The sequence below is a fragment of the Nostoc sp. GT001 genome (assembly GCF_030382115.1).
Classification (GTDB): Bacteria; Cyanobacteriota; Cyanobacteriia; order Cyanobacteriales; family Nostocaceae; genus Nostoc.
This window is the reverse complement of record NZ_JAUDRJ010000003.1, coordinates 5,344,663-5,460,005: the sequence shown is the minus strand read 5'-3', so window position 1 is coordinate 5,460,005 and position 115,343 is coordinate 5,344,663. Positions and strand designations below refer to the sequence as shown.

The window sequence follows — 115,343 nt, the reverse complement described above, 5'->3', positions numbered from 1 at the left end:
TTAAGAAATTATTAAGAGTTTTTTACTATCTTTTTAACGACTGATGCGTAGACGCTTCCTTGGCTAGTCTTGAGACATCGCTAAGTTGTCAGCCGAAATTTAGCGCTTAGACTTCACGTCCTTGACGAAAGCGCATTGCGACATTCCAGCATTCTGTTACTAATTCATGCCAAGGCATTAACGTTGCCATATCAATTCCAACTTGTTTATCAGTTGCATTAAATAGCATCTTCGCCGTATTTAGTTCATCCTGCGCTTGCTTAACCCGCAAGAGCAAGTCAGATTGCTCTTGGTGACTCATAAATGATAGTTCCTCAGTTTCGAGTAAATGGCGCGATCGCGTAAACCAATGCTGAAAATCTTCCAGCAGCGGATCTAAAACCGTTTTCAGCAACTCTGGCCCTGGTAAATTTGAGTCTGACATAAATGAGAGAGATATTTCAAACTTGCTTACTAATATTAACGTTATTTACGTTTCTTAATACTTTTTTGGTTTCTCTCATAATTGTTGATGTAAAAATTTGTAACAAAGGGCACAGAATTTATTATATAGTCTTGATATCTGGTTTGTACAGTGCTGTTGGAGAGGTAACTATAGGTATATATGACACCGAGTTGCAATTCATCAGATAATTTAGCGATGTCTACGATGGTCACTGAGCGCAGCCGTTCGCGCAGCGTCTCGTAGAGAAGTGCGGGCTACGCCTACGCGGCCAATCCTGAATTTGACACTCAGGTAAGAAATCAAAAATTTATCTTTATCTTTGGATTGAAGAAGAATTCAGGAGTNCAAAATTCAGGACTGAGAATCAAAATAGTGGGGGATTCAAACCCGCCACCTAGAAACACCATTAAAGAAAACATATTTAGCAGAGTCTTAAACCCCTTTATTCATTACGCCAGTACTTCGACAAACTCAGTACATCGGATTCCAATTCATTCTGAATTCTGAATTCTGACTCCTGAATTCTTTCTTGATAGCTGAAAAAAACAAAAACCAAAGTCGTTATAGTTGAATAAGCCTACAGATTCAGATAAATCACCTTTTGTAATCACCTCGCCAACGGTTCAGCAGCCAATGTCGCCAAATTCATCAAATCAGTCACAACAGTCAGAACAAGTTGAAAAAATTTATTTACCGCGTACCAGCGAATCGGAGAACTTAAAAAAGATTCGCCACACTGCTTCCCATGTAATGGCAATGGCAGTACAAAAGCTGTTTCCCAAGGCACAAGTTACAATCGGCCCTTGGATTGAAAACGGTTTTTACTACGACTTCGACAGTCCAGAACCATTTAGTGAAAACGATCTCAAAGCCATCAAGAAAGAGATGGCGAAGATTATCAATCGCAAACTGGCAGTAATTCGGGAAGAAGTCAGCCGCGAAGAAGCCGAACGCCGGATTCAGGAAATTAAGGAACCTTACAAGCTAGAAATTCTGGCAGATATCAAAAACGAACCAATCACGATTTACCACCTGGGGAATGAATGGTGGGATTTGTGCGCGGGGCCTCATCTGGAAAATCTCAGTGAATTAAACCCGAAAGCAATTGAACTAGAAAGTGTTGCTGGCGCTTATTGGCGTGGGGATGAAACCAAAGCCCAATTACAACGCATCTACGCCACCGCTTGGGAAAGTCCAGAACAACTCACTGAATATAAGCGACGTAAAGAAGAAGCACTGCGGCGAGATCACCGGAAACTGGGTAAGGAACTGGGATTATTTATATTTTCTGACCAAGTGGGGCCGGGTTTACCTTTATGGACACCCAAAGGCACTTTGTTAAGGAGTACTTTAGAAGACTTCCTCAAACAAGAACAGATCAAACGTGGCTACCAGCAGGTTGTCACCCCTCACATTGGCAGAGTGGATTTATTTAAAACCTCTGGACACTGGCAGAAATATAAAGACGATCTGTTCCCAATGATGGCAGAAAATGAGGAAGCTGCTGCACAGGAACAAGGCTTTGTTCTCAAAGCCATGAATTGCCCTTTTCACATCCAAATATATAAGAGCGAGTTGCGTTCCTATCGGGAACTACCGATGCGGTTAGCAGAATTTGGTACTGTTTACCGCTACGAACAATCAGGAGAACTGGGCGGTTTAACACGGGTGCGGGGTTTCACTCAAGATGATGCCCATATATTTGTCACTCCAGAACAGTTAGACAGCGAATTCCTCAAGGTAGTGGATTTGATCTTGTCAGTGATTAAGACTTTGCAATTGGGGAATTTCAAAGCACGACTGAGTTTCCGCGATCCAGCTAGTGATAAGTATATTGGTTCCGATGAAGCTTGGAACCAGGCTGAAAATGCAATTCGCCGGGCTGTTGAAACCTTGGGGATGGAGCATTTTGAGGGAATTGGGGAAGCAGCTTTCTACGGGCCTAAACTAGATTTTATTGTCAGTGATGCCCTAGAAAGGGAGTGGCAATTAGGAACTGTGCAGGTAGATTACAATTTGCCAGAACGCTTTGATTTGGAGTACGTCGCCGAAGATGGTGTTCGCAAACGTCCAGTGATGATTCACCGTGCGCCTTTTGGTTCGCTGGAAAGGTTGATTGGGATCTTAATTGAAGAATATGCAGGGGATTTCCCTTTGTGGTTAGCGCCAGTGCAAGCTAGATTACTACCCGTGGGTGATACACAGCTAGACTTTGCTAAAGATGTGGTAACGAAAATGAGAGCGTTAGGCATCCGTGCAGAAGTTGATACCAGTGGCGATCGCTTGGGTAAACAAATTCGCAATGCAGAGAAAGAAAAAATACCCGTAATGGCGGTGGTAGGAGCTAAGGAAGTGGAAACTAACACTTTGAGTATCCGTACCCGCGCCTCTGGAGAATTGGGAGTTATAGCTGTAGATGAGGTGGTAGATAAAATGAAGGATGCGATCGCTAAGTTCGAGAATTTCTAAAATCTAACCGGGAGAATTTCTAAAATCTAACCGCATACGCACACTAATCATATATTGGTGTGCGTTTTGTCTAGCTGGTAGGTTTTGGGAAGGTGCGATCGTAACCTATTTAATTATCAAAGACTCGTTGACGGAGATAAAAGGTGGATTCATCCAGTTCAAACACTCATTTTAATTTTAACTTTTCACAGGATTTGGAAGGTCAGAAAGTATCACAGACAACAAAAGTTTTCTCAATCACCGCACCCAAGAAAACTTTTCGAGTTATTCAAGACTGATAGGATTGATTTAAAGACTTGTGGAATCTGCTCTTCCTAAACAGACTGGACTTGCATAAATTACTATCAACAATTGTTGATTCACATCATGAACCGCTTTACCTCTATTTTGCTGGCTGGCTTGATAGCATCTGCATCAGCTTTAGCTATTTCCCCAAAAGCCGAGGCTAATACACAAGCATCTTATGTTGCTCAGTTTGATAGCTACGGCTACGATCGCAACGATGATGGTAACTACGAACGTCATAGTCGTCACTACAGAAATGGTGATTATGACCGCCAGAACGACCTTCGCAACATTCGTGACAACGATCGCCGCTATGGCCGCGACAATAATCGCCGTTATGACCGCGACAATAATCGTCGTTATGACCGCGATAATAATCGTCGTTATGACCGCGATAATAATCGTCGTTATGACCGCGATAATAATCGTCGTTATGACCGCGACAATAATCGCCGATATGACCGCGATAATAACCTTCGCAACATTCGTTTTCGCTATGACCGCGATCGCGGGGGACGTGGTTAATCCTTTTGACTATTATATTAAGCTTAGTTCCAAGTGAACTGAGCATTGATTCTACTTGGTCGTAGGACAGACACAATCTCTTTTTCCACTCATATCATGTCCGCTTGATTGCTTATTAAACCCGAAGAACCCCACCCCGCCAAAGCTGTGCTTTGTCTCCCCTCCCCGCAGGCGGGGAGGGGGTTGGGGGTGGGGTTATTTTATTATGGGTAATTTGGCAGACATGATATCATTCCAATATCTGACTTTTCACTCTTATCTAGAAAACCTCGCTTTTATTCCCTAGTAACGAAGCTTGCTCAGGGGTTAGCTTTTCTACATGAGGTGAAAAGTCAGATTTTTATGAGATCAAGAATTTACCAGCCTAGACTCATTAATGGAGTTTAAAGGCTCATTAATGGAGCTAAAATACTCATTTTAGAGTGTTCTAAAAAATAAATGATTCAAAATCCGTCATTGCGAGCGAAGCGAAGCAATCCCAGTCTTTGCGATTGCTTTGCTTCGCTCGCAATGACAATTGAGCATTTTTTTACTTGGAGTACTCTTACCTCAGACTATAAGTCAATACGGTTCAGTTAAGCATTGTTTTCCTCTCTCTGTTCCCTCTGTGCCTCTGCGGTTCGTTAAAAAAATTGACTTTGATAAAGAGTTTTAGCCTTAACTGAACCGTATTGGACTATAAGTCTCTTTCTCAATTACGAATTACGTTAGCATCGCGGGGAGTAGCCCATTACGAATTAGGAATTAATATCACGCCCTTGGTCGCAACAATTGCACAAAGGTATCACTCACAGTATGGTCTTTGGTATCAGCGGCGTATTGAACTAATTTTTCCTTCAGTTCTTTTGCTGCATCTAACGGCAGTAACGTTGCTAGCAAAAAGTAGACACCACGAAAACGGGGGTCGTCCATGTGGTCAATGAGTCGGTTTTTAGCTTCCTCACTCTCGCCGAGAAAGTTTTGCACCAAAAAGAAATCCATAATCTTGTCGTGGCGGAAATACCATTCTCTCTTGGCTTCCCCTTTTTCGTCTTGCCACTGACGGCTGACAACCATTTTATATTTCTCGTCTTCCAAAGACTGTAAAACTTGGTAAAATTCATCCGCAGGTAACGCCTGTTCATCCTTCAGCCGCATTTGATAAACAGCATCGGAGAATTTTTTCAGGGGAAATTCCTGGTTCCATTCTTGCAAATATTCTGCTACCATTAATTGATATTGATGTTGTTGCAAGTGAAACAAATCGGGGTATTCACCTTGGGATAACATCAGGGCTACCACAGTTAAATCCATTGGATTAGAGAGAACCTTTTCAATCGCGCTTAATTCTTGTGGTGATTGCTGATTAGTGAGGGCTTTGGTTAAAAAACTAGCAGTGGCTTGCTCATAATCAGTACCTTGAACTTTGGCATTTTTGGGCAATCGTGGCTGACGGGAAATCAGAAATTGCTGAATTTGTGGTTCTTCAAGGGGCAGCAATTTATATATTTTGGCTGTTGAGGGTGGTGTCCACTCTAGGGGTTGGGTGGTCATGATGATGTTACCCCGGAAATAGCTTTCGGCAAACTGGCAGATTTTTGCCCTGGTGTCGGCGGTAACTTCATTGAGTCCGTCAATGCAGATATCTAATGCACCACTGTAAATTAAATTCTTGAGAAAATCAGCATCTTGTGCTTGTCCGTGCAGCTTCGCTTGAATTGCCTCAATTACCCCTTTGTCACACTTGTGTGCAGGTAGATAAACCACAAGCCGCCCAGAAGTTTTTACCAAATAGCGTAGAAACATTGACTTACCCAAGCCAGAATCACCTTCCAAGATGACTTGTCCTTTGATGCTAGGTAGCACTTGGGTAATTGGTACGGGTTCGTCTACACCGGGAACTTTCACTTTAGAATTTGGAAAGTAAGCTTCGGGGTTAAAATTATCTAACCCGGCATCGGCTAGTAGAGAAGACTTGAAAGGTTCAAATAACTTTTCGCGGAAAAAGGGAACCCAGGTGAGAATTAAGCCGACGTAGCCGATACCGAGAATGCGCCTCACCCAAGGATTCCAGAAGAAGATGGCTTGAACTTGGGGAAATTTGGGATAAGCGAAGATGAGGGCAACCCAAAAGGCAGCATGAATCAAAATAGTCGTTCTAGCGTTGAGAAACCACTGCCAAGTTTTGAGATTAACTATGACTGATTGCATTGAATCAGCTTCGTTGTAGCCAGCGTCTTTGAGGTTATTGTAGTGAGTTTCTAAAATAACAATATCTTGTAGTTGCCAAGAGACTTTTTTCGCAACTACAGCAATTTGCTTGGCTAAGTCTTCCCGTAATCGTGCAAAATCTTGACTTGGTTCCCAGACTTGGGCAAAGATTTTGAGAGTTTTATCACCTTGATTATGGTTTAATTGAGTAGGAGTTGTTTGAGTGTCAGGGCGTCCTAGCCATGTGAGCAGTGTTTTGACTTCATCAGTAGCGCCACCCAGAAAATATGTCAAAAATCTCCACTGTGCAAATTCTGGTTGACCTGCGTAATAGACACTATTCAGAATTACTACAAGATTATTCAAGTTGAGTTGTTCTATATTACCCAATGCCTCTGCTGCATCTCTACGAAAATCTTTATCAACGGTTTTATCATTGAGGAAGTCGAGGATGTCTTTGACGTAGGGTTTGCCAGCATCACCCAGATTTCCCAATGCCTCTGCTGCACCATAACGAATAGAGTCGTTAATGGTTTTATCGTTGAGGATGTCAGCGAGAACTTTGATGTAGGGTTTTGCAGCTTCCCCCAGCTTCCCCAATGCCCCTGCCGTACCATAACGAACATAGTAGTTAACAGTTTTATCTTTGAGGAAGTCGAGGATGTCTTTGACGTAAGGTTTGGCAGCTTCTCCCAGATTTCCTAATGCCACTGCTGCACCATAACGAACATTTGAGTCAACAGTTTTATCGTTGAGAATGTCAGCAAGATATTTGATGTAGGGTTTGCCAGCCTCTCCCAGATTTCCCAATGCCACTGCTGCACCGTAACGAACATTTGAGTTAATAGTTTTATCTTTGAGGAAGTCAAAGATGTCTTTGACGTAGAATTGAGCTACCTCCCCCAGATTTCCCAATGCCACTGCTGCATCTTTACGAACATCATTGTCAACGGTTTTATCCTTGAGGAAGTCGAGGATATCTTTGACGTAGGGTTTGGCAGTTTCCCTAAAATTTCCTAATGCCACTGCTGCATCTTTACGAATATCATTGTCAACGGTTTTATCCTTGAGAATGTCAGTGATGTCTTTGATATAGGGTTTGGCAGTTTCCCCAAAATTTCCCAATGCCACTGCTGCACCAGAACGAACATATTTATCAACGGTTTTATCTTTGAAGATGTCAGCAATGTCTTTGACGTAGGGTTTGGCAGTTTCCCCCATATTTCCCAATGCCACTGCTGCATCTTTACGAACATATTTATCAATGGTTTTATCTTTGAGGATGTCGAGGATATCTTTGACATAGGGTTTGGCTGTCTCACCAAGATTTCCTAATGCTACTGCCACACCTCTACGAATATCATTGTCAACGGTTTTATCCTTGAGGAAGTCGAGGATGTCTTTGACGTAGGGTTTGGCTGCCTCCCTCAGATTTTCTAATGCCACTGCTGCATTGAAACGAACATATTTATCAACGGTATTATCCTTGAGGATTTTGGCAGCTTTTCGAGCAATATCTTCCGGTTTCTTTCCTAGAGATTTTAAATCTTTCAGATTGTATTCAACTAATTTGTTGAATGCAGACCCCTTTACTTGGTCATATCCATCATCCAAAGCAGCAACGATACCGTTAATCTGCCACGCTTCTGGTTGAGGCGGTTCTTTCGCGCTTACCCAAGGCAGGGCGAGGAGGAGAGTCAACAGCAGGATAAAGAGAAAAATGAAAAAGAGCGATCGCTTTTTAATTATGTGCAGATACATTTGTATAATTCGTAATTTCTTTAGTAATAAAGGCTGTTTCTGCCCTTTCTTTAGTAAGGAAAGAGAGGGGAGTTAGGTTTTTTACTAGTAAATCAGGAACCGCTACAGTTATCTTTTTACCGTCTGATAACTCAACCTAGCTAGAAATGGAATATTAATGTAATTATTACAGGAATTTAAAAAGATACGCCCAGAGTATAATAATGAGCTTGCTTGAGCGATGGTGCGTAGGCGTAGCCCGCACTTCTGCTCCTTTCGACTTCGCTCAAGGCAAGACGCTCAGTGACCATCGTAGACATCGCCTACTCAAACCACTGTACGAGATAATAACAATACCTCGTTCAATTGTTAGCGATCGTTAATGTCTTTTGATAACCTCTGCAAACTACTGTCCGAAAAACATCCTGCTACCTTTGCCAGTTGGGTATTAGGAACACCGCAAACTTCCGTCAAAGTCCTCAAAACCGAATTGAGCATTGAACCAATTCGCGCTGATTATGTCACATTTTTACAATTACAAGGACGCATTCTCCATCTGGAATTTCAAACCAAACTAGAATCTACGCCACCCCTACCCTTGCGGATGCTAGATTATTGGGTACGCTTGTATCGTTTATATCGTCTACCAATAACGCAAGTTGTCGTATTATTGCTTCCCCCTGCACCAGGAACAGTAATTGAAACTGTCTTCTGTGTCGAAACTACCCGTCATGAATATCGCGTGATTCGCTTATGGGAAGAAAATCCTGAACTATTCCTCAACGAGCCAGCTTTGTTACCCTTAGCACCACTAACAGCAACCACGCAACCTCAAGCTTTGTTGCAACAAGTTGTGGTCAAAGTTAATCAACTTGAGCCAAGACAACAACCAGAAATTTCCGCGTATACCCAAATCTTAGCGGGGTTAAAATACAATCAAGACTTGATTCGACAATTATTTCGGGAGGGTATGATGCGCGAGTCAGTGATTTATCAAGAAATTCTCGCTGAAGGCGAACAACGCGGGGAACAACGCGGACGGGAAGAAGGACGGGAAGAAGGACGAAAAGCAGAAGGGCAATTGCTCATTCTCCGTCAACTTACTCGACGGGTGGGAGAATTACCCCAAGAGGTGCTAGACCGGATTGAAACTCTCTCTTTAGAGCAATTAGAAAATCTTGGTGAAGCATTGTTGGATTTTCAGGCTCAAGCGGATTTAGAAGCCTGGTTTGCCACATTAGAGTTCAATTAACTTGAAGCCCCAAGGTTTGAGAGCCGCTAAAGCTATTTCTTCTTTTACACCCTCATAAGCCTCCCATTCCAACGGATGCTCTTTGGGATGTCCGTCGCCGACATTACCTGCAACTTTAATTATCGGACAGTTGGCGATGCGATCGCGCTCCAACCCTCTGGGAATTGCTAGTTCGATTTTGTGCCCGATAAACTTCGCGGTACTATCATTAGCTACAGATTCACGGATTAAACAAATATCACCAGCAGTCCCCCAAGTCGTTTGGTAAATGTGGAGGAATGATATATAAGTTGCAGGTTTGATGGATCTTTTTAGAACGTGCATTATCTGTAATCCTTACACTATGAGTCAAAAATCATAAATCATATAAGTATTTTCTATCACGTTCGTAGGGAAGAATGTTCTTAAATCACATTTTGCACCTAGTCCAGGCGATTAGAAACCGCCTGGTAGAAGATGTAAAGCTCAAAAGACGATAATCGCCCACATACTAACTCCCAAAGCGATCGCAGCTAGGTGTTGCCCAAGGAGCGATCGCAATGGTTGTTTTGCAATCTTTTGCGTTAATAACATAGTCAGCAATACGGATAAAATTATCGTTGTACCTTGCAAAAAGTCAATCACAGCAGGGTGAGCAACTAATATTGGTAATTGTTCACCACTCAAACCAAGAGTAGCGAAGGTAACAGGTAAAATCCGCCCACCTTCACCTAAACCTAAACGTAGATAGTGAGCCAAATTTCCCCCCAAAACCAATGGTAAATAGCCATAGGCAAGTTCTACAAATGATTTTGACTTCCGGTTAAAATTGAACACTTGGATCAAGCCATAAGCCCCAAAGGTAAGAGCTGCTGGAATAATTAACACTAGCAGCGATAATCCCAAGTGCTGCCAAAAATCAGTTAAATCTAGTTGTAGCCCCAACCAAGATTGCAACTCTGGCAAGCGATGGAGATAGATACCACCCAACAGCAAAAACAATAATGCTACTTCATAAGTGCGGGGTACATGAGTTGTCCACAGTTCAATACCAGGGGGACGCAAGTTGAACTCAACGGAACGATGGGGACAAGCTTTGAGGCAAGTCATGCACAGTACGCAATCTCGGTTATCTTCTAACTGCGCTGGGTGTGAGTATAAAGGACATCCATTGGTTTCCAGCCCTTCGCCCTTTTGCGGCCCACCTTTATAACACTGATATGTGGTGCAACTAGCAGAACATATCCCCTGCTGTGCCCGGAGTTCCGTCATTGAGAGTTTGGCAAATAAACCATTCATCCCGCCGATAGGGCAGAGATAGCGACACCAAAACCGCCGCTCAAAAAGGGCCGAGAAAATCATCGCCCCAGCAGTAATTAACAGCAGCAAACAAGCACTAAGGTAGGCAGTATTTTCTAAATGCCAGAGTTCTTCCCATAAGAAAATTAGGGTAAATAACCCAAACATAAACCATCCGCCCCATTTCTCGCCTTGTTCTCTCGGCCAGCGCTTGAGTTTGCGAGGCCACAGCCATAAAGATAACTTTTGGGTAATTTCCCCGTAAATCATGAAGGGACAAACAGAACACCAGATACGTCCCAAAAAGGGAAAGAGAAATAAGAAGAAAGGCCACCACCAAGCCCAAAATAGATTTAAGACGAAATTGCGATCGCGGGTTTGCGGCCCAATAAATAACACTGCAACAATAATCGCAAAAGCTGTTGCAGTAAAACCATAATTAATGCGATCGGGCCACCAGTCACTACGTAAAAACCGCCTTAAGGAAGGATAGGCATTTAACAGATTTACCCGAAATCGTTTTTTCTTAGTTTCAGCCAGCCAGAAAATTTCTTCTGTTAATTCATTTGCACCCTCAGCTTGGACAATCGCTCTTTCTACCAGATTTTTCAATTCTTTGAGGTTGCCAGGAAAATCATAAGACTGAAGGCGACGCAGAGCTTCTGGGGTAATGTGCGGTTTCGGAACGCCTCTAGAGCGAATGTAGAGACTAGTATAATATTCAACCTGTGTCTGAATATCAGCTTTCCGCACCCGTAGCGGTGGTACTTTAATAATGTGACCAACAGAACGTTCAATTGTTGGCTGAGTTTTTTCTGAAACAATCAGAATTCTGGCTTTACTGGGACGAGCTTCGGCTACTGAATCTCCAGAACGACTGACGGGGGTATACGTACCAGTTTTGAGCAACTCCGTCACGGCAGGTAATAATTCTTCGGGCAATTCTTGAATATTGTTGAGAACTAGAGTACCTTCTCCCAACCATTCCAACAATCCTGGTTTGCCGCCAGCGCGACCAAATAAATCTGCACCGCTAGTTTGGAGAATACCACAATTTACTTTAATAATTGGTTCTCGCCGTTTGGGAGAACCAAAGTGGATCAAGGCTGCTATATTGTCTTTTTCTAACCCTGGTTCTCCGAAAATATCTACTGATTTGCGATCGGCAGCCGATAAACGAATTTGCTCCCGCAGCCGCACAGCATAGCGACTTGTACCAACAATTCCCCGTTGTGCTTTGGTAACTAAATATGGGCGCAAGGCAATAGAACGTTCTTGTTCATAGCCAAGTGCAGATGTTACCTGAGCTAATTCTTGAGCCAATTGACGCGAAAAAGCCTGAGCAATTTCAGGGTATTGAGTGACTAATTCCCGAAATTTAACAGCAGGTACAACCCACAAGTGACATTCGGTTACTGTAGTAATTGTGAATGGAGTTAATTCATCCAACAGCAATTCTTTGAGTTCAATCACTGCACCGGGGAGAAATCCACAGGCTAAAGCTGGGTTGCTTTGATTGGTGCTATTGCTTTCGAGTTGACCTTGTACAAGAATATAAAGGGCTTCTGGAGAATTGCCTTCACTAACTAAGTCAGTTTCGGCACTCACTACTTGTTCTTCAATTACTTGAGCGATCGCATTTAATACTTCAGGTGAAAGAATTCCTAAACTCGTGCGTTCTTGTAGCCATATAACCGTTTCTGGAGATGTCATATTTAGTTCTCCCTGTAGGCTGCTGTATAACAAGAATTATCCCTGAAAGGGTATGTCAAAATATCTATATTCAGTGGTTGTGCATTAATACACAATGTGCAATAGACTTCTTGCATAAATCAAAAATAAGAAAGAACCCCACCCCGCCAAAGCTACGCTTTGTCTCCCCTCCCGAAGAGCCTACGGTGTACACACAAGTCTATATCTTTCTTTATTCATGAATCTCGCACTGTGTTTTTATCCCGCCTCGGAATGAATTCCGAGTCTCATAGCCCAAGTCCACTGAATACAAAGCTTTTTAGCCTATTTCGTAGCCCCTTCAGCAGATACATTCAAACCTGTTAACCTAGCTACCTGTTCTACTGTCATCCCAGATTCAAGTAAGTTGCGTGCAGTTTGTAATAACTGCAATTCTGCCTTGTCTGCCCTTTGGCTTTCTTGTTCTGCCCTTTGACGTTCCTTTTCTTCAGGGGTTGGCAGCAACTCCCCTGCCAAATTTGCCCAGCGTAACCAAGTAGCATCAATACCTTTATAACTTCCCTGCCACAACTGCAATGCTAACCCTAAAGATTGACTCACCAATTGATTTTGAGCATTTACTGCAATAGGTTGATAAGCTCCTTTTTCATTAGAGAAACCAGCCCAATCATTAGGGTTAAAAGGGTCATACCAGAAATATTCTGGGACACGCATTTGATTTTGATAAATTAGCTTTTTCTCATTTTTGTCTGCTTGGGCTGTGCTGTCAGAAAGTAACTCAATAACTACATCTGGTGCTTTCCCCTCTTCCCAAACCACCCAACTGCGACGTTCTCCTTTTGGGACTCCCAACACAGCAAAAAAGTCTGGCCCTTTAAAGTCTTTGTTTCGCACCTGGGCCAGACTGTAGTAAACAAACATATTACCGCCGATAAACCCATCCTCTCGTTCTTGCAACCAAGGTATCAGAGCATCTATCAGCAAGTCCATCTGGGCTTTATGGCGTGCGCTTTCCATCGGGATACCGTCATCGTCTGGTAATTCTGCTTGGGTGGGTGGGAGTTGAATATCTGGTGCAGCTAGGGTAGTTTCTGACATAGCTTTTCACCTTGTGGGGAGGCGTGACGGGTATTTTTATATTAAGCGATCGCAGAAATTTCAGTTAAAGAAAGACTCAACTGAATTCTGACCGGAGGCGGAGCGTCTCCGGCTCCGCTCCTGACTCCTAAATTCTGTTTGTTAAAAATTTGCTTTCGACAGTTTTGCAATTTGCCCAGTAAAGTATGCTTCTTCATGTTTGAGTTGTTGCGCCAGTTTTAACCCTTGTTGAAAAGCTGTTAATGCTTGAGGAAATTCTTTGCGTTCTAGATGCAATTGCCCAATTTGGTCATAAGCTTGCATCATTCCGTAAAAATTAGCGGCTTGCGCCTGTATCTGCACTAGAATTTCGCTAGCCTGCAAAGCCTCCTCTGTTTGTCCTTGCGAACGATACAACGCAATTAACTTTTGCAAAGCATCACCAGCCCGAACATACTCCTTTAATTGCCAAGCAGTGGTATAAGCTTGTTGATAATTGTTAAAAGCTTCTAGCAGTAAATTAGGATCTTTCTTAGCTAGAGATTCGTAATCTGAAGCGATCGCTAGCTTTAATTCTGATATTTCCGTAAGATTATTTTCATTGACATAAATTTCTGCTAATTTGTTAAGTACATTCAATGACTGCTGCGGTTGGTTTGTCTGCTCGTAAATATAAGCCAGCTGTCGCAGATATGTTACCTCGTTTACACGATCACCAAGAGAAGCCGTTAAACTCAACAATTCCTCGTAGATTGGCGCAGCTTTGCGATAATCAAACCAACTCAAATGCAGTTCTCCAAGTGTTTTGAGGGTTTCTAATACCGCTGTTTGGTCTTGTTGTTGTCGCACTACTAGCAAAACTTGGTCATAAGCTTCTATAGCTAATTTAGACGATCGCACATTTTTGTAAGCTTCACCTAGCGATCGCCACAATTCTAGATCGATTGGGGCAGCTTTTTTCTGAGATTGCGCCTGTTTTTGAATTGCTTGCAATCGTTCCGTAATATATTGTACTTCTTGTCCGTCGTTTAGCTTCCAGGCGATCGCGCCAACTCGTGATAATGCTTGCACTTCTGCTAATGAACCTAAAAAGCGCCGCAAACGTAATTCTCGGTTCCAAATTTCAAATGCCGCCACCTGTTCATCTGCTTGCAGTTTCGCCGCCGCTTCTTGATTTAAGGCATCTAACGCTGGTTCTAACTTTTGCCGTTCTTGGGGAGTTAACGGTTGTTTATCCTTGAGCGATCGTGGTGACAGTGGATCGGGTGTGGTAATCTCTAGGGGGGTGGGAGGAAATTTATCAGGTGGTTTCGGCGGTTTACTCTCTGCCAGTGTTAAGGAATTGCTAAAGAGTATAGTGGCAGTAGCGATCGCAATTAAGTGCCTGAGCATGGGTACTTTACTTTGCCTTGAGTGATTTGCATGAGATAATTAGCAATTATCCCCATGCCCTATTATTGACTAACTATTCTCCAGGTTTACAAGAAAAGCCCACCTAAGAGCTATGTGGCTTCAGCGTACAGATGAAAGGCAGTGTGCGGAATTTGTAAAAATAAATGCTTAACGAGTTCTAGTTATTAAGTACAAGATGTAAACAGTTTAACTTGTACTGAAGCAGCCAAATTTTCTCCAGTCAGAGCAGCTATCGTAGATATAATTTAAAAATTGCGATCGCAACCATGATTTTTGAGTCAGGGGAGTGTCAAAATAATCCTACGATAATATTTAAACAACTAGTTGATAGTTTTGTAATGACTCATTCTACTGATATCGCCACCTTAGCCCGCTGGATGGCAGCTGACTTTAGCAATCAAGAACAAGCTTTTGAAAATCCGCCTTTTTATGCCCATATCCGCGTGTGTATCCGTCCCCTTCCCTTAGAGTTGTTCTCAGGGGTAAGTTTGTTTCTCGAACAAGCTTATGATTTTATGCTCAATCAACCCTACCGGATGCGGGTAATGAAGTTAATTCCGGCAGAAAACCACATTGCTATTGAACACTACACCGTTAAAGAAGAAGAAAAATTTTACGGTGCATCTCGTGAACCCGAACGCCTCAAAGAGTTGTCTGTTGATCAATTGGAAAAAATGTCAGGCTGCAACATGATTGTAGAGTGGACAGGTAAGAGCTTCAAAGGCAGAGTTGAACCCGGTAAAGCCTGCATAGTGGTTCGTGACGGCAAAAATACTTATCTGGATAACGAATTTGAGATTGACGCTAAAGAATTTTTCAGCCTCGACAGGGGAAGAGATTTAGACACCGATGAACGTCTCTGGGGTTCTATCGCCGGCCCGTTTCACTTTCTCCGCTGGGGTAGTTTTGCCGATGAAGTAAAGGTGTAACAAGTCAGGAGTGAAGAATTACAACTCTTTTTAATCAGCTAAGAGTTGCTTATGCTATGGTCAACCTGCAATCGAAATTTTCTAGCGATCGCCTAAAGACTACCAAAAACATCCAGTTAACCTACTATCTCTACCTCAGAATCCTATGCTATCATGGTTTAACTAGCACCCGATGACTACTAAATGGCTACTAAGATACCTTAGCAACATTAAAGTAGTTCAGCGAATCCTGCTGTGGCGGCATAGCCAAGTGGTAAGGCAGAGGTCTGCAAAACCTCCACCCCCGGTTCAAATCCGGGTGCCGCCTTTAAATAATGTACATTAACTAATTATTTGTCACTGTTAACTGATTGATGTCATGTTTAACAAAATGATGTCACTGTTAACAGATTGTGTGTCACAAATACAAATAGACACGCTATCACAATGGCAGACCTCTGCCTTACCTTTCAACCCACCATAAATTTAGCAAAGTTTTAGTAGTTGTACTAAACCCTTAATATGTATGTAGATACCCCTTTGAAGGGATTTTTAAATCAACCTAGAGGCGCACTCATCTTTTCCTCTAAGAATCTTTCAACCCTCCTGATATCAGAAAGGGAGTTGAAACTGCTCGAATCTTTAACCCCTATCAACAATAATTAAGGTGGGTTCCTCCTTGGTCGGAGGTGATTCGGTAGCCACCACTGCGGTAAACCCGCACCTCTATTACTGGGGGCGCACCTGATTCCTGTCTACAACAGACAGCAGCTTCAAGGTGGGCAGCTACTAGGGCCAGAAAGCAAGACTGTGTTCCCACAGTCAAACTAACCCAAACTTTTCACAGTTCAGGGGTTGATTACAACATGAACTGCGGCGCTATTACTTATTCTATTTTCAAGGTTCAAATTTTTGTCAATCAACCCTGTGGCGTGATTTATAGGCGGCGATCGCTAACTCTTTTGCTTTTTGGTGTGGGCTTCCTCGGATAGGCTGTTTTCCCTCTTCTATAACAATTCCAGCTTTAGCCGCTTGAGTTTGAATACACTCAAGCAATCTGCCATAACTCCACTGATGGACACTATGCCGATACTGTTTGGCATAATTTTTCTGTGCTTCCAGGCAATCTGGACATTTTTGTTCAGCTCTTGCTTGAATTTCACTGTTGACCTGAAGACGTATATCGCCTAGTTTGGGCAGGACTATGCTACCAGCAGAGTATGTTTGAGCAAGGGTGACAATTTTTTTAGCCAGTAATCTATCTATGTACTCCCCCAACTCAGATTCTTCAAATGGTTTTGGTGAAGCAAATATTTGGGCTATTTGGCGTTTGTGAGATAAAGTTTGTTTTTCTCTTTGCTGTCTGTTTAACAGTTTGTAATTATCCCCAAGTAGCTGTTTGATGCTTTGATAGGTAATAACTTTATCTGTAATGCTGTCCACTACTGCTACTGTTGCAGGTTGTTTTAGACCAACACTAACACCTACCAAAATATGAGATTTACCTTTGTACAAAGGTTGACTCGGACGAGGGAAGGAGTTATTGATTCTAGATAGTGTCGAGTTTTTCCGCTTGATAAATAGTTCTTGTTTGGAGTTGAGATTGCCTTTGGCTTCGGTTCTGGTGATGATTTTGGTGATTTCTTCTGCTCTTTCTTGCTTTACTTGCTCTGTACCTTCGCTTGTCCACAAGCGGGTATCCACACAACAATAGAGAGTTAGACTGTGAACGTTCCAGGGTTCGCCCTTACCTTCCCCTTCCTGCCAAGCAATACGACCACTGCGAAGAGTAAACAAACTGCTGGAGTGCTGATTTTTACTGTTGCGTTTGATTTGTTGGTCTTCTAAAAAGCGTTTAAACCAATGTAGTTGCCTATTATCGCAATACACTTCAAAGCTATGCTCGCTGATGCCGTTGAATTTTACACAAATGCGTCCTTTTTGGTTTTGAAACCAAGTCATCTCTTCGCTGCCTTCGTAAGCTACTGGGAACGGTACAGAACTAGATTGTCTTAGAAGGCTGTTTTGCCAAGATTTCGCCTCGGTTTCATTTTGAGGGACGTTCTGTGTAGCGGTGAACAGTGTTTGCAACCACTTAGTATTAGTTAAATCTCTACCTTTGGGAATTCGCGCTTCTAATTGTTCTTTGAGGCGTTCAATCTGAATCTCAACTTTACGACGGCGTTGAGTAAATTTTTCGCAGTCTTCTTCTTTATCAGAGACTTTGCAGCCATTTTTAAGTAAATAGCTAATGGTACAACGAGTTAGGATGTCTTCGGTATTGCGGTAAGTTTCAAATAAGGTGTTAAATAGATGGCGATCGCTTGTTTGAGGTACGTGCTTAACACTATCAATCTGTGAAAGTGCAGATTTTTTGCTTTTTTTAACTTTGCTACTTTTGGGCTGTTGAGTGACAATTGTATCGACTGGAGCAATTTGAGTCAAAATTTCAGTTGCTTTAGTGCGAATTCCATCCAAGGACGCGCCACAGATTTTAACTAATTCAGCATTACTTTTGAGCATTTCCAGCCAGTAGGTTTTGCTGTCCAATTGGGACTGCAACCGCTTCATTAACGCCAGCCATGATTTATAAGTGTAATTCACCAATGCGATCGCACTGGCATAAAACCGAGAAGGTTGACCACTGTAGCGCGAGTCAGTTTTGAGTGTCAGACATAGTTGCTTGACGATATCAGCAGGGATTTTAGCTTTTTGTCGCCAATTTTCCAGGTCTGGGTGATGACCTAATTGTTCCAGTAACTCGTTAATCAGAGGCGTGTTTTGCTCTGCCATTAACTTCCATAAGTATTGACGGGTAGATGCACTGGCAACCAAACGGCACTGGATCGTGATTTGGCTCATGGCACTTTAAAACATATATGTTTAATAATAACATTTTTGTTCTATAAATAGCCGTGTGTAAAATTATTTCATGCAAGAGACATTTTTTACGAGCAAACAAGCGGCTGAAATCACAGGCTGTACCCTGCGTCAGCTCCAATACTGGCGAGAGAAGGGGTAATTGTTCCTGTTATCAGTGAAACAGGAACTGGGCGTAGTATTTATTACTCAAAAGCCAATTTGGTAGAATTGGCTGTGATGGTATATTTTTTGTCTGCTGGGTTGAGTTTTGATTTGGCTGGTGAAACGGTCAAAACCCTGAAAGACAAGGAGCCGGAGTTGTTTGTCATTGGTAGAGGTAGTCGGTGGATGCTACTTTTCGAGGGGCACAAGCGATCGCTTGCACTGATGGAGTATGACAGAACAAAGGCGATCACATCTTTAGATGAAGGTCAGCCTGTAATTCCGGTGTGGTTGGATGAGATTTATCAGCAACTACAGCAAAAATTAAAAGCTTAAATACGAAAACATAGATGGTTGAACGTAATAGTAATGGGGGAGTTCCTGAAAAACTGGGTAGCAATGAATTTCAGGAAAAGGTAATCCTCGTCTTGTAGTGTTTTTTGTAAAGGCTGAGAGCAGCGCAGTCACTAAATCTAAATATTAGGCTAAGAATCGCAGTTAATTCCCAATCTTTAACTTTTAGGAAATCTATGCTCGAAGATTCAGTGCAATTTTTGGCGACTATGTTGCAACTTGTGGCAGATAGCCGAGGGGATGCCCAGCAAGTTTATCCATTTTTAGAACAGCATCAAGACAGGTTGAATGAACAATTGCTGGAAACTTTGCCAGAGGTGATAACAAGTTTGCTGCTGGAGGGTGATTCAGAGGAGCAACGGTTTAATGCGATTGTCCTCTTGGCATTTGGCAACCTTATTAAGGAATTTCCCTTAGGGCAAGCCTGGCTGAACCTGGAATTGGGCATCACTGCCTATAAACTCGCCCTGCAAGTTGATCGTAAAGCGTTTCTCCCAGAGCAGTGGGCAATGCTCCAGTCTAGTTTAGCAGAAGCCTACAGTGAGCGCATCAAAGGGGATAGGGCTGATAACCTCGAACAAGCGATCACTGCTTATCAACTCGCCCTGCAAGTTTATACCCCTGAAAGGTTTGCCAAAAATTGGGCAATGACCCAGATTAATCTGGCAGTAGCCTACGGTGACCGCAGGATCAAAGGAAATAGGGCTGATAACCTTGAACAAGCGATCGCTGCCTCTCAACTCGCCCTGCAAGTTTATAATCCTGAAGCCTTTCCTGAACAGTGGGCAACCACCCAGAATAATCTGGCAGCTTGCTACACTCAGCGTATCAAAGGGGATAGGGCTGATAACCTCGAACAAGCGATCGCAGCCTCTAAACTCGCCCTACAAGTTTATACCCCTGAAAGGTTTGCCAAAGATTGGGCAATGACCCAGAGTAATCTGGCAGTAGCCTACAGTGACCGTATCAAAGGGGATAAGGCTGATAACCTCGAACAATCGATCACAGCCTCTAAACTCGCCCTGCAAGTTTATACCTATGAAAAGTTTGCTGTTGATTGGGCAAAGACCCAGAATAATCTGGCAAGTGCCTACTTTTACCGCATCGAAGGGGAGAAGGCTGATAACCTCGAACAAGCCATCAGCGCCTATCAACTCGCCCTACAAGTTTTTACCGATAAAAGGTTTGCTGTTGATTGGGCAACCACCCAGAGTAATCTGGCAGCAGCTTACAGGGAGCGCATCGAAGGAAACAAGGCTGATAACCTTGAACAAGCGATAGCTGCCTCTCAACTCGCCTTGCAAGTTTTAAGCCGTGAAGCCTCTCGTGAACAGTGGGCAAACACACAGAATATTCTGGCAAATGCCTACAGGGAGCGCATCAAAGGAAACAGAGATGATAATCTTGAACAAGCCATCACTGGCTATGAACTCGCCCTGCAAGTTTTAAGCTGTGAAGCCTTTCCCAAAGACTGCCTTGGAATTGCACGCAACCTCGGCTACATCCACTTTGAGCAAAAAGCTTGGGCAAAAGCTGCTAGTGCCTACACCAAAGCCCTCCAAGCAGGTGAAACCCTCTACCAATCTGCCATCCTGCTTGATAGTAAAGCTGCTGAACTTGCTGAAACTGACAGTTTGCCGCGACTCACCGCTTATGCCCTTGCTCGCAGTGGTAAGCTGAAAGAGGCTGTCCTCACTCTAGAACAAGGTCGCGCCCGTGAACTCAGTGAAACCTTAGACCGAGACAGAGCCGACCTCACTCAACTCAAGCGAATCAATCCTACACTCTACACTCGATATCAAAACATCATTATCCAACGCCGTGATATCGAAACCCAACAACGCCTGTGGATGACTTCAAATGATCGCCATAGCCCTATCCCTGAAGCTTTACGCACCCAAGCCCTGCAACTACAAGAAACCTTGACGGAAATCATTACCCAAATCCGTCAAATTATCGGCTATGAAGGCTTCTTGGCTCAACCGAGCTTCGATGATATACACCAAGCTCTGCGCCCTGGCATTCCCCTCATTTACCTTGTATCCAGCCCTGCTGGTAGCCTCGCTCTCATCGTCACCCAAGGGGGTATTGCTCCTCTATGGTTGGATGACCTCACAAACAAGAGGCTACGAGAACTCCTCATTGCCTGGTTCAAAGCTTATTACCAATCCCAAACCAATCGCCAGGCTTGGCTAGACGCGATTGACCAAGGCACTAGCCAACTCTGGCAACCCCTAATGTCACTCCTAATCGACCACCTCCAAAAACGCCATGTGCAGCAAGCCACCCTCATTCCCACAGGTTTCCTCAGCTTGCTCCCCCTCCACGCTGCTTGGGTCGAAGATTCTACCACTCCCACTGGAAGGTACTACGCCCTTGATGGTATCCAATTTACCTACGCTCCCAACGCGAGATCGCTCTCAACGGCTCAAGAAATCGCTCAACGGACTGTAGCAGATTCGATACTAGCAATTGATGAACCCAAACATGAAGGCGCTAATCCCTTACCCAACTCAAAACGAGAAGTTCAAGCTGCGATCGCCACTTTCCAAAATTACCAAGTTTTCACTCAAAAACAAGCAACCAGAGAGGCTGTTCTCGCTGCATTACCCGATTACAAAATTTTGCACTGTTCCTGCCACGGCAACGCTAACCTGCAAGCACCCCTCAAAAGTGGTCTTGCCATGACGGGTAAAGGCGAGGAAGCCATTCTTACCCTGCATGACCTCCTCAACCTCAAACTGGTAGAAAATAACCAGGGTGGTATCCGCCTCGCCATTCTCTCCGCTTGCGAAACTGCATTGCCAGGAATTGAACTAGCGGATGAAGCCATCAGCTTGCCTACAGGCTTACTTCAGGCAGGTGTTGCCGGAGTCGTCGCTTCTCTTTGGTCTGTCAACGAGATTAGTACAATGGTTCTGCTAACTCGTTTTTACACGCTCTGGCGTAACCAGCACCTAGAGCCATCACAAGCTTTAATCACAGCCCAAAAATGGCTCCGGGATGCTGAAGCGGATGATGTAGTTGCTCACTGTCAAACCTTTATTCCCGAACTTGCATCTAAAGAAGGAGCTTTATATCAATCGCTGCGATTGGACTTCTCCCATCCATGCGACTGGGCAGCCTTCAGCTACATGGGAGTTTAAACATTATTCCCACCTGTTATTTATTCAAACAACCATGATTGATAATTTCTCAATTTTAGAAACTGCTCTGGCTATTCGTCCCCAACTCTCGCAATTACTGGGCAATGAAGCAGGAGAACAAATGCGCCAAGAACTTGACCAACTCCTACAACAGTTTCAAGCTGGAGAATCCATCGAAAATTCCATCTGGGAGTTACTCACAAACAAGAGAGCGACTCGCACCTGGGTGACACAATTCCAGCAAAAGGATGTAACTCAAAAAGGATTAAATCGACTACCTGGTAATATATCTGATATTTCTGCACCCGAATTTAAATGTCCTCAGTGCGAGTACACTTGGTCAAGCGATCGCGTCGGTCGCCCCACGCCCCTCTGTAAAGTTCACAAGGTTCCCCTCAAACCCGCTTCACCATAACGATACAATACTCACAACCCACGCACCCCAAACGGCAATGGTTCAAACTCCCGCCAAACCCTTGACCCTTTGCCCAATCCTTCAGCCTCACTATTGGTAAACTCTTCAGTTAGCTAACCGAATAACCCTACCCCTATCAACTCTTTTGATCGCACCATGTCCGCAAAATTCCTGGAAAGCTTTGGTAGCAAACTCGCCGAACAATGGATTGCCACCCTGCTTACCCCCGCCTTTGTCTTTTGGGCAGGGGGAGCCGCCGCAGGGCTACAGCGCTTTGGCTGGAAACGTGCTAGCACTTGGTTCAGTCAACAACCCGAACCTTTACAAATCCCATTCCTCGTCGGGATTTTGTGCCTGATTGTCGCCTCTGCCTTCGTGGTGCAACGCTTCGATTTGCCTGTGCTGCGCTTCCTGGAAGGCTACTGGCATCCCTGGCTGCGTCCTTTGCGCCGTTGCCTAATCGCCAGAGAAACCAAACGCAGTCAATGGATTAGCGAGCACTGGCAAACATTTAAACGACTCGATAAGCAATCTCAGAAATTAGCAGCCTTTAATTTCTTGCAGCTTACAGATCANGGAAAAAAAGAAGTCATAGACTTTATCTTGCAGCAAAATATATATTCCAACGAAAAACGATTGCAAGAACTCACCAACGAGGATCTAAAACAACGCTTAGATAAATTGCGCTTTGAAATCAAGGATGAGTTTATATCACGTGACTTACAGCAACACCACCTACCTCTGGAAAACCAACTCACGCCCACCCGTCTGGGTAATATCCTCCGTGCTGCCGAACAGCGCCCGTTGGAAAAATATGGATTAGATACAATTGTCTGCTGGTCACGCCTGTGGCTTCTCCTTTCTGATGCTGTCAAAAAAGACCTGCAAGAAGCCCGCGCCGACCTCAACACCGCCGCCCGCTTCTGGCTGTGGAGTCTGCTATTTATCATCTGGACAGTTTGGGCGTGGTGGGCGGCTCCTGTGGGTATCATCTCCGCCATCTTTGCTTATTACTACTGGGCACTTGAGGCTGCCAGAAACTATGGGGAACTAATCGAAGCCACCTTTGATATGCACCGCCATCTACTCTATCAATCTCTGCGTTGGTATTTGCCCTCCGAGCCAGACAAAGAACGTCTTGCGGGAAGGAAACTGACTGAATACTTATGGCGGGGCTTCTGATTCTAGGGATAGGCGATCGCAGGATCAAACACCACTGACAGACATGAAAATAGAGTTGTCACCAAATAAGCTAAAAAATCGAGGAAAGCCAGTCATAGTGAGCATTTCAAGAAAATCAGTGCTAAATAGTCTTCTGTGATTTTCCCATTTCTGCGAAAGGGAGAAAGCTGACGGGGTGACAAAGCAGCTGAAGCAAAGACAGGAGAAGAGTGTGACCGTTTTGGGGTAAAAAAGATAGGTCAGGTATTCTCAACAAGACCTATCAAATGATAATGTTACCTAAATTCTACCAAAACTGCGCTCAAAATGTACTGACACCTACGCAGTACAAGATGCTAGAAATCTTAGTGATGCTGTTACAGTTTCATAAAACTGTAACGATAGAAAAGCTCTCATCTATATTTCCACAACCAATAAAATTTGAGAGTAGACGAAGGAGCATACAAAGATTTTTATTAATTCCCCAATTATCAATTCAATACCTGTGGTTTCCCCTAATAAAAAGATGGGTAAGAAACAGCCATATACGCGGACAGAAAAAACTGATATTCGCCATTGATAGAACCCAATGGCGGTCAGAAAACGTATTTGTAATCAGCTTAATTGAACAGAAAAGAGCAATACCTGTGTACTGGCTATTGTTACCCAAAAGAGGATGTAGTAATTTAGGTGAGCAAAAAGAGTTAATTCGACCACTGCTGCGGTTATTTAAAGGATATCAAATACTGATATTAGGCGATAGAGAATTTCATAGCATCAAACTAGCGAATTGGTTAGATAGCAAGGGAATTACCTTTGTGTTGCGTCAAAAACAAGGTACTTATATTCGGCAAGATAATCAATCATATCAACGGTTACAATCTTTGGGATTAAAGCCAGGTATCTCATTGTTTTTGTCGTCAATTCAAGCTACTAAACAAAAAGGTTTTGCTAAGTTTAATTTGGCCGGGTATTACAAGCGTAAATATCGTGGTAAGCTTGAGCCTGCTGGCTGGTTTTTACTAACAAATCTTGATAGTCTCGCAGATGCGATTAAAGCATTTAAGTTGCGAAGTCGCATCGAAGCTATGTTTAAAGATTGTAAAACTGGTGGTTATAATTTGGAATCAACGTACGCAACTGGACAACGATTAATTGCACTAATTTTATTGATTGCAATCGCCTACACAATTGCAGTTTTCGCTGGTCGCAACTGCCGAAAAATGGGACTACAACAATATGTTGGTCGGCTTCAAGAATTAAAGCGTTATGCACGCCGACATAGTGCTTTTTGGGTTGGATTATATGGGTGTTTATGGGTAGGTGCTATGGAGTTTTGGTCAGATTTGGCGATCGCACTTGTGCGTCTCAAGCCCGGTAAACTACACTATTTTCAAAGGGGTCTACGTGCTATGGCCCTTATTCAATCAGCGCTCTAGCCTCTTTGTCACCCCGTCAGGGGAGAAAGCAGCGACTACACCAAGCATCAACCCACAATGCTGGAATTTTGAACCTAGCCCCACAGTGTGGGCATTCTGAAAGTAATGTTAATTTGTGCTGATCGCACCCCTGCATTACCTTCAACTGCCATTCAATTTTGTGACAAGGCGACTCGGCATAACAAGCTGCACATAATCGAATTGGCTCCATTTTCATCCCCACCCCAGCAGGTGGTAACATCTGCTCTAACCTATCGGCTTCAACTCCCACCACAATAGCCAACGCTTCCAACTGCTGATGTGAGGGAGGCGGATTAAACCGAAACTTTTCCCAACGTGCAACAGCACCCCCAAGTCGTGCCGCTTTACCTAACCCAGTAGGCGTTAATTCATTCGCTCGTCGAAAACGTCCCAAAAAATGACTCAAACTTTCACCCTCATAGGGTTCGACTTGAAACAGCCAGGGTTGGATATCTTCGGCTTTCATTACCTATACTCCCCAGTTACTTCCTTCAAAGTTTCCAGGTCAATTTTTTGTAATCCTTTCTTCAAAGCTCGAATTGCCGCTTCTCTGAGAATCATATCCAGTAGCCCAATATAACCCCCCGTTGCTTCACCCAAAGTCTTCAACATTGTCTTGCTGGAGAGATTAGAAGCCACCGAAAGTTGCAAAACTTTCTTTTCCCAGATATCCACAGTTCGCTTAAAATCTTCACCTGACATCTTGCCAAAGCGATGACAAGCCCGAAAACGGTTATAAACCTGCTCATCTCGCTTAATTACAGCATCCAGGCGGTCTGTTCCCACCAAAATCACGGCAATTTCTAACTTGTCAAAAATATCGCGCACCTCTGCAAAGGTTTTCGGTTTCAATCGGTCAGCCTCATCAACAATCAGCATCTCTACGCTGCAACCCTTGAGAACCCGAAACGTGCGATCGCGAATCTCTGCAACTGTTCCTTTTGTTATCTGATACTTCAAATGCTCAAGAATCACCCCAAATAATTCCTTAGCACCACACTCTTGCGGAATTTGAATGTAAGCAACAGGCACAGTTGGCGGTTGTCCGGGTTCTTGCTTAGGTTTATGTCTAAGCCTGTAGGCATCACAAGCCATTGTTTTACCCGTTCTTGACTCACCCACAACCCGTCCAGACTGACGTGCTTGACGTTTTCCTTCCAGCCAGTCATGGAGAATTTTGACTTGTTCGAGTGGGACAAAACTTTTACGATTCAATCTTTGAATTTCTGCTTGTAATTTTTCATCAGTGAGGGCAATATCGCCCAATTCTTGAGCGACTGCTTGGGCTTGTTTTAAAGTCATTTTTTAAAATCCGTAATCTTCGCGCATTTGTTCGTAATCAAATACCTCTGGCATCTCCGATTCTTCCTGAGCTTGGGGAGATGCTACTTCTAGCTGTTCTACTTCATCAAGCGATGGTTGTTTGGCTTTTTTAAGTTCAATCTGTTCCGCTTTTTGACGTTCCTTCTTAGTTAACTTTTGGTTGACAAAAGTTTGACGCTCCCTGACTTCTGCCAAAATTGAGCGATTGCTAATTGTCTTACCTGCCTCTCGAATCTTGCGACTACTAGCTTTGGCTTCATCTAAAGACAATTGCTCTGTCTCCAAATCTTGAGCAAATGCCCTAGCAACAAACTCCTCCCGATTTCCTTGTTGGTGGTAAACCAATATAGTTGTGATATCTCTAGGGTCGAATCGTAAAATAATACTTTCCCCTGCGTAACCTGCTAAAAGTTCACCTCGATACATGATGTTTTCAAATTGCAGGTAGCCCCCTTTTTGAATCTGCCGTCGTGTTTGTTTCATGAGGCAGATATCCAAGTCTCGCTCGGACATAGCATCTGGAACTGCAATCAACCCAGATTCCCAGCGTTGAAATCGAGTTTGATCGCCCATACGTGCATCAATTCGCTGGTTATAGTGATTGACGATATAACGTACCAACTGCTGCTCTAACTGCCGTAGCGTCAAACAAGCTTCTTTTTCTGCTTCTTCTGGTCGCTCTTGTACATTCGACCCCGTATATCCTGGTAAATTGGAGAATAATTCGGTGTTAAAGGTCTTAAAAGGACGCTCGACAATACCCCCTTCGCTAGGGCGATCACGTAAATGACAAACAAAACCTAGTTGTATTGCAATCTGTTGCAAGTGATTAGAACGAAAATCTTTGCCGCCATCTGTATAAAAATGTTCCGGCAAACCATAAGTACCCCACTCTTGATGAAGTCCATATTCTGAACCATACTGTTTGGGCAAAATGGCATGACGTAACGCCAAAGCTACTACCTGAGAACTAGGTGCGTCATAACCCAAATTAATACCTATAATGCAACGGGAATAACTGTCTACAACCGTTGTCAACCAAGGACGACTCAGAATTTTGCCATGCTGGTCTACTAATAAAACATCTACACGGGTATGGTCACACTGCCAAACATGGTTACTGTAATCTACCGATAAATCTTTTCCATCACGGGTTTTCATTGTTAGGCGTGACCCCCGCCAACCAGGACTGCGAACGCTTTTAGCTTTCTCTTGCTTCTCAATTAATGGTTGCAAAATGCGGTATACCGTCATGTGCGAAGGAGGTTTAACACCAAGTTCATCAGCCCTTGCTCGGACTCTCACAGCTACTTGCTGACGAGTCATTCTTTTACTACCTTTATTACCTTCCTTGTAGGTTTTTAAAATAAATTCTTGCCAATTCTCGTTAACTCGGTGCTTTCCTTTGTCTGCACGTTGAGTTTGAGTCAGTCCCGCTAACCCTTCTTGCTCCCATTTATCAATCAGTCGCCGCACCGTTCGCACTGATTTACCCAGTTTTACTGCTGCTTGTTGGAGTCTTTGAGTATATGTTGTGCGATCGCTTGCTTCAAGTAGACTTTGAATCACCTCCATTTTTAACTTTGCCTCATCCGTAAGTTCCGAGACAATTACATTTGCTTCAGTGACACTGCTGCTTAAGTCTGTAATGCTTGTCTTGGTTGCAGGTATATCAGGAGAATCAGCATCCTGCATAAACATGATTGTTTAATTAAAACATATATGTATATTATACTTACAAAGTGACATTTAATCTGTTAACTTTTCTAAAATTCAAGAATTTTCCTGTTTTTGTGAAATGACAGTTAAATTGTGAAATTTCAGGAATTGGACATTTAATTTGTTAAGCTATCAAAAATAAGGTTGTGAGAATTGAGCTAATCAAAAACCTGCCATAACCTTTGTTAAGACAGGCTTTTAGCTATTTACCTATTTTGTGACAAGATTTTGTTAATTGGACAAATAATTAGTTAATGTACAAATAAATATAACCATTACAGAGCTTTGAAGCCCTTCAGTACTAAGGGGTTAGCCCTCAAAGATGGAATCGTAATTCAACTTGTAAAACAGGGCGTAGTCAGCGAATATCGCAAACCGTATCAATGCAGACATACTTTTATTACTCTTTGCCTGGAAGCTGATATTGATGCGAAGGATGTAGGAAGGTGGGTTGGCAACTCTCCAGAAATTATTTACAAGCATTACGCAGGTAATAAACGTAACCTACAGGAACGAGTGCCAAAAACTGGTAAAGTTCCGACTTTAAAACTCATTCGGAACTTACTGACTTACTGATGGGGTATGACGCACAGGGTAAGCGCGTCTCAAACGCTATTGAGAAGCGATCGCTCTTGCAGGAGATGGGCAACTGCTTGATCTTGGATACATCGCTTCGCCATTTGTACTGCATAGAGTAATTATTCTACCACGTGGTTTAATAATTCCATTAATGAATCGAATGCGAGGTCCTTAATAGAACACCTCGCATTCTGAAGATTTCTATTTGACTGTGGGGTTGAGGATTAAACAACTAGAACGTTATTTTGACTTAGTGACACTCCACCAGATAGTTGTGCAAATTGTACCTGAGCAAATCCACCCGCACTACCATCTTGGTCAAAATATAGCGCGCCTGTAGTATTGTTATAGATAAATCGCTGATTGCTGGTTGTTGCAGATGTTCCAAGGGTAAAAGAGCTGGCTGAGAGTAAACCTAATGATAAACCGCCACCAAAACCAGCAGCCGATACCTGAATCAGTTCATTAGTCGCGTTGAAGTTGTAAATACTATCAACGCCTTCACTGAAGCCATTGAAAACAAAGGTATCAGTACCAGATCCTCCATAAAGGTTATCATTACCTTTACCACCTTTGAAGGTGTTTTTACCAGAAGCGCCAGAGGCTGTAAGAGTATCATTCCCATCGCCTCCATCCAGTAGATTATTGCCTGATGAATAGTCAACAATCAAGCGATCGTCATTAGCACCACCATTGAGCGTATTATTCCCAGAGACAGTATAAGCTCCATAAAAGGAATATAAGGAGGCTGAACCAGCGGCTGTGAGAGTATCATTGCCATCGCCCCCATTCAGTAGGTTATTGCCTGATGAATAGTTAGTAACTAAGTTATCATCACCAGCACCACCATTGAGGGTGTTCTTACCAGAGATAGCATCGAGATCAAAATTGCCTCGGTAGTCGTCGTAGGAGCCAGAGACATCAAGAGAATCATTATCATCACCACCAGAGAGCGAATTATTACCATTTGAATAGTCAGCACTCAAGTAATCCTTACCTGTACCGCCGAGAATCGTGTTATTTCCACGTCCCCCAGCAAGGGTATCGTTGCCATTGCTCCCCACAATCAGATCATTGTAGTCTGTACCTGAGATATTTAATTGTTCGATATTCTTGTAGCTCACCTGATTCGGGCCTGCTGTAATCGAACCAGCATTAGTAGCAGCATTGAATGTTGTTGTGATTCCCTGGCCGATGGAATAGTTATAGAAAGACAACAAATCGTTACCTTTTCCTCCATCTATGGTATCTTTGCCGCGATCGCCTCCGGTGAGTGTATCATTGCCATTGCCACCTACAATCAAGTCATTGTAGGCTGTACCTGAGATATTTAATCGTTCAATATTCTTGTAGCTAACCTGATTCGCGCCTGATGTAATGGAGCCAGTGTTAGTAACAGCATTGAATGTCGTTGTGATTCCCTGACCGCCGCTAGAATTACTGTAATAATAGCCTTCTAATAAATCATCACCTTTTCCGCCATCGATAGTATCATTGCCACTACTACTCCCATAGAGCGAGATAGTATCGTTGCTATTACTCCCCACAATCAAGTCATTGTAGGCTGTACCAGAGATATGTAATCCTTCGATATTCTTGTAGTTAATCAGATCCGTGCCCGCCCTAATCGAGCCAGTGTTAGTCACAGTATTGAATGTTGTTGTGATTCCCCCACTAGGATAGATATACGAAACGCTCAACAAATCGTTACCTGTCCCCCCATCTACTGTTTGAGTCGCTAAGGAAAGTGGGGAAGTATATAGGACGAAAGAGAAGGAATCATTACCATTCCCTCCATTGAAAATATTATTACCAAACTTGCCCTCGGCTTTTTTGTCGTCGTAGTAGCCAGAGGCGCTAAAAGAATCATTGCCATCCCCCCCATTGAGGATGTTATCGCCTGTTGAATAGTTAACACTCAATTGATCGTCACCAGCACCACCATTGAGAGTGTTATCACCGGAGGTAAAAGAGGCGGAATAGTCGTATTCGCGAGAGGCGCTAAGAGAATCATTGCCATCTCCTCCATTGAGGATATTATCGCCTGTTGAATAGTTGGCATCTAATTGATCGTCACCAGCACCACCGTTGAGGGTGTTATTGCCATCTGTCTTAGACGCAGAGAGATTATCACTGCCATCGTCACCAGAAATCAGGTTATCGCCTGTTGAAGAGGTAGCACTGAATTGATCGTTTCCAACACCACCGTTAAGGATGTTATCGCTTGTTGAATAATCAATATTCAAGTAATCGTTACCTTCACCGCCAAAAATCGTATCATTGCCATAATTTGAATCGTTACCACTACTGCCTCCGAAGAGTAAATCGTTGCCATTGCTTCCGACAATAAAATCAGCGTAGGTTGTACCTCTAATTTCTAATTGTTCGATATTGGTGTAGTTAATCCGATTTGTGCCAGCCCGAATTGAGCCAGTGTTAGTAGCAGCATCAAAACTCGAAATGATTCCTTTAGTAGCACGGGTGTAATATACAGACAAGTCATCCTCACCTGTTTCTCCATTTACACTTTGAGTCGTTAAGGAAGAGGGTGCAATTGTTGAGGCGGACAAATGGAAGTCATCATTACCAGCGCCTCCATTTAGAGCGTTTATACCCCGGACTTCATCGGCGTAGAAGGAATCATCGCCGTCTTTGCCTGAAACCGTATTGTTGCCAGCAGAATAGCTAATATCAAGGTAATCATCCCCTGCATCTCCACTGAGGATGTTATTTCCAGAAGAATAGGAACCATCAAGCGTATCATTTCCCTCATCACCCCGCAGCAGGTTATTACCAGTACCACCACGGAGAGAGTCACTATCCGTACCACCACGGAGAGAGTCGTTATCCGTACCGCCAAGGAGAGTATCATTCCCTGGACCACCAATAAGGGTATCATTTCCGGCATCACCGCTTAAAAGGTCATTGCCATTTTTACCATCGACGATATCATCACCTACTTTAGCGTTAATTGTATCTGCGTCCTGGCTACCCAGTAGAGTATCCTTGCCGTTGGTTCCAATGATATTCACCATAACTCTTACCTTCCTGAATCGATATTTTGAGTAACTTCAGCTATTAACTTGTTAATGTTGTTTAAGGACAAACAGAAATCATCGAGAGTTAATGCTTTCGACATACTTTTATGTCACCCTTAAGGGCTAGCAATTTTCTCGAAGATTTACCCTATTGATAAGCTTGTAAGCAGGACTTGTCTAACTGACTTGAAAAAGGCAAGAGGTGAGGCAGCCCCCGTCTTGGCGGTTTCCGTCGATGGGGGACTGCCGAACCCGAAGGGCAGGAGGTTCAAAGTTAAAGTCTTTACCTATTCCCTATTCCCTATTTCCTTTTTCATTCGTTATTTGTGTACCAGTAATAATGCTATTTACGACTATCTAAGTCTTAAGCATTGTACATATTTATGAGCGTGTATTTAGAAAAACAGATGGTTTCACGCTTTTTTTATCATTTTTGATCCGCAGATCAACCCAGCAATCATTGACAAAGTCCCGAAAAATCAAGCTTGAATGCCTAAAACCCACACTTCATATTTCTTATCAAAGCGTAGCCCTACTGTCGTAAATATAGAGAATAATTCACTTTCGATAGGGAAAGAATTTTTATGCAATTGTTGTGGGCTATTGCCCGTGGGTGTGTAGCTTAAAAATAAGGAACATCTAAATAACACTTTGATAACCATATCTGAATATTTACTGAGATGTCCACACTTAAAGACATATCTTTGCATACTCTTCACATAATTTGCCAATCAGTATAGTGTCAGTACTTATCTTTATGTATTCTTCATGTCTTGATAACCACCAATAATTCCGAATGCAGCAGCTAAACATCACCTAAGCAGTTGCTTGATCTGCTCGTGTAGCGTGTCTTCCCCCCCTACTAGACAAGCAAGCTGTAAGAGTTTTTAAAATCTGGGGTTATGCTGCGAGGTTTTGACGACGAGTTACAGGAGTTGAAAGCGATGCCCCAAAGTGGGAACGCATTGGAGCATGGGCACGTTATCAAGAGCTACTTAGGTATGATTATCTCCCAAACATACCCGCATAGTCCATCCTAGCGATCGCACAGAAATTACTGAGGACGGTGGATCTGAAACTGGACTATATTAGTAGATTTTGAACAAAAATGGATTTTTATTAAAAATAACAGTCGCCAGGGAATGAAAGCGTATTAAATAATGGATTTCTTTGACCATGCCAATTTAAACAAGAATGCAATATCAATTATATAGATAAGACTGTGGGGACATGATATCAATGCTTACCCTACGGGCGTACCTCACGTAAACGGGAACTACTATAAATAAATGTAAAGAATAAGTTGGCATTGCATAAACTTTGCTTTTTACCTTGATGAATGAACTAAGAAGCTAAAAAAATGAAGGTACAAGATTGAAAATATCTTGTTATCTCTTTGAATTAGCTGATTTAACAACAATATAATTCTTCTACAGGAGAAAAAATGAGTACATTAGAGCAAAGTCTTAGTCAATTTAGAGCTTTACCAAAACCAGAGTCATCTCGATTAATTGATTTTGAAGAAGCAGAAATTCGTCCTGGTATAGTAAGTGGCACTTATATTTTAGTTGTCAGAGGGACGAAACCATACTTGAATTTGGAAGTGAATCTTGTACCACTTGTATACGTCCAGCAACCTGAATATTGGGGAGTTGAGGTCGTTGGCACTTTGCCCGGAATCGGACTACCAGCTACCGCACCTTATACAGTTTCTCTGCCAGTAGATGGTATTCGTGGCAAACAAGGCATTGAAGTTATTGGTGCTAATGGTTCCAAGCAACTGCCTTTTCTAGAAGTTAAGCATTCCTAATTACCGAGATGAATATGTGTAGAACCACCATCTGAAAAGCTGTTACAAAAGCTCAAGAATCGTCCGAAAATTTATTTTCAGGCTAATAGCTCAAGTTGGTTTAAACAGACTAAGAATATTTTATTAGTCCGTTTAAACCAATTCCAATATTTGTCGGGTTTTGGGGAAAAGGGGAAAGAAAAAACCTTTAACCTTTTCCCCAAACCANATTCCGATNNNAAAATGCAAAACCCGAGCAGTATTGAAACCAATTCTTGAGAGGTTGTTTGAAAAGTCTAATTTATTACTTGCCTCGGTGATTGGAATTCGCGGCTATACAAACAAAACCCACACTTCACCGCCTGCGTGGATTTCAAATTCTTTGAGTCCGCGTAGCTACGCGTAGCTTGCTTCTCCGTTCGCGTAGCGTCCCGTAGGGAAGGAGTACGTTTGTGTAGCCGCGATTTCTAATCGCCTGGTATATTTGCAAAGGTGAGATGCTTCCTAATGAAACGAGTTTCAAAAGCCTTGTATGAAAATGTTCTAGGAACTGGAATTTCTACTCAGCACGGGCTAAACACCCCGCTACCGCTAACAGCACTCAGACTCAGCACTACTGAAAATAATATTGTTAAATAATATTGAATTTGCTAAACTTTACCAGTTTTAGTAATTCAATAATTCATAATTGTGCTCATAAACTACTAACTTGGTATAAGTTGCAATATAACTTAGAAAAATTTATAGTAAACAGACTTTGGCAATTAGAGTATAAATTATCATGCTATCCAAGCTAAAGCGAAGTATAAATCAGCATAAGTGTTTTGAAGCAATTAGAACTAAAGATAACTCAGATGTATAATTAGCCCGTCTCCTCCATTATCTTTATAAAGATCGCGATTTAGGACTGGCAGGCTTTCTATTTTTTACTTTAATTAAGGGGCTTATGTGGCAACAAGAAAAAAAAGATACTTCGATAGTCAGACTGTTATTATGGGTTGCCCTAGCTACAACCCCGATGGCAGCATCTCTGGTGGTATCAGCACCGATGCTGGCACAATCTACACCTGAAGCTACCTCTTCGCCACTGCCACAAACAGTGCAGAATGAACCGATAGTGCGGATTGACGGTTCCAGTAGCTTGAGTGCAATCAACCAAAGCCTGAAAGAAAGTTTTGAAAAACAGTTTGTTGGTAAAAAGGTTGAAGTTGCTGCTAACGGCACTGAGACAGCGCTGAAAGATTTGCTAGATGGCAAAATCGATATAGTCGCAATGGGGCGTGGGTTGACGCCAGCAGAAAAAGCTCAAGGACTAGAGCAAGTTCGTTTGCAGCGTGAGAAGATTGCGATCGTGGTTGGTGCAGAGAATCCTTTCAAAGGAAGCTTGACTAGTAGGCAATTCGCTCGGATTTTTCGGGGGCAAATTACAAATTGGTCGCAACTGGGAGCGCCTTCAGCCAAGATTCGATTAATCGATCGCCCGAACACGAGTGAAACTCGCAATACTTTTCGTACTTATCCAGCCTTCAAAACTGCTGAATTTGCCACAGGGGCTAATGCTACCCAAGTAACTGACGATAATACCGCAGAAATCATCAAACAACTGGGCAAAGACGGCATCAGCTATGTGTTAGCTAATCAGGTGTCGAAGTTGAAAGGTGTGCGAGTTCTGCAATTACATCAAGCCTTGCCATCTGATGCGAGATATCCCTTCTCGCAACCTTTAGTTTACGTTTATAAAAAAGATCAGAGTTTAACCACAGTAGATTTTCTGGGCTTTACCCTAGCACCAGCAGGACAGCAAGCTATAGAAAGAGGTAGAACTGCCGAAGCCGAGGCGATCGCAGCCAGCGTATTACAACCTGCTGTTGCAGCTTCTCCAGGTGTCGTTTCAACACCAGCGCCTACGCCTTCCCCTAGTGCCACTAGTTCTGCATTTGGCGACCAACCCTTTGTGGCTGCTCCCCCACAAAGCGATCCAATTGTAAATAGAGAAACACCATTGTGGTTGCTGCTACCTGTCTTTTTTATAACTGTAGGTGGATCTGTACTTTGGTGGATTCTGAAAAAACGCCCATTGCCCACCGAAGAAACAGACAATTTACCAGAATCAAATCCTCATCCACCCAATGGAGAAACGGCGGCGCTCAATGCCAGCACAACTTCCTCCCTGAATGGAACGACGCTGGAGGAGCAGCCAGTACCGCATTTCCAAGAACAAGAAACCCCCGATCGCACTCCTTTCAACATCTACGCTCAAACACAATCCGATCTGAACCAAAATGCTACTCAGGGGACAGGAAATTTAGTACAAGAGACAAGTAATGGTACTTCTAATCTCTATGAAGGCGCGACATCGGGCGTAGCTAATGGCTCAGAAAATAACAATTTGGGAGCCGCAGCTTTAGGTGGTGCGGCTATAGCAACAGGCATCGGGACGGCTACCTGGTCTACCTTTAACAACAAAGAAACAGAACCAAATGCAATAGATGAGACAGTCGAGCTAAATAATTATACGGAGACATACACTCCTGATGCTGATGAAGTTGCATGGGATATAGAAGCTCCGGCGGCTGTAGTCAATACTTCATATCCTTACCCAGGTAATATTCCAGAAGAAGTGTCTAATGTGGAACTGCCTTCATCTGAGGTGACAGCCCCACTCCCAGAATTACCAGATGTGCCACAAGCATCATCTGATTTTGGATATTGGGACACAGCCATTAGTGAAGATGAGGCAGATGATGAGCTTCAGGCAGAATTGAACTGGCTAGAGAGTATCACCTCAAATGAAGATACAGCCTCAGTAGATGAATTGCCCTTAGCGGAGTCTGGCGAAGTGACAGCCGATGAGGAAGCATCAGAGACAGATACATCCTCACTGCTGGATTTACCGGAATTTCCAGAAGATGTATTGAGTAAAGATGCATTGAATGTGGTAGCGGACGCAGCCGAACCCACTTTAACTTTGCCAGAGGCAGAACTTCCCGCCGAGCCGCCTGTTGGGGAAGCTAACTCCACAGATTTAGCCGCAGCCGCAGCTTTAGCAGCGGGCGCAGGAGTTGGTGCTTGGGCTAGCACTTTCGGATCGGATGCTCAAAATGAAGCGATGTCTACGACTGGCTATGCCTACGCAGCCGAAACAACTAGTGGTTTGGTTGATACAGATGAAGAAAGTAGTATTGTACTCACACCGCATACTTATACATCGGCTCATGTCTCTTGGGAGATTCCCCCAGCCAAGAAAGCAGAACTGTGGCAACAAGGCGGTACTCAATTGGTAGTGCGGCTGTATGATGTGACTGGCATTGATTTGAGTTATCAAACTCCGCAACTGGTGAAGCAGTATGAATGTGCAGAGACAGCACACGATCGCGTTGTAGAAATTCCCCTCAATGATCGCGACTACATCGCTGAAATTGGCTATATCGCTTATGGCGAACACTGGTTATTCATCGCCCGTTCTGCAATTGTTCGTGTCTTCAGTCCTGTGAATCCAGATCCGATAGTTGATGATGTGGCAATGGCAGCCGAAACAGCTATTGGTTTGGTAGATTCTCAAGAAGAAAGCAGTATTTTGCTTACACCCGATACTGATGGATCGGCTCATGTCTCTTGGGAGATTTCCGAAGCCAAGAAAGCAGCACTGCGGCAACAAGGCGGCTCTCAATTGATCGTGCGGCTGTATGATGTGACTGGCATTGACTTGAGTTATCAAACTCCGCAGCTGGTAAAGCTGTATGAATCTGAGGAAACAGAAAACGAAGGATTGGTGGACATTCCCCAAGGCGATCGCGACTACATAGCTGAAATTGGCTATCTCGCTGATGGCGAGCGCTGGTTATTCATCGCCCGTTCTGCGATCGTTCATGTCTCCAGTCCTGTGAATCCAGATCCCGTAGTTGATGATGTCGCAATTGCGGATAAATTGGTAGATGTCCAACAAGAGAGCAGTATTGTCCTCACACCCCGCACTTTCCAATGGGCTGAAGTCTCTTGGGAGGTTTCCGAAGCTCAAAAAGCAGCACTGCGACAAGAGGGCGGCTCTCAATTGGTAGTGCGGCTGTATGATGTGACTGGCATAGATTTGAGTTATCAAAATCCTCAGCTTGTCCAGCAGTATGAATGTGAAGAGACAGCACACGATCGCTTTGTAGAAATTCCCATCAGCGATCGCGACTACATAGCTGAAATTGGCTATGTCGCTGATGGCGGTCGCTGGTTATTCATTGCCCGTTCTGCGATCGTTCGTGTCTTTAGTCCAGTGCCTACAGAGCCGACGACAAAATATCCCGTCGTTGAAAATGTAGCATTAGTCAGCGAAACAGCTATTGCTTTGGCAGATGTAGAAGCAGAAACGGCTCCAGAAGAGAGCAGTATTGTCCTCACACCCCGGACTCCCAAGTGGGCTTATGTTTCTTGGCACATTTCTAAAGCTCAAGCGGAAGCACTGCGACAACAGGGCGGTTCCCAATTAGTAGTGCGGCTCTATGATGTCACGAGCATTGACTTGAGTTATCAAAGTCCCCAGCTTGTCCAGCAGTATGAATCTGAAGAAGTAGCACGCGATCGCTTTGTAGCGATTCCCGTCAGCGATCGCGATTACATGGTTGAAATTGGCTATATTGCTGATGGCGATGCCTACGGCGATAAACTACGTTGGTTACTCATCGCCCGTTCCGCTAATGTCCGGGTATTCAGTCGTCCCTACGGAGATTTTTGGTTTGTGGCTGATGCTGAGTTAATTATTCACGGAGCAACTCAACCAAATACCAACGTAAACATTGATGGTCATGCCATCAAAGTTAAACCCGATGGTACTTTCCACCTACGTCTTCCCTTTTCAGATGGTTTAATGGACTATCTGATCACGGTAGCTGCTGATGGGGAATCCACAAGAACTATTCATAAGAAGTTTTCTCAGGAAACTTCTGAAAGCTAATATCACCCTGAATTATCCCCTATAACCCGATTTTCCCTTTCGTCTTGTTCCCAGCCTGGAGGCTGGGAATGTATTTAAAAGAGGCTCTGCCTCAATTCAAGCTACTGGAGGCGGAGCCTCCCAGAATGGGTTCCCAGCCTAGAGGCTGGGAACCAGTCAGAGCAATGGCATTCCCCTCTAACCCGATCCTCCGTTTTTAGGGAGTGTAGGAAGGGGGGATTTTATTATGCCAACTTTCGTTTTCATCCCTGTTAAGCTAATCAGCATTCAAGTTGCATAATCAGGGCGGGCAAGATGCCACTGGTGTCAACTTAAGCCAAAAATAGCGTATTGATTGGGTGTTGTTCACCCGTCAGTCAGTCAGGGATTGTAAATCCCTGACTAATTGCTCAAGTCTACTGAAGTAGACTGAAAATTTTTGCGCTCTAAAGTCCTCTTCAGAGGACTTTAGCTATGAGACAGGGATTTACAATCCCTGGCGGACGTGCGGTTTCGCGTTAAGTTGACACCAATGGCAAGATGCCCACCCCACAAGATATTGAGAAAAATTTCATCTGCAAATTAGATGTGTTTTAGCTTAGGGGAAGTGATTAGAATACGATTCGGTTAAGGTTTTTTGATGAAAATTTTAGAGCACAAAAATGTGATAAATCATCACAAATACGCGATTCATCGCGTATTGTAGAAACGGCGATTCATCGCATCTCTTGCTCTGGAAAAATTTCTTGAGCTAGACATTTCCTCAATGCTAACGTCTACAAGGTGACACAGGATTTGGAACGGTTTTTTTTACTATGAAGCATAGACACAAAATAGCTTTTAGCTTAACATCGTTGATCGGTCTTAATTTAATCTCTAGCTTAGTCGCATTTAATCAGGCGATGGCTGCGCCACCAAGAACCCCAGACAAAAGTGTAAATTGCGAGATTTTAGTTGTGGGTGGTGGACTTTCTGGTGTAGCTACAGCTTACGAGGGCTTGCTAGCAGGACGAACAGTTTGTCTCACAGAAATTACTGACTGGTTGGGAGGACAAATTTCTGCTCAAGGGACATCTGCATTAGATGAACGACCAACCCAACGTTCCCAACAATTTTATTCTCGCGGTTATCTGGAATTGCGAAACCGCATTCAGCGTAAATACGGTGAGCTTAACCCTGGTGACTGTTGGGTAAGTGACTCGTGTTTTCTTCCCCGCGATGCTCACACCATTTTGACCCAGATGCTCAAAGATGCCGAAAAGAAAGGCAAAGGAAAGTTGCAATGGTTTCCCAACACGGTAATTAAAGATTTAGAAATCGCTGCTGATGGCAAAATAATTAATGGTGCGATCGCAATTCAATCTCAACCCCCAAAAGGCGCACCACCTCTCAATACTTTTACGTTATCTCAAAGTATTGAAGATGCCTATCGCTACGAAAACTCATCTCGGTTTACCAAAACGATTGTCCGTTTCATCCCCAAGGCAGCAAAAGAGGATGCTGCTAAATGGTATGTCATAGACGCTAGCGAAACTGGAGAAATTATTGCCCTTGCTGATGTTCCCTACCGATTAGGTATTGATGCCCGTTCTTACTTAGAACCTTCTGCCTCCAGTGCTAATAATGACCCCTATTGTCCTCAAGGCTTTACCTACACCTTTGCAATGGAGGCCACTAAGGAACCGCAACCGCAGACAATGCCTGCATTTTATCCACAATATGCGCCATATTTCAGCTATGAATTGAAGCGACTGGCTAACTTTGATTTAGTTTTTACCTATCGTCGCATTTGGAGTCCAAAGAAAGGGAAAGCAGAAAAATTTGGCGGTGTAAGTTTTACTGCGGCTACACCAGGTGATATCTCCATGCAAAACTGGACTTGGGGTAACGACTACCGCCCCGGAACAGCCCAGGATAACCTAATTTATACTCGGCAACAGTTACAAGGTACTGGACAGTTAGAACCAGGGGGTTGGATGGGAGGACTGCGGACAGAAGCCCTCCGCAAGGCTGAGGAAAATGCCTTATCTTTTTATTACTGGTTGGTAGCTGGGACTACGGATTCTCAACTAGGGGATGGTGTCAAGCAGCCGCAAACTAATAACCGCTTTGTTTCCGGTTTAAATTCACCAATGGGGACAGCGCATGGTTTATCAAAATATCCCTATATGCGAGAAGGACGACGGATTATTGGCCGCCCTAGTTGGGGACAAACCGGAGGTTTTGGTATCTGGGAAATTGATATTTCCCGCCGAGATTATAATGACGAGTATTACTCCAAGACTCTGCCAGCAGATATGTATCGTCGCCTACGAGCAGCAGTTGCAGGTTTAGAAGCAGTATCAGTAATTGAGGGTAAAGTTCCACCAGACAAAGCAATGCGACGGACTCGTTCTACCATCTTCCCCGATGCTGTGGGTATTGGTCACTACGCCATAGATTTCCATCCTTGCATGGTGAATAGTCCCCCAGAAGCCCCTGGTAACACAGAACGTCCAGGCGAAAGACGTGGTGCAGGTCTTGCTTATCCCTTCCAAATTGCTTTGAGAGCGATGATTCCCCAGAAAATTGATAATTTGCTCGTAGGTGGCAAAAGTATTGCAACTAGTCATATTGCTGCTGCTGCCTATCGGGTACATTCCTTTGAATGGTCGGCTGGCGCAGCTGCGGGAACTATTGCTAGTTTTGCACTCAAAAATGCGATCGCACCTTACCAACTAGTTGATGATTTACCTAAACAAGAGCCACAACTAGAAGCACTCAAACGGCTTTTGCAACAAAATGGCAACCCTACCGCCTTCCCAGATACATCTATTTTTAACGAAAACTGGGATAATTGGAAATAGGGCATTGGGCATTAGGGATTGGGCATTGAATTCTTCGTAATACAAAATACCTAACTCCTAATATCAAGTTTGGGTGGTTATTTGTAATAAAATCTATCAATGTAGGTTGGGTTGAATGGCAGTGAAACCCAAAATGAACACAGATTAAATGTTGAGTTTCGTTCTTTAACCCAACCTACAAATATTACAAGTGTTTAACCAAACTTGATATAACTCCTAACTCCTAACTCCTAACTTCCCAGTCCCCAATCTCCAAACAATGAACTAAACTAATTACTTGTAGTGTAGTTTTGTAAAATTATCTTGACCAATTGTTTTATGGTTATGACACTTTCAGCAGATGTTTACGGGATGTCCACAGCACCAACTATAGCTCCTGAACGGTCTAATCAAGTTATCCGTAAGACTTATCCGAATTACAAAGTGATTGTATTAAACGATGATTTTAATACATTCCAACACGTGTCTGAATGTTTGATGAAATATATTCCAGGGATGAGTGGCGATCGCGCGTGGGATCTGACTAATCAGGTACACTATGAAGGTCAAGCGATCGTCTGGGTCGGGCCTCAAGAACCTGCGGAACTCTATCACCAGCAGCTGCGCCGAGCAGGTTTGACAATGGCACCTCTAGAAGCAGCTTAATTATTATGGGCAAACCCTCCGTAGATCCTCTCCGCACGGCTTCTCTACGAGACGCTACGCGAACACAAAAAGCTGCCAGACTGGTTTGGAATCACTCAACACACCTTTCTGGTCTTATCCCCATTTTAGAACGTCTTTGTCAGCAAGATGGCATCCAAACTGTGACGCCGGGAGTGATTGGGCGATCGAAGGGTCATTGTCCAAAAATGCAACTACGCGTCTCAGTACCCATTCGCGGCGGCTATAAAGTCATTGCACGGCAGGGGAAAACGGTACAAGAGGTCTTTATTTTAACGACTTTACCCCAAGATCAACTAGAAGCTGCATTAGCGATCGCTATGAGATGTTAATCGCATACTCCATGCCCACTTGCCCTGAGCGAAGCCGTTCGCGTAGCGTCTCGCAGAGAAGGGATCCCCAATCACTATTCCTCAACCCGATGTACTGCAAATTTATGTAGCGGCAGACTAACGATGCAAGAAAAAGTTAAGAAATATGACAGAGCCGTAGTTATTTTCAAAGTCATGACTACAGATTCCCAGCCAGGTAAAACTATTTTTTCGATGCCAAAAGCTACACAGTAAACTAGCCAGTAACTAAAGCTCATTCTAAACAGAATTCGCTCTGTTTCTTCCATCTCATTTGCTTGCTGCTTACTATTCCACAATAACAACAGTCCAATAATGCAAGCGACAAAGGAAACAGCAACTACAGATTCGTGACAAAATATATTTAACGAATGCATTTGTGTTTATTCCCACATTTTTTCAGTTGAAACTCAGTCTAAAGGAATATTCCTTGCAGAGATACAAATTATTTACAAACCTCAATAGATTGAAGAGTGCTGAGTGAAAAATCTCACTTGCAACTCAGCACTTATAACTCGATTAATCTGCAAGACTAGTTGCCAAAATTGAAGCGTTTGCAACAATTGCTCTTTCATGTATAAGAAAGGTTTAAGTATTTCCAATAAATGTATAAGCAAGTGTTGGAAAGGCTTAATACTTTGCAACAATTGTTTCTCCATATATAAGAAAGGTTTAAGTATTTCCAAGAAATATATAAGCAATTGCTGGAAAGGCTTAATAGTTTGCAACAATTACTCTTTCATGTATAAGAAAGGTTTAAATGATTGCAGCAATTGTTGTAATTAACTTATAAGTTAATCTTACTTAAAAAATCAATCAAAATCTTTTAAGTAAAATTAACCGCCCTCATCCCCTAACCCCTTCTCTCAATTTGGGAGAAGGGCTATGGTGTACACACAAGTTATGGAATCACTACCAGTCTTTGAATTACCCCACCCTAACCCTCCCCGTATGTATTGGGGAGGGAACTAGATTTTCTTGTTTCCCCCCTTGGAAAGGCTACGGTGTATACACAAGTCGAAAAAAGCTTGATTTTCCATTGTTTTTTCGTTTATCTCGTTCCCATGCTCTGCATGGGAATGCCTGATTTAGAGGCTCTGCCTCCTGTCAGACATTGAGTCAAAGACTCAATGAATGCGTTCCCAGGCTCCGCCTGGGAACGAGGAAAGTCCTATCAAGCTAGGTTTTTAGGGTAATTTGACTTGTGTGTACACCGTAGCCCAATTTATAAGAGGAATTTAGGGCGAAGGCTTTTGATAAACATAATTTTGAGCCACTTTCCAATAGCGCGAGAAACGTTTCAAGTCAATATAGCCGTCATAGTCAAAAAATGATTCTACCTCTAACACTTCCACTGCTATAGAACGCTCCATTTGATTACAGATATCATCAAACCGGGGACTGGGACTATCGGCTGTGACAACTAAATTGGCATCATGTTCTTGAGCAAAAGCTAAAATTTCTAGTGCCACATTGCCACGGCGAATAACAACAGGTAACTCTAGCAAACATTCGTAAATGAAGGTGAGACGTTTAAGACTCAATTGCCATTCCTCTATCAAAGCCTCATCCCAAACCCAGATAGCTGGGGCATCGGGGTATTTTTGCAATGTGGGATTATATGGACTGAGACAATCTCCATGTACCCAAACAATTGGTTTATTCATTTTTTACCTTTCTTTCCACGCTGCCAACTTTGGCTATTAGGTTGTTTACTAAATTCACCTTTAGGAAAAAGTCGCTGTTCTAATTCTTCATAACTGCCTTCAAAATCACAATGACCGTAAAGGGGACATTTCTGGCAATAAACGCCTTTGGTGTAGCGTTCTAAATTTTCACGGTTGAAAAAATACGGTTTATGACTAAACGTGCTAGCAACCCACTGCCATGACATATTATTACTAGCAGGATCTCCATCTAAAAGGTGTTCAAGAAACCATTTGGCTCCTGCTTGCCAACGAATACGCCGCCAATGGACAACATAAGCCGCTAGCCACATTCGCGCGTGGTTATGTAAATAACCAGTTTCTCTCAAATCACGACTGAAATTGTCAATGCAAACTCTGCCTGTAGTTCCTTCTCTCACATCTTGTGGCAATTCGGGTGCATATTCGCCCACAGTGTAACCAGTTTTGGGTTGAGTCGATGGAGGATATTATTCCCCGCACCTCTCAGTTAGATCCGTGCGTACCCGTTTCCGTGTACACGGCTCCCGATGTTCTTAGCTTGCGCTTTTGCTCATGTGCTTGTAATCGTGGCAACTCTCATGAATTGCTTCCAGATTATTTTTCTTCCAATTGGCATGATTTCCATCGATGTGATGCAGGTGAACCCGTTCTTCATCGATGAACTTTAAGCCGCAGGATGCACATTTATGGTTTTGCTTCTTAATGGCTTTAGAGGTTTCGCCGTCATAGAGTTTACTGTTACGTTCGCTCCAGTACGCTGTATCTCCGTCATAGGGGGATTTTCTTCCTTTAATCATGACGTGGCTACCTTCGGAGTAGGGAACCTTCGGAAATGCTTTGTCTATTAATTTCTTGCTAGAGTAGCGATTTTTCTTGGCTTCCTTGTTGAATACCGTATAAGCTCTTTTTTGGATGTGGTATAACGAGTTTTTAGACCCGTCCATGTTGCAGAACTTATGGTAGTTTCTCCAGCCTCTAACCACCGGGGCTAATTTCTCAGCCTTTGTAGTAGCACCATAATTCGAGTTGTTGACGATGTGTTTTACTTTCTTACGGAATGCTTTGAAGTTGTCCACTGAGGGAGTACATCTAAACTTTCCGTTTTTCTGGATTTTAAAGTGCCAGCCGAGGAAATCAAATCCATCTGTCGCGGCGGTAACTTTGGTTTTCTTTTGGCTTATATTCATTCCGCGTTTGCGGAGGAACTCGCTGATTCTTTCAAGTATCTCTGTCGCGTCATCTTCGGGTCGGAGTATAATAACCATGTCGTCCGCGTATCGGACTGATGGTTCACTGATATCCTCTTTTGAAGTTTTATCAGTTATTCTACATCCTTGTTTGTAGCTGTAGTGGTATCTGTGTATACTCTCAATCCCGTTGAGTGCAATATTTGCTAGCAATGGACTGACCACTCCCCCTTGTGGGGTTCCTTGTTCAGGAAATTCTGGGTTTACCCCTGCCTTAAGGCATCGGAAGATTCCGAGTTTTAAGCCTTTGGGGGCAATGAGTTCATCCATTATCGCTGAGTGGTTAATCCTGTCGAAGCACTTTTCAATGTCGAGTTCTATAACTCGTTTTTCTATTCCATTGCATCTTGAGTTCAGGTTTGTTTGAATGTACTTTTGTGCGTCGTGGGCAGAGCGCCCAGTTCTGAACCCGTAGCTTCTGGCATGGAAAGTTGCTTCGTGGGCGGCTTCCAAGGCATATTTTGCAAGGCATTGCCAAGCTCTATCCGCTATGGTGGGTATTTTAAGCATTCTGGTAGTCCCGTCCTTCTTAGGGATGGGGATTTCCCGTATTCCTTGATGCTTCCAATTTCCACTATTCATTTTCAGTAGTTCTTCAAGGTTGAAGCGTTCTTCAAATGAAAGGGATTTCTTACCATCGATACCAGCCGTCTTTTTACCAGCGTTTAGCTGAGATACAAGTCTAATTGCAAGAAATCGAGCCGAGGTGGATTTTAGAATAAGCTTTTGGAGTAACCTAGCTTTCCGCTTGTCTCCAACTTGAACAGCTTTATACACGCGCTTTTGAAGGCGGAAAAGATTTCGGCGGAATTTCTTCCACGGTAGGGCTTTCCAAGATTCACTAGTTTTATAACTGTGTCTAATCATTTTCTCTTCTCTAGTTAGTGTATTCTGAACACCTCAGACCAATTACGGTCTGTCCTACCCGAATTGTGGGGATTAATCCTCTCGTCTGGTCTACATGGGGAACGAAAAGCCCCTTGACCCACAACTCGTTTTTATTCGTTCCCTCGGTGAGATTGATAGTTCCGTTAGATGTAGCCACTTCGACTGCTGGATTCCCTGGACTCTTTGCCGATAATAGAGTATTTTTTCGGCGGGAATGAACTCCAGCAAAATCAGGGTTTTTGTGTTGCGCCCTGTTTCCTGGTAAGTCGCTTTTTTAGGCTCTGTTTCATCGTGGGAACTCCCTATTAGCGCCAGTGTCAACCCGCAACGGTCGTCTGATTGCACCCTGTTCCCAGCTTCACTCTACAAGAACCGAGCTTGTTCGGTGTGGGCAGGTAAGGAGTCAATTCTGAGTCTGAATGGTAGGACTTTCACCTACATCTGACCGAGAGTTCAGCCTTTAGTGACAGTAATCTGCTGTCGGGCTGGATTAGTTATTTACGGACTGATTACCGTGATTTGCTAATCAACGAATCGCACTACTCTTCCTGGTTCTTTCCAGATTTCATCCCCCAACTTCATATACAACCGTTGCCAATAGTCGCGCCAGCCTAATTCGTTAATTAGTTTTGTAGCATCATCTTGGTGCTGTACTTGGTTGAGGATATAATCTCGAATTTCTCGCAAACTCAAAACGCCATAGCGGATGTAAGGCGAAAGTCGCGTGACTGCGCCTGTGAAGAAATTACGTGTTTGGGCATAGCGAAGGGGATCGATTTTTTGCAGTGCTGTTTGTGCCGCTTTGCGTCCCCCCAGAGTTTCGCTGATGTGGCGATCGCGTTGTGCTGCACCTGGGAATTGTTCGCGCAGGTAGGCTACCAACTCATCGCGGTTGGTAAATTCGCGTTGCATATCTTTAGTCATTGTCAGCAAATAGGAATGGGTGCGTAGGCATAGCTCAATCTATGTACAATTGTAAAGCGATATCTACGATGGGCTACGCCTACACAATCTCTCACACCCTCATCATGAGCAACAATCCCCAAGTCGGACAACCAGCGCCAGATTTCTCCACCCCTGACCAAAATGGCAATTCGGTCACTCTCGACGACCTCAGCAGTCAGTGGGTTGTCCTCTACTTCTACCCTAAAGATGACACACCGGGCTGCACCACCGAAGCAAAAGATTTCACCGAGTTGTATCAAGACTTCAGCAAACTGGGAGCGAAAATCTTAGGCGTAAGTCCAGATTCAGGTAAATCCCATTGTAAATTTATCAGCAAACATAACTTGTCAATCACCCTTTTAAGTGACCCAGAACATATTTTGACAGAAGCTTACGGTGCTTGGCGGTTAAAAAAGTTTATGGGCAAAGAATATATGGGTGTTGCTCGGTCAACCTTTCTAATTTCACCTGATAAAATCATTGTATATACTTGGCCTAATGTGAAAACCAAAGGTCATGCTCAGGCAGTTTTAACTAAATTACAGGAATTAGCAGCTACGTAACGCGGCTGGATGCTAGAAACTGCGTGACAATTAAAGTCAGGAATTAGACTTTTTGCAAGTTGAAATAAATATGATTCAAGTCATCCAAGCCCAAAATGTTACCTTTGCCTATTTAAAGAAAAAATTTGCTCTCTATAAATCTGAAGATGAGCAATTTTTTACAGAGTGGTTTGACTATATCCCTGAAGTTTCCGAATTAGAAAAGCAATATTTAGACAGAGTTAAAAATAACTATCTTAACGTCCTTGAAAATGCTCCTCTTTTAGAAGAAGCAGTAAAATTGGTAGTATTATCTCCGTTGTTAGATTTAGCTGGTTTTTATCGTCCTCCTTTTTATATTGCTACAGAAGAAAGTGTAGAAATTAGTGAAGATTTTATCATTGATGATGAAGTAACTACCGAAGATACTAAAGAAATTATTAAAGGTAAAATTAATGTCTTAGTTCTCCAAGATCAGCTATGGTTATTGATAATTGAATCTAAAAGGTCTAGTTTTTCCTTGGCAAAGGCGATTCCTCAAGCACTAACTTATATGTTGGCAAATCCTCAGCCTGATCATCCTACATATTCCTTAGTAATGAATGGAGAAGATTTTCAATTTATCAAGTTGATAAAACAAAATAAACCAATATATGCTTTATCTGATATATTTACTTTATATAGACGCGAAAATGAATTATATAAAGTTTTGAATATATTAAAAAAGATAGGTCAACTTTTAAGTTAATTTTCTTTGCTATTTTTATCTAGATTAATACTAGAACAGTTTCGTAATAGTTATATTGCATCTTGTAAATAAATTATGGTTCAATTTATCCAAGCACAAAATATCGGGCTTGCCTATTTGGAAGAAAGATTTAGCCTAAAAGTAGCCGAAGATGAGGCATTCTTCACAGAATGGTTTGAAAATTTACCGGAAATTACAGATTTAGAAAAGCAAGATTTAGACAAAGTAAAACTTCATTTTCTCCGTTTAGTCAAGCGTCCTCCTTTGTCAGAAGAAACGGTGAAATTAGTAGTTTTATCTCCTTTACTCAATTTAGCTGGATTTTATGATGAGCCTTTTTATATGAGAGGCGAGGAATCAATAGAAATTTCTGCGGAAGATGAAGGAGAAATCATTAGAGGTAGAATTGATGTTTTAGTTATTCAAGAACAATTCTGGTTGTTAATAATTGAATCTAAAAGGGCTAGTTTTTCTATTTTAGAAGCTATACCTCAAGCACTTGTTTATATGCTGGCTAATGCTAGTCAAGACAAACCTACTTTTGGATTAGTAACAAATGGTAGTCATTTCATTTTTATAAAACTGACTAAACAAAATATACCAAAGTATGCATTGTCTGATGAATTTAGTCTGTTGAGGAGAAAAAATGAACTGTATCAAGTTCTAAGCGTATTAAAAAATTTGAGTCAAAGTTTGAGTTAATAATTATGTCTATTCGCCCTATATACATTGATTCCCACGCTACTACAGCCGTAGATGAACGGGTATTAGCAGCAATGATTCCTTACTTCACAGAAAAATTTGGCAACCCAGCAAGTATTAGTCATATTTATGGTTGGGAAGCAGAAGCCGCTGTGAAGCAAACGCGAGAAATTTTAGCAGCAGCAATCAACGCCACACCAGAAGAAATTGTGTTTACGAGTGGGGCAACAGAAGCAAATAATTTAGCTATTAAAGGTGTTGCCGAAGCTTATTTTAAAAAAGGTCAGCATATTATTACTGTTGCCACTGAACATAATGCAGTGATTGATCCTTGTAATTATTTAAAAAGTCTCGGTTTTGAAATTACTATTCTCCCTGTCCAAAAAGATGGACTGATTGATTTAACTGAGTTAAAAAAAGCTTTCCGTCCTGAGACAATTTTAGTATCGGTGATGGCTGCAAATAATGAAATTGGTGTATTACAGCCTTTGGCAGAAATTGGCGAAATGTGCCATGAACACGATATCATTTTCCACACCGATGCCGCCCAAGCTATTGGTAAAATTCCCTTAGATGTGCAAGCGATGAAAATTGACTTGATGTCGCTAACAGCACATAAAGTATATGGCCCCAAAGGTATTGGAGCGCTGTACGTCCGCAGACGCGATCCCAGAGTAAAACTAGCTCCCCAGCAACACGGCGGTGGACATGAGCGGGGGATGCGCTCTGGTACATTGTATACACCGCAAATCGTCGGCTTTGGGAAAGCTGTAGAAATCGCTTTGGCGGAACAAGAAACAGAAACCCAACGCCTCACCCAGTTAAGACAAAGATTATGGGAACAGCTTTCGCAAGTTGAAGGAATTCATCTCAACGGACATCCGCAACAGCGATTGGCGGGAAACTTGAGTATCAGTGTTGAGGGAGTGGATGGTGCGGCACTTTTGTTAGGATTGCAGCCAGTAATGGCCATATCTTCTGGTTCTGCTTGCTCGTCGGCAAATACTGCACCTTCTCATGTTCTCACAGCATTGGGACATTCAGAAAAGCTAGCTTATGCCTCAGTGAGGTTTGGCATTGGACGCTTCAATACCCAAGAGGAGATTGATATTGTGGCGAAACATGCGATCGCTACCATTCAAAGTTTACAAAATAAACGGTAAGAACCTTAGCAGAGATGTAGCATTGCTACGTCTCTGAGATTTTAGTAAACTTCTGAAAACGCTCCTCCATACCGGCATTGCCTTGTAAGCCGCCTGTGTGTACTAGCAACAAGCGATCGCCTTTACAAAAAAATCCCTGCTTTAGTAAATCCATCACTCCGTAAAACATTTTGGCAGTATATACGTAATCGAGAGGTACGCCATGTTCCTGTGTAAACTGCTGGCTGAATAGTAGTAACTCATCGTTCACTTTTGCATAGCCGCCAAAATGGTAATCACATACTAATTCCCAGGAAGCGGGAGAAGTATATGGTGCAGGTAAACCAGAGGTGAGGTAATTTGTCAATAAAGTTTCGATTTCTTGGGCAAGAAATGCCCCATTTTTCAATACGGGAAATGCGATCGCTCTTTGTGTTTGATCCAACGAAAGCGCAATCCCCGCCAGTGTGGTAGCCGTACCGCAAGCAACGCATATATGATTAAATGCAATCGCATCACCAATAATTATCTCTGTGCAGCCGCGCACACCATTTAAATTACTCCCGCCTTCGGGAATGATAAACACCTCGCCGAAACTTTGTCGCAGATATTCCTGTAGTGCTGGTGTGTTGCGCTGTCGATACATTTCGCGGTTCAGGTACACAAGCTTCATACCCTGCTGTACAGCAAAACTCAGCGTTGGGTTTAATGGTAGCTTCTCCTCCCCACGAATTACGCCGATGGTACGAAAACCGAAAAGATTACCAGCCGCCGCAGTTGCATAGATGTGATTGGAATAAGCACCGCCAAAGGTTAACAGCGTTGTGAAATTTTTCTCTCTGGCTTCTAAAAGGTTGTATTTCAGCTTGAACCACTTGTTGCCGTTAACCCACGGGTGCATCAAATCCAGGCGCAGCACATACATATCGACACCAGCGTGACGGGCGATTTCGCTGTTTATTTTTTGTATGGCAGGAGGAAAAAATATTAACGACATCCCTAAAGATTCTAACTGATTATTTATATTTTCTCACATTTATTATTGATGGTAAACATTGACTAATTCAATGGTAAATCAATCTAAATGATGAATAAAAGTTTCTGATGATTAGCTTTAGAAATTGGCATTTTACTAATTGAGTATTTCAGGTAAATATAAGAAACATCAACCTCGCTTCATATAACAATCTTTTTGGAGAAAACAATGGTTGCACTCATAGAGCTTACTCAAGCTACTCCCAACCCAGGACGTTTGACAGTTGAAACTGTTGAAATTGCTCCTCAAACGACTGCTATTCGTTGTCTAGACTGGGATAGAGAACGTTTTGATGTCGAGTTTGGTCTACGGAATGGTACTACTTATAATTCTTTTTTAATTCAGGGAGAAAAAGTTGCTTTAGTTGACACATCTCACCGTAAGTTTGAGGAATTATATCTTGAGATAGTGGTGGGATTAATCGATCCAACTAAAATAGATTATTTGATTATTAGCCACACAGAACCCGATCACAGTGGCTTAGTGAAAAATATTTTGCAATTAGCTCCTTCCATTACTATTGTCGGTGCTAAGGTAGCTATTCAATTTTTAGAAAATATGGTTCACCAGCCTTTTAAATCAATGCAGGTGAAAAGTGGAGAGCGATTAGATTTAGGCAACGGGCACGAATTAGAATTTATCTCTGCACCTAACTTACACTGGCCTGACACAATCTTCACTTATGACCACAAAACTAGCACTCTCTACACCTGCGATGTGTTTGGGATGCACTACTGTGATGACCATACTTATGATGAAAATATCACCTTACTTGAGGAAGACTTTCAATATTATTATGATTGTTTGATGGGGCCTAATGCTCGGTCTGTCCTGGCAGCTTTAAAGCGAATTGAAAAGTTAGAAATAACAACAGTTGCTACAGGACATGGCCCTTTATTAAAACACTATATATCTGAATGGCTCGGACGGTATCAAAACTGGAGTTTAGAACAGGCAAAAACAGAGACTTTAGTAGCTCTATTTTATGTTGAAGATTACGGTTATAGCGAGCAGTTAGTCCGTACTATAGCTCATGGATGCGCGAAAACAGGTGCGGCGGTAGAATTAGTTCCTCTCAATAGTTCAGAACCTCAAGAAGTTCGAGAATTAGTTGCACAATCTTCTGGTTTAGTAATTGCAATGCCACCCCAATCTTCGGTGATGGTTCAAGCGGCTTTAAGTACGATTTTAGCTGCTGTTCACAAAAAACAGGCTGTTGGTTTATTAGAGTCTGGAGGTGGAGAAGATGAACCCATTTATCCTTTACGTAATAAGTTTCAAGAACTGGGATTAACTGAAGCTTTTCCACCTATTTTAGTTAAGGAAATTCCTACCCAAGCAACGGAACAGCTTTGTGATGAAGCGGGGACAGATATGGGTCAATGGTTGAACCGCGATCGCACCATAAAACAGATAAAATCTATCAATACCGAGTTAGAGAAAGCTTTAGGGCGGATTAGCACAGGATTATACATTGTTACCGCCAAAAAAGGAGAAATTCAAAGTGCAATGTTTGCTTCTTGGGTGACACAAGCGAGTCTTGAGCCTTTAGGAGTTGCGATCGCAGTATCTAAAGATCGGGCAATTGAATCTTTAATGCACGTTGGCGATCGCTTTGTTTTAAATGTTTTAGAAGAAGGCAAATATCAAGGATTAATGAAACATTTCCTCAAACGTTTTGCTCCTGGTGCAGATAGATTTGCGGGAGTGAAAACATATCCAGCTAAAAATGAATCGCCCGTTTTAGCTGAAGCTTTAGCTTACATGGAATGTGAAATCACTAGCCGCATGGATTGTGGAGATCATTGGGTAATTTATAGTACAGTCCAAACTGGAAGGGTCGCCAAACTAAATGCACTTACCGCCGCTCATCACCGCAAAATTGGCAATCATTATTAAATAGTCATTTGTCATTGGTCATTCTCCTTGTCCCCTTGCCTCCCTTATTTTCCCTGCTTACCACAGACGCGATTCATCGCGTCTCTACCCATTCTTGTACAGACGCGATGAATCGCGTCTCCCAAAAAACTATGTATAAATCTGTTGAAAATACCCCGATTAGCATGTACGAAATCAATCGTGGTCGCGTTGTGCGAACCTTGGAATTTATCCAAGATGTGATTGTGATTTGTTTGTGTATTGGTTTATTTAGCTTTATGGTGCTTCAGGTGAGAGATATGTTTCTCTCATTACTTCCACCTCTAGATTTTCATGCTGTTACTGCCGATATTCTCTTTTTACTTATCTTAGTTGAGCTATTCCGATTGTTAATTATTTACCTACAGGAACATCGAGTATCTATTGGGGTAGCTGTTGAAGTTTCCATTGTTTCCGCTTTGCGAGAAGTCATTGTTAAAGGTGTTCTAGAAACAAGTTGGAGTCAAGTTTTAGCAACTTGTGCTTTTTTATTAGTCCTGGGAGTACTATTGTTCCTCCGAGTTTGGCTACCCCCTACCTTTGAAGGTATCGATCCCGAACAAGAGATATCTAAACGCTATAAAAGCCGAGCCAAGTCTGAATTAATACAAAACAATGGTCATTAAAAATAGGGAGTAGGCTTGCCATGAGCGTAGTCGAACGGGAGTGGGTAGAGACGCGATTAATCGTGTCTGTAGAAAGGAGAATCTTCTGCCATGTCCAACACCCAATTCCTAATTCCTAATTCCCAATTCCCCATTATTAACAGAGGTTATTATGTCTGTCGCTACATTAACACCCAACCATAGCAGAGATGTACAAGTTGCTGAAATTGGTAAAAATACTCTGATTTTGCGATCGCGGACTTGGGACAGACTAAAATTTGAGGTGGAATATTCCCGCCAACGAGGGACTACAGCAAATTCTTATCTGATTCAAGCTGATAAAAAGGCTTTAATTGACCCTCCCGGCGAATCTTTTACCGAAATTTACCTTGAGCAACTTGCACAACATCTAGATTTCATCTCCCTCGATTACATTGTTCTCAGTCATGTCAACCCCAACCGCAGAGCAACCTTGCGAGTATTGCTCTCTTTGGTTCCTCAAGCCACTCTCATTTGTTCTCGCCCCGCCGCCAATGCTCTCAAAACCGCTTTTCCCGAATTTGAATCACCTATTCAAGCGATGCGATCGCAGGATACTCTAGATTTAGGACAAGGACATCTTTTATCATTTATCACCGTACCGACTCCCCGCTGGGCGGATGGACTTTGTACTTATGATGCCGCCACAAAAATTCTCTACACAGACAAACTATTTGGCGCTCATATTTGCGAAGATACTTTGTTTGATGAAGATTGGAAGGGTTTAGATGCGGAACGTCGTTACTATTTTGAATGTCTCCATGCCCCCCAAGCGAAACAAGTCGAAGTAGCTTTAGATAAAATATCGCTTTTGGGAGCCAGATGTTATGCCCCAGCACACGGGCCAGTTGTGCGTTACAGCTTGAGTCGTTTTACTTATGATTACCGTCAATGGTGTCAAGGACAAAAATCTCAAGAATTGAGTGTCGCTTTGCTTTATGCTTCTGCTTATGGAAATACAGCAACTCTGGCGAATGCGATCGCTCAAGGTTTGATCCAAAATGGAGTTAATGTAGAATCGATTAACTGTGAACTAGCCGATTCTGCGGAGATTAACCGCATTGTAGAATCCTGTGATGGCTTGATTATCGGCTCACCCACATTAGGCGGCCATGCACCAACTCAAATTCAAACTGCTTTAGGAATAGTTCTCTCGGTGGCGGTTAAAACTAAGTTAGCAGGGGTGTTTGGTTCTTATGGCTGGAGTGGCGAGGCAATAGATTTAATCGAAAGCAAGCTCAAAGATGCTAATTATCAACTAGGGTTTGAAACAATTCGGGTGCGTTTCAGTCCGACTCCTGAGATTCTTCAGCAGTGTGAAGAAGCCAGGTGCTTTTTTTGCCCAAAACTTGAAGAAAACTAAAAAACTGCGGACTTCCCGCCAGATTGTCACAGAAACCCATGTAGATCGTACCGAACAAGCGGTGGGTCGGATCGTTGGTTCTCTGTGTGTTGTGACAACTCGTGATGAAGAAACTCACAAAGGGGTTTTAACTTCTTGGGTATCTCAGGCAACTTTTAACCCACCAGGAATTATGATTGCGATCGCTAATGAGCAGAATGCAGAGTTAATGCATCATCCTGGTGATAAATTTGTGCTAAATATCCTCAAAGAAGGAAGAAATGTCCGACGCTATTTTTCTCGTCATAGCACTTTAGGCGATAATCCCTTTGCAAATCTTGCCACAAAAACGGCTCTGAATGGTTGTTTAATTCTGAATGAGGCATTAGCCTATTTAGAATGTACAGTGCAAAATCAGCTAGAATGTGGCGATAGATGGTTAATTTATGCCGTCATCGATCGCGGTGAAGTGTTAGAAAATGATGGTGTCACTGCTTTGGAGCATCGAAAATCTGGCAGCTATTATTAATCTGACTGTTCACTCTTGGCTAAAAAACCTCTTTCTTTGTAAAGCTACGGTATATACACAAGTCTTTTAGAGTTGCAATGGCATTGTTNNNGCTAACAATNGCCATTGTTTCGTCTGAAAATAAACTCATTATTGATTGCACGAATGATATCATGTCCGCATAATTAGTTATGATTTCCACAGTCATTGCACCNNCCTCCCCGCTCTTCGGGAGGGGAGACAAAGCGCAGCTTTGGCGGGGNTGGGGTTCTTGGGGTTTAGTAAGTAATCAAGCGGACATGATATGAGCGGATTATATATTTTGATATTATCAAAAAGCTACTTATTATAATATTATTTAATATAATGACTATTATTTGTATTATATAGTAAAAACATTAAAAATGTTTATTTTTGTAAAAAATACATGGTAAAGTAGCACTTATCAAAACTATAGTGTATCTATAAAGTTTAAGTAGTTTAAAAATTACAAAAAGCATTTTTTAAAATAATGAAGTCCTTACTCATGACTAAGTAATTGTTGAAATTTCAATTTTGAGCTTGATAAAAGCTACAACTATTCTCAGCCGATGCATCGACTGAGATATTCCTATGTGAACTCTGTACAAAGTAATTTTGTGCAGCATAAGTTCGCATGTTTAATCGGCAAACTCCCAACAAAAAGAGTATTTAATTCTTGAGAGATTGTTTTTGCTAGTTAGCTTTAACTTGTGAATAATTAGTATTCACAAAAAACGTGGTGTTTTCTTTTGTGTGTGAGGAATGGGTATGAATTACTACAATTTAATGTATACGGGAAGAGTCAGTTGCCTGTGCTTACTTACTGCTTTAATTTCACTGGGTGCATCTCCAGCAAATGCTCAACTCAGTGCAGACAATCCTGTAAACAATTTTGATAGCGCAGACAAAGACAACAGTAGCGTCTTTTCAACTAATTCTAATTTTCAAGAATCGAATGCGATCGCTCAAGTCAACTCTGTATCTCAACTATCTGATGTTAAGACAACAGATTGGGCTTTTCTTGCACTGCAATCGGTAGTGGAACGTTACGGTTGCATTGTGGGATATCCTGACAGTACTTATAAAGGAAATCGCGCCTTAAGCCGTTATGAATTTGCTGCGGGATTGAATGCTTGCTTAGATAGAATCAACGAACTGATTGCTACTAGTACTGGTGATTTAGTTAAGAAAGAAGATTTAACTACTCTCCAAAAACTTCAAGAACAATTTGCATCTGAACTTGCAACATTGCGTGGTCGAGTAGATGCCTTAGAAACTCACACAGCTACCTTAGAGAAGCAACAGTTTTCTACCACAACTAAACTTAATGGCGAAGCGATTTTTTCTTTGTCCACAGCCACAGGTGGAGAACCAGGCAGCCAAGATGCTAAATTAGCCTTCAATAATCGCGTCCGGCTCAATCTTACCAGCAGCTTTAACGGCAGTGATTTGTTGATTGTTGGACTCCAAGCTTACAACTTTAGATCGAGCGGTTCATTTTATGAAAGAGGAACCATTCAAGGCCAATTATTGCCAAATTCAAGTTTTCTTGGCGCAGGTTCAACCAAGTTAAGCTTTGAACCTCAATTTCCTGGCTTTAACCCCCAGACACTACAACCTGATGGCGGAGCAAACTCAGTTAGTCTTTACAAGCTAGCTTATGTCTTACCGTTGTCTCAGAAATTCGTTGTCTTTGGTGGAACTAATGCAGAGATTACAGATGTTTTTCCTGCCATCACTCCCTACGCCAGCGATAGCCAAGGTGCAATCTCTCGATTTGCAGGTTATAACGCTGCTGTCAGAATTACAGGAGGCACTTCTGGTACGGGTTTATTAGCGGGTGCTGGTTTTTTGTGGAATCCTTCAAAACAAGTAGGACTCGGAGTTATCTATGGTAGTGGTTCCGCTCCAATATCAGAAGATCGTGGTCTTTTGAACACACCTTTGGGAGCAGGTGTCTTTAACGGCACACAAGCGATCGCTGCCCAACTAACCCTCAAACCAATCTCAACTATTGATATTGGCATCAACTATGCACACAGCTACCACACAATCAATATTCTAGGTACAGGCTTGGGTAGTGCAGATATTGCTTCTATTCGATTTACTCCCAATGCAGCACAACTAGCGAGGTTTGGTGGTGACGCGACACTAGCAACTCTTGATGAGCCAATCAATGTAAATTCTGTGGGTGCAACGGTAACGTGGCGGTTTGCGCCGAAAACATCCTTGTCGCTATCAGGTGCATTGCTTTTTGCTAATCTCTCAAATGTAGATGCCTCTACAACCTTTAGTAGCTGGTCGGCTGGGTTGCATTTTAGAGATATATTCCATGAAGGGAACACCGCCGCCGTCATTTTTGGACAGCCGCTTTACCGAGAATCTGTAGCGGGAATTGCTTCTCGTCCAGAAGACGCGACTCCCTATCATTTAGAAACATTTTATAACTATCGGGTTAATGACAATATCTCCATTACCCCTGGTGTATATTTCATCTTTAGCCCCGAAGGCTTTAGTGCTAATGACACAGCAATTGTAGGCGCACTTCGCACTACTTTTACTTTCTAGTAGTTCGCTTTCGTGACGCAAGCGGGGTAAGGGGGAAGGGGTAAAGGGGAAAGGGTAAGGGGGAAGGGGGAAAGAAATAAAATTTTCCCTTTCCCTTTAACCTTTACCCTTTTCCCTAAGAATGCAAAAATATATTTTTGCAAGAGGTCTCTTAACTTGGCACCAACCGCAGGATACTTACCCTAATACTCTAACTTGCTACTGCTTCAGCAGGGGCTGTCTCAGCAGCAGTTATGGGTAAATAAACACTAACTTTTTTACGAGTTTTGCCCTTTCTCTCAAACATTACAACACCGTCGATTAAGGCAAACAAAGTGTCATCGCTACCAATACCGACGTTGTTACCAGGGTGGAATTTGGTGCCGCGTTGACGCACGAGAATGTTTCCTGCACGTACAACTTGACCGCCATAACGCTTGACACCCAGACGTTGGGCATTAGAATCACGACCGTTGCGTGTACTACCTGTTCCTTTCTTATGAGCCATAATTTCCTCTTGTGTATCTACTTCTTTTATTATTCAGCAGCGGTTTCAACTTCTTCAGCAGCAGTGTTATCTAGAACTGGGGTTTCCTTCTCCGGTTCTCCTTGGGCAGCAAACACTGCACCGTTGAGGGTGATGGAGTCAATCATAAGTCTGGTAATTTCCTGACGATGCCCCCGTTTTTTGCGGGTTTTCTTTTTCGGCTTCATTTTGTATACCAGGACTTTACGACCTCTGTAATGTCGCATTACAGTCCCTTCTACAGTCGCACCTGTTACTAATGGCTGTCCAATGGTGACTTCGCCATCGTGCTGCACGAGTAATACGGAATCTATTGTAACTTTTTCATCTGGTTCGATCGCCAGCAGTTCAATGTCGTAAAACCGCCCTGGCTCTACTCGTATTTGTTTGCCGCCAGTTTCAATAATCGCGTAGGTCATGGAATTGTCCTTGAGGTTGCCGTACAGGTAGCTGGTTTTTATCTCCTGTAGAGATGCTTTTGCCAGCCTTTGTAATATGTCTACCTGATCCGAGCAGGAATTAGACAGACAATCTAACATACTATTTTATTCATAGGCGTCAAGTCAAGCTCTAAATTGCTATCTGGTCAGCCTGAAGATGAGAAATCAGTTAATTACTTTGTGCGATCGCTCATTTTCTAAGAGTGGGGAGGAAGTTAGTCAACTGTCGTCATAAGTATAGACATAGCGCCTTGTAGACATCGCCCACTCGCACGAATGTAAATTGTATTTACAAGAAGTCAGAACAAATACTTTTTAGATAAAAATTGCTACTATCTTAGGGCTGAATCTATCAAAACTTAACATTAGTTAGTATTAGTTGAAAAGTTATATTTTTTTATCAAAATCAACACATTTTTATTCTTTGTTTTAAGATGAAATATAAGGAATCTCATTTATAAATGATTTACAAAAGTTAGTGAATCCTCAAGAGTTAAACTATCACATTCAAACCTGATATTTCAAACAGGAGATTGATTGTCATGACACAGCAAAATGCTGCCCGACTTTTTCAAGCTGTAAAACAAGATCAAGCATTACAGCAAAGACTCAAAGCAACAGCCGATCCAGAAGCCTTCATCAAGATTGCTCAAGAGCGTGGCTATGATTTCACCACCAGAGAACTGGATAGTGAGATTAGCAAATTATCTGAAGAAGATTTAGCCGCCATTGTCAATCCAGGATGGGGGACTAGACGCCACATTTATCCTAGATAATTTCTGTTCTAGGAAAACGAAAGTATAGAAACAATTGAATTGACAAGTTTTGCTCCTCAAGGGGATACCGTTGCATCATCTCCTTTAAGGGCATTCCTGTTAAACACAAGGCTCAAATCCCCGACTTCTTAGAGAAGTCGGGGATTTTATTGTTCGCGCATGATTAAGTAGGGCTGTTATGTACTAATCGTCATCTATTTGGGGAGCATCCAGTTTTGGAAGATATACAAGTTCTGGGAATATGTAATATCTGAAGACAGTTAAAAACCAATACAGTNTCAGTTAGTGCCAAAAACCTTGAAATGTGTAGGTTGGGTTGAGGAACGAAACCCAAATTTTCGGAGCTTTGTTGGGTTGCGCTTTGCTTAACCCAACCTACAATTTTTTTCCTTAANCTGAACCGTATTGAGTTAAAAATCTTTTCTCTACTCTCCATCTCGCCACCTGCTTAACTGATGAGTTAGGATGACTATATTTTAATCAGGTGATATGAAAAGAATAGAAGTTGAGCAAAGAACTATTTTAATTGGTTTGGCTGGTAGCCACGGCTATGGTTTAAATCGTCCTGATTCCGACTTTGATTATCGGGGAGTATTTATTGCACCTAAAAGGTACTACTTGGGATTTGATCGGATAGAACAAAAAGATACTGGTTGGGATGAACCAGGAATATTTCCATTCGTTGATGGTAACAAAGACACAGTTATATATGAATTAAGAAAAATCCTCCAATTATTAGCAGGCGCTAACCCCAATGTTTTAGAATTGCTCTGGTTAAATAACTATCCTTTTTTAAGCGCAGTCGGGCAGCATTTAATCGATCATAAGCAGTTATTTTTGAGCAAGAAAGTAAAACATACTTACACTGGTTATGCCTTTGCCCAAATCAAAAAGATGGAAACTCATCGTAAGTGGTTGTTAAAGCCACCGCAAAAAAAACCAATACCATCTGACTTTGCTATAGAAGATGAAGCACCTCTGAGCAAAGATGAGCTAAATGCTTTTCTAGAATATCTTTATAACTTAATCAGAGGACGGATTGAGTTTTTGGAAGAAGCAGAACAATTATATCAATTGCTGACAGCAGATATTGATTTTAAAGGAGTGTTAAAACAATATACTTTACCTGATGAAACTTTGGAATATACCCAAAAGTTAACCAATAGCCGTAAAGATTTTATCCGTCTGCTTCAGAAAAGCCAAAGCTATCAAATAGCTTTAAGGGAATGGAAGGCTTACTTATCTTGGCAGGAAAATAGAAATCCGGCTAGGGCAGAAATGGAAAGAAAATCAGGTTTTGACCTCAAACATGGAATGCACTGCATTAGATTGTTACGCAGTGGAGTAGAAATATTGCGGCGAGGTGAAGTGATTGTAGATAGGAGAATAGCTGGTGATGTTGAAGATTTAAAAGCTATTTTAAAAGGTGAGTATTCTTATGAACAGGTGATGAAAATAGCAGAAGATTTGGTCGCCGAAATGGAAGTTGTTTGCGAACAATCTGCCCTACCTCATAAACCTGATTTGGAGCAAATTAATGAGTTGTGTATGGAATTGGTGGAAATGCAAGATTGGTAAATGCAAAAGTTAGGAGTTAGGAGTTAGGAGTTAGGAGTTAGGAGTTGCTAATTAATTTCTCACTCATAACTCCTAACTGATTAATTAAATTTTAAAGAGTGTACATTAAATCAGCAAAGCCATAGAGGCTGATGATGAGTAATAGGGATGCTGTTAGTTGGGTAATTCGTGTTTGGGGTGAGGGTGCGATCGCTTCCCGCACTAAGATGGAAATAGATGCCCCCACTACTAAGCTCAAGCCTAAGATTAAATAGGGTATGTCAGGTAAAATGCTAGCTATTGCAAGCATTGCGATCGCTAATAAGAGCATCAATAATTCTACAAACCTGGGCGGGTTGTATTGGCTAGATAGAACAAAGCTGTTGAACCAAAAAGACCAAAATCTCATATTTTAGTACTGAGTTAGGAGTTAGGAGTTAGGAGTTATATATATAGTCAGTGTTGAGTGAGGAATTAAATAAAGTTGTGAGATATGAAGCAGCTTTCCATTCAAAACTCTTAACTATTAATTCTTCACCGGAGGCGGAGCGTTTCCGGCTCCGCTCCTAACTTTTAACCTCTAGCTCCTAATTTTTGACCTGTGCCGTTCTTTTGTGCAGTATCACTTTCTGGTAGTTCAACGCCAAAGACGCGGCTAAAAACTTTGGCGACTTTGTAGCCAGAATCAATCGATTCTAAAGGGTCTTTCCGCAGTCTGTGACGCAAACATAGCGTAATTACGCGGTGGATATCATCAACTGTAACTTCAGTGCGTCCTTCATAAGCTGTTAACGCTTTGGCGGCGCGGTTACTAACAATGTCACCCCGCAAACCATCTACATCCAGTTCTGAGCAGACTTCAGAAATTTTCACCCGCAGATCGTAGTCAATTTTCACTTCTGGCAAAAGCTGTTGAGCATTGACAATTTGCTGTTGTAATGCTTCTTGCTGGGGTTTGTAATTTTCGAGAAATACTGGCGGGTTTTGGTCAAAATCCGCTCGTTGTTCCACGATTTGCACCCGTAAGGCTGGTTCTTTGACTGTGTGAATTTCTGCGTGCATCCCAAAGCGATCGAGTAATTGGGGGCGTAGTTCGCCTTCTTCGGGGTTTCCAGAACCCACAAGCACGAAACGCGCTGGGTGACGGATAGAAATACCTTCTCGTTCTACAGTGTTCCATCCACTGGCAGCGGAGTCGAGTAACACGTCTACGAGGTGGTCATCTAGTAAGTTGACTTCATCCACATAGAGAATGCCTCGGTTAGCCTTTGCCAGAAGTCCCGGTTCAAAAGCTTTGACACCTTCAGATAAAGCTTTCTCGATGTCGATTGTGCCACAAACTCGGTCTTCTGTAGCTCCTAGCGGCAGGTCTACCATTTGAACTTTTTTGTGAGCTACGGGAATTTCCGCCCCTTGTTCTAACAGTTGGCGGACTTCATCGCTCATTAAGTCGGGGTCGCTAGGATCGCTACTGAAGGGGTCATTAGCAACCACAGAAATTTCTGGTAGCAGATCCGCCAGCGCCCGGATAGTTGTGGATTTCCCGGTGCCGCGATCGCCCATAATCATTACACCCCCAATTTTGGGGTCAATCACGTTCAATAGCAGCGCCAGTTTCATTTCTTCCTGGCCCACAATTGCCGTAAAAGGAAATACTACGCGACGCGCACTTGCCGTGGATTGAGCAGTTGGACTCACTAAATTACCTTAACAATATTTTTCTTATTACAGTTCTTTATTGTGACACAGGTAGGCGTGGGGGAATGTGAAGATCGGGAGTAGGGAGTAGGGAGTAGGGAGTAGGGGGCAGAGGGCAGGGAGCAGGGGGCAGAGGAGCAGGGGAGATGAGGGAGATGAGGGGACAAGGGGATAAACAAAACTCCTAACTCCTAACTCCTAACTCCTAACTCATTACTCATTACTCATTACTCATTACTCAGCACTCCTAACGCCCAATGCCCCATTCCCCATACCAATATCTATTGGGCACAAATGCTTATTAGCTGCGTCAACTATCTTAATTTGTCTGTTTTAGTTTTTTTGGTGCAAAAGTTCCATAAGCAAGGAACGAACAACTACCAACTCATCAATTCTGTACTAAGCATAAATACTTGTAGACTATATGGTTAGTAGATTCAATCGTAAAAGCGAACAATGGCGTGTGTGGGTAGCTAATGCATCATTCAAATTTATGAAATCACCTTTTATTGTCCAAAGTCGGCGGCGACTACTCAAGTCTTTTTTTCCCATTCTCATTTTAATATCGTTTATTAGTGTATTGTTGGTGGACAGTTTCACCCCTGCCATCGCACAGTTACCCCGTCAGGAAATTCGCGGGGTTTGGATGACCACTAATGATTTTGACACCCTCAAAAATCGGGACAAGGTGCAGGATGCAGTGAGTCAACTGCGGCGGATGAATTTCAACACAATTTATCCTGTGGTATGGAATTCTGGCTATGTAATGCATCCTAGTGCGATCGCACAACGTGCAGGCATTCAACCTTTTGTCTACAAAGGTTCAGATGGACATGATATTCTCGCAGACTTGATTAACCAAGCCCATCGTAAAGGATTGCTAGTGATTCCCTGGTTTGAGTTTGGTTTCATGGCTCCCCCAACCTCAGAACTAGCAATGAATTACCCGGATTGGTTCACACAAAAGCGGGATGGTAGCCAAACTTCAAACAGCGCAGCTGGTGAGGTAATGTGGCTTAATCCGTTCCATCCAAAAGTGCAACAGTTCATCACCAATCTAGTGCTAGAAACTGTTACTCAATATGATGCCGATGGCATTCAGTTTGACGATCACATGAGTTTACCTCACGAATTTGGTTACGACCAATATACAGTTGCTTTGTACACCAAAGAAACGAAGAATCCTCCCCCAAAAAATCCCCAAGATGCGACATGGGTAAAGTGGCGAGCAGATAAGATTACGGCATTCATGGTAAAACTTAATCAAGCTGTGAAGCAGAGAAAACCCCAGGCGATTTTCTCTGTTTCTCCTAATTACTATGATTTTGCTTACAAGTTTCACTTGCAAGATTGGCTGAGTTGGATGCGACAAAATATTGTGGACGAGTTAATTGTGCAAATTTATCGTCCCGATCTAAAAAGTTTTGTGGCAAATATTTCCCGCGCAGAAATTCAAGAATCGCAGCAAATAATTCCAACTGGAGTTGGCATTATGACAGGGTTACGAAATAACCCAGTTCCCATACAGCAAATTAAGTCTCAGGTGCGGGCAGCCCAAGAACGCGGTCTTGGCGTAACCTTCTTTTATTATGAAAGTCTTTGGAACGATGCTCTAGAATCTTTAACTGAGCGACAAGCTGGATTTGAAAATCTTTTTCCATCTCCTGCACTCCGCGCCAGAGTTGAATAACTTTTCTGTTTAAGATGATGTTAATGAGTTCGTAGTAAGGACTAAAGTCCTTTTTTTTAAGCACTAAAGTCCTTACTACAAACTCTTCATTACTAGCTTGATATAACTTCCTACTTGCCACTCCCTACTCCTAACTCAGCATGGCAATCTTCTACCGAAGTGCGTTGTCGCATGGCATTAACTAAAGCCTCGTAGCTAGACCAATTTTCTTGCAGTAGAGTTTTTGCCTGGAGAGCATGAAACCGCAGTTTTTGCTGATAAACTGATTCAGAAAAGCCTAACATTGTCAAGACTCCGATCAGCTTGCTTTTATCATCAGTTCCACCCTCAGCATTATTAAAAACCAGGGTTTCAGCAGCAATACCCGCCATCCAAACAGTGCAGTAGCGGTCTAGCATTTGGGCGCTGATTTTACCCACTTCTAATTGAGATGCTAATTCGCCATCATCAAAGCTAACGCCGCCTTGTCCAGGTTGCCCCTGTTTCCAAGCTTCCCAAGCGCTGAGTGTGTAGCCGGTAACGGGAATACCCAACAGGTAAGCAACTAAGAAATGCCCAGCTTCGTGATGGACGATGCGATCGCGGTGTTCTTTTGAAAAACCAGCAATCCAATCTAAAAAGATAGTACCACCCTTGCCTTGCAGGCTGAAGCTATCTAATGTTGCTATGCCTAAGATGGTGAAGGTAGCAAGTGCTGGTACTGCCGGAGATAAGTTGAAGAATGGCCCCACCAGTACCGATAGGGTCATGAGAAAGATAGATATTGCAACTAAATTTAGGCTAGTTTGGCTCATTGAAAGCTTAAGTTGTTGACTTAAATTTGTTTGTATATAGCAATCCTATATGAGTTGTGATAAATCTAGATAATGCAATAACTATTAATAGGTAAAAAACGAGTCAAACTAAATTAACCCCTGAAGAGTGAAAGTAAAATAAAATTATCCTCCACTTAAACTTCATCATGGCTATCCCAGAACTCGAACAACAACTCCTTCAGCTTTCCCCCAACGATAAGCTGTATATGATCCAATTCCTTGCTCAAAGCCTGACCACACACAACACCCACCCAGACCAACCCACCAAACTCTCAGAATTTTTCCGTTAATCACCCCTAGCTGAACTCACCGAAGAACTCGACCTTAGCCGAGGCTTGACATTGCTAAAAACCCTCATTGAGTCCCTACAACCAGAAACCCAAATTGAAACTCCAGAATATCCTCTGACTAAATTCTATGGATGTATCGAAGATGAAACATTCTTCCGCCATCCCCAAGGACAACAAGAACGCGAACCCATATACCAATACACGATTTTGTAAGTGCGATCGCACCGCTCTTGCTAATACAATTCTCTCCAAATCTTTGCCTTTTCTCACCAAATCATCAACTTCATCATGGTGACTAACTCGCACCACATCCTGTTCAATAATTGGGACTGCATCTAAATCAGCAGTGCGATCGCGCTAACGAAAGAATAAGGATTTCATAATACGTCTTGGTCAGCTATGGGTTGTCACTTTGGACTACTTATAGTTGTTGTCGCATACAGCGTCTATAGAACAATGGAGGGTTGGGCGAGAGTTCCGCCTACGGGTGCGGGAAGCTTTTGAAGCAAACAATATTCAGATTGGTAAACTGCAATGAATCGCTTACAACGCAGATTTAACAAAGAGTCATTACTAGATTACTTATGTCTATAAATATTCTTCATATACAGTGCTGTATGTAAATAAAGCACGGCGAGTTTGAGGATGAATTTAGAAAGTTAGTAGCAATCAATTCTAAAGATAAAATATTAGAATTAATTGCTATGAGAAATTTGGCGTTGTTGAATCAGGATATGAAAATCAAAAACTTCATTTCTCAAACTCTTACTCTCTGCGACTCTGCATAAAATAAAGTCATATTTTCAATCAGCAACGCCAGAAATATTCTCGTTTTAATTGTCTAGTAAGTATCTAGGCATAAATAAATTTATTGTTTGTAGTAAGGACTTTAGTCCTGATAATCCTTGCTCTGAGCGATAAATCGCTCACTACAAACTAAAAGTTTATTTTATATTTAATTATGTCTACTTACTTACGCTCTCAAAATCAAGAAATCGATTTTATTCGCCACCATCGCTGAAAATAATGTTGTCGCTACGAATCCAACCAATTGCTCCCGATTTCGGGAATTTCACTCGACACCAGTTAAGCTGACTACCACGTCTATCTTTATCTTGAACGCATTGCAAGTTTTGGACGCGATCGCCACCTAAACCGTAGCCCTTAGTAGATGAGTTGATAGTTGGTCTTGTACGTAGATTAACTCTTCTTGACCGTCCTCCAGACAGCCTCGCCCAATTAGTTCTAGCGATGAGATCAGGTTGGCTTAACTGGTTTACAACAGAAGGATTTGAGGTTGCATAAACATCATTTATTCCTTGCGCTTGTTCATGAAGAGCATTTGCTTTCACCGGAAAAGTCACAACAAATGATGCTAAAGATACAACAGTGGTAACAAGTAATGTTTTAAGTTTCATGGTTTTTTACCTAGATAAACATTGACAAATTCAGACTCAGTTAGCCTGTATTAACGCATATTTGCATCGGAAAGAAAGACGAATTTTATCAAGCAGAAGCACAGTTTTTATTTCTAGCTTGTTGTCAGATTTGCTCATTAAGCTTGCCCATACTGTAAAAAAACAGAGAGTAGAAGCCTGAAAATTTTAGACATATTTAAATTTGCCATGTTTTCTTCTTGATTTCAAGTGCAGATAAATCAGTTAATATACTTCCAGACAAATTAGCTAGAAAGCACTACAATCATTAGACCTGACTTATCTAAAAGTTAGATCATAACTTTTGCTTTACAAGCTTTTGTACTCATTTTTTGATACTTCATCTTTAGATAAATTTAAATATTTTTTATATATATCCTTTAATATCTATTTATCTTATATTTTTTGTTATCAAAATATAGTGTTTTATTTCTTGGGCGATTCAATAAATATCACTTAAATCAGTTAAGAAGTAAATCACTTTAATCCAAACATCATATACATCATTTAAGGTGAGAATATCACTTTTAGATTACATATATACGCAAAACTTTTGTATTTCTTTATTTTTTAAATCAAGCTGTTATGAGAAACTAACCATTAGTTTTTAATAGTTTGTGAATGTATCAAAATCCTAATTTAGCTGAACCTGAAGCAATTAACCAAAATAATTATTTCAAAATCGAAAAGCAAACATTAGCTTCAATGTCACTTCCAGAGCCAGTCAAATATTTAATGAAATTAAAAAACTGGCAATAAATATATATTGATATTGAGAATAAACATGAAAAACAACAAGCAATTTCGTATCTCCCCCTGGTTAATCAGCAGCACCATCATGGTAATGGGGATTTACACCACATCCTGTAGCACTTCTGTAGGACAAAAATCGAATAGCAACACAGCCGAACAAGTTTCTAATAACCAGTTCCCCCTAGGCTTTTCGGTAGAGAAAATGGATACCTCGGTAGACCCGAAGCAGGACTTCCATCGGTTTGCAGTCGGGAAGTGGCTCGATAATACTAAGCTTCCTCCTGACAGACTAGGCGTAACAGGGCTTTCCCTACTGGGAGAGAAAGTTTCCAAGCAATTAGAGCAGATAATTAAACAGGCAGCTAAAAAAAGTGGCAAGGCTCCTAAAGGAAGTCCATTGCAACAGGTTGGTAATTTCTATGCTTCGGGCATGGATGTGAAACGGCTAGAAAGCTTGGGAGTCTCTCCCCTGAAGCCAATGTTCGATCGAGTTGAGGCGATTGATTCGCCGCAAGCATTAGCGAAAACCATTGCCCAATTGCAGAAAAAGCTCAACGCTCCAGTCATTTTGCTGGTTGGGGTTGATGTCGATCCTGAGGACACAACAACCAATACCATCGCCATAATTGGTGGTTCTCTGGGCTTACCATCCCAGGAAGATTATTTGAGTGCAAATAGGGCTGCCATCCGCAAAGCCTATTTGGATTATGTAACAGCCACCCTGGAAATTGCTGGCGATTCTCCAGAAACAGCACTAGCCGCAGCCAAGAAAATTTTAGAAATCGAGACTCGCATTGCTAGCAAGCAACTTACCCCTATCGAGCAAAGAGATCCTCAAAAGCGATTCACAAAGATGTCGTTTGCCAAGCTTGAGTCTTTGTTGTCAAATTTAGATTTGAAGACCTATTTTCAGGAGTTGAGATTACCAGCGAAAGGAAATATCACTGTAATAGATTCCGGTTCCTTGGCAGAACTGAACCAGATACTGAAAGAATATCCAATAGATGACATCAAGACCTATTTCCGTTGGGGTTTATTGAATCAAAATCAAGCCTACTTAACCCCAGCATTTGACAAGCCTTCACTTGCTTTTGCCAAGGCATATTATGGAAACGAATACGAATTACCGCCACGTTCTGAGCGCGTGTCCACTGTCATCTCTACAAAATATGGTCATCCCTTGTCTCAGCTCTACATCAAGAAATATTTTTCTTTGGAAGCGAAACAACGCGTAGAGGAAATTATAGGGCAAATCAAGAGTTTGTTCAAAGCACGGTTGGCAGCAAACAAATGGCTCACTGATACCACCCGTAAATCAGCACTGGATAAAATTGACCGTCTGGTTATTAAAGTAGGGTATCCAAAGAAATGGATTGATTATTCTAGTATTGATATTCGTCGGGATGACTATTTTGGTAACGCCATCCGAACCAACGAATTTGACAACCGTCGCAATCTGTCCAAGTTTGGCAAACCAGTTACCCATGATGAATTTAACGATCCAGCTACATTACCTATTGTTGGTGATAATGCGGCTTACAGTACCAGCAGGAACGGCATAGAAATTCCTGCGGCTTTCCTGCAACCGCCAAACTTCGATCCAAAAGGTGATGCAGCAATAAATTTTTGTTCCATTGGGGCGGTGATTGGTCATGAAATCACCCACGGTTTTGACAGTCATGGGCGGCTTTACGATGCTCAGGGTAATCTCCGCAATTGGTGGACTAATGAAGATGCTGCCAAGTTTGTAGCCCAGACCGACAAAGTGGTGAAACAGGCTGATGCTTTTGAAGTACTTCCAGGATTAAAAGCGAACGGAAAGCTCACAGTAGGGGAAAATCTTGCTGATATTGGTGGGATCGGTTTAGCTTATGAGGCACTAGAGCAGTATTTAAAGAAAAATCCCCAAGCCAACAAAAAGATTGACGGCTATACACCCCAACAGCGTTGCTTCATCGCCTGGTCTCGCCTGTGGGGTGATAAGTACCAGGAAGGTTTTCTCCGCCAAATTACGGCAACAGATCCCCATCCTCCAGGTGGTTATCGTGGCTTTGCTCCTTTACAACATGAGGAGGGATTTTTCAAAGCCTTTGGCATCAAACCGGGCGATCCTATGTGGCTGGATGAGAAAGACCGCGTGAAGATATGGTAAGTAGTAGTTCAACACACAAATAGTAAAGTGAAAAGGGGAAGGGTTTAAAGCCTTTCCCCTTTTACCCTTACCCCCACCTGTCAAAAAGACTTTGGCAGACTACTAGTAAGCTAGAATCGGGTTCTGCTACCGCCCCAATCGCCTGATTCGCAGTCACCCCGAAACTTTTCAATCCCATCTATGGCGATCCTGCCGCTGCGCCGATCGATATTGACACGCGGTTTATTTAGCCCGTTCATTCGGTATTTTCCCGTAATGCGATCGCGTGAAACCTTAAGGTCGTCGAGCTTCCACCATCCCTTGTCACCGCCCGAATGGATCGGCGCGATGAGCCTTCCGCCGAGATGGATTTTTCCCTGTGTACCACGGATTTCGACCTGAACCTCGGAATCGAAGTCGCTAGTCGTTGACTCTATGCGATTACTTGGTTCGTAGCGATGGCGGCGGTTGTTCCATTCATATCCATTGCGATTTGCGATAGCCGGTTTGCGACCTTCACCATAGCAGACCAACGTTAGATTTTGGCGCGACGCGCTGCCATTGTGATTGTCAGATGTGCCTTGTTCTCGCAAATAGGTATCGATCGCTTCCTGGGCTTCGCGAATTTCTGTTGAACTACAGGATCGCCCCTGTTGAAGGATCTCTCCCTGAGCGTTAAAAAGGACAGTGCAGCCACTTCCCGATCGCATACCAGTTACACTCAGATTACCGTTGTCCAAAGTGTCAATCACTGCTTGAGCGTTAACAGGATGAGTGACTGTAAGAGTTAATAAACCTACAATAGTAGGGGCTAATATTCGCAAGCTTTTCATTGGTTGCATTGAATCTAGATGAATTTGTTGGGAAACTTTACCATTGACAAAAAAGACGTTATATCATGTCCGCCAAATTACCCATAATAAAATAACCCCACCCCCAACCCCCTCCCCGCCTGCGGGGAGGGAGACAAAGCACAGCTTTGGCGGGGTGGGGTTCTTCGGGTTTAATAAGCAATCAAGCGGACATGATATTAATGGCATTGACCGCAATCATGACAAACCAAAAAACATTCATCATTTCTGGTTCGCCGTAGGTTATGCCCTTGAAGTTTTTCATGTAGAACATACCAATTCCCATGACAGCCGTATAGAGGCAGGCAGCTAAGATAGCGATTTTGGGTTTTGAGAATGAGTTTGAACTCATGATTTTTCGCTCCTGTCTAGATATGGGAATGACCCGATTCTGGCTAACTTCAAGGGGGTACTTAGGAACATCAAGACCCTGGCAAATCATAGAGAATTTTGCCAGTGTCAATCGGTTTAGACACAAGAACGGGATTATTTATGGCAGTGATGCCAATCAACGTAAAAGATGTTTTGATAGCGACCGTTTGAGGTGACGATTTCTACACATTTACCTGAGTTGCCTTCAACCCAGAACGAAGCAACCGAAGTTTTTGACACTCTTTGGTTGTGGCGATAGGTATATCCCCGCCGCCGCACTTCGCCCTCTGCTTGACCAGCCCTGGCTCCTACTAGGTCTGGTAAGGGTCGGGAAGACGAATTACTGGTTTTTTGAGTACGTGGCTGATCTCCGCGATCGCAATCTGCTGTAGTTCCGGTATCAACTAGGGAGACATAGCGACCTTGTTCTGTCCTCACACTAATGCACCGACCTGTTTTAGTTTGAGTCCAAAAGCTATAAGTAGAATCATCAGATTTCTCAGCCCAGCGAAACTTATAGCCCCGCTTCTGGAGTATGGATTCTCCGTCTCGTCCGCGTACATTCACTAAATCTTGAAGTCCACGAACGGGATCTCCAGCATTTTGAGCCTGGGCATTGAGGGCAATTGTGATGATTACGGAACTCACGATAACAGGAATTAAACGGTGTATTTTCATATTGTCTTTTCACAGTGCAAATATCTTAGAAATCGTTACAAAAGGACTGGCTTTCACCTAAAGCGCCCCTTCATTGGTGTTAGAGAAATAGTAGTTGTAAAACTCAGTCCCCGTTTTGTTGTTAATCACGACAACCTGCTTAGTACCTTGGTCATACATTACACGCACCTGCTCGTCCTCGCCAATGAAGCTATTGCCAGATTTCCGCTCCAGATAGCCGTGGAAGATAAATTCGCCTTCCGTAATTTGGATGACTATTGTATTTTTATCGATTACTGTCATGTAGGTGACAGGTTTAGAAGATTGGGAAATGATGATAGAAACAGCTTCAGGTTCAAAGGTTTGAGCTTGGGCAGAGCTAACTAGCCCCAACATGCTCCAGAAAAGACTACCAGCAGTGACAAAACAAAGAGCAATGAATGTTTTCTCTATGCTTTTCACGGCGATTACCAAAAGCGAATTTGAAAGCTTCATACCAAGAGAATCTCTTATTTATAAAAGGTTACAAAGAATTGGGGTAGGTTGATTGATCGTATATACCTCCCATACATGACAAAACTTTATTTATCGATATATAGGACTCATATCTGATTTCTGAACAAGATTTCAGATAAAACCCTGAGAAAACGGGCTTTTCAGTCTCAGGATATTTTCAGAAATCAAATCGGAGTTCTATAGATGAGATTTATAAAATTTTGATAGCTTTTAATACAAGTAAACTGCTCCTGTTTCTTGTATATCCAAAGCACGATGACTTTTATTTGCGTTGTCAGCTTCTTCAACAGTAACCTCGACAACTTGATCTTTTAATTTAACAGCGTATTGCAAAAAATAATTGGCACTGCCTGCAATATTATAATCGGGATAGATAACTAACTGTAGAGGATATTGAAGATTTTGGAGAGTTACTTGTTGTTTTGCCTTAATTAAAGGCCGTTTTACTTTCGCATCCGTTATGCCATAGTCTATAGAAAAACCTGCTTTATTAATTATAAGAATAGTAATCGGACTCTTAATATTTAATCTTGCCACTGGTTGCCAAACTCCGGCTTTGTATGTATTTGCTGGCGGATCTTGCGCTGTAGCAGTCATGCAAGGAAGTATATTTAAACCAGCAGTAGCGATAAGTAGAGATGAAACGATAACAGATTTAAACATGGGTTAAAACAATGCCTTAAATTTAAAAAACTCGTAGCTATTATAATATTGGAAATGTGATTATTTCCTGGCTATTGATCATAAAAAAATAATAAAATACTAAAGGGTAAAAATCACTGAGAATTTAAAACAATAAATTTACTATTACATTTGCCAAAAGTTATAATACAAACATTTGAGAATAGTTATAAAAAGCAACAACTACAAATTTTATCCGAGAAACTTTTATTACTCTGGATTCAGGTAAGTTCCAAAATTTTAGCTAGTTCTAAATCTGTCATATTTTCCTATTTACTTCAAGTGCAGATAAATCAGTTAGCCTAACTTGTAGGCAAATTAGCTAAAAATACTCATGCATAGCCTGAGTTTTCACGTCATGTGGAAAAGCCAACGGAAAACCTAACCCCCCAACCCCCTTCCCTACAAGGGAAGGGGGAGAAATCAAAGCCTCTCTCCTTGTAGGGGAGAGGTTTGGAGAGGGGTTTTCCAGATCCCGTGAAAAGTCAGATGTATAGCCTGTAGCGTCAGCAATGGAAGGATTGAGGAAAGGTTTACTTCACTTACTAGCAAGCTTTCGTATCTTCATACACTATTTTAGATCCTTACTTACGTATATATCTAAAGATTTTTTTAGTATTGTTTTATTTTGTCACGACCAAAAAATAAATTGAGATTTTTGCAGTTCAAAAACCTCACTTACATCAGTTAAAGTGTCGCATATATCGGGTAATATGTAAATTACAACAATTAAAACATCACATACGCCATTTAAAAGTGAAAGCTCGCTTTTAATAAAAATTAATATGAATACCAATAAAAAATTTCATTTAGAGATGACAGAATCAAACAATAAATTCCTGCGAAAAAGAGGAGTAGTTCTGACTGTTGTTGGTTTGAAGAGATTGCAAACTGCAATTTTAGAAGAAGAAAGACAAACAAGAGGAGGTAAACGTTTTACCCAGGTAGAATTAAGCGATCGCATTGGCATTTCCACCTCTAGCTTAAGCCGTTTATGGTCTTTGAATTCTCGGATAGATCCACGCACCATCCGAATCTGCTTTAGTGCTTTTGACTTAGCATTGCATGAAGATGACTACACTCTCTATGATGCAAATGAAATTGATTCTCAGCAGGAGTATTTCCAAAAAGCTCGGCAGATGATAGATCGAGATTTATCTGAGTATTCAGATAATGCAGATTTATTATCAGAAAGTGAATTAGTTGTGCAACAAAAAACAATGATAGCAAAGACTGCACCATCTGAAATTGTTTCCATATTTCTCGGTGCAGAGAAAATTAAAAGTGAAATTTTACTCAACAAACAGAGTAATTACAACTCTCAATCAAAGATTACTGAATATATAAAATATCCCTGCGGCCCTTTATCTTTAGATTCAAAATTCTATATTCCTCGTCCTCCACTAGAAGAACTAGCATATCAAGAAATCATGCAACCGGGATGCGTCATTCGCATTCAAGGTTGTCGAGGCATGGGTAAAACTTCTCTGATGTTGCGGATTGTAGCTCATGCGAAAATGTTAGGGTATGAGACTGCAAAACTAAATATCGCTCAAGTTGATATTGATGTTTTGCGAAAACCTCAATTATTCATGCAATGGTTAGCTGCTAGTATTGCTCGTCAACTAGGCAGAGAATTTAATGTCGATAAACACTGGGACGAAGAAATAGGTAGTAAACTCAGCTGCACTCTTTTTCTGAAAGAATGTTTGCTTGCATCTTTAGAGAAACCTCTATTATTGGTGTTCGATGAAGTTCAGCATATTTTTGCATATCCCGATCTAGCCAATGAATTTCTACCCCTGTTACGTTCTTGGCAAGAAGAAGCGCAACAGGATCAAGTATGGACAAAGCTGCGATTGGTGATTGTTTATTCCACAGATGTTTATCTTTCTCTGGATATTAATCAATCCCCCTTTAACATTGGGCTACCATTGAAATTATCAGAATTTACTTGTGAGCAAGTAATTGAGTTAGCTAACCGCTATGGAGTTGATTGGCAACAAAACGAGCAAGTGCAGCAATTAATGGAATTAATCGGGGGACATCCAGCATTGCTAAATATTACTCTTTATCATCTGCGCTATCATAAATTAACCTTAAAAGAAATTTTGCTGACAGCAATCACAGAATTAGGAATTTATCGTCAACATTTACAAAGTTTATTAAATAAATTACAAAAAAATATCCAATTATTAGATAGTATGAAAAACTTTTTAACAAAAGATAAAAATATCGATTTAGATATATTAACTGCCTACCAATTAGAAAATATGGGGTTAATTCAATTGCAGCAACAAAAATGGGTAATTAGTTGCCAATTATATCGAGACTTCTTGAAAAAATATCTGATGTCGTAATGAAACAAAGTTCAGCAAATTATGATTTGCGATCATGAACACAAGTATTTACAAAGTTGGTGGTTGTCTAAATGCTAATGCTGCCAACTATGTTACTAGGCAAGCAGACATTCAACTTTATACAGCCCTGAAAGCAGGTGAATTTTGCTATGTATTCAACTGTCGCCAAATAGGTAAGTCTTCACTGCTGGTACATACCAAGCAAAGATTACAAAATGAAGGCTTTAGTTGTGCCTACATCGATATTACGCAAATACGCAGCCAAGAAATTACCCAGACACAATTTTATAAAGGGATAATTGTGCGCTTGCTGCATAGTTTCGGGTTAGCTAAGAAAATCGACTTTGCAGCTTGGTGGCAAGAACAAGCTGAGTTATCACTCATACAACGCTTGAGCAATTTTATCGAAGAAATTTTGCTAGTAAACCTGAGTAGTGAGCGCATTTTGATTTTTATTGATGAAATTGATAGTTTGCTGCAATTAAGTTTTGGCATAGATGATTTCTATGCCTGGATTCGGTCTTGTTATCAACAAAGAGTCCATAATCCTGAATATGAGCGACTGGGTTTTGCTTTATTTGGTGTTGCAACTCCCTCTGATTTAATTCAAGATAAACTCAAAACACCTTTTAATATCGGTGTTGCGATTAATTTAGAAGGGTTTACATTAGCAGAGGCTCAACCCTTGGTAGTGGGATTAGAGCAAGTTGCGAGCAATCCCCAAGCGGTATTTAAAGAAATTATTGCTTGGACTAATGGACAGCCATTTTTAACGCAAAAATTATGTCAGTTGGTGGTGAGAGCCAAGCAACAGCATCACAGCCAAGGGATGAATCTAGAAAGTAGCAACGGCAAAACTAGCCCGCCTTTAGAAATTGCACCAGGTAAGGAAGGAGATTGGATAGAGTGTTTAGTGCGATCGCAAATCATTAACAATTGGGAATCTCAGGACGAACCAGAGCATTTACGCACAATTCGCAATCGCTTACTTTACAATAGTCAGCGCATTAGTAGATTACTGGGTATCTATCAGCAACTTTTACAAGCTATGCCTGTAGCAGCCGACGACAGTCGAGAACAAGTAGAACTGCTGCTTTCTGGTTTGGTAGTTAAACATCAAGGATATCTGCAAATCCGCAATCGCATATATCAACAAGTTTTCAATCGGGAATGGGTAGAGGCACAATTAAATCAACTATGTCCCTACTATGAAACACTATCAGCTTGGATTGCTTCTCAACAACAGGATACATCCCGACTTTTACGGGGACAAGCCCTGATTGATGCCCAAAAGTGGGCGCAAAACAAAAGCCTCAGCGATATAGATTACCAATTTCTGGCAGCAAGTCAGGATGCAGAACAGCAAGAGATCCGGCGGCAATTTGAGGCACAGCAGGAAAGCGAACGGTTCTTTCGGCAACTAGCAGAAGCAATACCCCAGATGGTATGGATTGTACAGCCAGATGGTAGGCTGTCTTATACCAACCAGCACTTAAGTAGCTTTTTGGGGCGATCGCTTTCGGAGGTGACAGATTGGAAACGCCTAAATCTGGCTCATCCCGACGATCGCCCTAGTAGCCTTGCCGCCTGGACGCATTCCCTAGAAACCAACTCACCCTATGAAGTGCAACTGAGAATACAAGATGTGGCAGGAAACTATCACTGGTTTCTCAATCAGGCGATTCCCATCAAGGATGGCAGCGGACAGGTGGTGAAGTGGTTTGGCACCAGCACCGACTTGGATGAGGTGAAACGAAAAGAAGAATTGCAGCGACTGCAAGAAGTTGAAAAGCGGCTGCAACAAGAAAAACGCGCTGGTCGCTTGCAAAAGTGGCTGCTGGGAACTGTTAGTATTGCCTTTGTCATAGCCAGTTCTCTGGGAATGTATGCCTTTGCTCAAAAACATCAAGCCACTCTCCAAGAAATTGAAGCGATCGCCAATGTCTCCGAAGCTCAGTTTGCCTCTGGCAATCTCTTAGATGCTTTGGTGACTGCCATCAAAGCCCAGACACGTTTGCGTAAATTATCGGCAGTGCCTACTCAGTTAACCACCCATGTCGATCGAGAGTTGCGCCGTGCCACTTTTCAGGTAATTGAGCAGAATCGGTTGAATGCAGACAAAGGGAGAGTGCGTGGCATAGCGATTAGTCCCGACGGGCAAAGGATCGCCACAACCCATGATAAATCTGCCATTATTCTCTGGGGAGCTGATGGCACCATGCTGCACACTATTCCAGAAAAGGCACGTACTGTCAGATTTAGTCCAGATGGTCAAATTCTCGTGGGAGCAATGGACGATAAAACGGTACACTTATGGAATCGAGACGGCAAACAGTTAAAAATTCTCAAAGGGCATCGGCAGAGGGTGATGTCTGTTGCTATCAGCCCTGATGGACAGTTGATTGCCTCAGCAGGACGCGACAATCTCATCAAACTCTGGAGTATTGATGGAAAGCTAATCCGTACATTGACTGGGCATCAGCAACTTATCTGGGAAGTGGCATTTAGTCCCGATGGGCGATCGCTAGCGACCGCGAGTGCGGACAATACAGTAATACTCTGGAATCTCGACGGTACAAGAATCCGCACCTTAAAAAACCCGATCGCCTCCGATAAAGGTGAAAATCGCTTCGTAAGTGTAGCGTTTAGCCCCGATGGCAAAATTTTAGTAGCAAGCGACTGGTATGGCAATATCCTCTGGTGGAGTAGGGATGGCAGATTGCTCAACACCACTTCCGAACACCAGAAAACAGTTGAGAATCTAGTTTTTAGCCCCAATGGTCAAACCCTCGCTTCTGGTAGTTGGGATAACACAATTAAACTCTGGAATCTTGATGGTACAGTTACCAGAACTTTGAGTGGTCATCCTAGTGGCACTCTGGCATTGGCTTTCACTCCCGATAGTCAACGTCTATTTTCCGGTGGCGAAGATGACTTAGTTCGCGTCTGGCGACTCTCTGCCAACCTCGTAACCGTCTTGCGGGGACATCGCGCCTCAGTGTGGAGTGTTAAGTTTGCCCCCGATGGAAAAACGGTGATTTCCTCTAGCTCGGACGGCACGATTAAACATTGGCACAACAACGGTCAGATTTTGCAAACTTTACCCTCACCACATGGAGAAGTCTGGGCAGTTGATAGCAGTTCCGATGGACAAACTGTTGCTGGCAATGATGATGGCTCCCTCACCTTCTGGAGCCGGGATGGCAAACTATTACAGACGATTAATGCCCATAGCAAGACTACATTTGATGTCACCTTCAATCCTATTGGCACAGAAATCGCTTCTGCTAGCTGGGATGGCACGATAAAACTGTGGCATCGTGATGGCAAGTTGATGCAATCTCTAGAGCCAAGTAAAGATGAGTTTAATGCTGTTGCTTTTAGTCCAGATAACCGATGGCTAGCTGCTGCGGGTCGGGATAAAATCATTCGCCTCTGGCATCGAAACGCTAATAAGCAATTTTCAAACCAACCCCAATATAAACTGGCAGGGCATGAAGATAATATTTGGGATGTCGCTTTTAGTCCAGATAGTCAGATACTAGCAACAGCCAGTGAGGACAATACAATCAAGATATGGTCGCTCGATGGGAGACTGATTCGTACACTCAAAGGACACAGCGATCGCGTCAATGCTGTCACCTTTATACCCGCAAATTCAGGACTTCCTGCCGCCTGGGGTACTGTCATCGCTTCTGCCAGTTGGGACAAAACCATCAAACTCTGGAAACTGGATGGCACACTGCTCAAAACTCTGGAAGGACATGAAGAACGAGCATTAGATGTTGCGTTTTATCCTGCCACTAAAACCAGAGGCGCACTACTAGCATCTGCCGGGTTGGATGATGTGGTGATTCTTTGGCAACTCGATCGGGTTTTAGATAGTAACCAGATATTGCACTCTGGTTGTATTTGGATACGAGATTATTTGCGATCGCATTTAGATATGAGCGATCGTCAATCTCTGTGTCAGGTGGAAAAAACTTCTTATACCAATTCTCTAAAATGAAGCAACAAATTCAAACCCCGAAAACCTTTGCTATAAAATCAATCACTCAAATACTACTGTTCTATTCCCATAGACTAATACACGATTTTGTAAGTGCGATCGCACTGCTCTTGCTAATACAACTCTCTCCAAATCTTTGCCTTTTCTCACCAAATCATCAACTTCATCACGGTGACTAACTCGCACTACATCCTGTTCAATAATTGGGCCTGCATCTAAATCAGCAGTGGCGTAATGAGCAGTTGCACCAATAATTTTCACACCACGTTCAAAAGCTCGGTGATAAGGGTTTGCTCCGATAAAAGCGGGTAAAAATGAGTGATGAATATTAATAATTTGCGGAAATTGATTAATAAAATCTGCACTAACAATCTGCATATATTTTGCCAATACAACTAAATCTATTTTGTATTGGCATAGTAATTCTAGTTGTTGGATTTCTTGTTCAGCTTTATTATCTTTATTGATGGGAATGTGCTGAAAGTCAATATTAAATTGTTCTGCCACTACCTTTAAATTAGAATGGTTACTAATAATTAAAGGAATTTCAGCAATAAATTCTTTGGCGCGTTGTCGCCAAATTAAATCAAATAAACAATGGTCTTGGCGACTTACCCAAATAGCAATGCGTGGGACTGTATCAGAAAAACGTAATTCCCACTTAGCACCTAAAGGTTGTGCGATCGCATTAAATGCAGGGGCAATAAATTCTCGCGGTAAATTGAACCCATCTAACTGCCATTCAATGCGCGTGAGGAATAACTCAGCAGCAAAATCTGTGTGCTGATCTGCATGGATAATATTACCACCGTTAGAATAGATGAAATTAGCAAACTTCGCTACCAGTCCCCTTTGATCGGGGCAGGAAATCAGCAATGTTGCTGTCGGATTTGTCATAGTAACTTAGAAAAAGTAATGAGATTTGAAGTAGAGTAGCACAGATGAGACTTCTTGGCATTTGTCGGGAAAGGGGGAAAGGTTTGTTATTTTCCCTTTCCCCTTTAACCTTTACCCTTTTCCCCTCTCTTGCAAAAAGCACTTTTGCAAGAGGTCTTATGTGCTAACCTATTGTGCGTTACCGAAACATACCACAGAAACCGTAATTGCTTATTTACTATTTGTCGGAGTTGGTAAAGGGGTGCTGAGTCCAGGTAGCTTCTGACTATTATCTACAGGTTGTTTCCACTCTGATAGTTCCCGATTCACGGCATTTGCAAAATCTGTAGATACTAACAGCACATTTATATTTCCATCGGGTTTCGTAGCAGGGTCAGCTTGAGCATACAAGAAACGTCCGTTAAAGTTGGATTTACCCAAAATCAACTGATGGCTTTGTTGGTTTTTTAGGGTGATATTAATAGTTGCTTGGGGTTGATCTAAGGCAAATTCTCCAAGTTCTTTTGCTGGAGTTGATAAAGTGCGATCGCTATTACCTTTGACTAACAAATCCATTAAATAAGAAACAATAGCGTCATTTGCTGGGCCCGATATTGGAGCTTTGATTAACCACTTGGGGTTACTAGAAGATTCAGGGTTGCGTTCCAGATTCAGGGTGATTTTGTTTGTCTTAACTGTTAAAGACTGCACATCATCTTCTGCAAAAGAGAAAATTTTCTGCTTTTGCTCCTTGATTTCTTCGCGCACAGTTGCACCCCGAATTTCATAGAAGTAAACAAAACAACCTAAACCCAGCGTTAACAATATCAAAATTAAAGTCGTTTTCGGCAATTTCATTTTTTAGTCATTTGTCACTTGTACTGAGTTTCGACTGCGCGGTAATCGAGCGAAGTCGAGATTCAACTACCGCGAAGTCGTTCGCGTAGCGTCTCGCAGAGAAGTATTTGTCATTTGTCATTCGTCATTGGGCATGGAAAAAACTCTTCTCCAGTCTCTACTTGTCACTCCTAACTCCTAACTCACTTCTTACCGTCGTTTCCACCAAATAATAACTGCGATCGCAAACCCAATTAAAGGTAAAACCAACAAAGACGACAATATTAAAAGATTGCTTTGGTTAGTAGTCAGGATTATTCGACGGTTTTTCGGTTCTTTGGGGCGAATGGAAAGGGGTTGCTGATCCTGTTGACTCAGCCAAGTAACTGAGTTGAGGAATACATCTCCATTTAGTTGCTGTTGAAACAAGCCATCAGTAGCGAAATTAGAATTTCCTAAAACCACTAACCGTGACTCGGCAGCTGTTTGAGATGAGGGAGTAGGGGAAGAAGCGGGGGTAGGGGAGGCAGGGGGAGTGGGGGAAGCCTTGCTTTGAGTGGTTGGTGATGGTAGTAATGCTTGCGGAGTCTTGGGAGAAGGGCTAGTCTTGCTTTGAGTGGTTGGTGATGGTAGAGGTGAAGGTGTGGGTGCAGGTTGGGGAGTGGAAGTAGATTTGGGTGTTGGTTTTCTTGTTAAGGCAACGCCCAAGGTTAGAGGCCCTTTCAGGTCTTTATCTGCATTAAACTCTAATTTTTCGCTTTGGAGATCGCTTTCTGCCCAACTGCTGGGGTAGGGTTTGGTTCGTAGCAGTGGAGTAGCCTCAACACCAGGCACAGATGTAATTTCCAGTGGTCGAGCAATTGGATAAAAAGAATTGCCGTTACTGAAATCTTTAGTAATCGGATGTTGTCCATATTCTGTGACTAAGGGTGCAGCAGGGCCAAGTCCCACAACACTTTCGCCAGAGACATCGACTGCTAAACGATTATCCAGACGAACACCCCACTCTTGTAGCAAGCTGTTAAGTTTGGGATCGGTATTCGGATCAATCATCAGCAGTAAATTACCGCCGCGATTAAGATATTCTTGCAAAGCTTTGACTTCACCCTCAAACAATCCTCGTTTGGGGCCAGCCACTATCACTACAGCCGCATCTTGAGGAACTCTGGAAGTTTCTCCTAAATTCAACGGTGATGTTGTAAAGTTTTTATCGCCTAATCCCTGAACTGCTTGTGATATTGCATCTTTACCAGGCGAAACTTGGCGTTCGCCATGACCTTGTAATAAGTAAACTTTAGCTGTGGTTGAATTTGTTAGTTGTTGCAGACGACTAGTTAATCTAATTTCTGACAATCGCTCATTTTGATTTACTGTTTGCACTAATTGCCGTTTATCGCCAGATTCTAGGTAAACTTCCCCGTAATCTTTGACGCCAAACTTTTCTGCAAGTCCTGGTCTAGCTTGGGGATCGATATACTCATATTTAAATTTTGAGCTTTGGCGTTGATAATTTTCTAGTAGTTCTCTGTCTTGGGGATTTTGGTTAATATCAAACACCCAAACTTTTACTGGCTGTGGTAAAACTCTTACTAATTCACGTGACTGGGGTGCAAGAGTAAATAATTGAGCCTCTGTTAAGTCTGCCCGCAAGTGATAGCGAGTCCCCAAAAAGTTAATCAATCCTAGAATTGCTAGTACTGCCAAAGTTGCCACTAGGGCATTAGTCCCAGCTTGGGTAGAACGACGGTTCCACCAGTTGGTTTGGTAGCTTTGCAATATTATGCCCAATCCACTGATGACAATTCCCGTAATTAGAAATGCTAATGGAATTAATCCCCATTGTTCAGAGACTAATCCAACTGTTAAGCCGACAGCAATTAGGAACGGGCCCAACCAAAACAGATATTTCCACAGTTTATTTTTTGCAACTATCTTCATATTATTAGACTGAAGTGAGGAGTTAGGAGTTAGGAGTTAGGAGTTTTAATAAAACACAATTCAGGATTCAGGAGGTCACTGAGCGAGTCGTACCCCTCCGGGGAAGCAAGCTACGCGCAGCCTCTCCGACAGGAGAAGTGAGCCATAATTCAGAATTAATTCAATTATGTATAACTGGCAGATAGCGCAGCGTCTCGTAGAGAGCATCTGAATAAACGAGTTGAAGTCTCTCACTTTCTTGTTCTGAATTCTATATTCTGGATTCTTCTTCAACTCCTCACTCCTAACTTTAAACTCATAACTTATATAACTATTGCCTTTGAAAACGCAGTGCATCAATTGATTGAGCTGTAAGAAAGATGCCCAAAAAAATGTAACTGGCAAATAAAATTAAAGCGCTAGTATCAAAAATGCCTTGGATTAATGTGTTGTAATGTTTCAGCAATGATAGATAACCTAAAGCTTCACCTACGGGACCAGGGACAATTTTAGCGATTAAATCAATCAATAACAATAATAAGATTACTGCAAAGGTAAGAACAGCAGACAAAATTGTGCTGTCTGTTAATGAAGAAATAAACATTCCTACAGATAAAATTGCCGCTGCTAGTAAGATTAATCCAAAATGACCCAGTAAGGGAATTGAGGTCGTCATTGGTGGATTTGAGCCGCTGATGGCGATCGCTTCCAACACTAGCATGGGTACAACCATTGTGATAAAAAATGTTATCACACCTAATAATTTACCTACAGCTACCGCCCAATTGGTGATTGGTGAGGTGGCTAAAAGTTCTAAAGTACCCCGCTTCCGTTCTTCGGCATAGAGTCCCATCGAGAGAATCGGCAGGATAAACAACAATAGCCATCCCATACGATCCAAAAATGCTCGGACAAATTCGTAGGGGACATCTATTGGTGGTACTGGTACTCCCAGCTGTTGCCCTTGTGCATCTATTGCCGCAACTCCTACCAAAATGCCGTCTGGCCCTAGCAAAATCATCACGAAGAATAACCCGGCGATTAACCAAAATATGCCTGCGATCGCATAAGCTAAGGGCGATACAAAATAACTCTGTAACTCTCGGCGATAAATGGCAATAATATTACTCAGCACTATACCCATTTACGCTGCCTCTCCTTCTTTGTCTGCTGCTAAGTCTACATCAGGATCGAAATTCTTTTCTTCTGTGGTCAGTTGCAAGAATACATCTTCTAAGGTGGCGTTAACCCGCCGCAGTTCATGTAAACCGAATCCTGCACGCACTAATGTTGTGGCAATATCGCGTCCTGGTTCTTTTCCTGGTTGCGAGATCACCCGCAGATAAGCGCGGTTTTCCTGGGGTTGATGACCTCCGGCTGTCGGAATTGATTCTATCAGACTCACACCCGCGACTTTTTGCAATACCTGTTTCGCTAGGGCAGCTTCTCCTTCTATTTCCAATTCATACCCTGAGCCACCTGTCAACTGAGTCATCAGGTTTTCTGGTGTATTAGTTGCCACAACTTTACCGCGGTTGATGATGGCGACGCGGCTACAAGTCATGCTTACTTCTGGCAGAATGTGCGTGGAAAGAATAATTGTGTGAGTACCAGCGAGGCTTTTAATTAAATTCCGCACTTCAATTATTTGTCGTGGATCTAGTCCAACGGTGGGTTCATCCAAAATGATCGCTGGGGGATCGTGAACGATCGCTTGAGCAATTCCGACACGTTGGCGGTATCCTTTAGAGAGTTTGCGAATAATCACTCGCCGCTTATCTTCTAAGTTGCAGCGTTCAATGGCGGCTGTCACCTTATTGGGGCGATCGCCTGCTGGAACTCCCTTAATTCGGGCGACAAAATGCAAAAATCCCTCCACCGTCATGTCTGGATATAACGGCGGTGTTTCGGGTAAATAACCAATGCGTTGGCGCACAGCCAGAGAATTTTCATGGACATCATAACCAGCAATCCGGGCATTTCCATTAGTTGCCGGTAAATAACCAGCCAGAATCCGCATGGTTGTGGTTTTTCCAGCGCCATTGAGGCCCAACAGCCCTAAAATCTCCCCAGGTTCGACGCTAAAGGTGACATCAGTAATTGCTGGGGTAGAGCCGTATATTTTACTCAGATGTTCAACTTCAATCATGCGTATAGTGGCGATCGCAAATTTATAGAATACCCAATAATCTTAGATCGCAATATTGAGTATGGGGGACTGACACAAAGATTAGCTGACAATGGGTAAAGTTCCTGAAAAACCTCTTTAGGCACTTCCAAATAAAAAACATCCCAAATTTTCTTGTGCGATGGGTGTCCTCACCCGTCTCATATTCAGGATGCCATTGGTATCAAATTAAGGCATCAGCCCCTAATAAACCATTCTTATACTCTGCATAGAAACGAGATAAACGAGAGAATAATGGGAAATCGAGCTTTTTTAGATTTGTGTGTATACCATAGCCAATCTGTACTAGGAGCAGTGTCGAGTTAATTAAGCAAATATCTTGAAAGGAACTATTTCTAATTTCTCTTTTGAGCGCAGATAAGGGCGAGATTAGCCAGCAACTTGAACGCCCGTTTACCAAAGAATTGGGTCTAAAGCCCCGTGCTTCTAGCACGGCTTTAAAGTGATGAGTAATGAGTAATGAGTAATGAGTAATGAGTAAGGAGTAATGAGTAAGGAGTAATGAGTAATGAGTAATGAGTGGATCAAAAATGAGTAATGAGTAATGAGTGGATCAAAAATGGGTATTTACTTATTACTTATTACTTATTACTTATTACTCCTTACTCCAGAATCCCCGCATCCTAGTGGTCGGGGAGGATTTCAATCACCAGCTTGCACATCGTTGGTGCATCTGTTAGCCATATTTATTAGCAGCTAATCGGTGTTGTTTGGGATGAGAATGTGGAGGATGAACTCAAATTTTGCCAAGGAGATTATGAGGTATGAGGTATGAATGAACCCTTGAACGTCCTAATGGTTGAAGATTCAGAAATCGATGCCATGTTAGTTATCCGTGAACTGCGTCGCGGTGGTTTCAATCCAATCTGGCAACGTGTCGAAACGGTAGAAGAGTTACATACAGCCCTCAATAGCCGTACCTGGGATCTAATAATTTCAGATTACCGATTGCCTGGATTCAATGCTCCTATGGCTCTGGAAATAGCAAAGCAGAGTCAAAAAGATATTCCTTTCATTCTCGTTTCTGGCACAATCGGCGAAGTATCTGCTGTGGAAATGATGAAAGCAGGTGCTCATGATTATGTAATGAAAGACAACTTAAGCCGATTGCTAGGTGGCGGTGCGTCGAGAACTTCGGGATGCTCAAGTGCGGGCAGAGCGCCAACAAGCCCAAAATCTGTTACAAACATTAGCATCTAATATACCGGGAATAATTTATAGCTTTGTACATCATTTTAATGGTTCTATTGTCTTTGAATACATCAGTTTTGGCTGCCTGGATCTTCTAGAATTAACACCCGAACAAATTTTATCAGATGCCTCTGTGTGCTTTGCACAAATCCATATTGATGACCGTGCTGGATGTTATACAGCTGCCAAACGAAGCGCTCAAACTTTAAAACCATTCTTTTATGAATGGCGATTAATTACACCCTCTGGCAAACTGAAGTGGGTACAGGCAAATGCGCGTTCGGAGTGTCGAGAAAACGGGGATATTGTTTGGCATGGGGTTTTATTAGATGTGAGCGATCGCAAACAAGCACAAGAACTAATTATCCACAATGCCTTACACGATCCATTGACAGATTTACCGAATCGGACGCTTTTGATAGAACGGCTAGAATTATCAATTAACCGAACCAAACGAATAGAAACCTATCGTTACGCCGTCTTATTTCTCGATCTAGATCGGTTCAAAGTGATCAATGATAGCTTAGGACATTTAGCTGGAGATCAACTACTTAAAAGCATTGCTCAGAAGCTAAAAACTCATCTGCGAGAGATTGATTTAGTCGCTCGAATTGGTGGTGACGAATTCGTAATTCTCCTGGAAGGTATTTCTGGTATTGAAAAAGCTATTCAAATTACTGAGCGGATTCTAAAAGATTTTCAAACACCATTGATCCTGAATGATTCGGAAGTGGTTATCAGTACAAGCATCGGTATTGTCTTAGGAACAAAGAACTATACTCGCGCCTCCGATTTACTCCGAGATGCCGATATTGCTATGTATAAAGCCAAAACTCAAGATAGAAGTTCCTACAAAATTTTTGATATAGAAATGCACACTCAAGCCGTAAATCGACTCACTCTAGAAACGGATATCCGTAAAGCTCTCGAACGAGAAGAGTTTGTTATATACTATCAGCCGATTGTTGACATACTTGGCGATGCCTACGGCGGGCAAAGCCAAGACGTTAGTAGAGAATTGCAGTTACAAGCAGTTCGGCTGATTGGATTTGAGGCATTAGTGCGCTGGCAACACCCAACTCGCGGGTTGATTTTGCCGGAGAAATTTGTTCCTGTTGCCGAAGAAACAGGGCTAATTGTGCAAATCGATCGCTGGATGTTCTACAAAGCCTGTCAACAACTGGCAAACTGGAAAACCAAGTTTGCTAGTCACTTTCCACTCAAGATGAGTATTAATCTCTCTGCTCAAGATATTCGCCAAGCCAGCTTAATTGATGGCATCGATCAAACACTATCCCAAATGGGTTTAGAAGGCGATTCTATAGCGCTAGAAATTACCGAGAGTATGTTAATTGACAATATCAGTCAGACAATTGATTTATTAACCCAATTAAAGGACAGAAAAATTCAAATCAGCATTGATGACTTTGGTAGCGGTTATTCATCGCTTAATTATCTTCATCGTTTACCTGCTGATAATTTGAAGATCGATCGCTCCTTTGTAAGTCAGATGCAGGAAGGGAATCGTAATTATCAGGTCGTTAGTACTATTATTGCTTTGAGCAATCAACTCGGATTAGCCGTGATTGCCGAAGGTATTGAAACACCACAACAACTTCAATGGTTACAGGAACTTGGGTGCGAATTTGGTCAAGGTTATGTGTTCTCTAAACCTCTAAGATATGAGACAGCAGAAGTACTTCTAGCAAGTCAAACTACGTATTTGTCCTCTGGTGAATACGGCAACAGAGACGCTAATTAAAGCAGCCAATATTTTATATTTATCTCTATCCTGAGCCAGATAATAATATAATATAATTTTTATTATGAATTAGTTTTGTGTTTTTATCTAGTATTTTAGATTAACACAACAGTGCCATTTCTCTTGATGGATCGAGCTAAATTTTTTCTTTACATATCAGATAGCTAATCAATAAACCTCTAGCAAAAGAGGTTTTTATAACTTGGCAAAAATCTATCTGAAGACAAGTTACTAAAATTTACAAACTAGCTTAAGGTATATACAGCCCTTGCAATGAGTATTGGTTTTTCCAAGAACTTTTCATGCCCCATATTCATTATTCTCAGTTATTGCGTTATGGCATTGTTGTATTAATTGTCGCACTTGCACTAGTGCTAATGTTGATGCTAGACCCCTGGATAAGCATGAATGGAACTCCTTTCTTGCTGTTTTTTAGCGCTGTAATGTTGAGTGCTTGGTATGGTGGTTTGAAGTCAGGGTTGTTAGCAACTTTTTTGTCTGCTTTACTGAGCAATTACTTCTTTCTCCCCCCAGCTTATGAGCTGAGTTTTGACTTATCTAATTCTGTACGAATTGGATTGTTTGCATTACAAGGATTGCTCTTTAGTATTTTATGTGAGGCATTAAAGACTGCTAAAAGACGAGCTGATAGAAATCTGCAACAGCTGAGAGTTAGTGAAGAAAGATTTCGATTAGCGTTAAGTAGTTCAGATATCGTGGTATTTCAGCAGGATCGTGATTTGCGATATCAGTGGATTCATAATCCTCAAGGTCTAGAAGCTGCTGAGGAAATGCTAGGTAAATCTGATGATGAATTCTTTCCAGCCTCAGTAGCAGAGCAATTGCAGGCAATTAAGCTAAAGGTAATAGAGACTGGTGTTGCAACCCGTCAAGAAGTTTATCTGACAACATCAGGAGAAGACTGTTTTTATGATTTGCTAGTTGAACCACTAAGGGATGCAGACAATAGCATTTTAGGTATCACCTGTGCAGGTGTGAATATTACTGAGCGCAAGCAGGCAGAACTAGAAAAAGCCAGGTTGCACCAGGAACTTCAGCAAGCCATTGGGCAAAAAGACGAATCTCTGGCTTTACTGAATGCTTGGCTTACTACTTCACCAGTGGCGCTGGCTTTTCTTGATACCGAGCTGCGCTACGTTCATGTTAATGAAGCGCTAGCTGCCATTAACGGTGTACCGCAAACTCAACATATTGGTCGCACCTTTAGGGAGGTACTACCAGAATGGGCGGCGCAAATTGAGCCTGTTTTTGAGCAAGTAATGGAAACGAGGCAGCCGTTACTCAACCAAGAAGTGAGCGGTGAAACCTATCCACCTGGGGTATATCGTTATGGTCTTGTCAGCTATTATCCGGTATGTTTGCCGAATGGGCAGTTGTTGGGAGTGGGCATTAGTTCAATTGATATTACTCAACTGAAACAAACTGAGCAAGCATTACGGGAAAGCGAAGCAAAGTTTCGTAGTGTAGTTGAGTCAAACATGATTGGTATTGGCTTCTGGAGTCAGGACGGGGAGATTACAGAAGCGAACGATGCCTTGCTGAATATGGTGGGTTATACCCGTGAAGAATTACTTGCCGGAACACTTCGCTGGCAAGACCTAACTCCTACAGAGTATGTGCCACTCGATAAGGAAGCAATAACTCAATTTCAAGACAACCCTTTTTGCACCCCCTTTGAAAAAGAATATATTCGTAAAGACGGCTCACGCTTCCCGATTTTGATTGGTGGTAGCCATTTTGAAGGGACTGTAGATCGAGGAGCTTTTTTTGTTCTCGATATTACAGAGCGCAAGCAGGCTGAGGAAAGACTACGCTATATTGCCCAAATTAGTAGTTTACTCTCTACTTCGCTAGATTATGAACAAACTTTAGAACAGATCGCTAAAATCTCAGTTCCCCAACTAGCTGATTGGTGTAGCGTCGATATTTTAAATGAAGATGGTTCCATTCGTCGCCTACCCATTGCCCATGCAGACCCATCGAAAGCAGAGTTGGCGCATAAACTTCAAGAGTATGTGACAGATTACAAGGGTGCAAGTGCAATTACTAGAGTACTGCAAACCGGGCAAAGCGAATTGCTCTCAGAGGTATCTGATTCGCTATTAGTGGCGACTACTCAGAATCAGGAACACTTAGAACTTGTTCGGCAATTGGGGATGAAGTCTGTAATGATTGTGCCGTTAATCGCAAAAGGGCGAGTACTCGGCACTATCAGCTTTGTCACCACAGAATCAAACCGTCGCTACGATCGCACTGACCTAACTTTAGCAACAGAGATTACCCATCGGGCTGCTTTAGCAGTGGAAAATGCCCAACTTTATCGAGACATCCAGCAAGCTTTAATCCATTATGCCGAATCTCTATCTCTTCTCGATGCCCTGCTAGGAGCGGCTCCTGTTGCCGTATGCTTTTTGGATCGGGAACTGCAATATATCCGCATTAATCAAGTTTTCGCTGACATTAACGGTTTAACTATAGAAGAACATCTAGGACGCAAATTTAGGGAAGTTTTGCCAGCGATGGCGGCTGAGTTAGAGCCACAGTTACAGCGCGTGTTAGATACTGGAGAACCCCTGCTGAATATGGAAATCAGTGGTGAGACAAGAGGACAACTAGGACGTTATGGTTACTGGCTCGGCAACTATTACCCAGTTGATAACGCAATGGGTGAAACGGTAGGAATTGGCATTATTTTGGCAGATGTGACAGCAGCAAAGCAAACAGAAGTTGCTTTGCGAGAAAGCGAAGAAAGGTTTCGGGCAATGTTCAATCAGGCAGCTGTGGGTATTACCCTAGTAGGGTTGGATGGACAATTTCTACAAATTAATCCTGCTCTGTGTGAAATTACTGGGTATAGCCATGAAGAGTTAATTCAAATGAACTTTCAGGAAATTACCCACCCTGATGACTTAGAAGTTGATTTGGAAAATGCTCGGCGAGTTGTAGCAAAAGAAATTAGTGGTTATTCCTTAGAAAAGCGCTACATCCGCAAAGATGGTTCCATTGTGTGGGTAAATCTAACTTCATCAGCAGTTTGGGATGCGAAGGGACAACCAATGTATGCATTAGGCATTATTGAAGATATTAGTCATCGCAGACGAGTTGAAGCCACACAAAACTTTTTAGTCGAAGCCAGCACCTTATTAGCTGCCTCATTAGATTATGAAATCACCTTGGAAAGTGTGGCTAATCTAGCAGTCCCAACTTTAGCCGATTTGTGCATTGTAGATGTCTTTGAGGAAGATTGGTCAAGTAAACAAATTGCGTTGTTTACCGCCGCAGGCATCGCAATTGCCGATCCCACGAAATTAAATATTTTAGACGAAATCCGACGGCGTTATCGACCCAAAACCAAAGCCAAACAGCTTGTACGGCAGCTAAGACTAGGAATATCTATCTTTTATCCCGAATTATCTGACTATAATCTTGTAGAGATGTCTGAAGACAACGAACATCTGCAATTGCTGCAAAGTCTGGGTATTCGTTCTCTGATGGTGATTCCAGTTCGTTCTCGCGGGCAATTATTTGGAGCCATCTCTTTTTTTACCGCCGAATCTGGTCGGTACTATCAACAAACAGACTTGGCTTTAGCAGAAGATATTGCTCGGCGGGCAGCGACAGCCATCGACAACGCCAGACTTTACCAGGAAACTGAACGGTCTGTCAATCGCACAGTACTTTTACAAAAAATAACTGCTGCCTTCTCAGAAGCCTTAACTCCCCAACAAGTGGCTGATGTGGTGGTGAACCAAGGCATTGCTGCCTTGGAAGCTACTGGTGGTTCCGTTGTCTTACTTACTGAAGGAAACACTACCCTAAATGTTGTGCAAGCAATTGGCTATCCGCAAACGCTCATAAATACTTCGACAAGTTTTCCGATCACAGCATCTAACCAAATAGCAGAAACAGTCAGAACTGGACAGCCGATTTTTTTAGAAAATTTAGCAGCCATGATTGCTAGATATCCCAACTTAGCAGATGTTGTGACTGTTATGGCAAATAATGCTTGGGCTTCCATTCCCTTGATAGTAGAGGGTAAAGTAATTGGGGCTTTGGGATTAAGCTTTACTCCTCTTCAAATATTTAATGAAGAAGACCGGGGATTTATGTTGACACTGGGACAGCAGTGTGCCCAAGCGATCGCCCGCGCTCAACTTTACGAAGCCGAAAAGACAGCTAGGGCACAAGCCGAGACAGCCAACCGGATTAAAGATGAATTTCTCGCTGTCCTTTCCCATGAACTCCGAACTCCCTTGAATCCGATTTTAGGGTGGGCAAAGTTGCTCAGAACCCGCAAGTTCGATGAAGCTACTAAAATCCGGGCTTTGGAAACCATCGAGCGGAATGCCAAGTTACAAACCCAATTGATTGGAGATTTACTTGATGTTTCGCGGATTTTGCAAGGTAAGGTTAGGTTAAATCTCCATGCAGTGGATTTGAAAATAGCGATCGCGAGCTGCACTAGAAACAGTACGTTTAGCAGCAGAAGCCAAATCGATTCAAATTCAAACGGTATTAAGTAATGATATCGGCAAAGTTCTTGGCGATGGCGATCGCTTGCAACAAGTGATGTGGAATCTCCTCTCCAATGCCGTCAAATTCACACCTACAGATGGGCTTGTAGAAGTGCGTCTACAGCAAGTTGGTTTAGATGCCCAAATCCAGGTAATTGATACAGGTAAAGGAATTAACCCAGAATTTTTGCCCTATGTCTTTGATTACTTCCGGCAAGCAGATGCTAAGACAACCAGAGTTTTTGGTGGATTAGGATTGGGACTGGCAATTGTGCGTCATCTGGTAGAACTTCACGGTGGCACAGTTCAGGCAGAGAGTCTGGGAGAAGGACAAGGAGCTACATTCACAGTCAAACTGCCTCTGCTCAAAAATTCTGAGTTGCGAGTTAGCAGTAGTGAGACTTCTCAAGCAGAACTCGATACTGAGGAGACATTACTGGCTGGAGTACAAATACTGCTTGTGGACGATCAAGCCGATGTGCGAGAATTTTTTAGCTTTGCGCTGGAGCAATATGGCGCGACAGTAACGGCAGTTGAATCAGGAGATGAAGCACTGCAAACATTAGTGCAATCCCAGCCAGATATCCTCTTAAGCGATATTGGAATGCCCTTCATGGATGGCTATATGTTGCTACGCGAGGTGAGAAAATTACCGCCAGAGCAAGGCGGAGAAATACCTGCGATCGCTTTAACTGCTTATGCAGGAGAAATTAATTACAACCAAGCAATGGCAGCAGGATTTCAAAAACATCTACCTAAACCCGTCGATCCTGTGGATTTAGCCGCTGCGATCGTTAGTCTCATTGGCAACACTTCATCTTAAGAGGATGTTTGAAAAGTCCTCTTGTCGGTATCAAAAATTTTAGATCCCCCTAAATCCCCCGATCAATTGGGGGACTTTGATTCCGGTTCCCCCTTTTTTAAGGGGGGTTAGGGGGGATCTAAAGTGCCTAAAGTCACAGCGAAACACTTTTCAAACAACCTCTAAGAATGAAGAAGGGGAAAGGGGAAAGGGGAAAGGCAACCCCACACTTAAAAGCCTTGTCATTACCAACATCTTTTAAACTGACTGGGTGATAAAATCAGCAGCCCAACACATATCCTGTAATCGCAACCAGCCTCGCCATAAGGTCTGCCAACCAGGTAGACCATCGGATTTGCGGCCAAGAAAACCACCCAAACGAGCGATCGCTAAAAAGAATTCACCCAAAGTCAACTCACAATTTGTCAACCCAAGACGAGCAACTAAGACTTTTAACATAATTGTAGGTATGTACTCGTGTGCCTTCAGTTGGGAATTGCTGCGACTAAGTTGGCGTAACTGTAATAATCTGACTGAAACTATAGCAAAAAAGCCAAGTAACCTTACCAGTGATGAAGCTGACTCCAATTGACGTTTTTCTACAGCACAACCAGTTTTGAGACACTTATGATACTCTTCAATTAACCAACGTGTAGCATACCAATCTAGTTGCATGAGGGCATCCTCACGAGCATTTACAGCAACAGTGGTAAATAGAATCCATTCTAAATCTCCTTCTGGTTCCCAACAACGAATACACCAACCATCTATTGGCTGTTGTTTTCTTTCACAGCCAATTGCTGGGGGTTGAATTGTCAATTGAGACCAAGCTACTTGTAAGTTAACTTGACGTTTGGGTTCTCCGTTGCGCCCACGCAAAACAACAGTTTTCTCCGCCATTGGTTGTAAAGAACGAGCAAATGCCTTGAGATACCCTTTGGTGGCATCAGGTTTAGTAATCACTCGGTTTTGAGTGACTCGTACTAAGCAGTGCCAGTACAAAGCTTTGGCTCGTCGAAGGTAAGAAAAAATATCACTCCCCCTGTCTCCGACACTTACCCAAATTGACCCAGTTTGTGGTGTTGGTGCAGTGCCGATGGATTCCACCATCTCTGCCCAAATTTCCCCTTCACCATCTGTTCTCAATAGTTCTGGTAGCGCTTCCACCAACGTGTTGTCATTGTCCTTTTTTTGACTACGCAGCCAAGGTATTTGTCCTGCCAATCCCAAAATTTGTGGATTCAAAGGTAACGGTACTACTGCTAAACACGTGTGTAGCATCATTCCTCTACCTTTGCCATCTCCAATATGCCCTAATCCCTTAACTTGCCGATGATGAGTATAATCTAGTTCTGTTGTGTCTTGGATGAATAAAACAACATTGGATTTTATTTCAGTTGCGCTTTGTTTCGTCTCCGTGATGTGAGGTTGAATTAATGCCTTATGAGTTACATCGTCTTCCGCAAATAATCGGTACGCAGCACGAATTTCATTCCAGCCTTGCATCATATCTGGTAAACTCCCTTGCGGGTTGGCAGCTATGGCTGCACCGATAGCGATCGCTCTTTGCGTACGACGAGTATCCCCTAATTCGGCATCTCCCCATTGCTCAACTGCCCAAGCATTGAGGTCTGTGAAATTTTTCAACTTCATACTCTGACTCTATTACATCCCTACCTCACTTTAAAAGATGTTGGTAATGACAAGCACTTAAAAGCAGGGGTTTCAACTCTCTGCGAGACGCCAAGGGCAACGCACTACGTGTCTCCAAAATCTTCTTTTTTTGTTCGACCTATTTAAAAACAGGGGCTTTGTAACTTGTGAGGAAAAGTTCTTTATTCCTGTCCTTTCCCCCTTTTCCCCTTCTTAGTAAATCAACTCTTAAATTTTTCTTCTTTCCTTTAGAAATTTAATATGTATTTTTTCTTTTTCTTCAGAAATTTGCCATTTGCAACTTGATGTTATAAATTGGTGCTCAGATTTGAATCAGAGATTTATTTAACAATGAAAACCCAACAGTTCAGTTCAACCACCCTAGAAAATAGACCTACCAAGACCAAAAAACAGTCTTTTCCTGGTAGGAGTATTGGTACTCCTAAAGTACCATTTCATAAATACCATAAAATAGTACAACAACATGAATTACTTAGTGACTGGGAACACGCGAGTTAAGTTAGGAACGTACTATAGCTAGCTACATCTCGGTATCCAGTCAGACATTAACTAATACCAATTCTCTATGAAGTTGCACTTAATAACGAGATGATGATATAATCCCATCCACAAATAGAAGCGTAGTTTACCGCCGTAGGCATCGCTTGTACTGAGATGGAACCCTTGAACCTGTTTTAACTTCCGTCTTAATTCATCTTTAGTCCCCTCCTTTATTCACCATCAAATTTTCTTAGCACCTTGGTATCAAGAAATGGAAAAGTATTTAGTCACCAAAGAAGAGATTGAGTCTTATGAAGGACTAGAAAAAACACATTTTCTTAACTCCAATGCTCGCAGACTGAATAAGTCTTTAGGGGATTTGACAGGGTTAAAAAATATCGGTTTCCACATCATTGAAGTAGAGCCTGGACGTGAATCAACGGAGCTTCATATGCACTATCACGAAGAAGAGTGCGTATACGTTATTGAGGGAGAAGCTGAGGCAACAATTGGAGAAAGCGTTTATCCAGTTAAAGCAGGAGATTTTATTGGATATCGCGCTGGTGGTAAGCCGCACAACCTGAAAAACACAGGCAATTCTATATTCAAATGTATAGTAGTTGGTCAAAGGCTAGACCATGATATTGGTGATTATCCAAATTTGCAGAAGCGCATATATAGGAGCAAGGGTTTAAAGTGGAATCTGGTCGATATGGAAAATATAGCCGAACCAGTAGCAGGTAAGAAGGCATAATAGGTAGAATGCATTTCCTCATCATTTCTTTGGCTCTATTGCCATGAGCCAACAATCTCCATATTCTCCTTCATGCAGTTCATTTGCTGGCAATAGTTTTACTTTCACAAAACCACATTTTTCATAGCAGCGAATAGCACGATAATTATCAACCTGCGGATCTATGACAATTTTATGAGCTTGACACTGTTCAAAAAGATAGTCGATAACTACTGACAGAATTTTTGTACCAATTCCCTTGTTCCAATAGTCGGTTTCGCCAATGAACAAGTCAATCGCATAAACACGCTCAGTTTGGTCGAGATGATACAATTGTCTATCAGTTTCCGATAAGTCATTGAGCGTACAATACTGCAAATAACCAATGGGAATATTTTGATAGTAGAGGAGGCACGGAATAACTGGCTCATCTCCTCTAACCATCGGTTTGTATGTTTCTATAATTCTTTCTAAGGGAAAAGGATTATCTCTTCCCTCATAAAATTCTAAAACTTTTGCATTAGTTAACCATTTTGCCATCAACTCATAATCATACATTTCATCTTGCATGAGACGAATCGATATTTCGCCTTTTTGAATCAGCATATCTTGTCTAAGTAGGTAGTGGGAAATTTTTACAACTATGTATTACTGTCTTTAAATAATTTCTTACTAAATCTAACTTGTTAAGAACCAAGCATAATTTAAGACTAATTGATTTAAATGATGTCCAAATAATCCTATTAAATGATTTATCTGGCATTGATTCATAAACAAGTTAAGTGGTAAGTTATGCACGAGTTTTACTTAATCATCTTATTCTTTCTGTCTGTGATATTTTCTCTGGAACTTATACTCAGATGTCAAGACTTGTCACCGATCAAGTACCTGGAAGAAAGTTGACCAAATCGCTAGTTAATCATTAACTCCAGTCATTCAGGGGTGCTAAGAGAGCCTTAAAGCTTTATTTTTAATAGTTTTCGCCATATTGACGGACTTAATAAGTGAGTAATAATTCAGTGATTTTGTCAAATATATATTTCACTTTCTGTGAAGTTCAATATAGCTGAAAACTTCGATACTTAGGACAACGTTGGTGAAAAACTGGACTTCTGATGAAAATCCGCTGAGTTTAGTATGTAAGGTATCTCTTGTATGAACTTCTTAAGACAACGGCGATGGCTAATCACTGCGATCGCCGTCTTATTTCTAATGTTGTTAGGATTCTGCTTCAGTCTATTTCCTTTCCTGAAACTGCCTGCCACAGTTCCAGTAGCGTCAAACCCCGTGAGTTCATTAGCACAGAACCCACAACAACAAACTAAAAACGACTCTTACAATCATCCTGATGTTGCCTTCACTCTTCGCACCGCTATTGGTGAAGGCAAGCTTATCTTTACTGGACAGGGTAGTAAGATTGATGGTCAAGTTAATCCCAATCTAACGGTAAGTGTTGGGGATGTGGTGCAGATTACGTTGATTGATGGTGATGGTGATGGTGCCGAACACGACATCATTATCCCAGACTTTAAGGTTCAGTCGGGTAGAGTTAAGCGTCAGGGAGCGGCTTCGATTGTTACATTCCAAGCGGACAAAGAAGGGACGTTTACCTACTTGTGTTCAATTCCTGGTCACAAAGAAGCGGGCATGATCGGTCAGCTTATTGTGAAGAATCAGAATGCGGCTCAAGTCTTTACAGAAACGAAAGCCGCCAATATTATTCAGTCACCCACTGCTATTCCTCAACCCATTGGCAAACGCAATCCGCAATTGGTGCGTGTCAGCCTAGAAACTACCGAAGTAGAGGGTCAACTTGCAGATGGTACAACCTATAGCTACTGGACATATAACGGTAAAGTTCCTGGACCCTTTGTACGAGTCCGAATAGGCGATACTGTAGAACTGCGAATGAAGAACAATCCTAAAAGCCGCAATCTTCACTCAATTGACCTCCATGCGGTCACAGGTCAAGGTGGTGGTGCTGCACTCACACAAACTTCACCGGGCGATGAAAAGGTCTTTACCTTTAAACCCCTAAATCCAGGTCTATTTGTTTACCACTGTGCAACGCCGATAGTGGCACAGCACATCTCTCATGGGATGTATGGTTTGATTTTGGTAGAACCTGAAGGTGGATTATCGAAGGTCGATCGCGAGTTCTATGTCATGCAAGGCGAACTCTACACCGTACAACCTACTGGTTATCATGGAAACCAAGAATTTAGTGTTGATAAACTTCTCAAAGAACAACCTGAATACTTTGTGTTCAACGGTGCATCGAAAGCACTAGTAGAGAAATCTTCTCTTCATGCCAAAGTCGGTGAAAAGGTTCGTATCTTCTTTGGAGTTGGAGGCCCGAACTACACCTCAGCATTCCATGTGATTGGTGAAGTCTTCGATCGCGTGTATCCCGAAGCATCCCTCACCTCTACCCCACTGACGAATTTGCAAACGACGAGTGTACCTCCGGGTGGCGCAACAATGGTGGAATTCAAAGTAGAAGTACCTGGACGCTTCATGCTGGTTGACCACGCACTCTCTCGTCTGGAAAAAGGTTTAGTAGGTCACTTGATCGTTGATGGTGAACCTCAACCCAACATCTACCGTCCTGGAACAGCCAATACTGGCACTTAAACAAAAATCAAATGCCCGAAACTTATTCTGCACAAGAATTAACAGATTAGCGAACGCAGAGATTCTGAGAAATGCGGGTTCAGAGCGATCGCTCTGAACCCGCATTTCTCACAAAGACGCATTATACGTATTTACTTATCTTTACATAGTTTGGTTTTTTCACCTCATTCTCTAAGTAGAGAACTAAATAATCATACTTTTGGCTGAGTCAAACAATTTTTAAATCAGCGATGCAATGATATTAATACTCATAGCTAAAATGGTAGTATTGAAAAAGAAAGATAAGATGCCATGTAACAGAGTCAAGCGTCTCATATCGGGTGATGTTGTCTGCACATCTGAAACTTGACTAGTCATGCCGACTACAAATGAATAATATAAAAATTCCCAGTAGTCTGGATAGTCATTATGAGGAAAATCTAAACCTCCGATGATTTCTTCACTATGATTACGATTAATATGTTTGTAATAGCTGTGTGCATATTGCACTGCAAACATCGTATGCACTAGTAACCAGGAACCGACAATGGTCATGATTGAAAGTATGACATGTAGGGTAAGCAGAATTGTTGACAACCCTTTTTTATCAGTTAGTAAAAACCCAATAGCTAAAACACTGGCACAAGCCGCAGCAATCACCAGCATAAATATAGCTAAATGTCCTTCATATTCACTCTCAGCATAACGGCGAATTTTTTGTGGGTTAGCCTTGGTCATTTTCCACCAAGTTATCGCTAAGAAAAAGTCAATACCGAAGTTCCAAGCGCAGAGAATGCGAGTAGGTAAGTGTAGAGAATGCGGCAGGATTACTAAAACTAATACAGCGAGTCCGATAGCAATGATTAATCGGGGTCGAGAGTCAAAGTTTTTAAATAAATTAAGTTTCACAAATATTGCGATCGCAGAGTTTAACTAATTGGTAATTCATAATTTTCGGTGAAATACCACACCACATTTCACAATTGTCATTCCAGATTTTACTGTGGTCTGAATCCACATAAGTAGATGGACAAAAATATTTACAACCATTGCAAACCAAGTGAAGCAATCCAATACTCTGCGAATGTCTCACTCGTAATAACATTGTGGGGGTTGCATATTTGCGGGATAATTTTACTATTTTTGTGGGATGGGCAACATGAGCGTCCCTTGTATTTCCGGGCGGGCAGGATGCCCACCTTACAAGAATCATCCCTTAATTCAGCAACGCCACATTGTGTAATTAATTTTGTCCAACTACTTACTTATCCCAGTCTTTAATCTCCAATCCTTAGTTCAATTACAAATTACTTGAAATTGGCTCTAATCGTCTCTATTCGTTTACGATTAACACCTAAATCGCTTTGACCTAAACGTGAAGCTGAACGCACATGGATAACATTGGCATTCCGGTCTAGATAGAATTCTACATCATCCACAAATCCCAGTAAAGCACTTTTAAATTCTGCATATAAATAATCTTTACTTTCGGTAATGATTTTGGTTCTTGGTAAAGACTCAATAATCTGTTTAAGATTAGTAATCGCTTCTTCTGGAGTAGATGTAAAAGTCAGTGGTGCAATTTGGTGAGATGCATCTGTACTCTGACTAGAAACGCAATTGGGGGAATTAGGGCAGGGTGCTAATTTACCGTTGTTAATCCCTAAATTATTTGGTCGTTTGCCAGCAAAAACCATAATTATGTCTCCGGGTAAGTGAATAAATATACTCTCACATATTTGTTTGAATCACTGTAATACTTTGCTGTAATCGCATCTTTTGTCACTAAAACATCGGTGATGCGATCGCTCAAAAACCTTAAGTTGTGTAGTAGTTGTGTAGGTTGGGTTGAGGAACGAAACCCAACATTTCCATAGCTTTGTTGGGTTGCGCTTTGCTTCACCCAAGCGTATTGCTTTATGACTCATATTTGACTTTTTCATAAAAAAGCCTGTACTAACTGCTCACTAAAGCTTACAGGCTATATTACACCTATCCCTCTTCTGTCACTTTCCGGGTATTCTGAATAAAAGAATAAAAAAATAAAACCCTGAAAGGTAAGTAGGTCAATGGATGTAGAATTACAAATCTTGAAACATTTGGCAAGAGATGCTCACCCAACAGTTGCCACCATAGATGAATATTGTGCAGAGTATAAAGACCTGTTTAGAGAAGTAAGAAATTATGAGTGCTTCAAATATTTACATCTGGGAATAATGTCCCAAATTCAAAGAAAATCATTACCAGAGATAGCGAAAGTTGTAAGTATTAACTCAGCTCAGTCATTACATCATTTTCTAGCCAATTCAGATTGGTCAGTAAATAAGTTAAAACAACGAAGATTAAATAGATTGAAGAAAGAATTAGATGGTCAAGCAATTACAGTAGTCATAGATGAAACCGGAGATAGAAAAAAAGGTAAAAAGACTGATTATGTGGCTAGACAATATTTGGGAAGCGTGGGGAAGATAGATAATGGGATAGTTTCAGTTAATGCTTATGGAGTTTACTCTAATATAACTTTTCCATTAATTGTAAAAGTATTTAAACCAAAAGGAACACTAAAGGAGTCAGATAAATACAAAACGAAAATAGAGTTAGCATCAGAAATTATTACAGAGCTAATTGAATCAGGGTTTAATATTGAATTAGTACTGGCTGATAGCTTATATGGTGAAAGTAGTCAATTTATTAGAAAAATAGCTGAATATAATTTAGCTTATGTTGTATCAATTAGAAGTAATCATGGAGTTTGGTTGCCAGCAGGAGAAAGGGTTAGGGCGAATAAATGGTGTAAATTTGAGAGAACATTTAGCAATCAAAAATCAGAAGTTAGATACATTAGGGAAATAATTTATGGTAAAAAAAGAGCCATAACTTACTGGGAAATAACTACTGATCCAGAAACCATGCCAGAAAATTCTACTTCTTTTGTGATGACAAATCTTCAAGGTAATCTCAAGAAAACTTTAGGCGACTTATATGGATTAAGAACCTGGGTAGAATATGGTTTTCGGCAGTGTAAACAGGAACTAGGCTGGACAGATTACCGTTTCACCAATTTCCAACATATTGAGAGGTGGTGGGAGATTATTTTTTGTGTTTACACGATGATTAGTTTAAATTCTCCCGCCTTCTTAGGCTTAAATCAATCTCGTCAAATTGAGACTGAGGCAGAAGAAAATAGTGATGTTGATTTTTCTAATCATCCGCAATGGAACCGCGAATACGGATGGAAAAATACTTTAAATAATCTGCGTCTAATTATCCAACCACTCTTACTATTTTGGTTGATTTATCCCTGGTTAAGCATTTTCCCTAATTCACACTTATTGCTAGGATTCAATCATTTAATTGCTGCAATGAATCAATTTAAACCTGGTTATGGTTCTGGATAATTTAACTTATTTACTACTTGCTTATTCCGGAAAGTGACAGAAGAGGGCTATACCGAGTTACTTCAGACTAGGCGATACTCAAATTAACCCGGACAATCAAATCGTTGTAATCTCGATCGCCGCCATTTGCCAAATCCTCAAAGCCAAAAGCGTTATTCCCTAACAGGCGAATATGATCTGCTTTGTCAGTGTTAGCGCCCAAGAAGGAAAAGTAAACTGCCGGATCGTTATTGGGATTGCTATCAAGAATTGCATCAGCCCCGGCATTAACAATGATAAATGGGACGAAAATAGCACCAGGTTGGAAATTACCTGTAAAACTTGCTGTACCTTCGTTAGCCACACTCAAATCAATACCAGCGACACGGTTACTAATCGCAGCTTGAGTATAACCCGCCTGTCCAACCAGCACATCTGCTGTACCATCGCCATTGGTATCGATGCCACCATTCTCATCAGTTATCTGATAAAAGCCGACAAAGTTGTTAAAAGCTGCTTCTCTATGAACCACAAATTCGGCTTTTACCAATTGTTTCACATCCCGTAAATCAATTAGTTCGGGTTCATATTTTCCTTGAAGACCAGTACCTAGAGGTGGATCTTGCTCTGTTGCTGCAATCTTGACAACCAAATTCTGGAAGTTGAGAGAAAATCCTGTATCGTCCACATTCGTATCCGAGGAAAAAAGCACCTGAGAAAATGGGGTTTGTCCAGATAGCACCGCCTGAGTGGTGCTGCTACGGATTAAATAAAATCTTAGATTGCTCTCAGAGTTGAATTCCAGTAGGCTGCTGAGGTCAGTGGGATTAAAACCATTGGGTAGTTTGACAAGAGATGAAAGAAGCACTGTTGCCCGTTGGAGAGCTAGTTCGGTGTAATTTGCAGCACCAGGGGCTACACCGTTAATCCTACCTTCTGCATCGTCAACGACAAATACACCCAGTTCATTGACTTCTTCAGAGGTGTTGCTTTTAATCTTGACCGAGAGTTTGGCTTTTTCACCGTTAACTTGATTTTTGATCGTAAAGATATCACCTGTAATTCTTGTGAGTAGGCTGATTGATTCAGTCTCAGCAGTAATCCCTTGAGCAACGGTGAGTGCAAATACATCACTGACTTCAGCCCCAACCGAATCTTTGACGATAACTTTGATGTTCAAGCTACCCAAGTTATTATTCGTCGGAACGCCGCTGAAAGCACGCTTATTAGGATTGAAGGTTAACCAACTGGGTAGTGGGTCGCCGTTGTCTAAGGTAGCAGTGTAAGTTAGGGTATCTTCAATATCTACATCGCTAAAGGTGTTTTCAGGGATGGTGAAGTTAAAGGTAGTTTCTGCCGTAACTTTTTGGTCAGCGATCGCTCGATCTACAATTGGTGGATTGTTGGCTTTTGCAATTGTGAGTGCAAATACATCACTAATTTCAGCAAGAGCCGGATCTGTGGCAGTGACTTTAATGTTCAAGCTACCCACATGATCATTCGTAGGAGTGCCGCTAAAGGTAAGCTTATTAGCATTGAAGCTTAACCAACTAGGTAATGGATCGCCATTGTCTAAGGTAGCAGTGTAAGTTAGGGTATCTTCAATATCTACATCGCTAAAAGTGTTTTCAGGAATGGTGAAGTTGAAGGTAGTTTTTGCTGTGGCTTTTTGGTCAGCGATCGCCCGATCTACAATTGGTGTGCTATTGAACTTAGCAACTGTCAATACAAACACATCACTGACTTCATCCCCAGAAAGATCCTTGACTGTGACTTTGATATTCTGATTACCCAAATTCTCCATCGTCGGAGTACCACTAAAATTCCGGGTAGCAGAATTAAAAGTTAGCCAACTGGGCAGTGGATCGCCGTTTTCGAGAGTAGCAGTGTAGGTGAGGCTATCGCCAGCATCGATATCAATGAAAGAATTTTCTGGGATAGTGAAATTAAACTGCGTATTTATGACTACCTTTCGATTAGCGATCGCTTCAACTAACTCTGGTGCATCGTTAACGTTCTTAACAGTGAGTGCAAAATCATCGCTGACTTCAACCCCAAAAATATCCCTAGCAGTAACTTTAATGTTGAAGTTACTCACATCAGCATTTAAGGGAGTGCCATTAAAGGTTTTGGTAGCAGCATTGAAGCTTAACCAACTGGGTAGAAAATCCCCGTTTTCGAGAGTGGCAGTGTAAGTGAGGCTATCGCCAGCATCGACATCAATAAAAGTGTCTTCTGAGAAAGTGAAATTGAAAACCGTGTCTTCTGTTGCTTCTTGGTTTGCAATTTCATTCATCACCTCTGGTGCATCATTGGCGTTTTTAACAGTGAGTACAAACACATCACTGACTTCAGCAAGAGAAGTATCTGTGGCAGTAACTTTAATATTCAGACTACCCACATCTGCATTTAAGGGAGTGCCACTGAAGGTTTTAGTATTAGCATTAAAGCTCAACCAACTCGGTAGAGCGTTGCCGTTTTCCAAGGTTGCAGTGTAGGTGAGATGATCGCCAGCATCGATATCAATGAAGGCGTCTTCTGAGAAAGTGAAATTGAAAACCGTGTCTTCTGTTGTTTCTGGATCTGCAATTTCATTCCCCACCTCTGGCGCATCGTTGGTGTTGTTAACGGTAAGTACAAAAACATCACTGACTTGAGCAAGAGCTGGATCTGTAGCAGTAACTTTAATGTTCAGGCTACCCACGTTTGCATTTAAAGGAGTACCATTAAAGGTTTTGGTCGCAGCATTGAAGCTTAACCAACTGGGTAGAGAGTCACCGTTTTCGAGAGTAGCAGTGTAGGTGAGACTATCGCCATCGATATCAATGAATGTGTTGTCAGGGATAGTGAAGTTGAAAACTGTGTCTTCTGTTGCTTGTTTATCTGCGATCGCCTGAAATACCTCTGGCGGATCGTTGGTGTTGTTAACAGTGAGTACAAAAACATCATTCGCTTGAGCAAGAGCAGTATCTGTGGCGATAACTTTAATGTTGAGGCTACCCACGTTTGCATTTAAAGGAGTGCCACTGAAGGTTTTGGTTGCAACATTGAAGCTTAACCAACTCGGTAGAGAGTCACCGTTTTCGAGAGTAGCAGTGTAGGTGAGAGTGTCGCCAGCATCGACATCCTTAAATGTGTTGTCTGGGATAGTGTAGTTGAAAACCGTGTCTTCTGTTGCTTGTTGATTAGCGATCGCATTTGCCACCTGTGGCGCATCATTGGTGTTATCAACAGTGAGTGTAAAGACATTACTTGCTTGAGCTTGAGCAATATCCGTAGCGATAACTTTGATGTTCAGACTACCGACGTTTGCACTGACGTTTTCATTTAAGGGAGTACCACTGAAGGTTTTGTTAGTAGCATTGAAACTTAACCAACTCGGCAGAGGGTTGCCGTTTTCAAGAGTGGCAGTGTAGGTGAGAATGTCTCCAGCATCGACATCAATGAAGGTGTTTGCGGGGATTGTGAAATTGAAAACTGTGTCTTCTGTTGCTTGTTGGTTAGCGATGGGCGAAGCTACTTGTGGCGCATCATTGGTGTTCGCAACTGTCAGTGTGAATACATTACTCGCTTGAGCTTGAGCAATATCCGTGGCGGTAACTTTGATATTCAAGCTACCGACGTTTTCATTTAAGGGAGTACCACTGAAGGTTTTGTTAGTAGCATTGAAACTTAACCAACTCGGCAGAGGGTTGTCGTTTTCAAGAGTGGCAGTGTAGGTGAGAATGTCTCCAGCATCGACATCAATGAAGGTGTTTGCGGGGATTGTGAAATTGAAAAATGCGTCTTCTGTTGCTTGTTGAGGAGTGATGGGCGAAGCTACTTGTGGCGCATCATTGGTGTTATTAACAGTGAGTGTAAATATATTACTCGCTTGAGCTTGAGCAATATCCGTGGCGGTAACTTTGATATTCAGGCTACCAACGTTTTCATTTAAAGGAGTACCACTGAAGGTTTTGTTAGTAGCATTGAAACTTAACCAACTCGGCAGAGGGCTGTCGTTTTCAAGAGTGGCAGTGTAAGTGAGAATGTCTCCAGCATCGACATCAATGAAGGTGTTTGCGGGGATTGTGAAATTGAAAACTGTGTCTTCTGTTGCTTGTTGAGCAGCGATGGGCGAAGCTACTTGTGGCGCATCATTGGTGTTCGCAATTGTCAGTGTGAATACATTACTCGCTTGAGCTTGAGCAATATCCGTGGCGGTAACTTTGATATTCAGGCTACCGACGTTTTCATTTAAAGGAGTACCACTGAAGGTTTTGTTAGTAGCATTGAAACTTAACCAACTCGGCAGAGGGCTGTCGTTTTCAAGAGTGGCAGTGTAAGTGAGAATGTCTCCAGCATCGACATCAATGAAGGTGTTTGCGGGGATTGTGAAATTGAAAAATGCGTCTTCTGTTGCTTGTTGAGGAGTGATGGGCGAAGCTACTTGTGGCGCATCATTGGTGTTATTAACAGTGAGTGTAAATATATCACTGATTTGAGCAAGATAAGTATCCGTAGCAGTAACTTTAATGTTCAAGCTACCCACATTCTCATTTAAGGGAGTACCACTGAATGTTTGAGTAGCAGCATTAAAGCTTAACCAACTGGGTAGAGAGTCACCGTTTTCGAGAGTGGCAATGTAGGTGAGAATGTCTTCAGGATCTTGATCTTGGAAGCTATCTGAGATTGTGAAGTTGAAGTTTATGTCTTCTGGAGTCTCCTTATCTGCGATTTCGTTCACTAGCACTGGATTTTGGTTAACCCTGTAGCGTGCCACCGCAAAGTTATTGGCGCTTACTCCCGCGACTATTACCGTACCATCGTGTTGGATAAGAGCATAGGCATTATCAGTAGTATTTGTGCCGATATCAGTAGTGATAATGCCAGTAGTATTGAAATTAGTGTCAAGAGTACCATTGCTGTTGTAACGTACTAAAGCAAAGTTATTGCTACTCGAACCCCCCACAATAATTTTGCCATTAGCTTGCACGCTAACGCTGTAGGCTATGTCAGTACCGCCCAAGTTAGTAACCACCTTACCAGCAGTACCAAAGCTGGTGTCGAGACTACCATTGCTGTTGTAACGTACCACAGCAAAGTTACTGCTACTCACTCCCGCCAGCAGAATCTTGCTGTCAGCTTGTACGCTAACGCTGTAGGCGGTGTCCGTGGTATTAGTACCAATATCAGTAATGACCTTGCCAGTAGTACCAAAGCTGGTGTCGAGACTACCATTGCTGTCGTAACGTACCACAGCAAAGTTACTATTACTCACTCCCACCACTAGAATTTTGCCATCGTCTTGCAGGGTAATGCTTCTAGCAATGTCAGTACTGCCCAAGTTAGTAATGACTTTGCCAGCAGTACCAAAGCCGGTGTCGAGAGTACCATTGCTGTTGTAACGTAAAACAGCAAAGTTACTATTACTCACTCCCGCTAACAGAATCTTGCCATCGTCTTGCAGGGCAACGCTGTAGGCGATGTCACTACTGCCCAAGTTATTAATAACCTTGCCAGCAGTACCAAAGCTGGTGTCGAGAGTACCATCGCTGTTGTAACGTAAAACAGCAAAGTTACTACTACTCACTCCGGCTACCAGAATCTTGCCATCGTCTTGTAGGGCAATGCTGTAGGCTATGTCAGTACTGCCCAAGTTAGTAGTGACCTTGCCAGCAGTACCAAAGCTGGTGTCGAGACTACCATTGCTGTTGTAACGTACCACAGCAAAGTTATTATTACTCACTCCCGCTACCAGAATCTTGCCATCGTCTTGCAGGGCAATGCTGTAGGCCATGTCAGTGGTATTAGTACCAATATCAGTAGTGATTTTGCCATCACTATCAAAGCTGTCATCAAGAACTACAGGTAGAATTGAAGCGTAGGCTGTTATTACTTCTTGCCCAAACGCTAAACGAGGAACAATAGGCGCTGTAGAAACCTCCAGTTCCCAATCACCACCTAATGCAGCACTCCCTGTCAAGTCATCAGAGGCCGCTACTACTGCACCTGTCAATTCGCTCAGACAGCGTATAAATAATACACCTGCCTCGTTTCGAGCGACTTTGCAACCATACAGCAGTAGTTGTGCATCTTCACTCAAAGCATTTGCCCAACCCATAAGTTGGGCTGCGTAACGATTGAGCGTTTCGTTGTTGAGTTGACTTTTGCCCAAATAGATGCACCCAGGTGCGCCGTGGGAAACAATGTGCAGACTATTGACTCCCTGATAAGACTCCAGCACTTGACTAATTTGCTCAATGCCATCTTGATTGGCATCTAAGACTACAACTGAGGTATCTGGTAATACACCCATCACCAGACTTTGGTAGTCATCAACTTGTGGGTCAATAAAAACTAGACGAGTAGGATACAAGTCTAAAGTTGGTTTAATATTAATGCTGTTAGATATTTTGTGTATAGTAAAGTTTTTATTGCTACTATGCTTTATCATAATTGTCCAAGAGTAAATCCCTGATATTCAGCAAAAATGAAACTTTTTGCTGATGTTTCTTGTAGTTGCTTTCACTTTCAATGTAGGAATAAAATAAATCCTTTCCCTCGGTAAATCCACCAGTTTAATTAATGAAGATTTAGAAATTTTGGGCATAGAAAATAGCTGAAACTTTTGATAAAAAACTCAGTACACATCTATAATCCCGGCATTGCATATTTGCGGGATGATTTAGCAACGTCCAAAATTTTCCCCAGTTTCTCCTGCTTGCCTCAATTCATACCACTGTGCGCTGCAATGCCCTATTTCCAGATTTCCTGTTCCCTCCCTACACAAGTAAGTTCAGGAATCAAATCGGATTCCTATATGATCCGGTAAGTATCGTCTAAATGAAGAGAGATTTATGACGCAAACAATTTCAATTAACGACTCTGGGCGCTTGCAACTCACGCCGCTAGAAATCCCATCTCGTCTGCTGTTGGGGCTAGGGCCATCTAATGCCCACCCCACAGTTCTCCAAGCGATGAATACTTCACCCGTTGGGCATCTTGACCCAACTTTTCTCGCACTCATGGATGAAATTCAGTCGTTGCTACGGTACGTATGGCAAACAGAAAACTCACTTACCATTGCAGTCAGCGGTACGGGAACAGCTGCAATGGAAGCAACCATCGCCAATGCTGTAGAACCTGGTGATGTAGTTTTAATTGGTGTAGCTGGTTACTTTGGTAATCGCCTCGTGGATATGGCTGGACGTTATGGCGCTGATGTGCGAACCATTACCAAACCTTGGGGACAAGTTTTTAACTTGGATGAACTCCAAACTGCCTTAAAAATTCATCGTCCTGCTATCTTAGCTCTAGTTCATGCCGAAACTTCCACTGGCGCACGTCAACCGTTGGAAGGGGTCGCTGATTTGTGTCGTGAATTTGGCACTTTGTTATTAGTGGATACGGTGACAAGTTTGGGCGGTGTCCCTTTGTTTTTGGATGCTTGGGGAGTTGACTTAGCCTATAGTTGTAGCCAAAAAGGGTTAGGTTGCTCGCCTGGTGCTTCTCCTTTTACAATGAGTTCGCGTGCTTTTGAGAAATTGCAACAGCGGCAAACGAAAGTTGCAAACTGGTATTTAGATATGTTGTTGCTGGGCAAGTATTGGGGCGCTGAACGCACCTATCACCACACAGCACCCATTAATTTATACTATGCATTGCGGGAAGCACTGCGTTTGCTTGCAGAAGAAGGATTAGCAAATTCCTGGCAGCGGCATCAAAAGAACGTAGAATATCTCTGGGAAGGTTTAGAGAATTTAGGACTAAGTATGCACGTTGAGCAAGAGTATAGATTGCCAACGCTCACCACTGTACGCATTCCAGAAGGGGTAGATGGTAAAGCGATCGCTCGGCAATTACTCAATGAACATAATATTGAAATTGGCGGTGGTCTTGGCGAACTGGCTGGTAAAGTTTGGCGCGTCGGATTGATGGGCTTTAATAGTCGAAAGGAAAGCGTTGACCAACTCTTAGCAGCACTACGGCAGGTTTTACCTAAGTAGTTTTGATGGAATTTGGTGCGTTAACAGTAGCTTAACGCACCTGATACAAAAGGCGATCGCGCTATAGCATTGTTTGAGAATTGAAGAAAAGCTGATACGCTACAGTTGTATTTGCTGTTAATTACTTTTTCTATTTATTCCATCAGCTACATTGTTCTCCCAAGTCTCATGACCTTGTGACCATATCTCCATTATTCGATTGGAAAATTGACAAATTTTTTCCTCTTCATTTGTTATTTGTGAATAAACACCAGCAGCTTGTAAATATAAAAACTTTTCTACTTGTAGCTTTTGTTCTACCCCTCGTGAATGTACCCAAACTTTCTGAGAGGCTGTTTGAGTTAACAATGTGGTAGAGAGAGTAGCAAGCCCACTAATAATCGGAACAGCCCAATTTAATTGCTCAATCTTTTTACTTGCAGCGATCGCAGAAAGAATAGTTACAGTTGCAGCAAGAAAAATACTTGAATATTTGAGTCCCTGAAACCAACGTTTTTGTTCAAGAGCTTCCTTTTTAAAATGCTGGATCAGGCGTTCGCATTCCTCAATGGATTCCTTCTGTTTTTGTGATAAAGGTCGTGGGAATATATTTGTTGAGTCTTTCTCACTATCCTGCTTGTTGAGGTTAACTATCTGACTTTCTTCTGGCATTTTTTTTGCTACTAGTAAATATCAAATTGCACATTTTGAGTTTCATCAGTTTTAACCCAATCTATTGAAGAATTGCTATAAATATTTTTAAACTATCTAATGTTCACTGTGAGAAAAAACCCACAAATAGCAGAGGCAAGAGTATTAGGAGAGAAACGATCAAAACAAGGGTTGCTTAGCTCAACTTTAATGTGGTTCTTTTGTGGATCGCGCATTTGGCACTCTCTTAAACAATAAGTATATTAACTAAGCCTAAAAGATGTTTACTTTTTTTCCAAACTCAATGGGGTTTAGAAGTGTAAACTTTTTACCCCATCAGCTTATTTCTTCCAAGGCAATTTAGTACCCATTTCAGTTAAAGCTGAGAAGATAAGATAGAGAATGAGTAACCCAGCAGCCGCAAAGAAAGCAAGTAAATCGTTATCCATAAATGCCCCACGCTAAAACTTCGCTAATCATAACGGAATTATCTAATCTTGAGCATTTTTCTGAGTCTGCAATCTTTGAGCTTCTGGGTGCAAACTGTACCAGCCATACCAGTGAATACTTTTCGGATAAACCCAACAATCTCTCTTTTGGTTTGGGGAAAAGGTTAAAGGGGAAGGGGTAAAGGTAAATTCAAACCCTTTCCCTTTCCCCTTTCCCCTTTAACCAAAAAGTATTGCTATACCAGTGACGAACTGCTAGCCAAACCGCTGAAAGCAAACCTGCTAAACTAAGAGTTAGTCCGCTAAACGGTATTAATAATCCAAAAATAGGTAGCACTGCTCCAGCAATAGTAGCAACGATCGCAGCTAGAGAAGCTCTGTGGCTAGCTCCCAATCCCCATGTTAAAATTAGTAAAATGATGGAAATTAAAGTCCAAGCCAACTGAGGATTGATAACGCGGGCTAGATAGGTCAAAGTTAATAGACAAGCAAAGAAAATACTACCAGCGATCGCAATATTTCTAAAACTCATTGGCAGTGATAAATATAACAACAATATCCACCACAAAAATATTGCTGGTGCGAGTAATAAAAGACGCGGAATAACCCCCGTATGACGAATAGGTTCGGTGTTGGTAAAAACTCCAAATGGATTTTTAACTGAAACATTATCGTCAAATTGCCAAGTAAATTGCGTACTGCGTCCGTCAGATTTAATCTCATCAGGTTCAATACCACTGGCAAAATTAGCCGGAGCAAAGTTAGCAATTGCTATGAGGCGGAAGTTAGAAAGCAACTGTCCCGCTGAACTATAAACCCAGCGAGGTCCGCCTCTAGCCTCATAGGTAACTCGAAAGGTGGTTTCTTCCGCTGGTTGCAGCCGGAAGGGAAAACCATAGTCTCCTGGATTGGTTTGTTGTAACCTAGTCCCGTCACGCTCGATTTTGTAGCTCTTAAGCAGTATGGAGCCGTTGGGTGGCGGTGCTTCAAAGAAAAAATTATTAATATCCTTAAGTTGGTTAACTACTTTATAATCGGCAGTATAATTTGCCCGATAAATTGAGCTACGACCTGGAACATCTACGCTTTGGTCAAGCTTGACTTGAATTTGCGAACCAGCCAACGTCATGAAGCGGGTGATCTCTCGTGTTTCATTTACCTTGACTATTTTGCCATTGACTTGGGTGTTATAGGAGTATGGCTCTCGAATCGAGTAGCGGACTTGAGGCGCAAATTGTTCAAGCTTTTCACCTGCAACACTTTCAGCCACTTGAGCCACCTTTGCTTGTTCCCAGTGGTGATAGCGATTGCTTAAAGTTGAACAGAGAAAAAATCCCGGTACTAACAGAACTAATACTAGAGTTAAATGCTGTAATCCCCGCAACAGTTGGGAATAACGAACAGCCCATTCGCCAATAAATATGAATTGTTCCGGCTGGCTACGACGCAGAGAAAAACTGATGAGTGCGATCGCAACTCCTAAAGCTACAATCAAAAATACTAATAACAGTGAAGCTTTGAGCGCCTGGGTTCCAAATTGAACAAGCTCAACTGGATGCGTCAAATCGGGTAATCCGGGAATACCTTGAGCAGAAGATGACATTGGTTGATTTTTGCAGAATTTGGAGAACCAGACCAATAAAATCTCTTAAAAGTTTCTGGATAATAGTTTTATTTGATACCTAGACAGTTTAAATAAGTGCTGCGTTGGCGTAGGTATCACTCTCTCCCTGGCTTTCTCGACTGTAACTTTTTATAAACACCAAAAACCCGGTCATGAAGACCGGTTCTTGAGGGAAAACAATGGGGATATATTCCCCGAAGGTTAGTTATAGAGGTTCAGTATAATATCGATGCNTCTGATATTTACTACCACGCCATTGTTACCCATTCCGGAAAATTAGCTAAGAATTTTTGACTAGTCTTCTTTGATCTCCTAAAATACAGCAACCTACTGGTAACATCAGCGTGTAGGATTGATAAATATTAATTTTCCGGCTTTTGCTGATGAACAATGCATTTGGTAGCTGGCAAGAATGGCTAACAGTATTCACCTATCTAGGTTTTACCGTCTTCATTATCTGGCGCGTGTTTACCGCCGAGAAGAATTAAAAAAGCTGCATATCATCTCACCAGGGCCTTTTTGCTCAAAGGGCAAAACAGTCCCAGCTTGTTGAACCTTGACTCGTTCGCGACAATTGTAAACCTCTGTAGGTCTTTTTATGCCATCTACGCTAACAATTGCCTTGTATTCCCAATAATTTTTGGCACTTCGGCTGATACTGAGAATGCAAATTTGGTGGCGGAGACCGTCGTAGACAGCGTAATTGCGGCATACAGACGCAAAAGCCGGATGTACCACGGAGAAAGGTAGTATTAATAGCAACAGAAACATTATGTATTTAATCCTGCTCATAAAAAATTGTTTAACATTATTTGGAAATATTATTAGATTTTTCAACCCTTTGAGTTGATTCAATTACTTTTCCTAGTTTGACAGACCAGAGATTGCAACTCCATAGCACACAATGCATGAGAGCAGCAGCAAAAAAGCTCACAATGTTTTATGTACTATTTTCCGCTAAAGTTTACTAAGCTCAATTGAACCATATGCAAACGCCTTCTTTACTTTGAGGGTCAAAATCTAGTACAACACGGCTTACATAAACCATATATTCCAAATAAATGAAACAGTTATACTGGATTCATTTTGAATTTTGAATTTTAAATTTTGAATTCCGCCTTGCAGTAGTAGTGCGTCTGTTCATGTACCATACCCTAATACCAATTCGTAATATCCTGCGGGAAGCCGCACTTAGTGCGTTTATTTATATTAATTGAGAAAGTCAGATTACATCTGGCTGGGTTCCTACCATTTGTATCTGTAGTCTGATTTTAGAAAATTGATATAACAACAAATGTGCAAAAAAAGTCAGTCGTAAGGACGATAAAATTGCAACCAAAAACAAAATTTGAGCAATCTGGGATTACACGCTGTTTCGCAGCAATACTGCTCTTTGGTCAAGTGTGGCTACATTTACTCCAAGGGAAAACCTACTATCGCAAGATTTTGCAACATCTTGTTACCGCTGGACCAGGTTCTATCTCTCCAGTTCTCCTTGTCAGCGGTTTTGCAGGAATGATTTTTACTATTCAAACGGCGAGGGAATTAGTAAGATTTGGCGCTGTTGATGCAGTGGGAGGTGCTTTTGCCTTAGCTTTTTGTAGAGAATTAGCTCCAATTTTGACCGCTAGTATTATGGCGGGACAAGTAGGTTCTGCTTTTGCAGCAGAAATAGGTGCAATGAGAGTTACCGAGCAAATTGATGCACTTTATATGCTCAAAACCGATCCAATTGATTATCTAGTACTTCCTAGAGTAATTGCTTGTTGTTTGATGGTGCCTTTGATGACGATTTTGGCTTTAGTTACAGGCATCATTGGCGGAGTTTTTGCCGCATCAAAGTTCTACCAAATTATTCCCGAAACATTTTTAGAATCAGTCAGAAATTTTTTAGAACCGTCAGATTTGTTTATTATTTTGCTAAAAGGGTTTATTTTTGGAGTGCTGGTTGCTGTCATTGGCTGTAGTTGGGGTTTAACTACGAGAGGGGGAGCAAAGGAAGTAGGAGAATCGGCAACAAAAGCAGTTGTTACTAGTTGGGTATCAATTTTTATTATGGATTTTTTCCTATCTCTAATGCTGTTTGAACACCCTGCATTTTGAACCCAAGTAAGTATTGAACAAAACAAA

At 42.1% G+C, this 115,343-nt stretch carries 80 protein-coding genes, 1 tRNA gene and 6 pseudogenes; 44 read left to right on the top strand and 43 right to left on the bottom strand.

What is annotated here, in order from left to right; all coding sequences use genetic code 11:
* Positions 1-106: 106 nt before the first annotated feature.
* On the bottom strand, positions 107-424 hold the full coding sequence (locus QUD05_RS25975; protein ID WP_289798602.1) for a DUF2605 domain-containing protein: 318 nt from the start codon (positions 422-424) through the stop codon (positions 107-109).
* A gap of 654 nt (positions 425-1,078) precedes the next feature.
* Between QUD05_RS25975 and thrS the strand changes: the two genes are divergently transcribed.
* Positions 1,079-2,914, top strand: a complete 1,836-nt coding sequence (gene thrS, locus QUD05_RS25970; RefSeq protein WP_289800083.1) for a threonine--tRNA ligase — start codon at positions 1,079-1,081, stop codon at positions 2,912-2,914.
* Positions 2,915-3,280: 366 nt separating this feature from the next.
* Positions 3,281-3,724 carry a hypothetical protein gene (locus QUD05_RS25965; RefSeq protein WP_289798601.1) on the top strand — a complete coding sequence of 148 codons (444 nt, stop codon included), beginning with the start codon at positions 3,281-3,283 and terminating at the stop codon, positions 3,722-3,724.
* A 750-nt stretch (positions 3,725-4,474) separates the two neighbouring features.
* On the opposite strand, the gene QUD05_RS25960 is transcribed toward QUD05_RS25965, so the two are convergent.
* Positions 4,475-7,675: a HEAT repeat domain-containing protein gene (locus QUD05_RS25960; protein ID WP_289798600.1), complete on the bottom strand. Its 3,201-nt coding sequence runs from the start codon at positions 7,673-7,675 to the stop codon at positions 4,475-4,477.
* 203 nt (positions 7,676-7,878) lie between these two features.
* Here QUD05_RS25960 and QUD05_RS25955 point away from each other — a divergent pair, with 203 nt between their 5' ends.
* Positions 7,879-8,037, top strand: coding sequence for a hypothetical protein (locus tag QUD05_RS25955; protein ID WP_289798599.1), 159 nt, complete (start codon positions 7,879-7,881; stop codon positions 8,035-8,037).
* A complete protein-coding gene (locus QUD05_RS25950) occupies positions 8,037-8,906 on the top strand; it encodes a DUF4351 domain-containing protein (RefSeq protein WP_289798598.1) in 870 nt (289 codons plus the stop codon). Before QUD05_RS25955 ends, QUD05_RS25950 begins: the two co-directional genes overlap by 1 nt.
* Here QUD05_RS25950 and QUD05_RS25945 read toward each other — a convergent pair.
* The 4 genes from QUD05_RS25945 to QUD05_RS25930 all read right to left on the bottom strand — a co-directional run bounded on the left by QUD05_RS25945 (position 8,892) and on the right by QUD05_RS25930 (position 14,345).
* The gene (locus tag QUD05_RS25945) at positions 8,892-9,230 is read right to left on the bottom strand and encodes a hypothetical protein (RefSeq protein ID WP_289798597.1); all 339 of its coding nucleotides are present in this window, start codon (positions 9,228-9,230) and stop codon (positions 8,892-8,894) included. The genes QUD05_RS25950 and QUD05_RS25945 overlap by 15 nt on opposite strands.
* 141 nt (positions 9,231-9,371) lie before the next feature.
* On the bottom strand, positions 9,372-11,897 hold the full coding sequence (locus QUD05_RS25940; RefSeq protein ID WP_289798596.1) for an AAA-type ATPase lid domain-containing protein: 2,526 nt from the start codon (positions 11,895-11,897) through the stop codon (positions 9,372-9,374).
* 303 nt (positions 11,898-12,200) lie between these two features.
* Positions 12,201-12,974, bottom strand: a complete 774-nt coding sequence (locus QUD05_RS25935) for a Uma2 family endonuclease (protein ID WP_289798595.1) — start codon at positions 12,972-12,974, stop codon at positions 12,201-12,203.
* Between the two features lie 141 nt (positions 12,975-13,115).
* On the bottom strand, positions 13,116-14,345 hold the full coding sequence (locus QUD05_RS25930) for a tetratricopeptide repeat protein (RefSeq protein ID WP_289798594.1): 1,230 nt from the start codon (positions 14,343-14,345) through the stop codon (positions 13,116-13,118).
* 359 nt (positions 14,346-14,704) lie between these two features.
* On the opposite strand from QUD05_RS25930, the gene QUD05_RS25925 reads away from it, so the two are divergent.
* Positions 14,705-15,295 carry a chromophore lyase CpcT/CpeT gene (locus QUD05_RS25925; RefSeq protein ID WP_289798593.1) on the top strand — a complete coding sequence of 197 codons (591 nt, stop codon included), beginning with the start codon at positions 14,705-14,707 and terminating at the stop codon, positions 15,293-15,295.
* Between the two features lie 236 nt (positions 15,296-15,531).
* A tRNA-Cys gene (locus QUD05_RS25920) sits at positions 15,532-15,602 on the top strand.
* 324 nt (positions 15,603-15,926) lie between these two features.
* Here the strand turns inward: QUD05_RS25920 and QUD05_RS25915 are convergent.
* Positions 15,927-16,094, bottom strand: a complete 168-nt coding sequence (locus QUD05_RS25915; RefSeq protein WP_289798592.1) for a hypothetical protein — start codon at positions 16,092-16,094, stop codon at positions 15,927-15,929.
* Between the two features lie 95 nt (positions 16,095-16,189).
* Positions 16,190-18,136 (bottom strand): type V CRISPR-associated protein Cas12k, encoded by a 1,947-nt coding sequence (gene cas12k / locus QUD05_RS25910; RefSeq protein WP_289798591.1) that lies wholly within the window; start codon positions 18,134-18,136, stop codon positions 16,190-16,192.
* Between the two features lie 70 nt (positions 18,137-18,206).
* Here cas12k and QUD05_RS34185 point away from each other — a divergent pair.
* The 5 genes and pseudogenes from QUD05_RS34185 to QUD05_RS25880 form a co-directional block, all read left to right on the top strand.
* A pseudogene (locus QUD05_RS34185) lies at positions 18,207-18,355 on the top strand (MerR family transcriptional regulator); the annotation flags it as partial.
* Between the two features lie 15 nt (positions 18,356-18,370).
* On the top strand, positions 18,371-18,634 hold the full coding sequence (locus QUD05_RS25900; protein ID WP_289798589.1) for a hypothetical protein: 264 nt from the start codon (positions 18,371-18,373) through the stop codon (positions 18,632-18,634).
* A gap of 194 nt (positions 18,635-18,828) precedes the next feature.
* On the top strand, positions 18,829-21,798 hold the full coding sequence (locus QUD05_RS25895; protein ID WP_289798588.1) for a CHAT domain-containing tetratricopeptide repeat protein: 2,970 nt from the start codon (positions 18,829-18,831) through the stop codon (positions 21,796-21,798).
* A gap of 34 nt (positions 21,799-21,832) precedes the next feature.
* A complete protein-coding gene (locus QUD05_RS25890) occupies positions 21,833-22,213 on the top strand; it encodes a hypothetical protein (RefSeq protein ID WP_289798587.1) in 381 nt (126 codons plus the stop codon).
* Positions 22,214-23,727: 1,514 nt separating this feature from the next.
* Positions 23,728-24,813: an IS4 family transposase gene (locus QUD05_RS25880; RefSeq protein ID WP_289798585.1), complete on the top strand. Its 1,086-nt coding sequence runs from the start codon at positions 23,728-23,730 to the stop codon at positions 24,811-24,813.
* 16 nt (positions 24,814-24,829) lie between these two features.
* Here QUD05_RS25880 and QUD05_RS25875 read toward each other — a convergent pair whose 3' ends face one another.
* The 3 genes from QUD05_RS25875 to QUD05_RS25865 are packed head-to-tail and all read right to left on the bottom strand — an operon-like array spanning position 24,830 to position 27,858.
* Complete coding sequence (locus QUD05_RS25875) at positions 24,830-25,300, bottom strand: TniQ family protein (protein ID WP_289798584.1); 471 nt, start codon at positions 25,298-25,300, stop codon at positions 24,830-24,832.
* Positions 25,300-26,136: a TniB family NTP-binding protein gene (locus QUD05_RS25870; protein ID WP_289798583.1), complete on the bottom strand. Its 837-nt coding sequence runs from the start codon at positions 26,134-26,136 to the stop codon at positions 25,300-25,302. The genes QUD05_RS25875 and QUD05_RS25870 overlap by 1 nt, the downstream gene beginning before the upstream one ends.
* 3 nt (positions 26,137-26,139) lie before the next feature.
* Positions 26,140-27,858, bottom strand: a complete 1,719-nt coding sequence (locus tag QUD05_RS25865) for a transposase (protein WP_502911412.1) — start codon at positions 27,856-27,858, stop codon at positions 26,140-26,142.
* A gap of 369 nt (positions 27,859-28,227) precedes the next feature.
* Here QUD05_RS25865 and QUD05_RS25860 point away from each other — a divergent pair.
* Positions 28,228-28,452: pseudogene (locus QUD05_RS25860) on the top strand (hypothetical protein); the annotation flags it as partial.
* A gap of 227 nt (positions 28,453-28,679) precedes the next feature.
* Here QUD05_RS25860 and QUD05_RS25855 read toward each other — a convergent pair.
* Entirely contained in the window at positions 28,680-31,490 is a 2,811-nt protein-coding gene (locus QUD05_RS25855; protein ID WP_289798581.1) for a beta strand repeat-containing protein, read from the bottom strand.
* Between the two features lie 1,447 nt (positions 31,491-32,937).
* Between QUD05_RS25855 and QUD05_RS25850 the strand changes: the two genes are divergently transcribed.
* From QUD05_RS25850 to QUD05_RS25825, 6 genes are all read left to right on the top strand, one after another.
* Positions 32,938-33,303, top strand: coding sequence for a hypothetical protein (locus QUD05_RS25850; protein ID WP_289798580.1), 366 nt, complete (start codon positions 32,938-32,940; stop codon positions 33,301-33,303).
* A 486-nt stretch (positions 33,304-33,789) separates the two neighbouring features.
* Positions 33,790-33,921, top strand: a complete 132-nt coding sequence (locus QUD05_RS25845) for a hypothetical protein (RefSeq protein ID WP_289798579.1) — start codon at positions 33,790-33,792, stop codon at positions 33,919-33,921.
* A 307-nt stretch (positions 33,922-34,228) separates the two neighbouring features.
* Positions 34,229-38,224 (top strand): DUF4912 domain-containing protein, encoded by a 3,996-nt coding sequence (locus QUD05_RS25840; protein WP_289798578.1) that lies wholly within the window; start codon positions 34,229-34,231, stop codon positions 38,222-38,224.
* A 794-nt stretch (positions 38,225-39,018) separates the two neighbouring features.
* The gene (locus tag QUD05_RS25835; RefSeq protein ID WP_289798577.1) at positions 39,019-41,049 is read left to right on the top strand and encodes an FAD-dependent oxidoreductase; all 2,031 of its coding nucleotides are present in this window, start codon (positions 39,019-39,021) and stop codon (positions 41,047-41,049) included.
* 318 nt (positions 41,050-41,367) lie between these two features.
* On the top strand, positions 41,368-41,694 hold the full coding sequence (clpS, locus tag QUD05_RS25830) for an ATP-dependent Clp protease adapter ClpS (RefSeq protein ID WP_094348337.1): 327 nt from the start codon (positions 41,368-41,370) through the stop codon (positions 41,692-41,694).
* A 5-nt stretch (positions 41,695-41,699) separates the two neighbouring features.
* Entirely contained in the window at positions 41,700-42,044 is a 345-nt protein-coding gene (locus QUD05_RS25825) for a DUF2103 domain-containing protein (protein WP_289798576.1), read from the top strand.
* Positions 42,045-42,118: 74 nt separating this feature from the next.
* On the opposite strand, the gene QUD05_RS25820 is transcribed toward QUD05_RS25825, so the two are convergent.
* From QUD05_RS25820 to QUD05_RS25800, 5 genes and pseudogenes are all read right to left on the bottom strand, one after another.
* Positions 42,119-42,439 (bottom strand): hypothetical protein, encoded by a 321-nt coding sequence (locus QUD05_RS25820; protein WP_289798575.1) that lies wholly within the window; start codon positions 42,437-42,439, stop codon positions 42,119-42,121.
* A gap of 861 nt (positions 42,440-43,300) precedes the next feature.
* Positions 43,301-43,729 carry a putative universal stress family protein gene (locus tag QUD05_RS25815; RefSeq protein ID WP_289798574.1) on the bottom strand — a complete coding sequence of 143 codons (429 nt, stop codon included), beginning with the start codon at positions 43,727-43,729 and terminating at the stop codon, positions 43,301-43,303.
* Positions 43,726-44,196, bottom strand: a pseudogene (locus QUD05_RS25810) (FAD-binding domain-containing protein); the annotation flags it as partial. The pseudogene QUD05_RS25810 and the gene QUD05_RS25815, both read right to left, overlap by 4 nt.
* Before the next feature lie 87 nt (positions 44,197-44,283).
* Positions 44,284-45,864 carry a group II intron reverse transcriptase/maturase gene (locus QUD05_RS25805; protein ID WP_289798573.1) on the bottom strand — a complete coding sequence of 527 codons (1,581 nt, stop codon included), beginning with the start codon at positions 45,862-45,864 and terminating at the stop codon, positions 44,284-44,286.
* A gap of 573 nt (positions 45,865-46,437) precedes the next feature.
* Positions 46,438-46,809: pseudogene (locus QUD05_RS25800) on the bottom strand (FAD-binding domain-containing protein); the annotation flags it as partial.
* Between the two features lie 104 nt (positions 46,810-46,913).
* Between QUD05_RS25800 and bcp the strand changes: the two are divergent.
* The 4 genes from bcp to QUD05_RS25780 all read left to right on the top strand — a co-directional run bounded on the left by bcp (position 46,914) and on the right by QUD05_RS25780 (position 49,985).
* Complete coding sequence (gene bcp / locus QUD05_RS25795) at positions 46,914-47,393, top strand: thioredoxin-dependent thiol peroxidase (protein WP_289800082.1); 480 nt, start codon at positions 46,914-46,916, stop codon at positions 47,391-47,393.
* Positions 47,394-47,463: 70 nt separating this feature from the next.
* Positions 47,464-48,120 (top strand): restriction endonuclease subunit R, encoded by a 657-nt coding sequence (locus tag QUD05_RS25790; protein WP_289800081.1) that lies wholly within the window; start codon positions 47,464-47,466, stop codon positions 48,118-48,120.
* A gap of 75 nt (positions 48,121-48,195) precedes the next feature.
* Positions 48,196-48,822: a restriction endonuclease subunit R gene (locus tag QUD05_RS25785; protein ID WP_289798572.1), complete on the top strand. Its 627-nt coding sequence runs from the start codon at positions 48,196-48,198 to the stop codon at positions 48,820-48,822.
* Between the two features lie 5 nt (positions 48,823-48,827).
* Positions 48,828-49,985, top strand: coding sequence for a cysteine desulfurase family protein (locus QUD05_RS25780; protein ID WP_289798571.1), 1,158 nt, complete (start codon positions 48,828-48,830; stop codon positions 49,983-49,985).
* Positions 49,986-50,010: 25 nt separating this feature from the next.
* Here the strand turns inward: QUD05_RS25780 and QUD05_RS25775 are convergent, their stop codons facing one another.
* Positions 50,011-50,961, bottom strand: a complete 951-nt coding sequence (locus tag QUD05_RS25775; protein ID WP_289798570.1) for a 1-aminocyclopropane-1-carboxylate deaminase/D-cysteine desulfhydrase — start codon at positions 50,959-50,961, stop codon at positions 50,011-50,013.
* Positions 50,962-51,168: 207 nt separating this feature from the next.
* On the opposite strand from QUD05_RS25775, the gene QUD05_RS25770 reads away from it, so the two are divergent.
* From QUD05_RS25770 to QUD05_RS25755, 4 genes and pseudogenes are all read left to right on the top strand, one after another.
* On the top strand, positions 51,169-52,899 hold the full coding sequence (locus tag QUD05_RS25770; protein ID WP_289798569.1) for a diflavin flavoprotein: 1,731 nt from the start codon (positions 51,169-51,171) through the stop codon (positions 52,897-52,899).
* Between the two features lie 131 nt (positions 52,900-53,030).
* Complete coding sequence (locus tag QUD05_RS25765; RefSeq protein WP_289798568.1) at positions 53,031-53,543, top strand: phosphate-starvation-inducible PsiE family protein; 513 nt, start codon at positions 53,031-53,033, stop codon at positions 53,541-53,543.
* A gap of 151 nt (positions 53,544-53,694) precedes the next feature.
* Positions 53,695-55,432: pseudogene (locus QUD05_RS25760) on the top strand (diflavin flavoprotein).
* Positions 55,433-56,200: 768 nt separating this feature from the next.
* Positions 56,201-58,000 (top strand): iron uptake porin, encoded by a 1,800-nt coding sequence (locus QUD05_RS25755; protein ID WP_289798567.1) that lies wholly within the window; start codon positions 56,201-56,203, stop codon positions 57,998-58,000.
* Between the two features lie 190 nt (positions 58,001-58,190).
* On the opposite strand, the gene rpmA is transcribed toward QUD05_RS25755, so the two are convergent.
* Positions 58,191-58,487 carry a 50S ribosomal protein L27 gene (gene rpmA, locus QUD05_RS25750; protein ID WP_289798566.1) on the bottom strand — a complete coding sequence of 99 codons (297 nt, stop codon included), beginning with the start codon at positions 58,485-58,487 and terminating at the stop codon, positions 58,191-58,193.
* Positions 58,488-58,516: 29 nt separating this feature from the next.
* Positions 58,517-58,924: a 50S ribosomal protein L21 gene (gene rplU, locus QUD05_RS25745; protein ID WP_289800080.1), complete on the bottom strand. Its 408-nt coding sequence runs from the start codon at positions 58,922-58,924 to the stop codon at positions 58,517-58,519.
* A gap of 563 nt (positions 58,925-59,487) precedes the next feature.
* Here rplU and QUD05_RS25740 point away from each other — a divergent pair.
* Positions 59,488-59,721, top strand: coding sequence for a Nif11-like leader peptide family natural product precursor (locus tag QUD05_RS25740; RefSeq protein WP_289798565.1), 234 nt, complete (start codon positions 59,488-59,490; stop codon positions 59,719-59,721).
* Positions 59,722-60,210: 489 nt separating this feature from the next.
* Entirely contained in the window at positions 60,211-61,299 is a 1,089-nt protein-coding gene (locus QUD05_RS25735; protein ID WP_289798564.1) for a nucleotidyltransferase domain-containing protein, read from the top strand.
* Positions 61,300-61,390: 91 nt separating this feature from the next.
* On the opposite strand, the gene QUD05_RS25730 is transcribed toward QUD05_RS25735, so the two are convergent.
* Complete coding sequence (locus QUD05_RS25730) at positions 61,391-61,687, bottom strand: hypothetical protein (protein WP_094348316.1); 297 nt, start codon at positions 61,685-61,687, stop codon at positions 61,391-61,393.
* Between the two features lie 164 nt (positions 61,688-61,851).
* On the bottom strand, positions 61,852-62,976 hold the full coding sequence (bchI, locus tag QUD05_RS25725; RefSeq protein ID WP_289798563.1) for a magnesium chelatase ATPase subunit I: 1,125 nt from the start codon (positions 62,974-62,976) through the stop codon (positions 61,852-61,854).
* Between the two features lie 424 nt (positions 62,977-63,400).
* Here bchI and QUD05_RS25720 point away from each other — a divergent pair, with 424 nt between their 5' ends.
* A complete protein-coding gene (locus tag QUD05_RS25720; RefSeq protein WP_289798562.1) occupies positions 63,401-64,666 on the top strand; it encodes a glycoside hydrolase family 10-like protein in 1,266 nt (421 codons plus the stop codon).
* A 110-nt stretch (positions 64,667-64,776) separates the two neighbouring features.
* Here the strand turns inward: QUD05_RS25720 and QUD05_RS25715 are convergent, their stop codons facing one another.
* Positions 64,777-65,460, bottom strand: a complete 684-nt coding sequence (locus tag QUD05_RS25715) for an ATP-dependent Zn protease (protein WP_289798561.1) — start codon at positions 65,458-65,460, stop codon at positions 64,777-64,779.
* Positions 65,461-65,822: 362 nt separating this feature from the next.
* Here QUD05_RS25715 and QUD05_RS25710 point away from each other — a divergent pair, with 362 nt between their 5' ends.
* Entirely contained in the window at positions 65,823-65,984 is a 162-nt protein-coding gene (locus QUD05_RS25710; protein ID WP_289798560.1) for a hypothetical protein, read from the top strand.
* Here the strand turns inward: QUD05_RS25710 and QUD05_RS25705 are convergent.
* Positions 65,958-66,119: pseudogene (locus QUD05_RS25705) on the bottom strand (formyltetrahydrofolate deformylase); the annotation flags it as partial. The gene QUD05_RS25710 and the pseudogene QUD05_RS25705 overlap by 27 nt on opposite strands.
* A gap of 79 nt (positions 66,120-66,198) precedes the next feature.
* Here QUD05_RS25705 and QUD05_RS34180 point away from each other — a divergent pair.
* Positions 66,199-66,309 carry a hypothetical protein gene (locus QUD05_RS34180; protein ID WP_354666155.1) on the top strand — a complete coding sequence of 37 codons (111 nt, stop codon included), beginning with the start codon at positions 66,199-66,201 and terminating at the stop codon, positions 66,307-66,309.
* Between the two features lie 463 nt (positions 66,310-66,772).
* On the opposite strand, the gene QUD05_RS25700 is transcribed toward QUD05_RS34180, so the two are convergent.
* Positions 66,773-67,189 carry an SH3 domain-containing protein gene (locus tag QUD05_RS25700; protein ID WP_289798559.1) on the bottom strand — a complete coding sequence of 139 codons (417 nt, stop codon included), beginning with the start codon at positions 67,187-67,189 and terminating at the stop codon, positions 66,773-66,775.
* 802 nt (positions 67,190-67,991) lie between these two features.
* Here QUD05_RS25700 and QUD05_RS25695 point away from each other — a divergent pair.
* Positions 67,992-70,112 (top strand): M13 family metallopeptidase, encoded by a 2,121-nt coding sequence (locus QUD05_RS25695; RefSeq protein WP_289798558.1) that lies wholly within the window; start codon positions 67,992-67,994, stop codon positions 70,110-70,112.
* Between the two features lie 110 nt (positions 70,113-70,222).
* Here QUD05_RS25695 and QUD05_RS25690 read toward each other — a convergent pair whose 3' ends face one another.
* The 4 genes from QUD05_RS25690 to QUD05_RS25675 all read right to left on the bottom strand — a co-directional run bounded on the left by QUD05_RS25690 (position 70,223) and on the right by QUD05_RS25675 (position 73,150).
* Positions 70,223-70,933: a hypothetical protein gene (locus QUD05_RS25690; protein WP_289798557.1), complete on the bottom strand. Its 711-nt coding sequence runs from the start codon at positions 70,931-70,933 to the stop codon at positions 70,223-70,225.
* A gap of 495 nt (positions 70,934-71,428) precedes the next feature.
* Entirely contained in the window at positions 71,429-71,992 is a 564-nt protein-coding gene (locus QUD05_RS25685; protein WP_289798556.1) for a hypothetical protein, read from the bottom strand.
* A 57-nt stretch (positions 71,993-72,049) separates the two neighbouring features.
* On the bottom strand, positions 72,050-72,466 hold the full coding sequence (locus QUD05_RS25680; protein ID WP_289798555.1) for a hypothetical protein: 417 nt from the start codon (positions 72,464-72,466) through the stop codon (positions 72,050-72,052).
* 231 nt (positions 72,467-72,697) lie between these two features.
* A complete protein-coding gene (locus tag QUD05_RS25675) occupies positions 72,698-73,150 on the bottom strand; it encodes a hypothetical protein (RefSeq protein ID WP_289798554.1) in 453 nt (150 codons plus the stop codon).
* An 803-nt stretch (positions 73,151-73,953) separates the two neighbouring features.
* Here QUD05_RS25675 and QUD05_RS25670 point away from each other — a divergent pair.
* Positions 73,954-75,528 (top strand): AAA-like domain-containing protein, encoded by a 1,575-nt coding sequence (locus QUD05_RS25670; protein WP_289798553.1) that lies wholly within the window; start codon positions 73,954-73,956, stop codon positions 75,526-75,528.
* Positions 75,529-75,562: 34 nt separating this feature from the next.
* Positions 75,563-79,537, top strand: a complete 3,975-nt coding sequence (locus tag QUD05_RS25665) for an AAA-like domain-containing protein (RefSeq protein ID WP_289798552.1) — start codon at positions 75,563-75,565, stop codon at positions 79,535-79,537.
* Positions 79,538-79,579: 42 nt separating this feature from the next.
* Here QUD05_RS25665 and purU read toward each other — a convergent pair whose 3' ends face one another.
* The 5 genes from purU to QUD05_RS25640 form a co-directional block, all read right to left on the bottom strand.
* Entirely contained in the window at positions 79,580-80,434 is an 855-nt protein-coding gene (gene purU / locus QUD05_RS25660) for a formyltetrahydrofolate deformylase (protein WP_289798551.1), read from the bottom strand.
* A gap of 210 nt (positions 80,435-80,644) precedes the next feature.
* Entirely contained in the window at positions 80,645-81,271 is a 627-nt protein-coding gene (locus QUD05_RS25655; protein ID WP_289798550.1) for a DUF4340 domain-containing protein, read from the bottom strand.
* Between the two features lie 189 nt (positions 81,272-81,460).
* On the bottom strand, positions 81,461-83,188 hold the full coding sequence (locus QUD05_RS25650) for a GldG family protein (protein ID WP_289798549.1): 1,728 nt from the start codon (positions 83,186-83,188) through the stop codon (positions 81,461-81,463).
* 310 nt (positions 83,189-83,498) lie between these two features.
* On the bottom strand, positions 83,499-84,311 hold the full coding sequence (locus tag QUD05_RS25645) for an ABC transporter permease (protein ID WP_289798548.1): 813 nt from the start codon (positions 84,309-84,311) through the stop codon (positions 83,499-83,501).
* Positions 84,312-85,316, bottom strand: coding sequence for an ABC transporter ATP-binding protein (locus QUD05_RS25640; protein WP_289798547.1), 1,005 nt, complete (start codon positions 85,314-85,316; stop codon positions 84,312-84,314).
* 822 nt (positions 85,317-86,138) lie between these two features.
* Between QUD05_RS25640 and QUD05_RS25635 the strand changes: the two genes are divergently transcribed.
* The 4 genes from QUD05_RS25635 (at position 86,139) to QUD05_RS34520 (ending at position 93,666) form a co-directional block, all read left to right on the top strand.
* Complete coding sequence (locus QUD05_RS25635; RefSeq protein ID WP_289798546.1) at positions 86,139-86,555, top strand: response regulator; 417 nt, start codon at positions 86,139-86,141, stop codon at positions 86,553-86,555.
* Positions 86,476-88,308, top strand: a complete 1,833-nt coding sequence (locus tag QUD05_RS25630) for a putative bifunctional diguanylate cyclase/phosphodiesterase (protein ID WP_289798545.1) — start codon at positions 86,476-86,478, stop codon at positions 88,306-88,308. Before QUD05_RS25635 ends, QUD05_RS25630 begins: the two co-directional genes overlap by 80 nt.
* 302 nt (positions 88,309-88,610) lie before the next feature.
* Positions 88,611-92,852, top strand: coding sequence for a PAS domain S-box protein (locus QUD05_RS25625; RefSeq protein WP_502911411.1), 4,242 nt, complete (start codon positions 88,611-88,613; stop codon positions 92,850-92,852).
* A gap of 43 nt (positions 92,853-92,895) precedes the next feature.
* A complete protein-coding gene (locus QUD05_RS34520; protein ID WP_502911440.1) occupies positions 92,896-93,666 on the top strand; it encodes an ATP-binding response regulator in 771 nt (256 codons plus the stop codon).
* A gap of 237 nt (positions 93,667-93,903) precedes the next feature.
* On the opposite strand, the gene QUD05_RS25620 is transcribed toward QUD05_RS34520, so the two are convergent.
* Complete coding sequence (locus QUD05_RS25620; RefSeq protein WP_289797088.1) at positions 93,904-95,298, bottom strand: IS4 family transposase; 1,395 nt, start codon at positions 95,296-95,298, stop codon at positions 93,904-93,906.
* A 351-nt stretch (positions 95,299-95,649) separates the two neighbouring features.
* On the opposite strand from QUD05_RS25620, the gene QUD05_RS25615 reads away from it, so the two are divergent.
* Together QUD05_RS25615 and QUD05_RS25610 are read left to right on the top strand one after the other, a co-directional pair.
* A complete protein-coding gene (locus QUD05_RS25615; RefSeq protein WP_289798544.1) occupies positions 95,650-95,817 on the top strand; it encodes a hypothetical protein in 168 nt (55 codons plus the stop codon).
* 253 nt (positions 95,818-96,070) lie between these two features.
* On the top strand, positions 96,071-96,553 hold the full coding sequence (locus QUD05_RS25610; RefSeq protein WP_289798543.1) for a cupin domain-containing protein: 483 nt from the start codon (positions 96,071-96,073) through the stop codon (positions 96,551-96,553).
* Positions 96,554-96,574: 21 nt separating this feature from the next.
* On the opposite strand, the gene QUD05_RS25605 is transcribed toward QUD05_RS25610, so the two are convergent.
* Entirely contained in the window at positions 96,575-97,138 is a 564-nt protein-coding gene (locus QUD05_RS25605; RefSeq protein WP_289798542.1) for a GNAT family N-acetyltransferase, read from the bottom strand.
* 549 nt (positions 97,139-97,687) lie between these two features.
* Here QUD05_RS25605 and nirK point away from each other — a divergent pair.
* Positions 97,688-99,166, top strand: a complete 1,479-nt coding sequence (gene nirK, locus QUD05_RS25600) for a copper-containing nitrite reductase (protein ID WP_289798541.1) — start codon at positions 97,688-97,690, stop codon at positions 99,164-99,166.
* A gap of 219 nt (positions 99,167-99,385) precedes the next feature.
* Here the strand turns inward: nirK and QUD05_RS25595 are convergent, their stop codons facing one another.
* The 3 genes from QUD05_RS25595 to QUD05_RS25585 form a co-directional block, all read right to left on the bottom strand.
* Positions 99,386-100,054: a DUF1345 domain-containing protein gene (locus QUD05_RS25595; RefSeq protein ID WP_289798540.1), complete on the bottom strand. Its 669-nt coding sequence runs from the start codon at positions 100,052-100,054 to the stop codon at positions 99,386-99,388.
* A gap of 398 nt (positions 100,055-100,452) precedes the next feature.
* Positions 100,453-100,842: a DUF1499 domain-containing protein gene (locus QUD05_RS25590; protein WP_289798539.1), complete on the bottom strand. Its 390-nt coding sequence runs from the start codon at positions 100,840-100,842 to the stop codon at positions 100,453-100,455.
* A 51-nt stretch (positions 100,843-100,893) separates the two neighbouring features.
* A complete protein-coding gene (locus QUD05_RS25585) occupies positions 100,894-101,073 on the bottom strand; it encodes a hypothetical protein (protein ID WP_289798538.1) in 180 nt (59 codons plus the stop codon).
* Between the two features lie 141 nt (positions 101,074-101,214).
* On the opposite strand from QUD05_RS25585, the gene QUD05_RS25580 reads away from it, so the two are divergent.
* Complete coding sequence (locus QUD05_RS25580) at positions 101,215-102,543, top strand: IS701 family transposase (protein ID WP_289796639.1); 1,329 nt, start codon at positions 101,215-101,217, stop codon at positions 102,541-102,543.
* A gap of 67 nt (positions 102,544-102,610) precedes the next feature.
* Here QUD05_RS25580 and QUD05_RS25575 read toward each other — a convergent pair whose 3' ends face one another.
* Entirely contained in the window at positions 102,611-108,958 is a 6,348-nt protein-coding gene (locus tag QUD05_RS25575) for a putative Ig domain-containing protein (RefSeq protein ID WP_289798537.1), read from the bottom strand.
* A 403-nt stretch (positions 108,959-109,361) separates the two neighbouring features.
* Here QUD05_RS25575 and QUD05_RS25570 point away from each other — a divergent pair, with 403 nt between their 5' ends.
* Positions 109,362-110,510: an alanine--glyoxylate aminotransferase family protein gene (locus QUD05_RS25570; RefSeq protein WP_289798536.1), complete on the top strand. Its 1,149-nt coding sequence runs from the start codon at positions 109,362-109,364 to the stop codon at positions 110,508-110,510.
* Between the two features lie 117 nt (positions 110,511-110,627).
* On the opposite strand, the gene QUD05_RS25565 is transcribed toward QUD05_RS25570, so the two are convergent.
* The 3 genes from QUD05_RS25565 to QUD05_RS25555 all read right to left on the bottom strand — a co-directional run bounded on the left by QUD05_RS25565 (position 110,628) and on the right by QUD05_RS25555 (position 114,005).
* Positions 110,628-111,161 (bottom strand): DUF4231 domain-containing protein, encoded by a 534-nt coding sequence (locus QUD05_RS25565; protein WP_289798535.1) that lies wholly within the window; start codon positions 111,159-111,161, stop codon positions 110,628-110,630.
* A gap of 618 nt (positions 111,162-111,779) precedes the next feature.
* The gene (locus QUD05_RS25560; RefSeq protein WP_289798534.1) at positions 111,780-113,192 is read right to left on the bottom strand and encodes a hypothetical protein; all 1,413 of its coding nucleotides are present in this window, start codon (positions 113,190-113,192) and stop codon (positions 111,780-111,782) included.
* 489 nt (positions 113,193-113,681) lie between these two features.
* Entirely contained in the window at positions 113,682-114,005 is a 324-nt protein-coding gene (locus QUD05_RS25555; RefSeq protein ID WP_289798533.1) for a hypothetical protein, read from the bottom strand.
* Positions 114,006-114,542: 537 nt separating this feature from the next.
* On the opposite strand from QUD05_RS25555, the gene QUD05_RS25550 reads away from it, so the two are divergent.
* Positions 114,543-115,316: an MlaE family ABC transporter permease gene (locus QUD05_RS25550; protein ID WP_289798532.1), complete on the top strand. Its 774-nt coding sequence runs from the start codon at positions 114,543-114,545 to the stop codon at positions 115,314-115,316.
* Positions 115,317-115,343 lie beyond the last annotated feature (27 nt).

Bases quoted from the DNA above. Each gene is read 5' to 3' on its own strand.
- QUD05_RS25975 (WP_289798602.1), bottom strand. From the start codon at position 424: ATGTCAGACTCAAATTTACCAGGGCCAGAGTTGCTGAAAACGGTTTTA.
- thrS (WP_289800083.1), top strand. From the start codon at position 1,079: ATGTCGCCAAATTCATCAAATCAGTCACAACAGTCAGAACAAGTTGAA.
- QUD05_RS25965 (WP_289798601.1), top strand. From the start codon at position 3,281: ATGAACCGCTTTACCTCTATTTTGCTGGCTGGCTTGATAGCATCTGCA.
- QUD05_RS25960 (WP_289798600.1), bottom strand. From the start codon at position 7,675: ATGTATCTGCACATAATTAAAAAGCGATCGCTCTTTTTCATTTTTCTC.
- QUD05_RS25955 (WP_289798599.1), top strand. From the start codon at position 7,879: ATGAGCTTGCTTGAGCGATGGTGCGTAGGCGTAGCCCGCACTTCTGCT.
- QUD05_RS25950 (WP_289798598.1), top strand. From the start codon at position 8,037: ATGTCTTTTGATAACCTCTGCAAACTACTGTCCGAAAAACATCCTGCT.
- QUD05_RS25945 (WP_289798597.1), bottom strand. From the start codon at position 9,230: ATGCACGTTCTAAAAAGATCCATCAAACCTGCAACTTATATATCATTC.
- QUD05_RS25940 (WP_289798596.1), bottom strand. From the start codon at position 11,897: ATGACATCTCCAGAAACGGTTATATGGCTACAAGAACGCACGAGTTTA.
- QUD05_RS25935 (WP_289798595.1), bottom strand. From the start codon at position 12,974: ATGTCAGAAACTACCCTAGCTGCACCAGATATTCAACTCCCACCCACC.
- QUD05_RS25930 (WP_289798594.1), bottom strand. From the start codon at position 14,345: ATGCTCAGGCACTTAATTGCGATCGCTACTGCCACTATACTCTTTAGC.
- QUD05_RS25925 (WP_289798593.1), top strand. From the start codon at position 14,705: ATGACTCATTCTACTGATATCGCCACCTTAGCCCGCTGGATGGCAGCT.
- cas12k (WP_289798591.1), bottom strand. From the start codon at position 18,136: ATGAGCCAAATCACGATCCAGTGCCGTTTGGTTGCCAGTGCATCTACC.
- QUD05_RS25895 (WP_289798588.1), top strand. From the start codon at position 18,829: ATGCTCGAAGATTCAGTGCAATTTTTGGCGACTATGTTGCAACTTGTG.
- QUD05_RS25890 (WP_289798587.1), top strand. From the start codon at position 21,833: ATGATTGATAATTTCTCAATTTTAGAAACTGCTCTGGCTATTCGTCCC.
- QUD05_RS25880 (WP_289798585.1), top strand. From the start codon at position 23,728: ATGCTAGAAATCTTAGTGATGCTGTTACAGTTTCATAAAACTGTAACG.
- QUD05_RS25875 (WP_289798584.1), bottom strand. From the start codon at position 25,300: ATGAAAGCCGAAGATATCCAACCCTGGCTGTTTCAAGTCGAACCCTAT.
- QUD05_RS25870 (WP_289798583.1), bottom strand. From the start codon at position 26,136: ATGACTTTAAAACAAGCCCAAGCAGTCGCTCAAGAATTGGGCGATATT.
- QUD05_RS25865 (WP_502911412.1), bottom strand. From the start codon at position 27,858: ATGTTTATGCAGGATGCTGATTCTCCTGATATACCTGCAACCAAGACA.
- QUD05_RS25855 (WP_289798581.1), bottom strand. From the start codon at position 31,490: ATGGTGAATATCATTGGAACCAACGGCAAGGATACTCTACTGGGTAGC.
- QUD05_RS25850 (WP_289798580.1), top strand. From the start codon at position 32,938: ATGAGTACATTAGAGCAAAGTCTTAGTCAATTTAGAGCTTTACCAAAA.
- QUD05_RS25845 (WP_289798579.1), top strand. From the start codon at position 33,790: ATGAAACGAGTTTCAAAAGCCTTGTATGAAAATGTTCTAGGAACTGGA.
- QUD05_RS25840 (WP_289798578.1), top strand. From the start codon at position 34,229: ATGTGGCAACAAGAAAAAAAAGATACTTCGATAGTCAGACTGTTATTA.
- QUD05_RS25835 (WP_289798577.1), top strand. From the start codon at position 39,019: ATGAAGCATAGACACAAAATAGCTTTTAGCTTAACATCGTTGATCGGT.
- clpS (WP_094348337.1), top strand. From the start codon at position 41,368: ATGGTTATGACACTTTCAGCAGATGTTTACGGGATGTCCACAGCACCA.
- QUD05_RS25825 (WP_289798576.1), top strand. From the start codon at position 41,700: ATGGGCAAACCCTCCGTAGATCCTCTCCGCACGGCTTCTCTACGAGAC.
- QUD05_RS25820 (WP_289798575.1), bottom strand. From the start codon at position 42,439: ATGCATTCGTTAAATATATTTTGTCACGAATCTGTAGTTGCTGTTTCC.
- QUD05_RS25815 (WP_289798574.1), bottom strand. From the start codon at position 43,729: ATGAATAAACCAATTGTTTGGGTACATGGAGATTGTCTCAGTCCATAT.
- QUD05_RS25805 (WP_289798573.1), bottom strand. From the start codon at position 45,864: ATGATTAGACACAGTTATAAAACTAGTGAATCTTGGAAAGCCCTACCG.
- bcp (WP_289800082.1), top strand. From the start codon at position 46,914: ATGAGCAACAATCCCCAAGTCGGACAACCAGCGCCAGATTTCTCCACC.
- QUD05_RS25790 (WP_289800081.1), top strand. From the start codon at position 47,464: ATGATTCAAGTCATCCAAGCCCAAAATGTTACCTTTGCCTATTTAAAG.
- QUD05_RS25785 (WP_289798572.1), top strand. From the start codon at position 48,196: ATGGTTCAATTTATCCAAGCACAAAATATCGGGCTTGCCTATTTGGAA.
- QUD05_RS25780 (WP_289798571.1), top strand. From the start codon at position 48,828: ATGTCTATTCGCCCTATATACATTGATTCCCACGCTACTACAGCCGTA.
- QUD05_RS25775 (WP_289798570.1), bottom strand. From the start codon at position 50,961: ATGTCGTTAATATTTTTTCCTCCTGCCATACAAAAAATAAACAGCGAA.
- QUD05_RS25770 (WP_289798569.1), top strand. From the start codon at position 51,169: ATGGTTGCACTCATAGAGCTTACTCAAGCTACTCCCAACCCAGGACGT.
- QUD05_RS25765 (WP_289798568.1), top strand. From the start codon at position 53,031: ATGTATAAATCTGTTGAAAATACCCCGATTAGCATGTACGAAATCAAT.
- QUD05_RS25755 (WP_289798567.1), top strand. From the start codon at position 56,201: ATGAATTACTACAATTTAATGTATACGGGAAGAGTCAGTTGCCTGTGC.
- rpmA (WP_289798566.1), bottom strand. From the start codon at position 58,487: ATGGCTCATAAGAAAGGAACAGGTAGTACACGCAACGGTCGTGATTCT.
- rplU (WP_289800080.1), bottom strand. From the start codon at position 58,924: ATGACCTACGCGATTATTGAAACTGGCGGCAAACAAATACGAGTAGAG.
- QUD05_RS25740 (WP_289798565.1), top strand. From the start codon at position 59,488: ATGACACAGCAAAATGCTGCCCGACTTTTTCAAGCTGTAAAACAAGAT.
- QUD05_RS25735 (WP_289798564.1), top strand. From the start codon at position 60,211: ATGAAAAGAATAGAAGTTGAGCAAAGAACTATTTTAATTGGTTTGGCT.
- QUD05_RS25730 (WP_094348316.1), bottom strand. From the start codon at position 61,687: ATGAGATTTTGGTCTTTTTGGTTCAACAGCTTTGTTCTATCTAGCCAA.
- QUD05_RS25720 (WP_289798562.1), top strand. From the start codon at position 63,401: ATGGTTAGTAGATTCAATCGTAAAAGCGAACAATGGCGTGTGTGGGTA.
- QUD05_RS25715 (WP_289798561.1), bottom strand. From the start codon at position 65,460: ATGAGCCAAACTAGCCTAAATTTAGTTGCAATATCTATCTTTCTCATG.
- QUD05_RS25700 (WP_289798559.1), bottom strand. From the start codon at position 67,189: ATGAAACTTAAAACATTACTTGTTACCACTGTTGTATCTTTAGCATCA.
- QUD05_RS25695 (WP_289798558.1), top strand. From the start codon at position 67,992: ATGAAAAACAACAAGCAATTTCGTATCTCCCCCTGGTTAATCAGCAGC.
- QUD05_RS25690 (WP_289798557.1), bottom strand. From the start codon at position 70,933: ATGCAACCAATGAAAAGCTTGCGAATATTAGCCCCTACTATTGTAGGT.
- QUD05_RS25685 (WP_289798556.1), bottom strand. From the start codon at position 71,992: ATGAAAATACACCGTTTAATTCCTGTTATCGTGAGTTCCGTAATCATC.
- QUD05_RS25680 (WP_289798555.1), bottom strand. From the start codon at position 72,466: ATGAAGCTTTCAAATTCGCTTTTGGTAATCGCCGTGAAAAGCATAGAG.
- QUD05_RS25675 (WP_289798554.1), bottom strand. From the start codon at position 73,150: ATGTTTAAATCTGTTATCGTTTCATCTCTACTTATCGCTACTGCTGGT.
- QUD05_RS25670 (WP_289798553.1), top strand. From the start codon at position 73,954: ATGAATACCAATAAAAAATTTCATTTAGAGATGACAGAATCAAACAAT.
- QUD05_RS25665 (WP_289798552.1), top strand. From the start codon at position 75,563: ATGAACACAAGTATTTACAAAGTTGGTGGTTGTCTAAATGCTAATGCT.
- purU (WP_289798551.1), bottom strand. From the start codon at position 80,434: ATGACAAATCCGACAGCAACATTGCTGATTTCCTGCCCCGATCAAAGG.
- QUD05_RS25655 (WP_289798550.1), bottom strand. From the start codon at position 81,271: ATGAAATTGCCGAAAACGACTTTAATTTTGATATTGTTAACGCTGGGT.
- QUD05_RS25650 (WP_289798549.1), bottom strand. From the start codon at position 83,188: ATGAAGATAGTTGCAAAAAATAAACTGTGGAAATATCTGTTTTGGTTG.
- QUD05_RS25645 (WP_289798548.1), bottom strand. From the start codon at position 84,311: ATGGGTATAGTGCTGAGTAATATTATTGCCATTTATCGCCGAGAGTTA.
- QUD05_RS25640 (WP_289798547.1), bottom strand. From the start codon at position 85,316: ATGATTGAAGTTGAACATCTGAGTAAAATATACGGCTCTACCCCAGCA.
- QUD05_RS25625 (WP_502911411.1), top strand. From the start codon at position 88,611: ATGCCCCATATTCATTATTCTCAGTTATTGCGTTATGGCATTGTTGTA.
- QUD05_RS25620 (WP_289797088.1), bottom strand. From the start codon at position 95,298: ATGAAGTTGAAAAATTTCACAGACCTCAATGCTTGGGCAGTTGAGCAA.
- QUD05_RS25615 (WP_289798544.1), top strand. From the start codon at position 95,650: ATGAAAACCCAACAGTTCAGTTCAACCACCCTAGAAAATAGACCTACC.
- QUD05_RS25610 (WP_289798543.1), top strand. From the start codon at position 96,071: ATGGAAAAGTATTTAGTCACCAAAGAAGAGATTGAGTCTTATGAAGGA.
- QUD05_RS25605 (WP_289798542.1), bottom strand. From the start codon at position 97,138: ATGCTGATTCAAAAAGGCGAAATATCGATTCGTCTCATGCAAGATGAA.
- nirK (WP_289798541.1), top strand. From the start codon at position 97,688: ATGAACTTCTTAAGACAACGGCGATGGCTAATCACTGCGATCGCCGTC.
- QUD05_RS25590 (WP_289798539.1), bottom strand. From the start codon at position 100,842: ATGGTTTTTGCTGGCAAACGACCAAATAATTTAGGGATTAACAACGGT.
- QUD05_RS25585 (WP_289798538.1), bottom strand. From the start codon at position 101,073: ATGAGTCATAAAGCAATACGCTTGGGTGAAGCAAAGCGCAACCCAACA.
- QUD05_RS25580 (WP_289796639.1), top strand. From the start codon at position 101,215: ATGGATGTAGAATTACAAATCTTGAAACATTTGGCAAGAGATGCTCAC.
- QUD05_RS25575 (WP_289798537.1), bottom strand. From the start codon at position 108,958: ATGATAAAGCATAGTAGCAATAAAAACTTTACTATACACAAAATATCT.
- QUD05_RS25570 (WP_289798536.1), top strand. From the start codon at position 109,362: ATGACGCAAACAATTTCAATTAACGACTCTGGGCGCTTGCAACTCACG.
- QUD05_RS25565 (WP_289798535.1), bottom strand. From the start codon at position 111,161: ATGCCAGAAGAAAGTCAGATAGTTAACCTCAACAAGCAGGATAGTGAG.
- QUD05_RS25560 (WP_289798534.1), bottom strand. From the start codon at position 113,192: ATGTCATCTTCTGCTCAAGGTATTCCCGGATTACCCGATTTGACGCAT.
- QUD05_RS25555 (WP_289798533.1), bottom strand. From the start codon at position 114,005: ATGAGCAGGATTAAATACATAATGTTTCTGTTGCTATTAATACTACCT.